Source organism: Peribacillus sp. NPDC058075 (assembly GCF_042885195.1).
GTDB lineage: Bacteria > Bacillota > Bacilli > Bacillales > DSM-1321 > Peribacillus.
On sequence record NZ_JBHVSL010000001.1, the window covers coordinates 3421759 to 3537101 of the forward strand.

106 protein-coding genes, 1 pseudogene and 1 other annotated feature are annotated in these 115343 nt (G+C 41.8%); of the genes and pseudogenes, 32 read left to right on the forward strand and 75 right to left on the reverse strand.

Annotation, left to right across the window (positions count from 1 at the left end):
• Window positions 1-47 precede the first annotated feature (47 nt).
• The 3 genes from ACFVS1_RS17000 to ACFVS1_RS17010 form a co-directional block, all read right to left on the reverse strand.
• On the reverse strand, window positions 48-281 hold the full coding sequence (locus ACFVS1_RS17000) for a hypothetical protein (RefSeq protein WP_387548950.1): 234 nt from the start codon (window positions 279-281) through the stop codon (window positions 48-50).
• 232 nt (window positions 282-513) lie between these two features.
• A complete protein-coding gene (locus ACFVS1_RS17005; protein ID WP_387548952.1) occupies window positions 514-717 on the reverse strand; it encodes an FbpB family small basic protein in 204 nt (67 codons plus the stop codon).
• A gap of 776 nt (window positions 718-1493) precedes the next feature.
• Window positions 1494-3176 (reverse strand): alpha-keto acid decarboxylase family protein, encoded by a 1683-nt coding sequence (locus ACFVS1_RS17010; protein ID WP_387548954.1) that lies wholly within the window; start codon window positions 3174-3176, stop codon window positions 1494-1496.
• A gap of 239 nt (window positions 3177-3415) precedes the next feature.
• Between ACFVS1_RS17010 and ACFVS1_RS17015 the strand changes: the two genes are divergently transcribed.
• A complete protein-coding gene (locus ACFVS1_RS17015; protein ID WP_387548956.1) occupies window positions 3416-4816 on the forward strand; it encodes a sigma-54 interaction domain-containing protein in 1401 nt (466 codons plus the stop codon).
• A gap of 88 nt (window positions 4817-4904) precedes the next feature.
• Here the strand turns inward: ACFVS1_RS17015 and cobT are convergent, their stop codons facing one another.
• The 4 genes from cobT to ACFVS1_RS17035 all read right to left on the reverse strand — a co-directional run bounded on the left by cobT (window position 4905) and on the right by ACFVS1_RS17035 (window position 8119).
• Complete coding sequence (gene cobT / locus ACFVS1_RS17020; RefSeq protein WP_387548958.1) at window positions 4905-5951, reverse strand: nicotinate-nucleotide--dimethylbenzimidazole phosphoribosyltransferase; 1047 nt, start codon at window positions 5949-5951, stop codon at window positions 4905-4907.
• Window positions 5952-6082: 131 nt separating this feature from the next.
• Window positions 6083-6628: a signal peptidase I gene (gene lepB / locus ACFVS1_RS17025; protein WP_352922442.1), complete on the reverse strand. Its 546-nt coding sequence runs from the start codon at window positions 6626-6628 to the stop codon at window positions 6083-6085.
• Window positions 6629-6880: 252 nt separating this feature from the next.
• Window positions 6881-7588, reverse strand: a complete 708-nt coding sequence (locus ACFVS1_RS17030) for a nitroreductase family protein (RefSeq protein ID WP_352922444.1) — start codon at window positions 7586-7588, stop codon at window positions 6881-6883.
• Between the two features lie 114 nt (window positions 7589-7702).
• Complete coding sequence (locus ACFVS1_RS17035; protein ID WP_241591505.1) at window positions 7703-8119, reverse strand: RrF2 family transcriptional regulator; 417 nt, start codon at window positions 8117-8119, stop codon at window positions 7703-7705.
• A gap of 271 nt (window positions 8120-8390) precedes the next feature.
• On the opposite strand from ACFVS1_RS17035, the gene ACFVS1_RS17040 reads away from it, so the two are divergent.
• A complete protein-coding gene (locus tag ACFVS1_RS17040; RefSeq protein ID WP_352922446.1) occupies window positions 8391-9344 on the forward strand; it encodes a bile acid:sodium symporter family protein in 954 nt (317 codons plus the stop codon).
• A 403-nt stretch (window positions 9345-9747) separates the two neighbouring features.
• Here ACFVS1_RS17040 and ACFVS1_RS17045 read toward each other — a convergent pair whose 3' ends face one another.
• The 9 genes from ACFVS1_RS17045 to ACFVS1_RS17085 all read right to left on the reverse strand — a co-directional run bounded on the left by ACFVS1_RS17045 (window position 9748) and on the right by ACFVS1_RS17085 (window position 19880).
• The gene (locus tag ACFVS1_RS17045; RefSeq protein ID WP_387548961.1) at window positions 9748-11058 is read right to left on the reverse strand and encodes an amidohydrolase family protein; all 1311 of its coding nucleotides are present in this window, start codon (window positions 11056-11058) and stop codon (window positions 9748-9750) included.
• Window positions 11059-11233: 175 nt separating this feature from the next.
• Window positions 11234-12211, reverse strand: a complete 978-nt coding sequence (locus ACFVS1_RS17050) for a zinc-dependent alcohol dehydrogenase family protein (protein ID WP_387548963.1) — start codon at window positions 12209-12211, stop codon at window positions 11234-11236.
• Between the two features lie 613 nt (window positions 12212-12824).
• Window positions 12825-13670, reverse strand: a complete 846-nt coding sequence (locus tag ACFVS1_RS17055) for an HAD family hydrolase (protein ID WP_387548965.1) — start codon at window positions 13668-13670, stop codon at window positions 12825-12827.
• A gap of 119 nt (window positions 13671-13789) precedes the next feature.
• The gene (locus tag ACFVS1_RS17060; RefSeq protein ID WP_352922455.1) at window positions 13790-15058 is read right to left on the reverse strand and encodes a PTS ascorbate transporter subunit IIC; all 1269 of its coding nucleotides are present in this window, start codon (window positions 15056-15058) and stop codon (window positions 13790-13792) included.
• A gap of 31 nt (window positions 15059-15089) precedes the next feature.
• Complete coding sequence (locus tag ACFVS1_RS17065) at window positions 15090-15356, reverse strand: PTS sugar transporter subunit IIB (protein ID WP_352922458.1); 267 nt, start codon at window positions 15354-15356, stop codon at window positions 15090-15092.
• A 17-nt stretch (window positions 15357-15373) separates the two neighbouring features.
• Window positions 15374-15640, reverse strand: a complete 267-nt coding sequence (locus ACFVS1_RS17070) for a PTS sugar transporter subunit IIB (RefSeq protein WP_048883162.1) — start codon at window positions 15638-15640, stop codon at window positions 15374-15376.
• A complete protein-coding gene (locus ACFVS1_RS17075; RefSeq protein ID WP_387548968.1) occupies window positions 15637-17703 on the reverse strand; it encodes a BglG family transcription antiterminator in 2067 nt (688 codons plus the stop codon). The genes ACFVS1_RS17070 and ACFVS1_RS17075 overlap by 4 nt, the downstream gene beginning before the upstream one ends.
• An 813-nt stretch (window positions 17704-18516) precedes the next feature.
• On the reverse strand, window positions 18517-19155 hold the full coding sequence (ycaC, locus tag ACFVS1_RS17080; RefSeq protein ID WP_241591470.1) for an isochorismate family cysteine hydrolase YcaC: 639 nt from the start codon (window positions 19153-19155) through the stop codon (window positions 18517-18519).
• A gap of 164 nt (window positions 19156-19319) precedes the next feature.
• Complete coding sequence (locus ACFVS1_RS17085) at window positions 19320-19880, reverse strand: NADPH-dependent FMN reductase (protein ID WP_387548970.1); 561 nt, start codon at window positions 19878-19880, stop codon at window positions 19320-19322.
• A 228-nt stretch (window positions 19881-20108) separates the two neighbouring features.
• Here ACFVS1_RS17085 and ACFVS1_RS17090 point away from each other — a divergent pair, with 228 nt between their 5' ends.
• From ACFVS1_RS17090 to ACFVS1_RS17105, 4 genes are all read left to right on the forward strand, one after another.
• Window positions 20109-21200 (forward strand): low temperature requirement protein A, encoded by a 1092-nt coding sequence (locus tag ACFVS1_RS17090; protein WP_387548972.1) that lies wholly within the window; start codon window positions 20109-20111, stop codon window positions 21198-21200.
• 139 nt (window positions 21201-21339) lie between these two features.
• Window positions 21340-21783 (forward strand): MarR family winged helix-turn-helix transcriptional regulator, encoded by a 444-nt coding sequence (locus tag ACFVS1_RS17095; protein WP_387548974.1) that lies wholly within the window; start codon window positions 21340-21342, stop codon window positions 21781-21783.
• A 250-nt stretch (window positions 21784-22033) separates the two neighbouring features.
• Window positions 22034-22369, forward strand: a complete 336-nt coding sequence (locus ACFVS1_RS17100) for a hypothetical protein (protein ID WP_387548976.1) — start codon at window positions 22034-22036, stop codon at window positions 22367-22369.
• Window positions 22356-23006: an O-methyltransferase gene (locus ACFVS1_RS17105; protein ID WP_352922480.1), complete on the forward strand. Its 651-nt coding sequence runs from the start codon at window positions 22356-22358 to the stop codon at window positions 23004-23006. The genes ACFVS1_RS17100 and ACFVS1_RS17105 overlap by 14 nt, the downstream gene beginning before the upstream one ends.
• Before the next feature lie 232 nt (window positions 23007-23238).
• On the opposite strand, the gene ACFVS1_RS17110 is transcribed toward ACFVS1_RS17105, so the two are convergent.
• The 6 genes from ACFVS1_RS17110 to ACFVS1_RS17135 all read right to left on the reverse strand — a co-directional run bounded on the left by ACFVS1_RS17110 (window position 23239) and on the right by ACFVS1_RS17135 (window position 28567).
• Window positions 23239-23505 (reverse strand): hypothetical protein, encoded by a 267-nt coding sequence (locus ACFVS1_RS17110; protein ID WP_387548978.1) that lies wholly within the window; start codon window positions 23503-23505, stop codon window positions 23239-23241.
• The gene (locus tag ACFVS1_RS17115; protein WP_387548980.1) at window positions 23506-23697 is read right to left on the reverse strand and encodes a hypothetical protein; all 192 of its coding nucleotides are present in this window, start codon (window positions 23695-23697) and stop codon (window positions 23506-23508) included. It lies immediately after the preceding gene.
• 133 nt (window positions 23698-23830) lie between these two features.
• Window positions 23831-23986, reverse strand: a complete 156-nt coding sequence (locus tag ACFVS1_RS17120) for a DUF1540 domain-containing protein (RefSeq protein WP_065310844.1) — start codon at window positions 23984-23986, stop codon at window positions 23831-23833.
• 143 nt (window positions 23987-24129) lie between these two features.
• Window positions 24130-25923 carry a carbon starvation protein CstA gene (cstA, locus tag ACFVS1_RS17125; protein WP_387548982.1) on the reverse strand — a complete coding sequence of 598 codons (1794 nt, stop codon included), beginning with the start codon at window positions 25921-25923 and terminating at the stop codon, window positions 24130-24132.
• A gap of 141 nt (window positions 25924-26064) precedes the next feature.
• Window positions 26065-26811: a LytR/AlgR family response regulator transcription factor gene (locus tag ACFVS1_RS17130; RefSeq protein WP_387548984.1), complete on the reverse strand. Its 747-nt coding sequence runs from the start codon at window positions 26809-26811 to the stop codon at window positions 26065-26067.
• A complete protein-coding gene (locus tag ACFVS1_RS17135) occupies window positions 26783-28567 on the reverse strand; it encodes a LytS/YhcK type 5TM receptor domain-containing protein (RefSeq protein WP_387549416.1) in 1785 nt (594 codons plus the stop codon). Before ACFVS1_RS17135 ends, ACFVS1_RS17130 begins: the two co-directional genes overlap by 29 nt.
• 277 nt (window positions 28568-28844) lie before the next feature.
• Between ACFVS1_RS17135 and ACFVS1_RS17140 the strand changes: the two genes are divergently transcribed.
• The 3 genes from ACFVS1_RS17140 (at window position 28845) to ACFVS1_RS17150 (ending at window position 30491) form a co-directional block, all read left to right on the forward strand.
• On the forward strand, window positions 28845-29537 hold the full coding sequence (locus ACFVS1_RS17140) for a response regulator transcription factor (RefSeq protein WP_352922491.1): 693 nt from the start codon (window positions 28845-28847) through the stop codon (window positions 29535-29537).
• Between the two features lie 406 nt (window positions 29538-29943).
• Window positions 29944-30264 (forward strand): YbjQ family protein, encoded by a 321-nt coding sequence (locus ACFVS1_RS17145; RefSeq protein ID WP_241591452.1) that lies wholly within the window; start codon window positions 29944-29946, stop codon window positions 30262-30264.
• A complete protein-coding gene (locus ACFVS1_RS17150; protein WP_352922493.1) occupies window positions 30264-30491 on the forward strand; it encodes a hypothetical protein in 228 nt (75 codons plus the stop codon). Before ACFVS1_RS17145 ends, ACFVS1_RS17150 begins: the two co-directional genes overlap by 1 nt.
• 73 nt (window positions 30492-30564) lie before the next feature.
• On the opposite strand, the gene ACFVS1_RS17155 is transcribed toward ACFVS1_RS17150, so the two are convergent.
• From ACFVS1_RS17155 to ACFVS1_RS17170, 4 genes are all read right to left on the reverse strand, one after another.
• The gene (locus ACFVS1_RS17155) at window positions 30565-31026 is read right to left on the reverse strand and encodes a carboxymuconolactone decarboxylase family protein (protein WP_387548987.1); all 462 of its coding nucleotides are present in this window, start codon (window positions 31024-31026) and stop codon (window positions 30565-30567) included.
• 106 nt (window positions 31027-31132) lie between these two features.
• A complete protein-coding gene (locus ACFVS1_RS17160; RefSeq protein ID WP_387548989.1) occupies window positions 31133-31999 on the reverse strand; it encodes an RNA polymerase sigma-70 factor in 867 nt (288 codons plus the stop codon).
• A gap of 182 nt (window positions 32000-32181) precedes the next feature.
• Window positions 32182-32889: a hypothetical protein gene (locus ACFVS1_RS17165; protein ID WP_387548991.1), complete on the reverse strand. Its 708-nt coding sequence runs from the start codon at window positions 32887-32889 to the stop codon at window positions 32182-32184.
• Between the two features lie 313 nt (window positions 32890-33202).
• Window positions 33203-33379 (reverse strand): hypothetical protein, encoded by a 177-nt coding sequence (locus tag ACFVS1_RS17170; RefSeq protein ID WP_241591439.1) that lies wholly within the window; start codon window positions 33377-33379, stop codon window positions 33203-33205.
• A gap of 724 nt (window positions 33380-34103) precedes the next feature.
• Here ACFVS1_RS17170 and ACFVS1_RS17175 point away from each other — a divergent pair.
• A complete protein-coding gene (locus ACFVS1_RS17175) occupies window positions 34104-34247 on the forward strand; it encodes a hypothetical protein (RefSeq protein ID WP_387548994.1) in 144 nt (47 codons plus the stop codon).
• 1083 nt (window positions 34248-35330) lie between these two features.
• Here ACFVS1_RS17175 and ACFVS1_RS17180 read toward each other — a convergent pair.
• The 8 genes from ACFVS1_RS17180 to ACFVS1_RS17215 form a co-directional block, all read right to left on the reverse strand.
• On the reverse strand, window positions 35331-37235 hold the full coding sequence (locus ACFVS1_RS17180; RefSeq protein ID WP_387548996.1) for an endonuclease MutS2: 1905 nt from the start codon (window positions 37233-37235) through the stop codon (window positions 35331-35333).
• A gap of 991 nt (window positions 37236-38226) precedes the next feature.
• Complete coding sequence (locus tag ACFVS1_RS17185; RefSeq protein ID WP_387548998.1) at window positions 38227-39945, reverse strand: adenine deaminase C-terminal domain-containing protein; 1719 nt, start codon at window positions 39943-39945, stop codon at window positions 38227-38229.
• A gap of 16 nt (window positions 39946-39961) precedes the next feature.
• Window positions 39962-41026, reverse strand: coding sequence for an ABC transporter ATP-binding protein (locus ACFVS1_RS17190; RefSeq protein WP_387549000.1), 1065 nt, complete (start codon window positions 41024-41026; stop codon window positions 39962-39964).
• Between the two features lie 14 nt (window positions 41027-41040).
• Entirely contained in the window at window positions 41041-41829 is a 789-nt protein-coding gene (locus tag ACFVS1_RS17195; RefSeq protein ID WP_387549002.1) for an ABC transporter permease, read from the reverse strand.
• Window positions 41830-41835: 6 nt separating this feature from the next.
• Entirely contained in the window at window positions 41836-42660 is an 825-nt protein-coding gene (locus ACFVS1_RS17200) for an ABC transporter permease (RefSeq protein ID WP_387549004.1), read from the reverse strand.
• A gap of 24 nt (window positions 42661-42684) precedes the next feature.
• Window positions 42685-43614, reverse strand: a complete 930-nt coding sequence (locus tag ACFVS1_RS17205) for a nucleoside hydrolase (RefSeq protein ID WP_387549006.1) — start codon at window positions 43612-43614, stop codon at window positions 42685-42687.
• Window positions 43615-43635: 21 nt separating this feature from the next.
• Window positions 43636-44673, reverse strand: coding sequence for an ABC transporter substrate-binding protein (locus tag ACFVS1_RS17210; RefSeq protein ID WP_387549418.1), 1038 nt, complete (start codon window positions 44671-44673; stop codon window positions 43636-43638).
• Window positions 44674-44865: 192 nt separating this feature from the next.
• Complete coding sequence (locus tag ACFVS1_RS17215; protein ID WP_081113038.1) at window positions 44866-45171, reverse strand: DUF2294 domain-containing protein; 306 nt, start codon at window positions 45169-45171, stop codon at window positions 44866-44868.
• Between the two features lie 406 nt (window positions 45172-45577).
• Between ACFVS1_RS17215 and ACFVS1_RS17220 the strand changes: the two genes are divergently transcribed.
• The 3 genes from ACFVS1_RS17220 (at window position 45578) to ACFVS1_RS17230 (ending at window position 48822) form a co-directional block, all read left to right on the forward strand.
• The gene (locus ACFVS1_RS17220; RefSeq protein ID WP_352922539.1) at window positions 45578-47113 is read left to right on the forward strand and encodes a maltose/glucose-specific PTS transporter subunit IIC; all 1536 of its coding nucleotides are present in this window, start codon (window positions 45578-45580) and stop codon (window positions 47111-47113) included.
• 31 nt (window positions 47114-47144) lie between these two features.
• Window positions 47145-47837, forward strand: a complete 693-nt coding sequence (locus tag ACFVS1_RS17225; RefSeq protein WP_387549009.1) for an N-acetylmannosamine-6-phosphate 2-epimerase — start codon at window positions 47145-47147, stop codon at window positions 47835-47837.
• A gap of 142 nt (window positions 47838-47979) precedes the next feature.
• Window positions 47980-48822: a MurR/RpiR family transcriptional regulator gene (locus ACFVS1_RS17230; protein WP_352922544.1), complete on the forward strand. Its 843-nt coding sequence runs from the start codon at window positions 47980-47982 to the stop codon at window positions 48820-48822.
• 93 nt (window positions 48823-48915) lie between these two features.
• Here ACFVS1_RS17230 and ACFVS1_RS17235 read toward each other — a convergent pair whose 3' ends face one another.
• The 9 genes from ACFVS1_RS17235 to ACFVS1_RS17275 all read right to left on the reverse strand — a co-directional run bounded on the left by ACFVS1_RS17235 (window position 48916) and on the right by ACFVS1_RS17275 (window position 62817).
• Window positions 48916-49365, reverse strand: coding sequence for a YfmQ family protein (locus ACFVS1_RS17235; protein ID WP_387549011.1), 450 nt, complete (start codon window positions 49363-49365; stop codon window positions 48916-48918).
• 261 nt (window positions 49366-49626) lie between these two features.
• A complete protein-coding gene (locus ACFVS1_RS17240) occupies window positions 49627-49821 on the reverse strand; it encodes a hypothetical protein (protein WP_352922549.1) in 195 nt (64 codons plus the stop codon).
• Window positions 49822-51030: 1209 nt separating this feature from the next.
• Window positions 51031-52461 carry a MocR-like pyridoxine biosynthesis transcription factor PdxR gene (gene pdxR, locus ACFVS1_RS17245; protein ID WP_387549013.1) on the reverse strand — a complete coding sequence of 477 codons (1431 nt, stop codon included), beginning with the start codon at window positions 52459-52461 and terminating at the stop codon, window positions 51031-51033.
• Between the two features lie 205 nt (window positions 52462-52666).
• A complete protein-coding gene (locus tag ACFVS1_RS17250) occupies window positions 52667-54235 on the reverse strand; it encodes a SagB family peptide dehydrogenase (protein WP_387549014.1) in 1569 nt (522 codons plus the stop codon).
• Window positions 54236-54258: 23 nt separating this feature from the next.
• A complete protein-coding gene (locus ACFVS1_RS17255) occupies window positions 54259-56202 on the reverse strand; it encodes a TOMM precursor leader peptide-binding protein (protein ID WP_387549016.1) in 1944 nt (647 codons plus the stop codon).
• Window positions 56199-58148, reverse strand: coding sequence for a putative thiazole-containing bacteriocin maturation protein (locus tag ACFVS1_RS17260; protein ID WP_387549018.1), 1950 nt, complete (start codon window positions 58146-58148; stop codon window positions 56199-56201). The genes ACFVS1_RS17255 and ACFVS1_RS17260 overlap by 4 nt, the downstream gene beginning before the upstream one ends.
• Before the next feature lie 149 nt (window positions 58149-58297).
• Entirely contained in the window at window positions 58298-58573 is a 276-nt protein-coding gene (locus tag ACFVS1_RS17265; protein ID WP_352927211.1) for a heterocycloanthracin/sonorensin family bacteriocin, read from the reverse strand.
• Window positions 58574-58984: 411 nt separating this feature from the next.
• Window positions 58985-61300: a copper amine oxidase gene (locus tag ACFVS1_RS17270; protein WP_387549019.1), complete on the reverse strand. Its 2316-nt coding sequence runs from the start codon at window positions 61298-61300 to the stop codon at window positions 58985-58987.
• Between the two features lie 53 nt (window positions 61301-61353).
• On the reverse strand, window positions 61354-62817 hold the full coding sequence (locus ACFVS1_RS17275; protein WP_387549021.1) for an aldehyde dehydrogenase family protein: 1464 nt from the start codon (window positions 62815-62817) through the stop codon (window positions 61354-61356).
• A 797-nt stretch (window positions 62818-63614) separates the two neighbouring features.
• On the opposite strand from ACFVS1_RS17275, the gene ACFVS1_RS17280 reads away from it, so the two are divergent.
• Entirely contained in the window at window positions 63615-64400 is a 786-nt protein-coding gene (locus ACFVS1_RS17280) for a response regulator transcription factor (RefSeq protein ID WP_352927190.1), read from the forward strand.
• Window positions 64401-64644: 244 nt separating this feature from the next.
• Here ACFVS1_RS17280 and ACFVS1_RS17285 read toward each other — a convergent pair whose 3' ends face one another.
• The 8 genes from ACFVS1_RS17285 to ACFVS1_RS17320 form a co-directional block, all read right to left on the reverse strand.
• Window positions 64645-65940, reverse strand: coding sequence for a uracil/xanthine transporter (locus ACFVS1_RS17285; protein WP_387549023.1), 1296 nt, complete (start codon window positions 65938-65940; stop codon window positions 64645-64647).
• Between the two features lie 402 nt (window positions 65941-66342).
• Window positions 66343-67590, reverse strand: a complete 1248-nt coding sequence (locus ACFVS1_RS17290) for an amidohydrolase (protein ID WP_387549025.1) — start codon at window positions 67588-67590, stop codon at window positions 66343-66345.
• Between the two features lie 28 nt (window positions 67591-67618).
• On the reverse strand, window positions 67619-68869 hold the full coding sequence (locus ACFVS1_RS17295; protein ID WP_387549027.1) for an amidohydrolase: 1251 nt from the start codon (window positions 68867-68869) through the stop codon (window positions 67619-67621).
• Window positions 68870-68893: 24 nt separating this feature from the next.
• On the reverse strand, window positions 68894-70141 hold the full coding sequence (locus ACFVS1_RS17300; RefSeq protein WP_387549028.1) for an amidohydrolase family protein: 1248 nt from the start codon (window positions 70139-70141) through the stop codon (window positions 68894-68896).
• Window positions 70142-70480: 339 nt separating this feature from the next.
• Window positions 70481-72046 (reverse strand): glutathione ABC transporter substrate-binding protein, encoded by a 1566-nt coding sequence (locus ACFVS1_RS17305; protein ID WP_387549029.1) that lies wholly within the window; start codon window positions 72044-72046, stop codon window positions 70481-70483.
• 100 nt (window positions 72047-72146) lie between these two features.
• Window positions 72147-73646 (reverse strand): chlorohydrolase family protein, encoded by a 1500-nt coding sequence (locus ACFVS1_RS17310; protein WP_352927173.1) that lies wholly within the window; start codon window positions 73644-73646, stop codon window positions 72147-72149.
• 1 nt (window position 73647) lies between these two features.
• A complete protein-coding gene (locus ACFVS1_RS17315) occupies window positions 73648-75153 on the reverse strand; it encodes an amidohydrolase family protein (protein WP_387549031.1) in 1506 nt (501 codons plus the stop codon).
• 66 nt (window positions 75154-75219) lie between these two features.
• Entirely contained in the window at window positions 75220-76776 is a 1557-nt protein-coding gene (locus ACFVS1_RS17320) for a glutathione ABC transporter substrate-binding protein (protein ID WP_387549033.1), read from the reverse strand.
• 210 nt (window positions 76777-76986) lie between these two features.
• Between ACFVS1_RS17320 and nikC the strand changes: the two genes are divergently transcribed.
• The 7 genes from nikC to ACFVS1_RS17355 all read left to right on the forward strand — a co-directional run bounded on the left by nikC (window position 76987) and on the right by ACFVS1_RS17355 (window position 83729).
• Entirely contained in the window at window positions 76987-77889 is a 903-nt protein-coding gene (gene nikC, locus ACFVS1_RS17325) for a nickel transporter permease (protein WP_387549035.1), read from the forward strand.
• A 12-nt stretch (window positions 77890-77901) separates the two neighbouring features.
• Complete coding sequence (gene nikB / locus ACFVS1_RS17330; RefSeq protein WP_387549037.1) at window positions 77902-78822, forward strand: nickel ABC transporter permease; 921 nt, start codon at window positions 77902-77904, stop codon at window positions 78820-78822.
• A 12-nt stretch (window positions 78823-78834) separates the two neighbouring features.
• Window positions 78835-79857 carry an ABC transporter ATP-binding protein gene (locus tag ACFVS1_RS17335; protein WP_387549039.1) on the forward strand — a complete coding sequence of 341 codons (1023 nt, stop codon included), beginning with the start codon at window positions 78835-78837 and terminating at the stop codon, window positions 79855-79857.
• Entirely contained in the window at window positions 79857-80846 is a 990-nt protein-coding gene (locus ACFVS1_RS17340) for an ABC transporter ATP-binding protein (RefSeq protein WP_387549041.1), read from the forward strand. Before ACFVS1_RS17335 ends, ACFVS1_RS17340 begins: the two co-directional genes overlap by 1 nt.
• A gap of 88 nt (window positions 80847-80934) precedes the next feature.
• The gene (locus tag ACFVS1_RS17345; RefSeq protein WP_387549043.1) at window positions 80935-81702 is read left to right on the forward strand and encodes a sensor histidine kinase; all 768 of its coding nucleotides are present in this window, start codon (window positions 80935-80937) and stop codon (window positions 81700-81702) included.
• Complete coding sequence (locus tag ACFVS1_RS17350; protein ID WP_352927152.1) at window positions 81699-82397, forward strand: response regulator transcription factor; 699 nt, start codon at window positions 81699-81701, stop codon at window positions 82395-82397. The genes ACFVS1_RS17345 and ACFVS1_RS17350 overlap by 4 nt, the downstream gene beginning before the upstream one ends.
• Window positions 82398-82400: 3 nt before the next feature.
• A complete protein-coding gene (locus ACFVS1_RS17355; protein WP_387549045.1) occupies window positions 82401-83729 on the forward strand; it encodes an SLC5/6 family protein in 1329 nt (442 codons plus the stop codon).
• 338 nt (window positions 83730-84067) lie between these two features.
• Here the strand turns inward: ACFVS1_RS17355 and ACFVS1_RS17360 are convergent, their stop codons facing one another.
• Window positions 84068-84655: an NAD(P)H-dependent oxidoreductase gene (locus tag ACFVS1_RS17360; protein WP_387549047.1), complete on the reverse strand. Its 588-nt coding sequence runs from the start codon at window positions 84653-84655 to the stop codon at window positions 84068-84070.
• A 121-nt stretch (window positions 84656-84776) separates the two neighbouring features.
• On the opposite strand from ACFVS1_RS17360, the gene ACFVS1_RS17365 reads away from it, so the two are divergent.
• Entirely contained in the window at window positions 84777-85205 is a 429-nt protein-coding gene (locus tag ACFVS1_RS17365; RefSeq protein WP_352927144.1) for a MarR family winged helix-turn-helix transcriptional regulator, read from the forward strand.
• 82 nt (window positions 85206-85287) lie between these two features.
• On the opposite strand, the gene ACFVS1_RS17370 is transcribed toward ACFVS1_RS17365, so the two are convergent.
• Window positions 85288-86745 (reverse strand): protein adenylyltransferase SelO, encoded by a 1458-nt coding sequence (locus ACFVS1_RS17370; RefSeq protein WP_387549049.1) that lies wholly within the window; start codon window positions 86743-86745, stop codon window positions 85288-85290.
• A 1077-nt stretch (window positions 86746-87822) separates the two neighbouring features.
• Here ACFVS1_RS17370 and ACFVS1_RS17375 point away from each other — a divergent pair.
• A complete protein-coding gene (locus ACFVS1_RS17375) occupies window positions 87823-88518 on the forward strand; it encodes an FHA domain-containing protein (protein ID WP_352927140.1) in 696 nt (231 codons plus the stop codon).
• Window positions 88519-88615: 97 nt separating this feature from the next.
• Here the strand turns inward: ACFVS1_RS17375 and ACFVS1_RS17380 are convergent, their stop codons facing one another.
• Window positions 88616-90418: a hypothetical protein gene (locus ACFVS1_RS17380; protein WP_387549051.1), complete on the reverse strand. Its 1803-nt coding sequence runs from the start codon at window positions 90416-90418 to the stop codon at window positions 88616-88618.
• A gap of 200 nt (window positions 90419-90618) precedes the next feature.
• On the opposite strand from ACFVS1_RS17380, the gene ACFVS1_RS17385 reads away from it, so the two are divergent.
• Complete coding sequence (locus ACFVS1_RS17385) at window positions 90619-90768, forward strand: hypothetical protein (protein ID WP_352927134.1); 150 nt, start codon at window positions 90619-90621, stop codon at window positions 90766-90768.
• 408 nt (window positions 90769-91176) lie between these two features.
• On the opposite strand, the gene ACFVS1_RS17390 is transcribed toward ACFVS1_RS17385, so the two are convergent.
• Together ACFVS1_RS17390 and ACFVS1_RS17395 are read right to left on the reverse strand one after the other, a co-directional pair.
• Window positions 91177-92142, reverse strand: a complete 966-nt coding sequence (locus ACFVS1_RS17390) for a quinone oxidoreductase family protein (RefSeq protein WP_387549421.1) — start codon at window positions 92140-92142, stop codon at window positions 91177-91179.
• 116 nt (window positions 92143-92258) lie between these two features.
• Window positions 92259-92405 (reverse strand): hypothetical protein, encoded by a 147-nt coding sequence (locus ACFVS1_RS17395; protein ID WP_141994063.1) that lies wholly within the window; start codon window positions 92403-92405, stop codon window positions 92259-92261.
• 157 nt (window positions 92406-92562) lie between these two features.
• Here ACFVS1_RS17395 and ACFVS1_RS17400 point away from each other — a divergent pair, with 157 nt between their 5' ends.
• A complete protein-coding gene (locus ACFVS1_RS17400) occupies window positions 92563-93087 on the forward strand; it encodes a GNAT family N-acetyltransferase (RefSeq protein ID WP_387549054.1) in 525 nt (174 codons plus the stop codon).
• Between the two features lie 280 nt (window positions 93088-93367).
• Here ACFVS1_RS17400 and ACFVS1_RS17405 read toward each other — a convergent pair whose 3' ends face one another.
• Complete coding sequence (locus ACFVS1_RS17405; protein WP_352927126.1) at window positions 93368-94189, reverse strand: STAS domain-containing protein; 822 nt, start codon at window positions 94187-94189, stop codon at window positions 93368-93370.
• Window positions 94190-94315: 126 nt separating this feature from the next.
• The gene (locus tag ACFVS1_RS17410) at window positions 94316-94747 is read right to left on the reverse strand and encodes an Lrp/AsnC family transcriptional regulator (protein ID WP_260356743.1); all 432 of its coding nucleotides are present in this window, start codon (window positions 94745-94747) and stop codon (window positions 94316-94318) included.
• A gap of 149 nt (window positions 94748-94896) precedes the next feature.
• Between ACFVS1_RS17410 and ACFVS1_RS17415 the strand changes: the two genes are divergently transcribed.
• Window positions 94897-95481 carry a DJ-1/PfpI family protein gene (locus ACFVS1_RS17415; protein ID WP_387549057.1) on the forward strand — a complete coding sequence of 195 codons (585 nt, stop codon included), beginning with the start codon at window positions 94897-94899 and terminating at the stop codon, window positions 95479-95481.
• A gap of 165 nt (window positions 95482-95646) precedes the next feature.
• On the opposite strand, the gene ACFVS1_RS17420 is transcribed toward ACFVS1_RS17415, so the two are convergent.
• Window positions 95647-96045: a hypothetical protein gene (locus tag ACFVS1_RS17420; RefSeq protein ID WP_387549059.1), complete on the reverse strand. Its 399-nt coding sequence runs from the start codon at window positions 96043-96045 to the stop codon at window positions 95647-95649.
• 459 nt (window positions 96046-96504) lie between these two features.
• Window positions 96505-96675 (reverse strand): hypothetical protein, encoded by a 171-nt coding sequence (locus tag ACFVS1_RS17425; RefSeq protein ID WP_352927117.1) that lies wholly within the window; start codon window positions 96673-96675, stop codon window positions 96505-96507.
• A 327-nt stretch (window positions 96676-97002) separates the two neighbouring features.
• On the opposite strand from ACFVS1_RS17425, the gene ACFVS1_RS17430 reads away from it, so the two are divergent.
• Both ACFVS1_RS17430 and ACFVS1_RS17435 read left to right on the forward strand, forming a co-directional pair.
• The gene (locus tag ACFVS1_RS17430) at window positions 97003-97434 is read left to right on the forward strand and encodes a helical membrane plugin domain-containing protein (RefSeq protein ID WP_352927114.1); all 432 of its coding nucleotides are present in this window, start codon (window positions 97003-97005) and stop codon (window positions 97432-97434) included.
• 38 nt (window positions 97435-97472) lie between these two features.
• A complete protein-coding gene (locus tag ACFVS1_RS17435; RefSeq protein WP_387549062.1) occupies window positions 97473-98654 on the forward strand; it encodes an NAD(P)/FAD-dependent oxidoreductase in 1182 nt (393 codons plus the stop codon).
• A 144-nt stretch (window positions 98655-98798) separates the two neighbouring features.
• On the opposite strand, the gene hxlB is transcribed toward ACFVS1_RS17435, so the two are convergent.
• The 7 genes from hxlB to ACFVS1_RS17470 all read right to left on the reverse strand — a co-directional run bounded on the left by hxlB (window position 98799) and on the right by ACFVS1_RS17470 (window position 104643).
• On the reverse strand, window positions 98799-99350 hold the full coding sequence (hxlB, locus tag ACFVS1_RS17440; protein ID WP_387549064.1) for a 6-phospho-3-hexuloisomerase: 552 nt from the start codon (window positions 99348-99350) through the stop codon (window positions 98799-98801).
• Window positions 99347-99979, reverse strand: coding sequence for a 3-hexulose-6-phosphate synthase (hxlA, locus tag ACFVS1_RS17445; RefSeq protein WP_387549066.1), 633 nt, complete (start codon window positions 99977-99979; stop codon window positions 99347-99349). Before hxlA ends, hxlB begins: the two co-directional genes overlap by 4 nt.
• Window positions 99976-101265 carry an MFS transporter gene (locus ACFVS1_RS17450; RefSeq protein ID WP_387549068.1) on the reverse strand — a complete coding sequence of 430 codons (1290 nt, stop codon included), beginning with the start codon at window positions 101263-101265 and terminating at the stop codon, window positions 99976-99978. The genes hxlA and ACFVS1_RS17450 overlap by 4 nt, the downstream gene beginning before the upstream one ends.
• Window positions 101262-102218 carry a sugar kinase gene (locus tag ACFVS1_RS17455; RefSeq protein WP_387549070.1) on the reverse strand — a complete coding sequence of 319 codons (957 nt, stop codon included), beginning with the start codon at window positions 102216-102218 and terminating at the stop codon, window positions 101262-101264. The genes ACFVS1_RS17450 and ACFVS1_RS17455 overlap by 4 nt, the downstream gene beginning before the upstream one ends.
• Entirely contained in the window at window positions 102205-102975 is a 771-nt protein-coding gene (locus ACFVS1_RS17460; protein ID WP_387549072.1) for a sugar phosphate isomerase/epimerase family protein, read from the reverse strand. Before ACFVS1_RS17460 ends, ACFVS1_RS17455 begins: the two co-directional genes overlap by 14 nt.
• Window positions 102976-103056: 81 nt before the next feature.
• Window positions 103057-104091, reverse strand: coding sequence for a LacI family DNA-binding transcriptional regulator (locus ACFVS1_RS17465; RefSeq protein ID WP_387549074.1), 1035 nt, complete (start codon window positions 104089-104091; stop codon window positions 103057-103059).
• A 243-nt stretch (window positions 104092-104334) separates the two neighbouring features.
• A complete protein-coding gene (locus ACFVS1_RS17470; protein ID WP_387549076.1) occupies window positions 104335-104643 on the reverse strand; it encodes a hypothetical protein in 309 nt (102 codons plus the stop codon).
• Between the two features lie 131 nt (window positions 104644-104774).
• On the opposite strand from ACFVS1_RS17470, the pseudogene ACFVS1_RS17475 reads away from it, so the two are divergent.
• A pseudogene (locus ACFVS1_RS17475) lies at window positions 104775-105845 on the forward strand (CotH kinase family protein); the annotation flags it as partial.
• A 60-nt stretch (window positions 105846-105905) separates the two neighbouring features.
• Window positions 105906-106280, forward strand: a complete 375-nt coding sequence (locus ACFVS1_RS17480) for an SET domain-containing protein (RefSeq protein ID WP_352927328.1) — start codon at window positions 105906-105908, stop codon at window positions 106278-106280.
• A gap of 52 nt (window positions 106281-106332) precedes the next feature.
• Here ACFVS1_RS17480 and argS read toward each other — a convergent pair whose 3' ends face one another.
• The 3 genes from argS to desA form a co-directional block, all read right to left on the reverse strand.
• Window positions 106333-108012 carry an arginine--tRNA ligase gene (gene argS / locus ACFVS1_RS17485; protein WP_387549078.1) on the reverse strand — a complete coding sequence of 560 codons (1680 nt, stop codon included), beginning with the start codon at window positions 108010-108012 and terminating at the stop codon, window positions 106333-106335.
• Between the two features lie 33 nt (window positions 108013-108045).
• Window positions 108046-108264: a binding site (T-box leader), on the reverse strand.
• 65 nt (window positions 108265-108329) lie between these two features.
• Complete coding sequence (locus ACFVS1_RS17490) at window positions 108330-108875, reverse strand: response regulator (RefSeq protein WP_352927238.1); 546 nt, start codon at window positions 108873-108875, stop codon at window positions 108330-108332.
• A gap of 93 nt (window positions 108876-108968) precedes the next feature.
• A complete protein-coding gene (gene desA, locus ACFVS1_RS17495) occupies window positions 108969-110000 on the reverse strand; it encodes a Delta(5) desaturase DesA (RefSeq protein WP_352927241.1) in 1032 nt (343 codons plus the stop codon).
• A 338-nt stretch (window positions 110001-110338) separates the two neighbouring features.
• Between desA and ACFVS1_RS17500 the strand changes: the two genes are divergently transcribed.
• A complete protein-coding gene (locus tag ACFVS1_RS17500) occupies window positions 110339-110758 on the forward strand; it encodes a hypothetical protein (RefSeq protein ID WP_387549081.1) in 420 nt (139 codons plus the stop codon).
• 69 nt (window positions 110759-110827) lie between these two features.
• On the opposite strand, the gene ACFVS1_RS17505 is transcribed toward ACFVS1_RS17500, so the two are convergent.
• Complete coding sequence (locus tag ACFVS1_RS17505; RefSeq protein WP_387549083.1) at window positions 110828-111337, reverse strand: DinB family protein; 510 nt, start codon at window positions 111335-111337, stop codon at window positions 110828-110830.
• Between the two features lie 383 nt (window positions 111338-111720).
• Here ACFVS1_RS17505 and ACFVS1_RS17510 point away from each other — a divergent pair, with 383 nt between their 5' ends.
• The gene (locus tag ACFVS1_RS17510; protein ID WP_387549085.1) at window positions 111721-113115 is read left to right on the forward strand and encodes a LysM peptidoglycan-binding domain-containing protein; all 1395 of its coding nucleotides are present in this window, start codon (window positions 111721-111723) and stop codon (window positions 113113-113115) included.
• A gap of 24 nt (window positions 113116-113139) precedes the next feature.
• On the opposite strand, the gene ACFVS1_RS17515 is transcribed toward ACFVS1_RS17510, so the two are convergent.
• The 4 genes from ACFVS1_RS17515 to ACFVS1_RS17530 form a co-directional block, all read right to left on the reverse strand.
• Complete coding sequence (locus tag ACFVS1_RS17515; RefSeq protein ID WP_387549087.1) at window positions 113140-114036, reverse strand: DMT family transporter; 897 nt, start codon at window positions 114034-114036, stop codon at window positions 113140-113142.
• Window positions 114037-114079: 43 nt separating this feature from the next.
• Complete coding sequence (locus ACFVS1_RS17520) at window positions 114080-114214, reverse strand: hypothetical protein (protein WP_387549089.1); 135 nt, start codon at window positions 114212-114214, stop codon at window positions 114080-114082.
• A gap of 72 nt (window positions 114215-114286) precedes the next feature.
• Window positions 114287-114490, reverse strand: coding sequence for a zinc ribbon domain-containing protein (locus tag ACFVS1_RS17525; protein WP_034304303.1), 204 nt, complete (start codon window positions 114488-114490; stop codon window positions 114287-114289).
• A gap of 623 nt (window positions 114491-115113) precedes the next feature.
• Window positions 115114-115335: a hypothetical protein gene (locus tag ACFVS1_RS17530; protein WP_387549091.1), complete on the reverse strand. Its 222-nt coding sequence runs from the start codon at window positions 115333-115335 to the stop codon at window positions 115114-115116.
• Between the last annotated feature and the right edge of the window lie 8 nt (window positions 115336-115343).

A 115343-nucleotide genomic window follows, 5' to 3' on the forward strand; every position in this document is an offset into this window, starting at 1 on the left:
TTTTGTGTATCATCATGTCAAATAGCCGCCAACTGGGGTGATATGGCTTATAACCCTTCTTTTTGAATCCATCCTAACTCTCGCATTAACCTATGCAAATAAAGCATTACGTCTTTGTTATAATTGTTTTTACGATTAAAAATACTTAACACACTTAAAAGTATTGCAAGACATACAAAATAAACTAAACCTTCACTAATAAACCCAAATCTATAAAAAATAATTGTAGCAATGATAAACACACCAGTTAAAAGTATTTTATAAGACCAATACTTACTCATTATCATCACCTCTTTTTTCATTTTAATAATCTGAATAGGCAGTTTTAGTTAACCCATTAAAATTCTTCACTTAATACTATACAAATTTAAGCTACATTTTATCCTCTCTTTTCCTCATACCTGGCGCATTAACCTCTGCATCTCCATGATCGCATAATTAAGTTGTTCATTGATACGGACATCTTCCAAGCTGGATATTTCCTTTCGTTGGGCTATTTCATCCTTCTTTTTTCTATGATAGACCAGCGTTTGTTGTAATAACCAGGCTCTTCTTAATAACATTCTCTTCACCTGCCCGTTTTGTTAAATGTCCTTCCTGCATTTCCATTTGCTTTCTATGGACTTTTTCTTCTATTCGATCTATGAACAGCTGGTTATTATTGATATTTTCTTTATTCGACTCTATTAACCGCGCTAATGATACATTTTTACGCATTTTTGTGCCCCCGTATCTACAGAAATTGCCAACTGTAAAAAAATGGTTTTATCTAATTAGGAAGATCTTTTCCCTATTACTTCGTGACATTTTCATCATACTATTAGTTTAAAAATTCTTGGTTTCAATTTTGAAATGACAGGTACCAATACTGGTATTGTCATTCTGGAACTTGCCATTTTTGTCTTTAATCGGTCCGTGCAGTATCTAGATTACCAACAGAAAAAGGCCTTCATCACAGAAGACCTTTCAGACTGTATACTAATAAGAAGAGCAAGTTCGCCACAGTTTTTCCTAAAAAAACCGTTCCAGATTGAGTTCAGAAACCCGTTCCATTTGCCGCCTTGAGTTTATCGACCTAAGCCTCATTATATTCGACCTTTGAAGCATTTTATTCGACCTACGCCGCACTGTATTCGACCTTTGAGGCACTTTATTCGACCGTTCACGAATTTAATTCGACTCCGGACCCCTTTTTTGTCGCCAAACTCGATGAAAAGCAAGTTTGCCTGCATTTTTCACTAAAAAACGTTCCAGCTTGAGTGCTGAAATCTGCTCCCTTTGCGCCGGCTGTCTGCCAAGCCACCAGAAAGCAAGCGACTTTGTGTCTCGGCTAGCCAGTCCAGTTATTCGACAGGAGTGTCGCTTATTTCTTCAATCTAGTGAGGTTTCATAAACAAACATAAAGTATATTCTAGTGTTGTACAGGGGTGATTGCATTCCAAACCCCTTTTGTATACAAACTGAAAGGCCTTCATCCAGAAGGCCTTTTGGCATTACTTTAGTTTTTCTTGCTTTTCAAGATACTGCCTCATTTTTTTCAAATAATCCGGTGCATCCATTTGATCCTTCACGACCAATTCTATAAGGCAAAGTTTATCAGCGTTCATGTCCTGAGCATTTGCAATGGCATCATCCAGTTCACCATTCGTCTCGACTCGTGCTGTGAATGCCTCTTGACCAAACGCTTCAGCCAGTTTGGTATAATTCCACTCTGGTATCTCGTTGTATTTCTGTTTTTCTATATCTACTTTTACGTTTAAGAATTTTTCTATCGTATAGCCGTTATTGTTGAGGATGAACACGATGGGCTTGCAGCCGTTCTCCAGCATCGAGCTTATTTCCTGTACTGTCAGCTGTATCGAGCCATCCCCGGTAAACAAAAGAACACGTCTGTTTCTATCCGCTATACAAGCACCGAATGCTGCGGGCGTCGCATAACCGATGCTTTGCCAGCCACCCTGAGCTATGTAGGTTGCCCCTTTCGGCAATCTGACCTGTGACATGCCATAAGAGAATGTTCCTGTTTCCGTGACCACAATGTCATTTTCCTTCAACATTTGCTGAATCCGCGGATAATAGGAAGTCGCTTCCAGAGGTGCTGACGGGTCTTCCACCATTGTGTCATACGGAAATGAGATGGTTCCGACAGATTCGTTCTGCCGATAGCCAATGTTCTGGAGCGCATTTAGAATTTCCTCCGCCCTCACATTCATATAACTGGCTGCTCCCACTTTTAATGTGTCAGGCTGAATTTCCACCATTTTCAACGGGTCAAGCTTTGCTGTACCTTTGGAAGTATTAACGTCAGACCAAACTGCACCAACAGCTATGATGAAATCCGCTTCTTCAACAGTCTTTGTTACATCCTTACTTCCGAAAGCTCCGCCGTATACACCAATATACTGAGGATGGCTCTCATCAAACCCGCTTTTTCCCTGCATTAACGAAGCAACCGGAACATTTAAACTCTCAGCGAGCTGCAAAACGGGTTTCTGCAAGTTATAGCGAAGTGTTTTAACATCGACAAGCAAAACCGCTTTATTTACATCTTCTAGCATACCTTTTATATGCTTCACTGCTGACTGCAACCCATCGACATTTGATTTGGCCACATTTTCAGAAGCCTCACTGTAGGAAATCAACGGTTTTTCAACGAGATCGATAGCCACTACCAAATAAACGGGCTTCTTCTTTTCTTTGGCGATTCGGATTGCAGCCGGTATCTCCCTAGCTGCGTTTTCTGGTGTAAGAATCGCCGTATAACTGGTGATATGCTCATAAACCTTACGGAAAACGTCAAAATCTCCGTCCATTAACGTATGATGGGCAAGCGCCTTATCCTGTTGCATCATGGACTTTGGCGAGCCGACAATATGGATGAGCGGCACATTTTCACTATATGCGCCTGCGATTGCATTACATGCGCTCATTTCACCGACACCAAAAGTGGTGATCAGTGCCGAAATTCCCTTCACCCGGGCATAAGCGTCCGCAGCGTAGCCTGCATTGAGTTCATTTCGTCCATTAATAAACTCAATCCCATCGTAATCTTCCAAAGTATCTAGCAATGAGAAATTATAATCACCAGGCACACCAAAAATCTCTGTAATGCCTTCTGCTTTTAAGCAGTTGTATAAATATTGTCCCAAGGTTCTTTTTTCAGCCAATTCAATCACTCCTTCAATCGATTTCTTCTTATTTTATTTATACCCAAACATGAGTAGGTTAACCGTAAGTAGGTAGTTCGCTACTCTATTACTCTAGTTTTAGCCTTAATGTATGAAGTGATTGAGATTATCGCAGGCATGCTTTCATAAACGATTCAATTCCAAATCAAAATATCTGAAAATTCTTGATTCACCACTATATTTGATTTATATTTGAATCACCGGAACAGAGGATAAGGGGGAAAATGATGAGTGATAACAATGTCAAAAGAGTTTTGGAATGCATCATCAACACATCCAATAACAATATTACCGTGACCGATGAAAAAGGTTTTATTTTATTCACAAATCCTAACCATTGGTGGATATATGGAATCGAACCAGAACATTATCTTGGGAAATCCGTTTACCAGCTCGAAACGGAAGGAATCCTCTCACCGTCGATTTCCGCCATGGTATTGAAAGAGAAAACACCTGTCCAGATCATGCAGCAAACGAAGACGGGAAAAATCGTCATGTCGACTGCCTATCCCATCTTTGATGATACGGGTGAATTGATTCGTGTCGTCAGCTATGCCCAAGATCAAACTGAAATCAGGAACCTTCAGAATCAATACGGTCAATTAGAGAAAAAGATTCAAGAATACCAATCGGAGGTCGAGGAGCTTAGGGAACAGGAGGAACTGATCTATCGCAGCAAGGAAATGCGGCAAATCGCGAAAACGATACACCGTGTTTCCAAAACGGATGCCACGGTCATGCTTCTTGGGGAATCCGGTGTGGGAAAGAGCGTCTTCGCCCGCCGGCTGCATAATCAGAGTTACCGCAGCAAAGAGCCATTCATCGAAGTCAACTGCAGTACCATCCCAGAAAGTCTCTTTGAATCCGAAATGTTTGGTTACGAAGCAGGATCCTTTACCGGTGCACAGAAGCAGGGGAAGCAAGGGCTCGTGGAACAAGCTGATAACGGAACCTTATTTCTGGATGAAATCGGGGAGCTTCCTCTGGATATGCAAGTGAAATTATTAAATGTCCTGCAAGAGAAGACCTTTAAAAGAGTGGGCGGAAAAAAAGAGCATAAGATAGATTTTCGGCTTGTGACAGCAACCAATCAAAACCTTGAGGAAATGGTAGAAAAGGGAACATTCAGGCTAGATTTGTATTACCGTTTAAATGTGATTCCGATTCAAATTCCGCCATTACGCGAAAGAAAAGAAGACATTGCCATCTTAATCAATCATAATCTCGAAATCATTAACAAGAAATACAAGTCAGATAAGAAATTGCACCCTTCCACTTACGAAATACTGATTCAGCATAAATGGTCAGGAAACGTGCGTGAATTGGAGAACCTGATAGAACGGCTCATTTTGACCTCGGAAGACTCCATCATTTTCCCTGGCTTTCTCCCCTCCCATTTCCATGGACAAGAATCTTTGGAGAAAATAGATGATACCCTAATGATCGACAATATGATGGTTGATGATAGTGATCTCAATACCGCCCTCGAACAAGTAGAAAAATGGATGATGATGAAAGCGAGTAAACAATGCAAGTCCACATATGAAATGGCTAAATTCTTAGGTATCAGCCAGCCTTCCGTCGTCAGGAAAATGAAGAAATATAAAGGTCAACTGCCCATTAAGTAATAGTGGGATGAAGGAATGTTTCAATGCGGTATCCACCTTTTTTAACCTGTATAAATAGGAGACCTACGTATCGAAGGTCTCCTATTTCTTACTTATTTGACACACCTGCAGTTTCAAATGTTGCCATTTCTTTAATGAACAATGTTGCTGCCTTAAGAATGGGGTAAGACAGGGCTGCCCCTGTTCCTTCCCCGATTCTCATTCCCAGGTCGAGGATCGGCTCCTTGCCAAGCAGCTCTATGGCCGTTCTATGGCCTGGTTCTGCAGATCGATGTCCAACAAACATATAATCGGCTGCACGTCCGGAAATCAGGCTTGCCAATACAGCAGCCGTGGTTGTAATGAAACCATCAACAAGAATGGGTATACGGTTATTTGCCGCAGCAAGCATGGCCCCTGCCATTCCTGCAATTTCGAATCCACCGATATTCATCAAAATATTGATGGGGTCATCTGGATTAGGATTTCTTAATGAAATCGCTTCTTCAATTATTCTTCGCTTATGTAAAATGCCTACTGAATTCAATCCTGTTCCCTGCCCCACTAGTGATTCGACGCTTTTCCCGCTTACGATGGAGATGATGGCGGTACTGGACGTCGTATTTCCGATTCCCATTTCACCAAGTATCAGGCAGTTCGCTCCACGGGCAATCATTTTCTCTGCACGGTCAAATCCAATTTCAAGCGCTTGAATTACTTCTTCCTTTGTCATCGCCTCTTCCTTATAAAAGTTTCTAGTTCCCTTGCGGACTTTTCTCGAAGTTAGCCCCGGTTCCTCGATATCTGCATCGATCCCTATATCGACAATGTCCAAGTAAGCGTCTATCGCCCGGCTTAATACATTGATGGCCGCACCATCATGCAGAAAGTTGAGAGCCATTTGTTCCGTCACTTCTTTTGGATAAGCCGAAACCCCTTCTTCCGTAATTCCATGGTCGGCCGCAAACACAATCACCCCCGGTTTCGAAATGTCCGGAAATGCCTCTCCTGTCATCTTGGCCAGTTCGATTATCCATTCTTCAAGCCGCCCTAAGCTTCCCTGAGGGACCGTCAGCGAATCGACATGACCTTTAACCTGCCGTCCCATTTCTTCATCCAACATCGGGATCGAGATGGAAGCTAACCCATTCGTCATATTAATACCCCCCACAAACCAAAATGAAAAACCTTAACCACAGGAAAAGGTTCTTATCCATCATCTGCTATAAATACAACTTAGTCCACATAATTATTCTCTAAGCTTTCACTTATACTCACTGTGTTCCATTAGTTCGGCACTCCCATTTCATTTAGTGGGTAGATGCGAAATTTCACTTTGCCCACAAGTGATTTTTCAGAAATAAAACCAAATCTTCTTCCATCCCAACTGTTCCTCCGATTATCCCCCATGACAAATAAATGACCCGCAGGTACCTTCGATTTCCCAAGTAAATCACTCAGGGTGAAATTCTCCGTCAGATTTTCTTCAGGCGGAATTTCCCCTTTTTTTGTTTTCAAATACGGTTCTGCATACTTTTTCCCATTGATATATAAGACATCATCTTTCATTTCGACACTGTCACCTGGTAAACCGATTACCCTTTTTATATAATTCTCTTCCGCGTCCGGAGCATAAAATACGACCATATCGAAGCGCTCTGGCTTACCAATTTTAGCTACCACGATCCGGTCATCATTTTCATAAGTCGGCTCCATTGATTCACCTTTTACTGTGACTGGCGTAAATAGAAACTGTTGGCAAATGAAAACGATCATTAAAGCGAATAAGATGGCTTTCAACCACGAAAACACTTCACTTTTCATATTCTTCATCAGGACTCCCTCCCATCCATTGTGAACAGCTAAAACCAATTATTGGACTACAGCACAATTCTTTAGCTCTGTTTATCCCCTTAAATATCCTTTTGCGGTCGGGGACTTTTGAGGAGACAACCCAAAGAAATATCTGGAAAAATTGTAACATATCCATTTATCGCTTGCGAGATTAAATCATTTTCAATGCCAATCTCAAACCATGAAAAAAAGGATAGCGAATTTCAGCTATCCTTTTACTACGTTTTTTCCTCAGTATTTATTCCAAGTCAATATCGTATCGAGTGGCAAACGGACTTTTTCAAACCCTGCTTTAGTTCCTTTTCCAATGGAAATTAACATGACAGGCTTAAAGTTTTCCGGTACATTGAATGCATCGACAAATTTGGCTTCATCAAACCCTCCCATTGGGACTGTATCGTATCCTTTTGCTTTTGCAGCTAACATGATCTGCATGGAAACCAAGCCACCGTCAATCATGGCTACACTTAAAGCCTTTTCAGCAGAAAAGTTACCGTAATTATGCATAATAGAGGCTACATATGGCTCTTTGATTTCATTCTTCATGATTCCTTTATCGACTAATTCACCATAAATCCGTTCTGCATTTTTGTATCCCTCTATATCAGCTAAAACGGCAATGACAGCAGATGAATCGACGATTTGTTGTTGGTTATTTGCGATGGGAAGCAATTCTTGCTGGGTTTGCTTATCTTGAATCACAAGGAATCTCCAAGGCTGTAAGTTGGAAGAAGACGGTGCTTGAATCGCAATCTCCAGGATCTCACGAATTTCCTCTTCAGTCATCACGTATTCAGCATCGTACTGGCGAACAGATCTCCGTTCTTTTGCCACCGTAATGAAATCCGTATCATTAAGGACTTTCGGCTTTTCAAGCGGTATATTCAATTCTTTCGATTTATTCAGGTACTCTTCTTTACTCATTATATTTTTTGTCATTTATAATGACCTCCAGTTAACTGTAATTAATACAGGAACAGTATATAACGTATACTGTTCTTTTGTCAAATACAGTTTAAGAAAAACGAAACCCTGTCAGTTTCGTTTTTCACATTAAGATTTTGATAGTAAGTCAGCGATCGTTTTTTGTTCCAAGCCTTGTATAATCCAGCTCTCCATCTCGTTTTTCAAACCGCATAACGCTTCTCTAGATGATGGATGAAAGCATTTTTTATCATTCACATCAAGAAAGCCTTTTGAGAAAGGTTCTGATTTAATTGCAGAGTATATATCTGCAAGAATGATTTGTTCGGGATTTTTGGCAAGTGAATATCCCCCATCCCTGCCCTCCTTCGCTTGAATCAGCCCTGCCTTCACTAAATTACTTAATATTTTTCTAAGAAAACCTGACTCCGAATCAAGCTTATCGGCCAATTTATTACTATTACATAATCCATCATGATCAGCAAGAACAAGCAGGGCTTGTACGGCAAGACTAAACCACATAATACTGGAAACCTTTTCTGACATTTCTTTCACCTCTCTCTCTACTTTAAACTATTTTTCAATGAATATACAACGATGCATCGAACAATCCTGCCAAAAACCTTAAACCCTCGGTCATCGGGGAAAGCTGTAAGCCCTTTTTGGTACGCTGCGAGTTCCAGAGCAGTGGTAGTAATCTCCATTTATAATAATCCGAAAAAATATATAGACAAATTTCTTGTCTTACAAATTATATTTATAGGAATATGGTAAACTTACTTTATAGAATTTACTTTGCTCAGAAAGTGGATGAATCATGCTGAAAACAATAAATGAACAAATGGATAAAATCATGCCCCTTATCACGCCGATAAGCGTGGTTATTGGGGTTTTATTGGCCGAACATCTAATGGATTACACTTTTCTTGTCCCCTGGATATTTGCCTTCATTACATTTTCCGGAAGTTTAGGCTCTAACTTTAAATCTCTGCAACAGGCAGTCACCCACCCTTTACCTGTTTTCATCGTATTGATCATCCTTCATATGCTTATGCCTGTTTGGGCTTTTGGACTCGGGCATTTAGTGTTCCATGGTGATGCTTTCACGATTACCGGCCTAGTGCTGGCTGTAGTGATTCCAACCGGTGTCACCAGTATGATCTGGGTATCCATTTATAATGGGAATGCCGTACTTGCCCTAACCATCATCTTAATCGACACCCTACTCTCGCCATTCATCGTTCCTTACAGTGTATCCCTTTTTGGAGGCGGTTCGATCGAAATGGATTTGGGTTCGATGGTGAAAGGATTAATCGGTATGGTCGTTCTTCCCTCCATGCTTGCCATGTTCTTGAATCAAGCAACAAACGGGAAGATACAATATACACTATCCCCCCGCTTAGCTCCATTTTCCAAGATAAGCGTTGGAATCGTAGTCATATTGAACAGTTCAAAAATCGCGCCTTACTTAACCCATTTCGATAAGAAATTACTGATCATGGCTTTCTTGGTTTTGTTCATAGCTGCTTCTGGGTACGCCATTTCTTGGATGGTCGGTGCATATTTAAGATGGAATAAGGCGGATATCATCACCTTGACATTTACAGGCGGCATGCGAAACATCAGTGCTGGAGCCGTTCTTGCAACCACCTATTTCCCTGCTGCAGTCGCGGTACCCGTTGTACTTGGCATGCTGTTTCAACAAATGCTTGCCTCCTTTTTTGGCTATGTCATGGAAAGGCATTTCCATCGTGATGTGAATGAAGGGTAAGCCGTCGAAACAGCACCATTGGAAAATGATGTATAATTAATACATAGATTTTCATACGGTGGTGAAATTCATGATCCATGCTGTCAAAGATTTTTTATCCAGCTTCTTGCTGATTACCAGTTGGTTAATATTTGCGGTCAGCAGCAGTTTTTTCTTCTTTTCGTTTTTTTCCGTTTTTGCCCTACCTATTTTCTTATTAATATTTTTTATCGGCTTCCTTTGTTTCCGCATTTCCAGGAAACTGGACTCACGACGAGTTTCTTAAGTGTTAAAATCTATTTATTCTACAATACTAGCGATAATTTTATTTGAATGCCATTTAATATGGTTCTCAACCCTTCACTTAATCCTTAAAAAAAGGAGCTGCAAATGGCAGCTCCTTCTTTTTGTTCTCACATCTGCATTATCGTGATAAGGTACCTTGCAGACGATTTGTTTCGGCGATTACTTTTTCTTCATCGATCGTTAAGCACTGGCCATCTTTTACGACGTTTTTGCCATCAATGTATACATCACATACATCATTTCCGCGTGCTGCATAAAGCAGGTGCGAATAGGCTTCACTCAATGGCTGCAAATGTTCTTTATCATATGGGTAAATGGTGATGAAATCTGCTTTTTTACCAGCTTCCAGTGATCCTGTATGACCCATGCCTACTGCTTCGGCACCCATTCTTGTGGCCATGGCGAGTGCCGTTTGGGCAGGGAATTTAGTGGCGTCCTTATACATTCCTTTTTGCAGTAATGCAGCCGTCCTCATTTCTTCGAACATATCGAAGTTGTTATTGGAGGCGACGCCATCTGTTGCCACTCCCACTTTAATGCCTGCATCAAGAAGGCTGACGACATCTGCTATTCCAGATCCGAGCTTCAGGTTACTGATTGGATTATGGGCAACGCGAACATCATGCTGTTTTAGTATCGCCCGCTCTTCATCATTGAGAACCACTCCATGTGCCATCACGGTAGGCAGATCGAACAGCCCTAAACGGCGAAGGTGCTCGACAGGACGGGATCCGTAACGTTTTTCGATGTCGAGAATTTCAAAGTCCGTTTCAGATACGTGAATGTGCACCATCAAATCATTCTCTTTTGCAATCCGTGCACTTTCCATAATCGCTTCAGGTGTGCAGGCATATGGGCTATGTGGTGCGACCATTGTAGTCAGGCGGCCATCGGCAAACGTTTTATAGTTTTTTGAAAACTGCTCAGCCCCCATGAGGTTCGCTTTTTGATCTTTTTCCGTACCCAAGCTGAAGATCGTGTAGGAAAAAGCTCCCCTCATTCCTGTTTCGCCTATCGTCTCCATGACAGCTCCCGCATCTATTCCATTAGGATTAAACATATCCGAAAATGTCGTGGTTCCTGATTTCATCATTTCCATAATGCCAAGCTGTGAACTTACAGAGGCTATTTCCGTTGTAAACTGGCTTTCGATCGGCCATATTTTCGTTTCAAGCCATGGCTTCAGCAGCATATCGTCCCCGATACCGCGTAAAAGGGTCATTACAATATGCGAATGGGCATTCACAAGGCCTGGCATAATCCATTTCCCGCCAAGGTTGACCACTTGATCTGCATCTGCCAAATGTTCTTCAACATGCTGGCCGATGTAGGATATGGTATGATCTTGTACAATCATCATGCCGTTTTCAAAGATTTGATTTTCCTTGTCCATAGTAAAAAATGTAGCATCCACATATATTGTTTTCATAAGCATTTCCTCCAAAGTCGTATCATGTATCAACATGTTCTATTCCGCATTCTAGACTAGCACCTTACATGTAATCAAGTAATTCCATATTATCAGGGGACATTTCCATTTACCTTAGGAACCTATTGAAAGGGTGCGCCCCTCAATTACCACATAGTGGATGCCCATTGCAAAATCAATTGCTTAAAAAAATCTTCCCTCTATTGCCTGTGACAATAATGGCTTCTTGCACATCTTGAAGACCATAGCAGGAATCCGGCATCATGAATTTCAACCTTTTATCAGAGATGAACCCCATCAAAAGATTAAACGTTTCATGCCAGGTTTGAACGGAAGCCTGCTGATTCCAATGCCGAAGATGAAACATTTTGACATTCACTTTTGTCCTTTGACAAATTTTTGCCCAATTCACAGACTGTCCTGATAAAAGGCCAATCGTTAATAAGATGCCATTAGGCCGAACGCAAAAAGCCAGTTCTGAGCCATCGATGCCGCCTACTGAATCTATAGCAGCCTTTGCTCCGCGTCCATTCGTCATTTCCATCACTGCATCATGCAGTGATGATCGTGACGTATCGATCACATAGGAAGCACCAAGTTTAAGCAGTTCTTCCGTATACTTATTGTTTCTCTTTATAGCAATCAGCTTAAATCCAAGAATCCTGGATAACTGGGCAAAGATGCGGCCAATGGAAGATCCACAGGCATTTACGAGTAAAACATCATCCGGTTTCAATGCTAATACTTCTGTACAGATTAGCCATGCTGTTATCGGATTTATATATAATTGTGCTGCTATATGATCCTCAAGCGAATCCGGAATGACGATGGCCAGCTCCGCAGATGTTTTAACATAATCTTGCCAAGTCCCTTCACCGCGCAATGGCAGAACACGCTTTCCTATCAGCTCTTTAGAAACCGATGGACCGACCTCTTCGACAATGCCGACCCCTTCATAGCCAGGTATGGAAGGCAAGGGAATTCGGTGGGAATATGCACCGCGAATGGGCAGCAAGTCAGATGGATTAATGGGACGTGCAGTCATCCGAACGAGGACTTCCCCGTCTAGAGGTTTTTGAATTAGTTTATTTTCAACTTTTAGAACCTTTTGCGGATTCCCAAACTCATAGAATTTAACACATTTGGCTTCCAAGATACTAAGTCTCCTTTAATATATACGTCCATCTATTCTATCATTTATACTCTTAATCTAAAATATCATAACAATCCCTCTCAACATCCTAAGTAAGCAAAAAAGCCAACAATGAATATGTTGACTTCTGTAATTCGATATCCATCCGGCACGAACGTCGCTAGTTTTTCTAATGATCTTGAGATAAACCAATTGGAATGCATAGGGGCGTTTGATCAACGGGATTTTCAATAATGCAGCATTCCAGTCCGAAGACGTCCTTGATCATCTCTTTTGTAAAGACCGTTTCAGGCGGTCCTTTCCTTCATCTATACTTACTTAACTTCTTATCCGACTAATACATTCATAATTGAAAATGATTATCATCATCCTGTAGTTATGATAAAGTCATAGACTGATACGGTCAATATTAATGAAATTTTGTGAATAAAATTCATTTTGGCCATTAAGGCAACCTGCATGGATTTTACTGATTACATGAAGGTGAACTTTAAAAAGTAAAAAAGAGCAAACCCGTTAAGGTCTGCTCTCCTTGCCTTGCCATCTATTTTCATTCAATCAGCATTCAAATTCCACAAACTAGTTTGAATCTTCTTTGCCCTTCCAGGTTACTTTAGTGAAACTTAGCCTTTAAAAAGCGATACAGTCCATCTTCTCGATAGGAATACTCCGTTACTTCATCGGCTTGTTCTTTGACCAGGTCCGTGGCGTTTTTCATGGCAACACAATGTCCGGCGAGTTTAAATAGCGGGAGGTCATTTTCGCCATCGCCTACTGCCAGGATATTTTCGGGTGCTAGCTGGAAATGTTTCAGCAGCAGTTGAACGCCTGTTGCTTTTGTGATGCCTTCCACGGTCACTTCTACATTATGATGAGTGGAGGAAGCTGTGGTAAAGGCATTGTACTGCTTGATTTTTCCCAACTCCGCTTTCCATTTTCGAATCGTATTCATTTCATTGCTGAAAAAGTAGATTTTGGCGACGCTGCTTATATCCAGTTGCTCTGACCACCTTATCTTGTCTTCGACTGCATCCTGTCTTGATAGCCATTCATTTTCATCGACTGTCTCAGGCTTTGGCATCAAACCTTGTTTAACCATATAGTCTTTATCTTTAAGTAATGCCATCCGTGTTCCATCGTTCGGATGAACTTCGTAAAATATCTCTTCCGCTCCTGCTTTGGCGACCAATTCTCCAACAAGTTCCGTCGACAGGGCGTGTTCGACAATCTGTTTCTTTCCGATGAATACGGACATTCCATTGGCGGTCACCATTCCATCTGCCTCCATGCCGGCCGGCAGAACGTCCCTCACTTCTTCCAGCGTTCTTCCTGTTGCAATGAAAATCAGCTTACCGCTTTTCCTAAGTTCGCCTATGTATTGTTCCAGCGTCTCATTCACAGTATTTCTTTCGTTCAATGTCGTGCCATCCAAATCGAGCACAATTGCTTTGTTGGTCATGCAAATCACCTCAAAAATCAGAATGATGATGAAAATGCCAACAGCCCACTATCTATAAGATCTTAGGCTGTTGGTTTCATTCATATATTTTTATTACTGTACCTTATCAGTATAACAGTTTAGGATAATCCTAAAAGTTTCATGACACTTAGGATCAAGAGACCGACCACACCAAAGTCCGAATCACCAAATGTGGTCCCTTCAAACCCTACATCCCCCAAGAAGACCAGGAGTATTGCCGGCAGGAAACTGATGATGAGTCCGTTGGCAAACGACCCGAGCATAGCACCGCGTCTGCCTCCTGTGGCATTTCCAAATACACCTGATGCTGCTCCGGTGAAGAAATGCGGTACGAGCCCCGGAACGATTACTTTCAGTCCAAGTACCGGAAGGAGGAACATGGATAATAATCCAGCCAAGAAACTGAATAGGAACCCGATGATCACTGCATTTGGAGCGAATGGAAAGATGGTCGGACAGTCCAATGCAGGCTTTGTATTCGGCGCCACTTTATCGGCAATCCCTTTGAATGCAGGGACGATTTCAGCAATTAACATTCGTACCCCTGCAAGGATGATGTAGACTCCTGCAGCGAATGTTATCGCCTGGATGAAAGAGAATACGATGAAGTTAGAACCGCCGGATAATTCCGTTTCAATATAGTTCTGTCCGGCAAACAACGCGACGATCACAAAGAACATCGTCATCGTAAGCGATACAGCGACTGATGTGTCCCTCAGGAATCCTAAAGATTTAGGTACCTTGATTTGCTCTGTCGTTTTTTCCTTATTTCCAAACCATTTTCCAACAGTCGCGGATACAAAATATCCGATTGTCCCGAAATGGCCGATGGCAAAATCATCGCTTCCGGTAATCTTCCGTACGTATGGCTGAAGGAGGGCTGGGAACATCACCATGCATACTCCTAATAGAATGGAACCGACCAAGATAAGCGGAAATCCGCTGAGCCCGCCGACCGATAGCGTGACTGCAAGTAAACAAGCCATGAATAAGGTATGGTGTCCCGTTAAAAATATATATTTAAATGGCGTGAAACGAGCCAGCAAAACATTGACGACCATACCAAAAACCATGATTAGTGCAGTCGAAGTCCCAAAATCACTTTGGGCGGCTGCGACAATGGCTTCGTTATTCGGTATGACGCCTTGTACATTGAATGCATGATCGAACATTTTACTGAATATATCAAGGGCGCCAATGAGCACTGCCGCTCCCGCTCCAATGATAATGAAACCCATGACGGTTTTTAGCGTTCCAGATACAACATCCGCACTGGATTTCCGCTGTAACAGCAGTCCAATGAGAGCAAACAGCCCCACAAGTATGGAAGGTGTACCCAAGATGTCATTCATGATAAGTTCCAGCATTGCCTCTCCCCCTCTTCTTTATGTTTTTTTCTTATAGATGTGAAACCAATTTCGATGAGATTTCAGGGATGCTCATCATATTTTCCAGTGTGACGATCGTCCGGGTTCCATCATCCAGTTGACCGACAATATCCGCCGCTCCCAGGAAAATATCAGCCTGAACCGTTTTTGCGGATGCCAGATCCGTATGATCCACCTCGGCTGTCTTACCCATTTCCGTCAACGCTTTCTTCACATTCATCTCCATGATGAAGCTGCTTCCCAATCCGTTTCCGCATACTACCATGATTTTCTTCATATCAATCTCTCCTTTTTTTATCCTACATGCATTTCCAATTTAGATTTGATTTCAGGGATGCTCATCATGTTCTCCAATGTGACGATCGTCCGGGTTCCATCATCCAGCTGACCGACAATATCGGCCGCTCCCAAGAAAATATCAGCCTGAACCGTCTTTGCGGATGCCAGGTCCGTATGATCCACCTCGGCCGTCTTCCCCATTTCCGTCAATGCTTTCTTCACATTCATCTCCATGATGAAACTGCTTCCTAATCCATTTCCGCATACTACCATGATTTTCATTCCGCTTCCTCCTTCGAATATTTATGAACGTACTCCATAAGGACCGATTTATCTGAAGTGCTTACTATTTCTTCTATATTGGCTGGTTCATTCAATAATTGAGTGAGCTGGATCAACGCCCGCAGATGCGAATCGTTATCCACTGCCGCCAAAATGATAATCAGGCGTACCGGTTTATCCGGCGCAAAGTCCACGGCTTCATCCAATTTCAGCAAACTCATGGATAAAGACCTGACCCCCTGCTCCGGACGTGCATGGGGAATCGCCACTCCAGGCGTTATCACTACATATGGACCATTCGTTTCTATGGCCTCGATCATGGCATCCACATATCGTTCTTCGACGGTACCTAAGTCAACGAGAGGCTTGGCCGCGACTTGAATGGCTTCTTTCCAATCGGAAACTTGGTGCTGTAATTGAATGGTTTGCATATTGAGCAGTTCTTCTAACACAGGCTTCTCTGCCTCCTTTAAAGAAAATTGGGTTATTTTTGGTGTATGGGTATACACATTCGACTTCAAAGCCTTTTCAAGCTGATCCTGTTCATGGATGGTTGCATACTTGGAAATGATCTTTAATAAAGCTGCAACATCCACACTTTCCGTCGTATATCCATACAATTCCTGCATGACCTGCTGGCGCAATGTATGTTTGTCCTGCATTTCCAAAATGGGCGGTACAACGAATAATGCCGCTTTTGTTCTCATATGCACTGTCGAGAAAACAAGATCGTACGACAGTGGGTATTCAGCCGCATTTCTAACGGACAGAACGTCCAGGAACAATATATCCGGAAATAATTCCCTCAATGTATAAATGAGGATATTGCTGATTCCAATGCCATTCGGGCATACGACAATTGCCCGCTTTCGATCATCCAATGTCGTTCCTTGCCTGCGCAGCCATCCGCCAAAATAGACCGTGAAGTATGCGACTTCCTCTTCCGATACTGGACAGCCAATTTCTTTCTCCAACACCCACAGGGATTTTTTTGTCAAATGATGCAATTCAGGATAGACCTTCTGAACCCGTCCCGTCATCGGGTTCATTTGCGGGAGACCATACCGCAGGCGATGATATGCCGGTTTAAAATGAACGTATAATTGTTGGCATAGCTGTTCCTTGTCTTTCAGGTGAACAAATGCCAGCCTCTCGAACTCTGCGACGATTTCCTGCAAAAGGTGCTGAATGGCTTCATCATCCTTAAGAGGCGAAATATCCTTCGTTCGATTCATGCTCAGTAAATGTAAGGTGGCGTATAAGTTTTCCGTTTCGCTCCATACTGATTGAAAGGCATTCGTTCTGGTCATTTCCTCTACCATTTTGTATTCTTTCGTGGCAACAAACGGCGCCCAGCTCTGGTCTGCCTGTAACTCTTCCCCTTTTCCTATGAGCTGATCAGTACATAGAAATAAATAGCTCAGTTCATGAAGCCGTTCATCCGTAAAGGTGATCCCTAATTTACGTTCGATCCTTTCAAGCTGTAACCGGATCGAGCTGATTTGCTTGTCATGATTTCCCCATATGCATTCCATGATCCATTCACTATTGGGACTGTTCAATACATCATGTACGAGACGTTCAATGATATATCTCTTTACTCGGGTTTCCCCAATCACCACATAGCCATCTTGTTTGGAATACTGGATCTTGAGCGATATGTCCTTGTTTTTCTCTTTAAGTCTCTTTAAATCCTTCAGCACCGTATTTCGTGAAAGCCCGGTGATCGTCTGGAAATGATAGACGGACAATTCTTCTGAGCTTAACAGAATCATGAGGTAAAAAACTTTTTCCCTATCTGTCTCTGAAAATATATAATGGCGTTTTGTCAGTTTTACATTCAATTCTTCATCCCTGATCGTTTCAGAAAAGGAGTAGCCCATTTCACGATTATATTGAATCGGTTCATATCCATGAAATTGGAGCCAATCATTCGCTTTGCTCAATCCATATTGAATCTGCCTTCTCGTCAGACCTGTTTGGGCTTCAAGTTCTTTCATTTTTGAAATGGGCGAATGCTGTAATAGTTTTAGTAAATTGGCGCTTCTTTCATCTAAAAACATTCTCAATCCCTCTCCCTGCTTCTACGATATCCCACTTCTTATTAAAAATGTAGCGTTTCTAAGTCCGAATGTTGTCATAGGTACTGCACAATAATATACTCTTTAAACATTTGTGCACAATACCGCATCTTTTCTTAAAACATTAATTGCTTCGTAATCGATTTACAATAAGGAAAATAGTTAGAAGAGGCTATTATATGCAATTTGAGGCATACTGGAATGCTTGATATAGAAGACTCGGGGCGGGGTGAAGCTGTGGGTTTGGAATGATGTGCCGTTTTAAAGGGGCTAAACTTTGGCGATTGAGATCAGAATACGCATTCTTCACCAAATGAAAGCGAAAACAACGTAAAACCTCTAAAAAAGTTCTAGCCTGATTTCAGAAATCCGCTCCCTTTCCGCGGACTGTCTGCCAAGCCTCCTCGACGCAAGCGCCTGTGGGGTCTCAGCTAGCCAGTTTTTCGGCAGGAGTGTCGCAAATTTCTTCCATCCAATAAGGTTTCATACTATATAAAACAATAAAAAAAATCATGGATTATAACAAAGTTTCGTTTTGAATAATTAGGTAAAAATCACCTCAGTAAAAGAATTCGGGATGACTATTCCCATTAGTTCGACAAACTCAGGGGAGACACCGCAGACGCATAAAACGCCGAAAAGGCTCCCGGACAGCCCAGGAAAGCGAGTGCCTGGAGAGGATTTAAATTCTACTAATCATAATAAAAACTGTAGGCAAACTCGATTTTCATCAAGTTTGCCTACAGTCCGAATGGGGACAAATGTCCCCTTTTTCATTCAATCAGTGCGTTATCTTTATATCTTGCTGAAATCGCGCTGAGCTCCCCTATAGCTTCCGATGATATTTTGATAACCAGGAAGCTGGCTGGAAAGTAAAGCACCAAAACCTTCGACATCGTTGCGCCAATCACGTTGTAATTCGCACGCTACGCTAAACCAGTTCATAAGCTGCACACCGCCATGCGCCATACGCGCTAAAGCCGCATCAGCTACCTGTTTGCTGACTGTTCCAGATGCATCCGTGACAGCGAATACTTCATAACCAGCTTTCAAAGCGGAAAGTGCCGGGAAAGCAACACAGACATCTGTAACCACGCCCGCGATGATGAGTTGTTTTTTTCCAGTTTCTTCGATTGCTTTAACAAAATCTTCATTATCCCATGCGTTAATTTGTCCAGGCCGAGCTATTTTTGGTGCGTGAGGAAAAAGTTCTTCCAATTCTTGCATGAGCGGTCCGTTTGGTCCGTTTTCAAAGCTTGTCGTTAAAATGACTGGTAAATCAAAAAACTTAGCGGTGTTGGCCAGAGCCATAACATTGTTCTTGAATTCATCAACACCATAATCACGCACTAGCCCTGAAATAAGGCCGGTTTGATGATCCACCAGAAGAACGGCAGCATCATCTTTGGAAAGACGGGAATAGAGATCAGACATTTTTAAAGTCCTCCTTTTATTAAAAGCTATCGAAGAAAGTTCATATGTAGGGAAATCCCCCAACCCCTTCGTTGGTTCCAATCAGTTTATAACTTAACTGAATGTTGCTATGAGTTTATCTAAAAACTCATAGTCTGTCATATATAGATTAAGAACATGGATTATTAATCTATAATTGGAGTGTGATCGATCCAATGAATGAATTGTTGTAAATAACGCTCAAGATAACGTTTTGTTTGATCGTCAGTAAGCACTTTCCGATCAGAATCAATTTTTTTATGTACTTGCGAAATCAGCATTTTTTGAAATGGAAGAACATGGACTTGCATGGCTTCTAATACTTGCCTGATTTGCATTTGAGCAAATGCAGTACCCATTCCACCAGGAGTAGCTCCAATCAGGCCAACTGGTTTTTTGGTAAGAACGGCGGACTCTCGAGGTCTTGATGCCCAGTCCAATGCATTTTTTAATACGCCTGGCATTCCAGAGTTGTACTCTGGACTTACGATAATGATACCGTCAACGTCCTGTATGGCGGATTTAAATGATGCCACTGTTTCTGGAACCCCACTTATTTCTAAGTCTTCGTTAAACAACGGAAGATCATTAATTTCGATCCAGCGAAATTGATACGTATCAACCATATCTGTCAATGATTGAGCAATGATTCGATTATAAGAATTTTCCCGTAAACTGCCGCAAATAAGGCCGATGGTTCTGGTCATCTACTTCCCTCCCTGTTTGAAATCTTCTCCTATGGTACCATAATATACCAAAAATAAAAAAGTGACGTTATTCCTAATCACTAAATATAGAAAAACATAATAGGTGGGTAAAAAGAACTTCCTAAAAATGATCATGAATTCTAAATTGCATGCACCAAAGTCCCTCTTCCATTCTCTGAATATTTCCAACATACTATAAACTATAAGGCGATTGGGAGGAGTGCGGAAATGGAGGAAAAGAAAGTTACATGGTTAGAGCTCTTTTATGATTTGTTATTTGTGGCGGCCGTTGCGGGCGCAACTCATGTTTTACTGCATGTTGAAGATGGATATATCCATCCAGAATATTTATTAAAGTTCGTGCTGATTTTTATTCCTATCTGGTGGGCATGGGTTGGGCAAACCATATTTATTAACCGGTTTGGAAAGGATATATTTCATCAACGGCTATTTTTGATCCTGCAAATGTTTTTTGCCCTCATTATGACATCAAGCTTATCTGCTGATTTCGATCCTTATTATCTTTCTTTTTTAATTGGTTATATTGGATTGAGAGCCGTGACTGCCATTCAATATCTTGTTGTACAGCGGATAGAGGAGGGAGTACGAAAAAAGGCAGCACTCTTTTTGGGAAGGTATTTTTGGTTTGGAATCGCCATTTCATTATTCTCCGTCCTTTTTGATTCTTGGCTTCGCTATGCTGTGCTGTATTTGGGCATCCTGATCGATATCATTGTCCCGATCCTTGGAAGAAAGTGCTTAGAAAAGGTTCCTACTAATACTGCCCACTTGTTGGAGCGCTTTGGTCTATTTACCATCATTCTCTTTGGGGAAGCTCTTGTCAGTACGCTTGCGGTCATTCAACCTAAACAAGGAAATTGGGATTCGATAGCCTTTTCCATCATTTCATTTGCCCTGATAATAGCCATGTGGTGGCAATATTTCGATAACATGGAGAAGAAAGTCGACAAGTCTGTACAATCTTCCGGCCAAATCATCATTTATGGTCATCTGTTTATTTTAATGTCTATAAGCATGATTGCAGCAGCCATCAGATTATTGTTTTTACATGAAGTCCATTATTCATTTATCCTCAATTTTGTTTTCGGTTCCGTATTGCTCTATTTCATGTCAACCACGTTTGTTTTCCACCAATATAGACATAAGCACATGCGGTTACAAATATATCATTTAGGGTTATTTTTAGGGGTTTTAGCCGTCTTTTTTATTTTTAATTTGTTTGTCGGGGTACCGAATATTGTGATAATAGCAGAATTAACATTGTTCTTTATCATCTATGCTAAACTAACGACTGCATAATGAAGGGATCAAAGAAACCAGTATCAAACGATTATACTGGTTTCTTTATATAGAAGTTGGATTTTTTTTGCATTTGACACCAAATTAGTTTATTCATAAACTGATTGTTACAAAGAAAGTATGGTGTGACATGACATTCATGAAAGAAAACACAACGAATCCCTCCACATCTAATAATGAGGAACGACTAGGTTTAATGTTATGGTTCCGTATAACACGAATATATAACCAGAGTATCCGGGAATCCAATCAGCATTTAAAGAAATGGAATCTATCGGCAGCCCAATTCGATATCCTGGTTCAAGTGGGTTCCCATGAACGATTGTCTCAACAAGAACTGGCAAACAAGCTTTTTGTGACGAAAGGCAATATCACTCAACTATTAAGGAAAATGGAAGAAATGGGATTGATTAAACGGGAGCAGGAATGGAAAACAAAATACCTTTCATTGACAGAGGAAGGTAAAGAGTTTTTTCATGAAGTTGTTCCTAAACAAGAGCATTTTCAGGCATCACAGTTTGCCAACCTGAATGAGACGGAAAAACAGCAGCTTTTAGATTTTCTTAGGAAAGTTCAAACATAAAAAGATCCCCATTTGAATGGTGATCTTTTTTTTATATCTTTGTTACTTCAGTTTGTTCATGAACAATGAACGCACCACATTCACGATGGCGAAATTTTTTTGAATATAAGTACTCTTTTATTAGACACACTTTTTATAAACTGGATTTTGATTATTCTATTCGATTATCAGTTGACATTTTGTATACATATGTATACATTTAACACAAGAAAAAGTGTATACGTATGTATACACAGGAAGAGGTTATAACATGAGAGATGAAAAAATCAAAAAAGGTGGACATCACGGCGGTAGGCATAAAGACCATGGTTCACACCATCGTGGCCCCAAAACGTTTCGCCGCGGAAGGGCAATTGCTTTTTTAGAAATGATGAATCTTAAACGTTCAACCATTATGGACCAGTTAGATAAACCCGAGTTTCAATCCATCAATCAAATTCTAGTCGGTGAATTGAAAGCAATTGATATGTTAATCAACGAGTTCATTCAATTATTTGAAATACAAGAAAATGAAGCAGGCGATAAGAAAAGTGAAGAAAAGGAAACTTCCAAAGAGAAAGGAATGGAATCGAATGAAACAAATTAACAGGTATATCGACTCAGTGTTTTATGCCGGAGATGCCCTTTTGGAAGAAGTCATTTCGTCCATACAAGAAAACGGAATGCCGTCCATATCGGTATCCCCCTCATCCGGAAAACTTCTTACCATGCTTATTTCCATTTCAGGAGCTAAAAATGTTTTGGAAATAGGCGCTCTTGGGGGCTATAGCGGTATCTGCCTTGCCAGGGGATTCGGCAGCGAAGGAAAGTTAACCTCCCTTGAATTAAAGGAGGAGTACGCAAAGTTAGCTTATCGCAATCTATCCAAAGCTGGCTTTGGCGATCAAGTATCATATATGACCGGAGCAGCTCTGCAAAGCCTAGAAAAACTCGCTTGTGATAACAAGAAATTTGATTTTTTCTTTATCGATGCTGACAAAGAAAATTATGAAAATTACCTGCAATATTGCATCAAACTGGCAGAACCGGGTGCTTTAATTGTCATGGATAACGTACTTGCGAGGGGCAGTGTTGCAGATCCGGATGCTGAACCTAAACATTACACTGCATTTATGAAGGCATTCAATGAAAAGGTGGCCAATCACCCTCAATTGGAATCCATGCTAATTCCAATTGGTGATGGGCTGACCATTTCAAAAGTAATCGCGCAAACTCACGAGTAAAACAGCTTAATTCACGAGTAAAACAGCCAAACTCCCGAGTAAACTGCCCAAACTCACGAGTAAACCGCACAAACTCACGAGTAAACTGCGAAATCACGAGGATATCGCACAAAATTTCGGGGATATCGATCAAAGTCTCGATTTTATCGATTAAACTTGAGTTTATATCAATCAAAGTCTCGATTTTATCGATCAAATTCACATTTATATCGATCAAACCAGAGTTTTACACTCAATCTCTCGAGTAATGTACGAATTCACGAGTAAACTGCTCAAATTCACGAGTAAACTGCCCAAACTCACGAGTAAACTGCTCAAACTCACGAGTAAACTGCTCAAACTCACGAGTAAACTGCGAAATCACGAGGATATCGCACGAAATTTCGGGGATATCGATCAAAATCACGATTTTATCGATCAAATTTGAGTTTATAACAATCAAAGTCTCGATTTTATCGATCAAATTCACATTTATATCAATCAAACCAGAGTTTAACACTCAATCTCTCGAGTAATGTACGAATTCACGAGTAAACTGCTCAAACTCACGAGTAAACTGCTCAAACTCACGAGTAAACTGCACAAACTCACGAGTAAACTGCGAAATCACGAGGATATCGCACGAAATTTCGGGGATATCGATCAAAATCACGATTATATCGATCAAATTTGAGTTTATGCTCAGACTCACCTATTTATCATCCAAATATCCTTTCCATGAAGAAAAAATAATATGAATTTCTATAATCTTGAATGAAAATGATTTTTATTATCAATAATAAATATGAACGAAGGGTAACCAGTTGATGGTTACCCCCGATGTATTAAATTTCTGGATCAAATGTTTTGCAATCCGTTTCTTTACTATTTGATGCTTGGTTCCCTTTATGGCTGACAACATAAATAGCATCTGCACTGCATTTGTTTCCAGAATCCCAATATTTACAATTATTCACTTCACATAGAACATCTTTTGCCATCTTATCACACCTCCTCATTTGCTATCATTAACAAAGTTGGGGTTATTGATACTTTCCTTTTTCAGGTTTTGGCGTCTTAATTTAATTGCGGGTATCATAACGAACAAAAATCCGGGCTGTTTCCGCCCGGATTTTTTATATGCTTATGCTGATCTTTTCAATAGTTCTGCTTGAGGGATTTTCCAAAGCTCCCGCCATTTTTTCATGGCGGCGACCAGAATGATCAAGCCTAGGATTAACATGGTGATCGACAGTATTCCGTTCAAGATGCTGAATCCTGCAGAGTCTGGATTCAGGTATACGTTTTTAACCATCCAGTACCCTGCTACATTGACTGTTACATATAAGTAGGCAAGGGGTACGAGGCATGTCCAGATATACCAGCGTTTGTCTGCGATTTTCAATACGACGGTCGCACCGATGATGAGTCCAATCGAAGCCATGAGCTGATTGGATACGCCAAAGAGTGCCCAGATCGAACCGATGTCCCCAGAGTAAAGCAAGTATCCCCAGATAAAGCAGGCTAACGCGCTGGCGAATATGTTCCCTGGCAGCCAGTCGACTCGTTTTAATGGTTTATAAAACTCTCCGAAGAAGTCCTGGATTAAGTAACGGGCAACACGTGTTCCTGAATCGATTGCGGTTAATATGAACACCGCCTCGAACATGATGACGAATTGGAAGAAAAACGAAGCCAGTTTGTCAAAGAAGGGTATTTCGGTAAAAATATACGTCATACCGACAGCAAGTGTAACGGCCCCGCCTGTCCGTCCTTCCAGATTAATGCCGATTTCTTCACTGAGTTCGTCAAGGTGTACGGTTTCCATCCCTAATGTTTGAAATACTTCAGGTGTGGAGTTAATCGCAAAATAATCTCCTGGCTGTAGCGAAACTGCGGCAATTAAAGCCATGATGGCAACGAGACATTCCACAAGCATCGCTCCGAAACCAACGGATTTGATATCACTCCAACGGTTTAACATTTTTGGAGTTGTGCCAGAACCGACAAATGCATGGAATCCTGAAATCGCCCCACAGGCGATGGTGATTGAAATGAATGGCCAAACAGGACCAGCTACAATCGGGCCCCCGCCATTGATGAATTCGGTAAACGCAGGAAACTGGATTTCTGGATTCACTACGAAAACGCCGATAATCAATGCGGCAAATACACCGATTTTCATGAATGTACTCAAGTAATCACGAGGTGCCAGCAGCAGCCAAACAGGCAATGCGGCAGCGAAGAAAGCATAGATCGGCAAAATGATGGCAAGTGTGCTCGCCTCAAGTGTCAATAAGTCGCCAAGTGCCGTTCCTTGAATGTTCGGCCCTAGTAAAATTGCGGCCATGATGAGCCCGAACCCGACGATTGTCGCCCCTTTCAGGTTGCCGGTTTTTTTATGGTAAAGCCCTACACCCATGGCGATCGGAATGGTGATCCCGACAGCGAACGTCCCCCATGGATTATTTTCCAGAGCATGCAGAACGACCATTGAAAGTCCGGCCATGGTGATCGTGATGATAAAAAGCATCGCGAGTCCTGTACAGAAGCCTGCTACAGGTCCAAGTTCTTCTTTCGCAACTTCCGAAAGGGATTTACCGTCTTTACGCATCGACGCGAAAAGCACGACGGCATCATGGACGGCTCCCCCGATTACAGCTCCGATTAGCAGCCATAATAAACTTGGCAAATACCCGAATTGTGCAGCAAGGATCGGACCCACCAAAGGGCCAGCCGCTGCAATGGCTGCAAAATGGTGGCCGAATGCCACCCATTTATTTGTTGGAACATAATCTTTTCCATCTTCTAATTTATGGGCCGGGGTCGGCTTGGAATCATCGAGTTTTAATACTTTTAGTGCTATGAATGTCCCGTATAAACGGTAGGCAATCATTAATATACAAATGGAGCCTATGACAATTGTAACCGCATTCATATTTGAACCCCCTCTATTACTTACATCGTAAAAAAATGATATCACAATGAAAGCGAATTCAATGGGTTTTCAAGTTATAATGCAGATATCGAGGGATGGACTGCATCATGAAGGAGGTAAAATGCAGAATTATGAAAATTTTTAAAAACCGATAAGCTGCTTTAGCTCCTTCACATACGTCCGGCTTACCGGAATGTTTGATCCGTCAATCATAATGAGATTATAAGTCGAGTTGAACCAAGGCTGTATTTCAGATATATGGGTGACATTCACGATAAAACCGCGATGCACCCGTAAAAATGAGCGCTTATCAAGCTTCCTTTCAAGCACGATGAGAGGGTCACCGATTTTATATTCATTTTCCTCGGTTTTAATGATCGTCTTTCCTTCCATGAGTCCTATGAACAAAATGTGATCCCGGTCGATCAAAACGATCCGATCATCTATCGATACAGCCAATTTACCTGTCTGTTCCACCGCCGTACGGCTGGCGGGAGGGGCTGTCCCCGATTCGTCTTTCCCGACTTGCCGCTGCTTCATGAGCTTATCCAGTGTTTGACGAATCCTTTTTTCATTAAATGGCTTTAATAGATAATCAAATGCATATAACTCAAAGGCTTGAAGGGCAAACTCATCATAAGCGGTCGCAAAAATGAGCGATGGTGCGGGGTCAAGTTCCGCTAATTGCTTAGCCAAATGCAAACCATTGCCATCTGCAAGCTCAATGTCCAAAAAAACAAGTTCAGGTTTAAGTCGGGAGATATCCCTCATGGCATCTTCTATCCCCTCGGCCTCACCGACGACTTCAACTTGCCTGCTTCGCTTCAATAGATATTTCAATTCATCTCTTGCCAGTGGTTCATCCTCTACGATAAATGCTTTCATCATCGTTGCCATATGCTCCTTTTTCGTTGAGTGGTATGGATATTTTCACTTTTGTTCCCTGTCCCGTTTCACTTTCTATCGAGAGGCTGGCTTGTCCTTTATAGATTCCTTCCAGCCGTTCACTGATATTATGAAGGGCCGTTCCTGTACCCTTAGTCGATTGTACAGCATGCTTACCCAATTCATCTATTCTCCCGCTTGAAATCCCATTTCCGTTATCTTCCACAACAATGAGCATCTCATCGTCTTTAAAGTATGCGTGAATGATGATTCGACCTTTGTTTTTCATATGTGGAAATGCGTGGTGTACCGCATTCTCAACTAGCGGCTGCAATGTGAATGGAGGGATGAGAACTTCATTCAGCCTTGGCTCAATGCGATAGTCGATATCATATTTATTTGGAAAACGCGCCTGCTCCAGTGATAAATAGGCGTTAACATGCTCTAATTCCTTTTCTAGCGGCACGAGTATTTGTCTGGCTCCTTGTAAATTAGAGCGAAAGAAAGCACTGAGCTCCTGCAATAAATTTCTTGCCTTCTCGACATCCGTCCGGCATAAAACGGATATCGTATTGATGGCATTGAATAAAAAATGCGGATGGACCTGTGCCTGCAAGGCTTTAATTTCAGCATCTTTTAATAATTTCGTTTGCATTTCCGCTTTAGCGAGTTCCAATTGAGTGGAAAATAGTTTGGCCAATCCTTCAGCTAACTCTTGTTCCACTTGGCTTAATTTATCCGGATGCTTGAAATACATCTTCAAAGTCCCCACCGTTTTCTGTTGGACCTGCAACGGCAGGACTACGGCCGCTTGCAATGGACATTGATCATGAAAACAATAAATGTCCTCTTTTGTTTTGGCCACGATGATTTTCCCTTGTTCAAGGGCCTTTTTCGTTAAGCCTGTCGCTATCCCCACCTTAGGGACATGGTGATCTGACGCAGCACCAACATGGGCAAGCACGCTATGTTCATTGGTAATGGCCACGGCATCGGCTTCAGTCAGCCCCAAGATGATTTCGGCTATTCTCTTGCAAGAAGTTTGATTAAGACCTTGCCTGAAAAAGGGCAAGGTTTGATCTGCAATCAAAAACGCAAGATTGGTTTGTATAGCCCGCGTCCGTGCTTCGTCCCTCGTGATCGACTGAATGATGAGCATGAATAGTAAAGTCCCGAACCCGTTGATGATGATCATCGGAAGTCCGATTACTTGTACGAGCTCCCACGCCCTTTCAAATGGTTTGGCCGTCACCAGGATGATGCCCATTTGGATCGCTTCCAATGCCATGCAAATGGGCAGGGCAAACAAAGGGGTGATTGTCCCATGTTTTCGCCGCCTTTTCCCCAAAAGACCTGATAAAACCCCAGCCAAAACCGCAGCGACAGCACAGGCCCCCGCCGTAAAGCCTCCGAGAAAATAACGGTGAAGCCCAGCAATCAAACCTACTCCCAACCCAACAAATGGTCCTCCCAGCAGACCGCCGATTGCCACGCCCATGATCCTTGTATTGGCAATCGCGTTTTCGGGAGCAATCTCAGCATGCCAATCGCCCTCCGGCATGGCATGGTTCCCGATTTCAATACCTGTATAGTTACTTATGATGCCGAATGCTCCAAAAAGTGCGATAAACATGATTTTCTTCGACATTTCATGTTCATGGCCTATCATTTGCCGAAAGGGTTTCATATAAGAAAGCAGGAACGCTGCAATTACGATGATCCCCACTTTTTCAAACAGCGACGGTAATAAATCAACCAAAGCATTCACCCCATTTCTGGCTTTTTCATTCATCTTACACCAGCCATGAAATCCTTGTCGAATTTTGTTTTAGGTGGTGTATAAGCATTATTTTTAAATTTCATCCATACTCGTCTAAATAAGTTAGCAATTGAATAAAATCCCAACCCGACGTGCCGTATCATTTCTGAAATAGCAATCGTCATATTTGGAACCCATCACAAGGTAAAATAGTTTATTGTGAAACAAGGAGAGTAAACAGGGTATTTCATTTTAGGAACAAATATGAGGTATGAATATGGAATTGAAAAATCAAATCATTTATATCAGTAAAAAAGTATTGAATAGTATTAAAAATTTTAAGTTTAATTTTGAAACTACTATATTTATCTTTGATAAAGAGCTTAATGTTTTATACTCTAAGTGTAATTTTGAACATAAAGATATATGTAATTTAGTTATAAAAGAATCCGTTGAAAATAATGCATTTGTTTTATGTACATTGCAAAATACTACCGTAAAAACCAAAAACAAAATCTCCGGGGAAGATTTTAGTGTTATATCTTCCCCGATTCATGAAATTAAAAATAAGGAATTGCAAGGGTATGTAGGTATAATCACAAAGGATGATAATGAAAATTTCGAAATGATTTCTGAAATGCTCGCTAATCAAATCTCCTACGAGCTACATGTGTATCGTGAGAAATTATTAATAGAAGAGATAATAAAAACAGATACATCATCTTTAATCACCAGGGAACAACAACATGAAGTTGAATTGCGAATAATAAAAAATATTACTCAAGGTCTCAAAGATAAAGAAATAGCTGATAATCTGAATATAAGTGTTTCTACAGTTCGTAACTATGTAAATAAAATGTTTGAAGAACTAGATGTTACCTCCAGATCACAATTAATCAGCTTGCACTATGAAAATAAATTATATGAAATTCTTAATGAAATAAAGATTGAAAACCGCTTTTACCTTTAGGAGGAATTAGGATTAGTGATTAGTGATTCAGATTTGTTTATTCCCTAGGAGATATATTATGAGTATGGTGTGTTGTCCCCAATAAGATTTATAAAAACTACACACATATAACAATAAAAAACTGCAGTAATTGACACTAATAAATTTAATCCCATTTCTTTTCTGCGAAATGGGCTTTTTTATGCTTGCCCGAAATATGTTACGTGCTAAAGAAGTGAACTTCCTATTATAAAGCTTTATTATGTTAAAATTTAAAGGAATGATATTTTGCTCGTAATTATTGGGTGATAAACTAAATATAATATTTAAACTTTCTTTGAACTAGAATCTTTGTTTATACCTTCAGTCCAGGAAATTCCAAGAGAAGTTTTACAATACTAAAGTAAATAAGTCGGAGGCGATCAATGTGTTGGTAGTTACCACAGAAAAAATTGAAGGATACAAAATTGTAGAGGTAAAAGGGCCTGCCTTCGGTCTAATTGTAAGAAGCAGAGGGATTGGCGGCGATATCATGGCAGGGTTAAAATCCCTAGTAGGCGGAGAAATCAAGCAATATACAGCAATGCTTGAAGATTCAAGAAAAGAAGCTATGGACCGTATGATAAAAAATGCCAATCAAATGGGTGCAAACGCAATTATCATGATGAGATATGATTCCGGGGAAATCGGTAAAAACATGAGCGAAATTGTTGCATATGGAACCGCCGTCATTGTGGAGAAAATATAATGAAACTCATCATAGGGTACTATATATTACAAATTATTATAGTTATCTTATGCATTTTACTTGGATACTTTATCTATGATAAACGGTTTAATCGCAATCACGGTGTAAAAGTCCCTGATGGATTTCAATCGACAGATGAAATCAATATAGACCCCGTGACAGGAGAAAAAACAAGGGTGTATTATAATCCTGATACGGGTGAACGCTTTTATAAAAAAGAAAAATAATTATAAAAAGCCACGATTTATACAAAAGCGTGGCTTTTTATCGTTTACATATTTATGGTTTCGCAGAAGTTAATCATTTTTGCATGACAGGCTTATAGTGCCCTGGGATGTTTTGGGCTGAAATGGCCAATCGGTTCCAGCCGTTGATGGTGATGATGATGGTAACGAGATCGATATATTGTTTTTCATCAAAATGAAGGCGGACCTTCTCATATAGATCATCTGGTACACCGTTGGTAGAAATGGCCGTGACCGCTTCCGTCAATTCCAACGCTGCCCTTTCCGAATCAGAATAGAATGGTGTTTCACGCCAAGCACTCAAACAGTATATTCTTTGTTCCGTTTCACCCATTGCCCGGGCATCCTTTGTATGCATATCCAAGCAGTACGCACAGCCATTGATTTGAGACGCGCGGATTTTAATCAATTCGATTAATGGGCTATCGATTTCCGTTGTTTTCTTGTACTCCTCCAAACCCATCATTAATTTGACCACTTCTCGATTAGTCTTCATGTAGTTAATCCGTTGTTCCATGTCTATCTCCTCCAAGTCTTTTTAGGTTCCACTTATAAGACAATATAGAGGTTTGATTTGTGACATTCAAAAAAGAGAGTCCGTTATGAGCCCTCAGTCTGACCTATTAAGGAATAGGAATATGATGTAATTTATCGGGATTGGTGACCATAAAGATTTTCCGGATATTTTTTTGTTTTGGATCTAATTCAAAGCAGATGACTTTGATAGGCTTTCCTTCTTTCATTTGCAAAATTCCTTCCTGACCATTGACCATCACCGGAAGAAGTTCTCCTACGAAACTTCCTTTAGCAGAAACCCCTTTAAGAAAGGAGGATACGCGCTGTTTGTTTACAATCGGATTTAATGCAGAAAGCACTTTTCCTCCGCCGTCAGTAACAAGCTCGACATCTTCAGTAAGGAGATCCAAAAACTCCTCAAAGTTTCCTGTCGTAGATGCTTTTATGAATTTTTTTGCCAATAGATCGACATGTTTCGTATCCTCCGGATGGACTGGCAGATCATTCTGTAATTTCCGCTTTGCCCGGCTGTAGATCTTTCTGCAGTTCACTTCATTCTTTTCCAGCATTTCGGCAATATCTTCATAGCTGTAAGCGAATGCTTCTCTAAGCACGAATACCGCTCTTTCAACAGGTGAAAGCTGTTCCAGCAAAACGAGGAAGGCATATGCAACCGTTTCATCCGTTACCACCCTATCAATAGGCAGGCCTGCTTCGCTTACCCGAGGTTCAGGCAGCCAAGGTCCTGTGTAAACCTCTCTTCTCTTACGGGCTGAATTTAAAAAGTTAAGACAGCGATTTGTCGTCATTTTCGCAAGATATGCTTTCATGTCCTTAATTTGGTCGGTATCAAGCTTAAGCTGCAGGAATAAATCATGAACGATATCTTCTGCGTCGGTAACCGATCCGAGCATCCGGTATGCGATGGAAAAAAGAAAAGGTTGATATGTCTTATATAATGCATCCAGCTCCACTTGCTTCACCTAATTTCTTTCAAATTCATTTTTTTCGAGAACGTATGACCCTTTCCATAACTATTCTCTACACCAATCATATATCCTCCTTCACCATCAACAACTTAAAAAGAGCAGCAAAAGAGTCTGCTCCCAGACTGTAGACGATATCGATCATTATTCCAATTTCAGATACTCATTTATCAAGGTGCTTCATACCATACGATATCATCAAACATTTTTACAACCCGCGGTATGAAGCCTTCTTCATATTCTTCCGGGTATTGAACGATCGCATGGTAAACGCGGTCGCCATGTTGAAAAACCGACACTGTACCTAATATTGAATAATTACTGCCATCCTTACTAATGTCAAATTCCACCTCAGACCAATCAAATCGGTTAGGCGTATTATCAGATCGCTGTTTAATCTCAAAGTCGTTGCTTATCACAACTTCCCTCGCAAACTCTGTCTGTTCTTCTATTGTCGAATTCGTCCCCTCACTTTTGGAAAATATCTGAACTTTGGCATCCTCATTTCTCTTGCCTGCAAAATTCGCAAAAACAATCATTGCATCTCCTTCACCAGAACTAGCCTCTTCAACTACCATGTCATCCACGATGTAGGTTGAGAATCCTAATGCCTGACTATGATGAAGCGTGAATGGGAATGATTCTTCCATACCTTCTAGTATGATCATATCCGTTTTCGTATTTGGCCGATCTTTTGTCGGATCATCGACCGATTCACCACCTCGAGGATCTTCATCTTGCCCGTCGGTTTGCTTAGGATTATCATTTGGCTTTTCTGAAATTGGTGGAGATTCCTTATTTCCCTCCTGGACCCCTATGCAAGCACTAAGTCCTGTTACCAAAAAAACAGCTGCCAAAATCAACAATATCTTTTTCATCGGAACCCTCTTTTCCTATGTTTTAACAAATTATTATACGGCCCCATATGGAAAAAAGTTACACTGTTCTTCATTGAAGTATCAGGCTTTATCGAATTAAAAAAGATCGATCCTCCACACTTACCGAAAAGAAAAAATTCACTTTGATTCGTCTATATCTTTATTCAACTAACTACTCCATAGAAAGTTTGAATAAGGGAGTACTTTTTAAAACCAATTTGAATGTATGATAATGTAAAGAATCGCACGTTCAAAAGGCCGCCAATTGGCGGCCTTCATCTTATATATACTAATTGAAAAATAAATGTTTTGATTAAGATCCAGTGCTATGTTCTACTGCAGTATCCCAACTAGGAAAATAATACAATGCATTTTTCATTAACTCCGGATCTGACTTCTTTACCTCTTTCTTTCGAGGTGGCTTCCCTTCCTTTTCTACTAATTGAGAAATTTGATTCACGACTTCTTCAACACTCATATTCACTTCCATCTCTGTTCCCTCCTTCTTTCTATAATTTATATATTTTCCTATTTGGTGGAAAATAATACAATTTTTCTTAACTAAACTACCAGTTTAGTTTAATAAGGGTATTTTTTATCTAATTTGAATGTATGATAATTGAAATGATCGTACAGACAAAAAGCCAATGAAATCGTTGGCTTTGCTTTATCAAGTTACCGTTAGATTCACCTATGGTTAATGTTAAATACTTTCTAGAGGTAACCAGATTATAGGGATACAAGGTTATTTTCTTTATTCATACAAATCAACTACACAAGAAATAAACACCTTTAAGCCCCTAATAGTTTCGCAGCCTGCACGATCCTCTATCATTCTATGTAAAGCGATTTGCTGCTCTCCTTCCTTTATATCAGCTCAGGAGTTGTTTCAGGATTTTGCCTAAATAGGTTTTCATGATTATTTTCCCCAGAGCCATTGCCCTTTTAAGCTGGAATTTGGCATTAAACTTTTAACGCCAATCAATGGGATCCTATTTATCAATCTAGTTCCTATAACCACGTTGGTCATCGTTTTATCCAAGGAAAATCACTATCATCACTCGAATTACTGGGAACCTTCTTAGTGAAATATGCATTGTTTCAAAACAATTATTATCAAAGAAAAAACTTGCCTTCCCGAGTTGAGAAATTGAATCCTAAGAAATTGAAAAAAATCATTTAATAAAAGGTACACAACATCTAGGAGGGCAAAGATGGATTTATTAACGCTTATGCTGATCTTTGGATTAGTTGGACTGTGGGAATTGTCCACGATTAATAAGAATGTGAAAAAGATGAATGAGCAAAATGCAGAATTGATTAATCTGTATCATAATAGAAGGAAAAGAATTAAGTAAAATAGACTTTGGGGATACAACGCAAAAAAAAAGCCTGTCATTTAGCGAGGCTTGAGACTGTAGACATAGACAACTTGAAAGTTGATTTCCACTCCAGGCACTCGCTTTCCGCGGGCGGTCCGGGAGCCTCCTCGGCGCCTTTGCGCCTGCGGGGTCTCCCTCGGACGCGTTTTTCCCGCAGGAGTCTCGTACCTTCCATTCCAATCAACTTTTTTTATTTAGATCAAATAAATGAAGCCTTTTAAAGAGGCTTTTTTGTATTTTGATGATCGTAATCACTTTGCCGCCGGCCGCGAGTAATTAGAACGCGTAAGCTGCTAAAAAAAACCGCAAACTTTTTTACCTCACCTAACGGTTGATCAACAAGCCTACAACCCACACGAAAAAGTAATGTCGACATCAATCCCTCTAAACAAGGAGGGCAGTATCATTTCTGAAATTGTCCTGATCATTTTTGGAACCCACCTACTAAAAAAATCGTTTATTTTGGAAACAAGGATGTGATTTTTATTCTGGTATTAATTTAAAGGATGATTGATCAAAAATGAAAAAATTAAACAAATATATTGTCCTATTTCTCTGGGTAGTATTATTTTTATATTTCTTTGATATGTATATGCCCAAAGGTATTTATTATTTTGTTGTAGGAATACCAGTACTTTTTCTAAGTTCAATTTTTATTTTAAAGATGTTTGTTCATTCAAAAGATGTAAGAAGCTAACTATCCAGGTGATACTAACAACCTTTTTCAGATGATGTATGTATCCCTTTCTTATTTTATCTTTCATCTCTAATTGATTTTGTTGTTTCTTCGTTTTTTTAATATTTTTAAATTTAATAGCTATTAAACCTGATTACTATTAAAATTTTGATTGTTTAATACCTTTTATCTCTGCGTCGTCTAATCCTTCCTTCTTCACATAAGAAAGTAAGACAGAATTAAAGGGTATGAGCCCTGTTCATACAGAACTCATACCCTGCCGATGTCTAATCTTTTGGGTGGAACACGGTTATCACAGCCACTTTGTTACAATTTCATTAGTCATTAGGATTTGGTTTTCCCCGTTCATAATCCATCCCTGTCTATTCACCAAGCTTCTTCCGGATATCCGCCGCTACGTTCTTTAGCGCCTTTTTTGATCCCCGTTCAAGGTCGTGGTTCAATTTCCTTTCCTTGTAGCTGACAAATAAGGTATTGAGATCATAGCCTTCAGGATATAAATCGATGGCCTTTATTTCAAGCTCGAGCTTATTGGCATGAACTTCCTTGAAGGTATCTTCGAAAAGTACGACGACATTATTGAAGGAGTCCTTTTTCTTGTAAATGATCGCGTATCCATTCAGTTCGCTTACCTTCACTTTGTCACCGACTTCATATTCATAAGATGATTCTTTAGGAACGGCCGCTGGCTTCGCTTTTTTGATTTTACTTTCCTGTACACGCTCCAAGTCATAGTCTTTATTTTCGATATAGAGCTTTGCCTTTTGCAGAACCTTGTCACGGACATTCATTTTTTTGGCTATCCAGAGGGCATTGCTTTCCCCGGATTGACCGATCAACAGCTTGTATTTTGGCTCAAGTGTTTCACTGTTGAATTGCATGGCCGCATTCATGAAATCACTGTGTATTTCCGAATAACGCTTGATTTCACCATAATGGGTCGTCGCAACGGTTATGCAGCCCCTTTGATAAAATTCCTCAAGGATGCTGATCGCCAATGCGGCTCCTTCGTTCGGTTCCGTTCCGCTCCCGATTTCATCGAACAGCAGCAAGGAGTTATTGGTTAAGGCCCCCATGATTTCCGAGATGTTTTTCATATGCGACGAAAACGTGCTAAGTGCATTTTCCATGCTTTGATTATCACCGATATCGACGAATACCTGGTCAAAGACGGCAAGCTCCGTCCCTTCTTTCCCCGCAACATGCAGCCCTGACATGACGGCCAATGTAAGGACGCCGATCGTTTTCAGGACGACCGTTTTCCCCCCGGCATTAGGGCCTGTAATAACCAAGCTGCGATAGTCCTTACCGATTTCGAAATCTAAAGGTACGCTGTCTTTCGGCAAAAGGGGATGTTTACAGCCCATCAATTTAATATAACCATGATCATTGATTTTCGGTTCGATGGCATCCATGCTTTTACTGAACTTGGCTTTTGCGAAGATCATGTCATATTGACTGATCAACTCGATGTTTATCTTGATCGGTTTTAGCTGTTCGAAAACCGTTCCGGATAATGTGGCCAATAGTTGATACTCTTCCATTGATTCCTCCGCTTTTAAGCTTGCCAATTCTGCATTCAATTTCGTAACAGAGGCAGGTTCAATGAATACGGTAGCCCCTTTTGCCGATACTTCCACGATCGTTCCGGCCACTTGATTTTTATAGGAGGCTTTGATCGGGATGGTATAGCGATCATCCTTTTTACTGATGAAAAATTCCTGAATGAACTCTTTGTTTGCTCCGCTCTTCAAGAACTTATTCAGCCGTTCCTCTATTTTGCTTTCTGTCTTGATGATTTGGTTCCTAATCCGTTTCAGGTCCTTGCTTGCTTCGGAAACGACAGCATTTCCCTTTATGGTAAATTGGATTTCTTCTTCAATGCTCCTGAATTCAGTCATGGAGCGGGCATAGGCATGCAGTGTTGGTGCAAAGAACTCTTTATCGGTCATGAATTTCTTGATATTCCTGCAGCCTCTTAAGAAGTCTGCTATCGCCACTAATTCTGACGGCTCCAAAATCATTCCTTTTTCCAGTTTGTCGATATGGAGTCCAATATGTGAAATGCCTTTCAAGGGAATATGGCTTTCCGCATTCAGTAAGTTCCTTGCCTCCGTTGTCTCGTTCAAACGATTTTTAACGACTTTTAAAATGCTGCTCGGCTTAAGCTGATCCAATAACGCTTTTCCTAAACCGCTTACGCAATGGCTTTTCACCATTTCCTTGAGTTGGATATATTGTAATTTTTCATAAGTCATTGTATTCATCAAATGATCCTCCTTGAATGAGTGAGTGATTAAAATTCCCGAATCCAAAAAATGCCCGCAATGGTCCCCCTACCTTTACAAATGAACAAGCCATTTGAGTAGAAAGCTCCTGCGGGCACGGCCTTATCTATGGATAAGTACCTAAAATCGATAACAAATTGGGCAGCTCGAATAGACCTGCGTACACAAAAAAGCATGATAGGACAAATCCCACCATGCTTTTCGCCGTAACACCTGCATGTTACACGATTTATGGAAAAGGAAGCAGTCTTAAGGTAGGTATTCACAATGCAGAATTGCACTGTGAAAAAAGGCATACTTAATCCACTGACTTATCAGTGATTAAATACCTTATTCAACTAAATTAGTTGATACCTACTCCCGACATAAAACACCACACCTTTTCTTAGATTGGGATTAACATACCATATCAGTAAGAAAGAGTCAATTCTTTTTTCCATTTTCCAAAGTTGAATAATTCATTAAAAAAGTCGATCAATCAAGAATGATAAGTAACCCCCTTTTAAATGTCTGAATTTTCACTATAATACAAGGAAATGTTATCCTTATATGAACAAAAACTAAAAACAGCCCAATAAGCTAACATAGGCTGACAACTAGCAAGAGTGGTTGGTCACAACTAACTTAATTAATTGTTAGATGAAGAACCATTGCCATCTTGGGAAGATGAGTGGTTCTTTTACCGTTTCTTGCGAACACAGACAGGATAAGACTAGTTGCTACAGCAACAAATATCTCTTTACGCATTTAAGTTCAATAAGAAATGAATCATGCGGTCACCTCCTTCCCCTTCTATCATGAGATGGAAAAGCGAAGCTGTGACCTACCACTCTATCCTCAATTGTCCCTCTTTTTATCATATTTTCGCCTAAATGGTAATTATATGGAAACAAACAAGTCCAGCTAACATTTGACGCCAGGTAAGTCATGAAGAAAAGGAGATTTTCCAGTGGATAATCCCCTTTTCGGTTTATGCTTCCTCACTCATTATGAGAGGGACTGTTTTCCCTTCGTTCACGTTGATCAATCCATGGTCGGTTATTTTCAGAGCCGGACTGACAGGAAGCGATAAGGTGCTTAATGACATGATGACATTATAATGTTCGTAGCCTAATGATTTAAGTGCATCTGTCAGGTGCTGAACCTGCGTTGATACGATGTTCATCGGCTCTTCGGAAAGGATCCCCCCTACCGGAAGAGGAATCATCGATAGGACCTTGCCGTCTTCAACGCAGCAGACTCCTCCTTGCTTCCTTATGACTTCGTTAGCGGCCATCATCATATCCTGCTTATTATGGCCAATCACCAAAAGATTATGGTTATCATGCGAATAGGTTGTGGCGACCGCTCCACGCTTCAAAACATCGCCGGTGATCAGCCCATGCGCGCGATTACCGTTTTTCCCATATCTTTCGAATGTGGCGATTAAGCCATAAGGGCTTTCTTCCCAGCATAATTGACCATTCTTCCCATCTAAACGATCATGGGTTTCAGATGTGAAAGTGGAACCATTCTGCACGTTTATGATCCGGCACATGCTGCTTTCAACCTCATCCGGGATCGTGACGTTAAAATCGTTTTCGGTAAGTTCCGCAAGCTTCACACTTTGATAGAAATGCTCAGGAAACTGTACTTCCTTCACTTCTTGGATATATGGCTGTGAAGATTCATAAACTAGTTCACCTTTTTTGTATACTTGTTCAATTTCAAATGCTACCAAATCCGATAGCAGCAGGAAATCTGCTGTTTTTCCAGGTGCAATGGCGCCACGGTCATGCATCCGCATCCGCTGTGCAGGTGTATAGGTGCATGCATAAATAGCTTTTTCCGGAGTCATCCCCATTTGAACGGCCTTCTTTAAAAGGACGTTCAGATGTCCTCTGTTTTGGAAAGAGTCGGTCATGACATCATCGGTGACAAAGCAGAAATGCTCATCCACCTGATTTTCCTTCAAGTAATCCATCACTTCTTCAGTCATTGATTTCTCTTGAATCTCAATGAACATCCCGGCAGCGATCCTCGCCTCCATCCCTTCAACGGTCTGGTGTGTATGATCTGAGTTCACTCCAGCATTAATAATCTTTTGCAAGTCCAAGTCTAGCAGCTTTGGAACATGCCCCTCTATGATCAGATCTGGATAACGGGAGCGGATATGGGACAAGATCTTATTCGTTTTGCAATCCGGGTCGGTTATGACCTCATAGTAATTCATGATTTCGCCGAGACATATAATGTCCTCCGTTTGCATCAATTCGTCAATATCATCTATTTCGATAGCACCGCCTGTTGTTTCCATCGATGTGGCAGGAACGGAACTCGGGATGGCATAAAACATATCCGCTACGCAATCTTTACTTGCTTTGATCATTTCCTTCACTCCGGAAATGCCGAAAACATTGGCCATTTCATGTGGTTCCGGCACGATCGTCGTCACGCCATTTTTGATTAATCCGTAGGAAAAAGTCGCAGGCGTCACCATCGTACTTTCAATGTGGAGATGGATATCGATCAGGCCTGGAACCATATACTTCCCATGTCCATCGACGATTGTATCCGGCTCGAAGGCATCCAATTCACTTTCTCCAATATAATAGTACTTTCCATCCTTGATGGCTGCATTCCCTTTAATAAATCTTTTAAAGTAGCTGTTAAACACGTTGATATCTCTTACAAGCATATCCATTCGCATAACTTACCCTCCTAAGCTAGTCAACAAGCACCATCTGGTTTTTCGGGATTTCAAGGATGATTTCCTGACCCGTCCGATAGGATTCCGCCATTTCCTTGTTCACGGTGAAATCCCCTATTGGAGTTTCAACGACATATTGATAGCTTCTTCCCAGATAGGTACTTACTTTAACCCGGCCAGATAAGCTATTTTCCTGAACAGCTCCCGTGTTATCTTTTTCCCTGATCAATAGATCGTCCGGCCTGATGGCGCCTACTTTTCCCATTGTATTGGTCATCTGTGCATCCTTTTGCAGCACAAATGAGTATCCGGATTTGCTCAGTTCGATTTTACCGTCATGATCTGTCCGCTTATCGAAGTCAATGAAGTTCTTGAAGCCGATGAAGTCCGCGACAAATTTGGTTTCAGGATATTTGTAAATGGTCGCGGGATCACTAAGCTGCTCGATGATCCCTTTATTCATGATCGCCACCTGGTCGGATATCGAAAAGCATTCTTCCTGGTCATGGGATACGTATACCGTTGTAATTCCCAACTCTTGTTGGATACGGCGAATCTCGACCCTCATATTCACCCTTAAGTTGGCATCAAGATTACTCAATGGCTCGTCAAATAAGAGGATGTCCGGTTCAATCACAAGCGCCCTGGCAATCGCAACCCGCTGCTTTTGGCCTCCGGAAAGCTCTTGGGGGTATCTCTTTTCAAACCCTTTTAAATTAACGATTTCAAGCACATTCATTACTTTTTTTTCGATTTCACTTTTGGAATTCTTTCTCAGACGGAGACCGAATGCAATATTATCGAATATCGACAAATGCGGGAATAATGCATAGTTTTGGAACACAAAGCCAAAATTCCGCTTGTTGACGGGCACTTTCGTATAGTCCTTTTCCTTGAATAAAAACTTCCCTTCGTTCGCCTGTAAAAACCCGGCAATTAAACGCAGGGTCGTCGTTTTCCCACAGCCGCTCGGGCCGAGAAGGGATACCAGTTTCCCTTTTTCAATCTCAAGATTGAAATCTTTTAATATATTCTGTTTGTTATAGGCTACAGATACATCTTGTAAAGTGAATAAAGCCATCCATCATTACCTCCTTATCGTTTTGTGAAATAAGACAATCCCATGAGCCGTTCTACTATAAACATGAAGAAAGCCGTTATGAACATGAGTAATACGGAAATGGCAGAAATGGTAGGGTCGAAGTAGTTCTCTACATACGTCAGCATCTGAATCGGAAACGTACTTACCCCAGGGCCTGTCATATAAACTGAAATGTCTACATTATTGAAGGATTCCAAGAAGGCGATCATGATAGCCGCAAGAATTCCTGATTTTATATTCGGAAGGACGACTGTAAAGAACGTCCCCAATTTACTGGCGCCGAGACTCTCCGCCGCTTCTTCAATGGAAAAGTCAAAGTGTGATAAGCTTGAAGAAATCACGCGGATGATGAACGGCAGCATGATAACAGTATGTCCCACAAACAGGGCCGCATAAATCGGAAGCTGATAAGCCCCCACAATATAACGTAAAAACGCAAAGCCCAGCACAATTCCCGGTATTAATATGGGAGAAACGAAAAAGGCATTAATTACGCTTTTTCCTTTGAAATCAAACCGGCTTAATGCATAGGCAGCCGGCACTCCCAGTAACAGTGCCAAAAGATTGCCTGCCAGTGAAACAAGGATGGACGTTTTAAAAGCGACCAAAAACATTTCCACATTAAAAATATTTTCATACCATCTTAAAGAAAACTCTTCTGGCGGGAACTTCAAAATATTACCGCCTTCAAATGACGTAACGGATATGATAAGCAAAGGCCCTAGTAAAAAAAGGAACACCAGGAGAGTAAACAGGGCCAATCCTCGATTTTTTTCCTGCATACACCTCTACCCCTTTGGATTTAATTTTTTTGCCAAACCATTCATGATCGATATGATAAGGACGGTCACCGCAATCATGATGGTGGCGACAATCGATGCCACTTGCCATTCGTTCAATGTAATCGCGTTTTGATAAAGAAATGTTGAAATGACCCGCTGTTTCCCGCCTAATAAAGCAGGCGTTGTATAGGCTGTGAAGCTCCCTACGAAAACAAGGATGCTGCCAATGACCAAACCAGGAACCGAAAGCGGAATGACCACTTTTGAGAATACGGCCAATCTTGATGCTCCAAGGCTCTCTGCCGCTTTTAATAAGTCCGTCTCGATGTTCTCCATCACACCCACCAGCGTCACGATGATCAATGGCAGGAATAAATGGACCAATCCGATGATGATGGCCGTAGGCGTATACAATATATCAAGCGGCTTTTCGATCAAGCCCATGCCCATAAGCAATTTATTCACCACACCGTTTTTACCGATGATCACCATCCAGCTGAATGAACGGACCACAGGGCTAGTTAATAGCGGGAAGATCGTCAGCAAAAGCATGATGGCTTTTTTTCGTTGTTTAAGTTTTGAAATATAATAAGCTGCCGGAAATCCTAATAGAATGCAAATGATTGTCGTGAATAAACTCACCCTAAGTGTCGTCAGCAGAATTTCAATAAAGTATCGGTCTTGGAAAAAATCAAGATATCCTTGTATGGATAAACCGCCGCTTTCATTAAAAAAGGTCGTGCCAATCGTCATAAGGATCGGAATGATCATGAAAATCGTTAAAAATAGAACGCCTGGCAACAGCAGCAGGTATAGATACCGTTTCTTCACCTCTGAACCCCCTGTTCGTATTATTTATGAATTGATTATGCGAATGAACAGGTCGAAAAACGCTTCCGCATCGACGTCCAGACAAACATGCGCATTCGGCTGCTTCATCAGTCTATTTTGAAAGTCGCAAACCATCTGTCCGTCACAAAGCTCGCTTTTTGTTTCAACATCAACATAATATTCTTCTCTGGTGACAAGATCTTCTTGCAAAGCAATGGCTACAGCTAATGGATCATGCATCGCACATGCCCATAAACCGTTACGTTCAAAATACCTTTTCCTATAATCTGATGTACTTTGCCTTATATAGTCAGCAAGTTCATCGTTTTGAATCAATTGGATATGCCCTTCACCCAATAGAACCTTTCTCGTGACATCTAGACCAACTTGCGTGATGGATGCGAATCCCGCCTGTAATACGATTTTGGCCGCTTCAGGATCGACATACGTGTTATATTCAGAGGTTGGCGTGACATTGCCAACCCCTTTGATAACTCCTCCCATGAAAATGACTTCTTTTACGAGCTTGGTGATTTGCGGGCACTTTTTCACCGCCAATGCCAAATTCGTAAGAGGTCCCGTCATGACAAGCGTCACTTCACCAGGGAAATTCAAAATGGAATTGATGATGAAATCAGAAGCAAATCCATCATTAGGCCGCTTTTTGACTGGCACTTCCTTCAAGGCCCCGCCAATCCCGTCTTCGCCATGGATCCGGTGTTCAAAAAAGGGGCTCCTGATAATTGGGCTATCTGCCCCCTTTATGACTGAAATGTCCTGTTCACCCAATAAATCCAATATTTTGCATGTATTCAATGTGGCCGTATCGAGCGATACATTCCCGTTCACCGTCGTTACCGCCAAGATGTCGAATTGACGGCTTTTAACAGCAAGAATGATCCCGATCGCATCATCTATTCCAGTATCCACATCAAGAATCATTTTTCTCTTCATCAAGCACACCTCGTTTCTTTCTTAATGTGTAAGCTCACGGTTCCAACGATCGATCCATTGTTTAGAGTCTTCATTTACAAACTTCATGTCCAATACACGCAGGCTGTTAATGACTTCATCTCCATAGGTTAAGCCTTTCGCTTCCTTTTCAGAGAGCTTGACTTCCGTATTGACAGGGGAATCCACTTTCGCTTTCGCTGATTTTTCCTGAACTTCCTTGCTTAAGATGTAATTCATGAACTCGCCGGCCAATTCTTTTTGATCGCTGTCTTTAACAATATTCACCGTATTCATCACGGCGTAGCCGCCTTCTTTTGGGGAAATGAACTTAGCATTGGGAACGGCTTCGTGTAAATCGCCAAAATACATTTCCATGATCGGGCCTGCAGCGATTTCCCCTTGCGAGAACATGTTGACGAACTCTGATGTTTGCCCATATTCCTTAACCGCATTCGGCATGATCTTTTTCATTTGATCGAAGGCTTTATCTTCATTGAACTCTTCACTTCCGCTAACTTTTGAAGCGGCATCCAAAAACATCGGTCCAGTTGTTGAAGTGATCGATGGGATCGTGATCTTCCCTGCCAGATCTTTGCTCCAAAGATCTTTCCAAGAGGTGATCGGTTTACTCACTTCATCGGGATTATAGGCAATGCCAAATTGTGCAATCGTATAGGCTGGTCCAAACTCCTCGCCATTCGGCGCTTTTGCTTTGTCGTATATATGATCAATATTCGGAATTTTGCTATGGTCCACTTTCTCAAATAAGCCTTCATCGATGCCCTGCTGTGCATAGTAGTCCGATAAATAGATAACATCCACATCGCTATTCGCTTGGCGTACTTTGTTCAATCGATCTGCATTATTTCCGGAATCAACGACAATCTCGACATTGTGCTCTTTTTCAAATGGCTCATAGACTTCCGGACGGAAGAAATCATCGGCGAATCCCCAAGTGGAAACGACTAATTTGGCTGGTTTTCCCTTTCCATCCTCTTTTGAAGAACATGCAGCTAACACTAATGTGAAAAGCGATAACATCATCAATATTTTTTTCATCATTCAAACCTCCAAGTTTTTATTGTTTAAAATTTCTTTTTTACTGATATAAATGTAAAAAAAGACAATCTTAAATAGAATTGAAATTCTACCCAAGATTGTCTTTTCTTTGTAAACAAAGATAAAACTTATCATTTGGTTCTCTAGTGGCGTTCCCTCCAGATAAATCCGAAGGGAAATCCATTTATATGATTATATAATTTTTTCCTTCAATACGATATTGGTGAATGCCAGCTGCGTCGCTGAGTCATAATCCCTCAGGACAGCTTCAATATCCCAATTCGTTTGCGTTTCCAGCTTTTGTTTCAGCTTCTTTTTATAAAGCAGGGACATATGGAAGTCAACCTCCTGCTTCAGGCTGGGAACTTCCCCTTCCAAAGCTTCAGAGCGCGGGGCACGTCGATGTTTGGCCTGAAAAGTAATCACATTCTGCTCAACAGTAACCTTCAGCAGCGTCGTACCAAAGCCGAACAATTCCTTTGATACCTCATTGTACATATGAGAAAGCAATTTCTTCGTTTCGTTAGAGTTTATCGCTAAGATGACTATCACCTGCCAAACTATCGTTTGAGGTAATTATATATACTTTCTCTTCATTGCACAAGATAATATTCGGATTTCGCACAAAAAAAATGTATTTCTTTATTAAATTGTACATTTACCCACCAATACACGAATTATAAAAATAAGCTAAAAAGATTTCAATATATTTATATAACTTTTTATCCAATTCAGCACCTTCTATTAATGAAAACTTTTTCAGAGAAATAAGCACAAGATTGAAAACAGTTGATATAACCTTGTATCGCATTGAAAACGCTCTCACGGGGATTTAATATAGCTAGTATAGAGCGATAAAAAAATAAAGAGTATCAAAGGTTCGTTAAATGAGGGAGGAATCATTATGAAGAAAGCTTTTGAGAAAGCGCAGCAGTTCGGTAAATCTTTTATGCTCCCGATTGCCGTTTTGCCAGCGGCCGGTTTATTGCTGGGAATTGGCGGTGCTCTTTCCAATCCAAATACAGTTGAAGCCTATCCTTTTTTAGACTTTGCTTGGCTGCAGGCCATTTTCACGATCATGAGTTCTGCAGGAAGCATCGTATTCGGCAACTTGCCGGTCATTTTTGCCGTAGGTGTTGCAGTAGGATTGGCACGGTCGGATAAAGGGACCGCTGCACTGGCAGCCATGATCGGCTACTTCGTCATGAACAGTTCAATAAATGCACTGCTTCAAATAAACGGGGAACTTGCCAAAGAGAATTTGGCAGGAGCCGGACAAGGAATGGCGGTCGGGATCCAAACACTGGAGACCGGTGTGTTCGGCGGTATCGTAGTAGGTATCGTTGCCGCACTTTTGCACAATAAATATAATAAAATTCAGCTTCCGCAAGTGTTAGGGTTTTTCGGTGGTTCCCGTTTCATTCCGATCATCGTTTCCTTCGCGTCCATCTTGGTTGGAGCCGTACTTTTTATCGTATGGCCTTATTTCCAACTTTTCATAAACCAATTAGGTGCGCTGGTAACGAGCACAGGCACGATCGGGACTTTCTTTTACGGATTCATATTACGGATGCTCGGGCCGTTAGGGTTGCACCATATTTTCTACCTTCCCTTCTGGCAAACAGCTTTAGGCGGAACGATGGAGATTAAAGGGCAGCTTGTCAGCGGAACCCAGAATATCTTCTTTGCGCAATTGGCCGATCCGACTACCGTCAAGTACTATGAGGGTGTTTCCCGGTTCATGTCCGGACGGTTCATCACGATGATGTTTGGTTTACCCGGCGCTGCACTGGCCATTTATCACTGCGCTAAACCTAAAAATAAGAAAGTCGTGGCCGGCTTGCTTCTTTCAGCTGCCTTGACCTCTTTCTTAACAGGCATCACCGAACCGCTTGAATTCAGTTTCTTATTTGTCGCCCCGATCCTTTATGTTTTTCATGCCTTGTTTGACGGACTTGCCTTCATGATGGCAGATATATTCAATATAACGATCGGTCAAACCTTCTCTGGAGGATTTATTGATTTTACTTTATTCGGGATACTCCAGGGTATCAGTAAAACAAACTGGATTTATGTACTGCTCGTCGGCATTCCTTGGTTTTTCCTATACTACTTCACTTTTAAATTCTTGATCAGGAAGAAGAATTTGAAAGTGGTCGGCCGTGAAGATGATGAACAGGCCGCCGTTACACAAGTAACCGCATCAGAAAGAACCCAGACCATCGTCAATGGTTTAGGCGGACAGGAAAATATCGATATAGTCGATTGCTGTGCAACCCGTCTGCGTGTCACGGTAAAGGATGAATCATTGGTGAAAGAGGACGTCATTAAAACAACCGGTTCAAAAGGCGTCGTAAAAAAAGGAAATGGCATTCAAATAGTATACGGTCCCCAAGTGACGATCATCAAAAATGAAGTGGAAGAATACTTGGGTCATTGAGAATATAGACAACGATAAGGACGTGTTAAACATGCAACAGGTGCTGGATAAAATTCACAAGAGCTTAATTGTATCATGTCAAGCATTGGAGAATGAGCCGCTGCACAGCTCATATATTATGGGACGCATGGCCATTGCTGCCAAAGAAGGCGGTGCGAAGTGCATTCGCGCAAACTCTGTAGCTGACATAATGGAAATCAAGAAAAATGTGGACCTTCCAGTCATAGCGATCATTAAACAGGTGTATGGACAAAACGATGTCTATATCACTCCCACCATGGCCGAAATTGATGCATTGATGGAAACCAAGGCGGAAATCATTGCGACGGATGCTACATCCCGGGTAAGGCCGGACGGTAAAACGTTAAAGCAATTTTATGGGGAAATACGAGCAAAATATCCAGATGTTCTGCTAATGGCGGATGTATCCACCATTGAGGAAGCCAAATACGCTGACGAATTAGGATTCGATATCGTGGCGCCCACTTTATACGGCTACACGAACGAAACGCTCGGTCAGAAAATATATCAGGATGACTATGCTGTGCTCAAAGAAATAGTGAAAGCAGTGAAAAAAGCGAAAGTCATCGCAGAAGGAAATGTCATAACACCAGAAATCGCCCGCTCTGTATTGGATATGAATGTCCATGCAGTAGTTGTGGGCGGTGCCATTACCAGGCCGCAGCAAATCACTAAAAGATTCGTCGATGCTATTCAAGAATAGAAAATGGCACATAGTAATGAAAAGACCCAGACTGACAACAGTTTGGGTCTTTTTTACGACTCATGGTTCCTCAGGTTATTGACGTCCCTAATGGATACATTAAACTATAAATACAGATAAGAAATCCGAAATGGGTGATCAAATGGAATATCTAGCAGAAAACCTCATATATGGCATAGAGTGCAGCATGGACAAGTTCACCAAAACAGAAGAAGAATTGGCCAATTATATTCTGCAGCGCCCTGAAGAAGTGAGTCAGTTAACGATCAGTCAAATAGCTAAAAAGCTTCATATTTCACCTGCAACCATTACACGTTTCTGCCAGAAATTAACCTTTTCTGGGTTTAATGAGTTCAGGCATGAGTTAAAAAGGTTCGTGGATCTCCGAAATACGCCGAAAAATATGAAGAACATCAAGCAGGTGGATTATTTTGCCAAACTGTATCAAGATCACTTAGGTATCATTGATAATACCTTTCATATAACCACATATGACGATATCCAAAAAGCTGTCTCTTACCTTACACAAGCAAATAAGATTCATGTTTATGGAATAGGGAGTTCAGGTATAGCGGCCCAGGAGTTCAAGTCCAAGTTTTTCCGTATCGGCTTGACTGTCGAAGCAATTACAGACCCCCACCAGTCCATGATGGATGCAGCTTTAAGTAACGAGAATAGCGTTGTCATCGGCATTTCCATTTCCGGAACAACGAAAGAAGTGATTTCTGCAGTTAAAATCGCAAAGAAGCAAGGCTCACGCATCTTGATCTTTACTGGAGATAAAAATTCCGAGCTCTCACAGCTTGGCGATCTATCGCTATTGGTCACGAGCAAGAACAGCATGCATATGGGGCAAAACATCTCTCCATTGCTTCCGCTGCTATTACTTTTTGATTTAATATATACAGAGTTGGTCGCTAAAGATTATAAAAACAGGATAAGCATCAGGGAAAAGACTTTAAAGGTATTGACCGAGAACGACTGACTAAAACGTATTTCACGAATCATAAAAAAAACTGCATCTCCAATTGCTAGAATGTTACTGACAATTGGGGTGCAGTCCACTTAATATGTCCTTTTAAACCAAATTCCTTATTGCTGGCATCGAACGTTCTTGGAGTCTCTCGGAAAGAAGACTATACGAAACAACTTTATTCTTGTACTGTTTGACTACATCCACGCGGTCGTTGTAAATGTACACAAATAAGCGAACATTGTTTTTTCCTCTTTTAGTATCAATCATGATTGGAATCCCACTGTTCTCTGGCTGTAAAAACAATTGCTCGTTCCCTGGGAATATATGATTTTTTTTCAAAAACTTAGCTTCATTAAAATAATGAATTACTTGAATTTTTTCTTCCCCCTCCAAACGATTTCCATCAAAGGTTACGATTGCATGCGCACCACTAATTTCCGAATGTATTTTAAATTTACTCAAAATCCAATTCACTGCATCGGTTGGAAGGCAAGTAACTAATAATTTAAGCAAACTTAAGATAATGGTCAAAATCAATACAGGCACTGTCATATTTCATCATCTCCGCTACGTTATAAATTAATGATCAATTGAAAGAGGCAGTCCATTTTTCTTTGAATGGACCGTTCTATTGCCGTGTTTCTTTCAGACTCTTTTCGTTCACATTTTCGTCACATTTGTGAACAAATTCACATTTTCCCACAAAGTAGAGTATGTCTTGTAATTCACTCATACAAACATGAGCTTTATACAACTAAGCCTATATTTCCATGCACTTTGATAGGCTATTATAGCAATCATTCACGTGATAACTTAGGTTAATTTTATTACGAAGTAGATGATGCCCACAGTTAATATTAGGGCAAGACCGATATAAATATAACTAAGGTTCAACAAATTCCCTCTAGTTGCTGCAGAATAATCACTATCACTCTTTCCTGCTAACGAAAGGGTGCCAATCAGGGCAACTAAACTAATGGCTACTACTATTATTATACTTATCGTCATGATTCAACGCCTCCCCATATCATTATCCATTTCCTTGAGCCATTTCAAATTATTCCGATTCTCATCGTATATCGCAGTGAAACTACACAAAAAATCGTTCCTGATTGGCAGGGCAAAATTAAACTTCCAAGTCTATCGCTCATCATAAATATAATAGAAAACCCTACTTCTCTATAATAAAAGAACAACCAATTTTAGGACCATCCAATTAAGTGAAATTTCCACCATCCACTTGCTGAATTCTTCCGTTCATATACATAGAAAGGTGCAAAGACTATTGTTTTCTAAACATGATTCTATTCCAAGACTTTAGGCAAAAGGGTTCGATCTAAAAGGTAAAACAAAGTGGATTGGAGAGAAAGGCGCGAGACTCCTGCGGGAAAGCGTGGCCAGGGGAGACACCGCAGGCGCGAAACGCCGAGGAGGCTCCCGGACAGCCCGCGGAAAGCGAGTGCCTGAAGCGGAAATCAACATCTAAGTTGTACAAGCCATAAAAAAGACTGTAGGCAAAAGTTGGTCGAAAAACATAACTTTCATCAAATGATATGCCTGAACAACTGACCCAAAACAACACCTTTAACTCCTCTGGTATGATTTCTAACTAAAGTTTATAAATAGTTGATTGGAGAGAAAGGCGCGAGACTCCTGCGGGAAAGCGTGGCCAGGGGAGACCCCGCAGGCGCGAAGCGTCGAGGAGGCTCCCGGACTGCCCTCTTTCTTACTGATTAAACAAAGTGGATTGAGAGAAAGGCGCGAGACTCTTGCGGGAAAAGCGCGTCTAGGGGAGACCCCACAGGCGCGAAGCGTCGAGGAGGCTCCCGGACCGCCCGCGGAAAGCGAGTGCCTGGAGTGGAAATCAACATCTAAGTTGTACAAGCCATAAAAAAGACTGTAGGCAAAAGTTGGTCGAAAAACATAACATTCATCAAATGATATGCCTGAACAACTGACCCAAAACAACACCTTTAACTCCTCGGGTATGATTTCTCACTAAAGTTTATAAATAGTTGATTGGAACGGAAGGCGCGAGACTCCTGCGGGAAAGCTTGGCCAGGGGAGACCCCACAGGCGCGAAGCGTCGAGGAGGCTCCCGGACCGCCCGCGGAAAGCGAGTGCCTGGAGTGGAAATCAACGTTCAATTGTCCAAGCCATAAAAAGACTGTAGACAAACTTATTGAAATCGAGTTTGTCTACAGTCTGAGAAGACCCTTATAAACTTTTTACAGCCTCTGCAAACCTTTTGATGCCTTCGTGAATGGAATCCTCATTTTCCCTTGCAAAAGTAAAGCGTACATATTCCTTATTTGTACCTAATGTTGAACCAGGAACGTAGATGACCCCTCTTTTGATAGATTCCTCCAGTAACTTTTTTTCGTTCAAAGGCTCCTTCAGCTTACACCACAAATGAATTCCACCATTTGGCGAAAAATACTCAACTTCTTTATGCAGGAATTCGTCAAGACTCGAAACTATTGCATCCCTTCTTTTTTCCAGCTGCCCTCTTAAGTAGTTAATATGGGCAGGAAAATACTCTGAATCCAAAAAATCATTTGCTATCCATTGAGTGAATGCGCCATGGCCAAAGTCAACCTGCTGCTTAGCATCAGATAGTCTCTCTATAACGGGTTTCGGTCCTATAATCCACCCAATTCTTAATCCGGAAGCAACAATTTTTGACAAAGAGCTTATATATAAAACATTTCCGTTGTTGTCCATCGATTTAAGAGTGGAAATCTCTTCCCCGGCATAGGAAGTTAAACTATAAGGATCGTCTTCTATAACCGGTATTCCATATTCGGATGAAAGCTCAAGAATCCTTTTACGACGGTTGATATGAAGGACAGTTCCTGTAGGATTTTGAAATATAGGGTTCAAAAAAATCATTCTGATCCGATGTTTTTTATGGAGTTCCAGTAAATCCTCTGGATTGATGCCGTCTTTATCAACCGGCAAAGGAAAAGTTCTTAGCCCCGCGGATTGAAAGATGGGAAGGTTGTAACTATATGATGGATCTTCCAATACAACGGCATCTCCTGGCTTTAACAAGCATTGGACCACCAGATGCAGGGCTTGCTGTGCACCAGAAGTAATGAGTATGGAAGATGGCTGCGTGTCAATTCTCCTATACCGTTTAACATGATTGGTTATCGTTTCCCTCAAAACCGCATTGCCCTGTGGGTGATCATAACCCAAACTACCAATGAAGGACCTATTAGCAATGATCTCACGTAAGGATTGGACTGGGAATAAGTCTTCTGAAAGCTCCCCGCTAGCTAAGTTAATAAGGTTATTCCCTTCCGTCTCTTTGCGTATTCTTTGGGTTACTGGCATATTGGGAAAAAAAGAACCCGCTTCGATATATCGATTCCAACTAGGTATACGTTTTCGTGTAATTCCCCAAATATCCTTGCTGATCATCGTTCCGCTTCCTTTTATTCGTTCAACAAGTCCATTTGCTTCCAATTCATCATAAGCCTTAACAACTGTGCTTCTGTTAACTCCCAGTTCACTCGCCAAGAAGCGTTCAGACGGTAGCGGCTTATCCAATAAAAATGTTCCATCAGCAATGCCACTCTCGATGTAAGCTGCTATTTGTTTATATAAAGGCTTCTTGGATTTTCTGTCCGTTTTCCATTCCATAAGCTACATCCTTTAAATGTTTAGTTAAAATCGTACTACATGATTAACTTAATATACTTATTCATTCCCAAAAGCAGTAAAACCTTTTATTTTCAGTATAATCTTCAGTCGAGATTATTGCACTTTTAGGATAAAAGCTGTACTGCAAAATAAAACCGAAAGCCCCCATTCCTTAAATGAAATGGAGGCTTTCGTTTCATCTTTTTCAACTCTGCAGACTCCCCTTCAGCCAAGGGCGATTCAGATAGTTTCCGATGGGGATTTGGATCAGGGCCGTTTTCCTTTGCGGACCGCTTATCTTGTAAAGTTCATCGCACATATTCACATCAAAGCCGAGCAGCGGGTGCCCGTTCATTCCGAGGGCAGACGACGCTAGCAGTAATTTCTGAACGAGCATCCCCGCCTCCATTTGCTGGATGCGGTATCCTCTATATCCAAGTTGCGTTTTGGAATAGTCCCGCTCACCAACTACATGTATGCAGATTGGCACTTGCTGAAAATTCATGATATCGAGGGACATTCCGTATTGCAATCGGAGCCGCTGATCTCCCGATTGTATCTGTTGCAATGTATGTGTCGTGCTGTCGTAAAGGTATGCACCATCTTGTATGTCTTCCACATTATACAAACAAGCATATAATGAAACGCGGTGTTCATCGTTCCCGTTTTTTCCATCCAAGTCATTTCGATAGGAGAACGAAGCGGTTGCCTCCTGCAGGAGAGAAGCCAGCTGCCATTGACTGACTTTCCCGAGTGCGAAGTCCATTTCAGGTGAAAACCGTTTCCGGCAAACTGATGCCAAGTCATAGGACAGCCGCTTCACGATAGGCAGGGCTACAATATGTCCTTCGGATTTCGTCCCATTCTTCGGACTGATCCGCCGGAATGATTGGGTGGATTCGATCATGGATGCTGCATTCAGTTTAGTCAGCATCGGAAATTCCCTGATTCTTTGCGACCGAACATAGTGTTCAGGCTGAATGACCGTCAATTCCGGCAATAATTCTGTTGAAGTGACAGGTCCATTACTATTACTTTCATCAGTACACCAAAATGCGGAATCTGCCGATAAGGGGATCACCGCATATGTGCTCTCTTCCTCTTCCGAAAGCCCGAGAAGGTGATTGATGGCCCGATCAAGGAATTGGAAGCACACCCCAGCGGTGATTCCAAAGCGTTTCGCCACTTCGAACAACTGTCCAAGAAGCACGCCTGCATCAAGACCTTGCAGACGATATGAAAAGTTATTATATTTGTAGAAGTTTTTCCAAAACATCGTCGATACAAAAACCGTGCCGAAGCATGCGGACATATCAAAGGATTCACCAAGAGCCTTTGTTAAATAGGAATCAAAATTCCCTTCCCGAAGCAAAGCCAGCCGGTGGTGTGCTGCATCATAATGATATACACCAGGAGGTAATCCCTCCATCTTCAAGTACACGTACAATTCGTTCGGATACAAAGCTCCCCCTGATGGCGGAAAACGCCGGAATGACTGCATGAGGTCCGCAGATTCAGAGGATCTCGCTACCTGACTGACTTGTGTCAGGCCATATGCATACCAGAGGAAATGACCGATTCCTTCGAGGTCCTGCTTTGAAGGCCCGCTCTCCTCCTCGAGTGTCAGCGGCACCTCCAGTGATAGTGGAAAAACAGGCAAGTCACGGTAAAGCTTATACGTTAGCGGCGCATCCTCCCAATCCACTTCCCAATCCGGCGGACTTGCCTTTTCGATATCAAAATGTAAATTGTGCAAAAATGCCTCTAGACTCATCCTCCAACCTCCTAAATCACCGATTATGGAAAAGGATGCGGATGCGGATTGAGCTGTCCGAAATCAAGCGGCCGTTCAGCATATCCAAGTTCCATCGGAACCCTCAGTATTCTCTCAAGCCCCGTTATGCGGGTAAGATGATGGCCGAATGTCATCGGCAGCATCCCCGGTATCAGCACTTTCACGCAATGTAATCCATTTCGTGCAATTTCCGGTGTCGTCTGATCCACCACAATCACCTCGAGTTGCAATCGGCGAAACTCCTGAAGGATTTCCTGCAAGTCTTCCGTCAAGTCCGGATGGTTCACCTTTTCCCCGTATTCTTCAGCGAATGTTCGCATCGGGCGGTCATCATCAAGCAAAAACTGCAGTCGCTCTTCGGCTTGCGGTAAACCGTACAGCATGCCATGATCATCCATTTTCCGTACCAGTGAAGAATCATGCAGCATTTTCTCAACCTCATCCAGATTCTCTTCCAAATTATCGTCAAGTGTCAGCATCATGCCAGCCAACTCGAAGACCGCGCTTTTCACGGCCCGGATCGGGTCCAGATGGGCCCCTGCCGCACATATGATATTCAATCCTTTTTGTTTCCTGTTTTTAGCCAAAGCCCATACGCTCGGGATACCATGTTCCATGGTCGAATTAAACAAATGGATATCATACCCCGCTGCCGCCCTCGCCCTGTCAATCATCAATTCCAGTTCTTTATCATTTGCAGAATAAGGGTCAAGACGTGTGAGCGGCAGCTGCGCATACCAGGTCAGAAGAAACGAATCACGTTCGACCACTTCCATGATGCCGTAGAAAATGGCCTCCTCCAAGCTTCCCCCTAAAGCACAGCCATTGGAAGTTTCATAGACAAACCCATGACCGCAGCCCAAGCTGTAATAGGAAAGCAATTCCGGGACCAAGATCGGCCGCTCTTGCAAAAATGAGTGGCCCCATACCCAATCTATCGAGCGGTCAGGATTAAACGGTTGAAACGGGAAATCCCGCTGTGCATAATTTTCCTTCGAGTGTACCCCTATCCTGATCGGATCGAGCGCAAAATCCTTAAGGTTGTTGTAACTGTCATGTATGACTGTCCGTTTACCGCGGGGCTCCATACCGCAATATCTTTCCAATCCCTCCAATATGGCCGTCATCTCACTGGCCGCATATGAGAGAGTACGGCCTGCCGCCCCCTCATCTCCTATGAATAAAGGCAAATTAACACTTACATCGGCAAATGGCGGCACAAGGTCGATCATTTTATTATTCAAGAAACCTGTGCGATGGTCCAAGTAATCTTTGGCCAGAACTTTATTCAGGTCTTCCATTGAACGGGTACGGTAACTGTCGGGACTGATTTTCGGACTTGGCTGTAACGTAATCCTGGCACGCTCCTTCGAGTCATCAGGTAATGTTGAGCAAACCAGACACAATGGATCTGGTAAAAATGAGTGCCACGAGCCATTCAGCGTTTTCAAGTTGATGATTGATACACTACCTTCCGAACAGGCGCGTTCTCCTTTCATCGCCCTCCTTACCTCTGCACAAATCAAGTGGGCCATCTGTAAAAGGCCTGTGCGTGATGCAGCCGCATCACGATCCATCCCCCCATTTTCCTCAAGCTGTTTGCGGATTTCCCACATTTCTTTTCGATCACGCCCAGCCATGAGATGCCTTTGGTCCGCACATTGTGAGCAGCCAGGAACATCCGGGAGCACCAACGGACCTATCACTCCCTCTCCAAATGAAACGAACCCCCGCAGCCATGGAACGCCCGCTTGCCTTATCACCTCTTCCGCCTTTAAATGGACAGCTGGATTCCAGGCATCTTGCAGCAGAAGGACCATAGCCGTCTTTTGCGGTATTCCTGCCTCGAAATCGGTTTGGCGATTCACCTGATATTGGCCGGACAGGTCCCCATGAACATAGTCGGCCAGCACTCCTTCCCCGACAACCAATACGTCAGTTTTCACCCTGATTCCTCCTCTCGCAAAAGCACCCCAAACACTCCTGCCATTTCTTCCTTCAAGAAAGTTTCCAACTCTAATTCGAATACGAAGATTCGCTTCTTATTCTTCTTCAAGACTTGAATGGCGGACTTTAATATCTCGGAATACCCTGTCACCCCGCACGAAGGAATCACAAGATTCAAGGGCTTTTCTTCCTTAAGAACAGGCGATGCCACTAAATCTGGAGCTGTGAGGCAAACGGTCTGGTTTTGGACTTTCATGACGGCCTTTTGCAACGCGTTCCGTAATGCGATCGTTACATTCAAACCGACAGCTCCGGACCAGCCGTCGCTCGTTCCTGCCCAAACTACCGGGAAACCGGACACTTCCTCACCCAACTCGATGATCGGTTCTCCTTGCAGACGGGTCAGCGCTTGTAGATAATACCTGCAGCGTTCATCTTCCACTTGAGCCAACTGCACCGACACGAGTTTCTCCTGGTTAAAACGCTTATTGTCAAGCTCTTTATCCAAATAGCTTTGCAGCCCACGGCATACACATTCAGCAAATGTTTCCCCTGCTCCGATACCGACGACTGACTCCTTTATATCTTCTGCCCCCTGAAGCGGTGTAAGAGTCGGAATGAGCTGGCTGAGTGTTCGGGATACATATGCTTCAACTCCTGAAAAACCGCATTCCCTTCTCGCTTCCTCATGCGTCAGATCTGAACGGATGATTTCGGGCAGCAGTTCGGCCGGACCGGACGACAGCGGATCAACAACCTGAACTCGGCATTGGGCCAACGGCAGCTGTTTTAAATCTCCCTCATCCCAACGATGAAAAATCCCGGATTCCGAGGATGTCAATCGGCTGAAATACATAAACACCTTACCCGGCTTACTCGGTTCCGATTTCTGTTCGAGCCGCTGATCAAAATCTTCAATCCATGCAGCAGTCCCCTTTCCCGTCACTCCCGGATGGGGAATGAATGGATGCCATTTTCCCTCCATTGTATCCATATCCAACAGATAAAAATGATTGGCTTGTTCTGCAGTCGTAACGCCTGTAGCCTCTTTAAACCATTCGAATACCACGATATTGGCCAACATCGCTCCGGCTGTCGCTGAAAAGGAAGATGGTGCCTGGTTCTTTTCCAGCTCAGCTTGATGTAAACGATGCCAGGCTGACTCCCAACACCCCTTGGAATCCGGATGGACAAGCGGACCAGCCATGCCTACTTGATTGATGATCAATGCAGGAAACAGGATCTTTTTCCCTTGCCTGCAAACCGAATGAAGTTCTCTTAACTCCTCTATATCACCCTCTTGTGACACATATATAATTGTGTCAAAAGGCTGCACGATTTCCTGCCATTCAATCTCTTCTCCCTTTTCAAGCACGACCTCCCCTATGGAAACCTCGTCGTCCGTCTTACGCGCATGCGCCACGATTTCATTCAATCTTTTTCTATTGGTCGGTACCGTGTCCGTAATGAAGATTTGGAATGCGGGCAATCCGGATTCCAACAGCGAGGACACCAATGAAAGGAACAATGGGCCAGAGCCTATGGCCAACGCCTTTTTCTTTCGATAAGTTTCAAAACGGTAAGCCCCGGAATCGCCGCAGCTTTCCAGGAACTCGATTTGTGAAGCATACCTTTCAAGTACTTGATTCCTCAATTGATGGGGACTGTCCTGACTTACATCCCGTACAAACCCATTGCCGTACAAAACCTCGGCAATTTCCATCACCCTGTTCCGGTATGGGCCAGGCAATCCATCCGTCAACTCGCTCAATGTATGGTTTCCGTTGAACATCGGTAATAGCTTTTCAATCCACTGGACGATCGAGCCGCCCTCCATACGGAACGAACTTATGTTATTCCTGAAATACACACCTCTATTCGGTTCCGGAAGAAAAAACGTATCTCTCTTCACTTTCAAACGCATAGAAGGGGTCAAATTCACCATTCCGCTCCTCCTAACCCGATGCATTTTAAGTACTGCTATTAGCACAGCACTTCACTTTAATCCTATGTACAACAATTTGTCCCTTATGTCTAATACAATAAAGAAAAGTCCCTGTACATGCAGGGACTTCCTTTAGTAAATCTGGATACTTAACCGCCGCAACGTCCGCAACGACCGCCGCAACCTCCGCAGCGTCCGCAGCCTCCGCAACCTCCGCAACGGAACCCACAACCTCCGCAACGACCGAACCCACAGCCCCCAATAAAGCAACCAAGGCAACCAAAACAACCAAAACCGAAACCAATGAGTCGGGAATCGTCAGCAGAATATCCTGGCTGGATCTGGCTTTGATCCCAAGGAACTGGCTGAGTTACCTGGAAATCATCGACATACAGGTTTTGCAATTGATTTTGAAATTCATACATATTATATAACCTCCGTTTATTATTTATAAGGTAGTGCTTAGAACAGGAAATCTGAACGAAATGGTCAGGGAATTGATACCACGTCAAATACTTCCTCCAACAAAATATGTCAGGGGAGTGGGTATTGCCACTGATTCAAATGCCTATTTTTATTGAATCTTATGTGGCTTAGTGCAAATGAAAAACTTCGAAACAAAGCTGAAAGAACCTGGAACTAAGTTGGCAAGCCAAGGATAGGAGCTTAGCTTATCAACTCGAAAAGGGGTCTGGTGCTAGTTAGAAACATAGAACCTCAATATCCTTCTCATCTATGAATTACGATACTACTCCAAACAATTAATGTATGAAATTCAATCTTGCTTCGAAACAAAATAAAGCCCTTGCACTAACTTATACAAGGACTTTACTTAATCACTTTGAATTTTCTTTTGGTAAATCTAATGTTGGAGTTCGATCAAAGAAATTCCACGGTTTTAACATGGCGTGTACCCATTCCGTTGGCATCATTGGCCATTCTTCAGCTCGTGCTATATGAGTTGCACCTGTGGTCATCCATACCACATTATCTGTATTGTCAATGGAACCGTTGTCTGCCGAATATTGTCCTAATCCTGTATCTGTTTTGCTGCGGTTCGGATATTTACCTTCCGGATATCGCTCATCCGGGTCATAATTTGTGACCCACAACTGCTTGTCCATAAAGTTAACTCGCTTAAAAAGCCAGTCATCATCACTAAATAAGGCTCCTTTGGCAATCGGGTGAGTGCCTCCTGCAAAAGGGATGATTTGATAGGAAACAGGATTTCCTACCTTATTCTCCTTATTAAGATTACTGAACAGTCGAATAGTGGAAGAATCAAATTTTTGAATCGACTCTTGCTCCGTCTTTACTGTTTTTTCTTCTGTTACCATAACACTTTTGCGTGGACCGCCCTCTTGATTTTTTTCTACCTTTGGATTAATTTCCATTAGGGAATTACTTTCGCCATCAACATCTAGGTCAAGCCTGAAATTGTAAATGTGCTGGTGAGTGGTTCCGACAATATTATTATCAAGCAAAGTACCATATTTTGTATCCTCTTTTGCAGTTTTGTCATGCATTGTTTTTGATTTAACACCTTTTACTGCTTCAATACCGGATGCTCCTACATCAATATTAATTATTCCATTTTGTGATAGCTTCCAATCAAAGATATAATCATAGTTCCCTATTGTACTAACCCAGCGAACCACTAATTCACGGCGTTCACGGCTTTGATTTTCTTCTTTAAATGTCGCAAGGTCGGCATGTTTATATTCTGGCCCCGCATATTGTTCAAATACTGCAATGGCATTTTTAATAACGTAAGGATTGCCCGAGTTATCTGCAATTGTTGCATCTAGCAGCACGGCGTTTTCTGGTACGTCAGCTCCAAGTTCTAGCGGTGCAGTTAATGTGCCCATTCCATATTCACCAGCATCCAAATAGGACTTGAAGTACCAGCCAACGTCAGGATCTCCGTAAGGAACTATCATCCCACCCAGCGATCCTTCATACATGATTTTTCTTTTTTTCCCATGATCATCATAAGTAACGGTTGATAACACAGGTCCTACCCGAGTATCCAATCGCAAGTGGAAATCCCAGTTTTGCCAGCTAATCGTATTTCCTTTTATTTCATAGTTCTTTCCTTCAGGCTCGGTAATGTTAAGCGGTTTTACATCGGATTTCTTCTCATAATCTCTACCATCATATGCGTTTAATTGCATCGGGATTGGAATGACACCTTCATCTTCTACTTTAATAACCGCTTTCTTTTCAAGATCTACAACAGCGACCAAATTTTCAATAGGATGCGCCCAAAAATTCCCATCACCTGTATCCAAATAAGATACTATTTTCAATAGACGCTTATCATGCTCCAATTTATCTTCACCATCGAAATAACCTACTGTCAATGGGGTCGCAACGACCTTTTTAGGGTCATCTATCCCCCGCTTTTTTAGCGCTTTTGCATAGTCTTCACTTGCTTCAATCGCTCCTTGAACAGTAGCAAAATCATCCAGAATTAACATGCCATGAACGCCGTCCATTTCATTCCATGAAACTAGTTTTTTTGATGATATATTCACTTCACCCTCAATAACTTGTTTGCCATTCAATGCAATGAACTCTGCTTTTCTTGCAAATGCGTTGTCTTTTTTCTCTTTATCGTACTCCCACTCCCACACTTTCTTTTTTTCGGGAAGCTTCAGTGTAATTTCTGTAAAACGAAGAGTATCTTTATATTTCCCTGCCTCTTTGATTACATTAACCACCGCTTTAATTTCTTTAGGAGTTAAAGGATCTAAAGGATGATAAGCTTCTTTTATTTTAGCTGTTTGCTTGATGTCAGGGAGAACTTCATTCACAAAATGATCAGTTACGTAGATTTTCTCATCTTTTTCTATCACGTTTGATTCAAGTGTAATCGCTTTTCCATTAATATACGCTTTATCAGAATCAGGTATTATTTTTATGACCGTATCATCTTTTTCGATGGTGATTTTTTTTGTAAAAAAACTCCAAAAATCAGATTTAACAGTTGCACCAGTACCTTCTAAAGCTGTTTCCAGCTTAATTAATTCCACTTCACCGCCATGAGCAGAAGCATCGTTATTATGAATTAGTGAATAAGGAGAGAATATGAAAGTTAGTGCAGTTATTACAATAATTGCTGCTTTGAAAGTTCTTTGCTTTGTTTTCATAGAATGTTTCCTTTCATTATTTATTTTCAACTTTCATTAGCTAATTAATAGTCTTAGCCACCGTACCAATTTAAGCCTTTTTCACCTAAATCAATCCATACACTCTTTGAGTGTGTATACATATCCATGGCTTGTACCCCTAATTCTCTACCAAATCCACTTTGTTTCATTCCTCCAAAAGGAGTTGTACTATCTAGCATACTGTACGTATTCACATAGACAGTTCCTGCTTGGATACCACGCGCCATACGATGAGCTCTTTTTAAGTCATTGGTCCATATCCCTGAAGCTAAACCGTAAATAGTATCATTTGCTTGTCGTAGAGCATCCTCTTCATCTTTGAAGCGAATAACCGACACAACTGGTCCAAATATTTCTTCACGCGCAATTGTCATTTCGTTGGTTACATCTCCAAAGATGGTAGGTGTGAAATAATATCCATTTTTCTTGCCTCTTTGGCCACCTGTCACTAATTCCGCACCTTCTTCAAGACCAACCGCTACATACTTTTCAATCGTCTTTAACTGTTGTGCGGAAACTTGTGGACCCATTTGTGTTGTCGCTTCAAGGGGATTTCCTACCCGTATTGATTGTACTTTACTAGCAAAAAGATCCATAAATTTATCATAAATACTTTCTTGAACAAATAAACGAGAACCAGAAGCACAAACTTGACCTTGTGCAAAGTAAATGCCAAACATCGCTCCATTAACTGCATCTTCAAGAGTGGCATCGTCAAATACAATGTTAGGTGATTTCCCTCCCAGTTCTAACGAAACTGGTTTCAAGTTTTTTGTAGCTGCTTGCATAATTAAGCGACCCGTGTCCGTTGACCCCGTAAAAGCAATTTTATCGACGTCTGGATGAGAAGCTAAACCAGATCCCACGGTTGAACCTGGACCGGGTACGATATTAATCACCCCATCAGGAATACCGACTTCTTGGAACAGTTTAGCCAGTTCTAAAATACTTGTTGATGTTTCTTTTGCTGGCTTAATAACAATAGTATTTCCAGCAGCTAAAGCAGGAGCTAATTTCCACATCGTCAGCATTAAAGGAAAGTTCCAAGGGACAATGGCGCCAATTACACCTAATGGTTCTTTTAGTGTGTAGTTGAAACGATTGTGAGGTGATGCTAATGTATCACCCTGAACCTTATTTGCAAGTCCTGCATAGAACTCCAGTACATCTATGGTGGAAGGAAGCGCTATATGCTTGGTTTCATTGATTGGTAAACCATTATCTTTTGATTCTACTTCCGCTAAAAGGTCTGAATTCTCCCACATTTTCTGAGCCGCTTTATACAGAAGTCTACCTCGGTCACAAGGAGACATAGTCGCCCATGGTCCGGATTCGAACGCTTTTCGAGCTGCTTTAACTGCATGGTTTAAATCTTCCTCGCCCCCTTGTGAAACAAGGGCATGAACTTCTCCTGTGCCAGGATTAATCGTTTCAAATGTTTCTCCTGAGAGTGAATCCGTCCATTTTCCATCGATAAATAGTTGATATTTTTTCATTTTCTCCACCTCTTATTTATTTTTTTGATAAAACTTCGAAATTACTAACCATACAATTTTGAAAAACATAGGTTGCTAGGTTTCCTTATGTGATGCGTATCTTGAATAAGCTAAAAGCTCCTAACTTTGTTTACACGCAGCGTTGGAAAGCGATTACATTTTTTTGATTTTTCAACATGGATAATGAATTCTAAATTCTTGTTTTTGGTAAATAGCATCCATTAAAAATGAATGTCACAGGAGTAATCCCTAGCTCTTTAAACTTCTTACGATAAACTCTATATTCAGATAGATATGTCATAATATAGTCTGAAATCTGCTCATTTATAGTGCTTCTATTTCAGCACGAGTTAGCGTTTCAATTTCTGAATTGTACATGAATGCATACCTCTTCATTATTTTATTGATTTTTTTAAAGAGATAGAGTAATTAGTAACTCTAAAAAACATATAAACATACCAAAAAAATTAACAACCGTTACAAAAACGTTATATTAAAAACCAATACTCTCCTTCAATTAACCTTAAATCAATAACTCAAAAATGTACTACGCATCCACTTATTCAGTTTGGATGAGATGTTTATTTTCCTACCACACACACTTCCTTTTCTTTCATCTCCTTAGGTTAATTTTAAAAAGTCTTTCTAATTTATTAACTATTACATTAATTATTTTATATTATCCAGAAAAATCAGAAAATTTACTATTACCCAAATGGGTCATTTTATATCAAAAAGTAATTCATTTTATTTTAAAATGTTATATAATCAAAAAAAATTAATATGGAGGAAAGCCTATGAAGGATATGTCTAACCCCAGCTACAAAAAAATTTTATCTTTTATGGATGAAATTACTTTTACTAATGAAAATTTCCGTGAAAAAGTACTACAGACCTTTGAAAATTTATTTGGTTACTGCCAATCTATTTTTTGGTTATGTGATGATAATAATGACTTGTTCGAACCTATTACGTTAAATATAGAGAAATATGTTATGGATGATTATCTTAATAACTTTTATCAATTAGATTTGCTGGTCCCAAAATATAATATGCAAAAAGGAATTAAACAAACTGTTATAAAAAACCTTGATTTACTTCCGCCTGAATTATATGAAAAAAGTGTATACTACAATGATTTCATGTTAAAATATGGATTTTATTATGATGTGAGTGTTTTTTTATATGATAGAAACAGTATTAAAGGTGTTCTGAATTTCGTTAGATCCAAAAAGGAGAAGCCTTTTAGTACATCCGATATTATGTGTTTAGAGGTTATTTCTAGGTTCTTATCGCAAAAAACAAGCGATTTCCCTCATCTTTCTGTAAGCGTTGCCAAAGAAAACTTAATTAATCCTTTGAAAAATAAGATTCTGGCTAGTTCTCAAGATCTCAGACAACCAGATTTAACATTAAAAGAAGCAGAAATATTACAACTGGTTCTAAAAGGGCATACCAATATCACCATTGCCAGCGAACTATTTATTAGTGTTAATACAGTAAAAAAACATTTGCAAAATCTTTATAGAAAGTTTGATGTCTCAAACCGAACAAGTTTATGCTATAAAATTGTTAAACCTTAAACACAATCAAAAAAAACCAGAAGGTCCCCAACACCCTTCTGGTTTTCATATTAATTGCCTTACAAATAATTTTTTTGTTAATCATTTACAATGAAAAAATCCTTATTATAAAGATTGCCCCCCTTATTGATGGGAGAATCACTTATGTACTGCCGTATCCAATCAGGCGTTTCTCCATGTCTTTTCAAAATATAAGAAGGCTGTATAGAATCTTTAATAAGAATCCACACATCACTCTTTCCAATTAGTTCTGCAGCTGTTCATAACGATTCCAGTTCACCGATTTTTCCAGCACGATTGATATCAATACGCCCATTATGAGCCCATTCGTCAAAAATGGCTGTAAAAGCGTGGGAACGTTCGAAAATGCATTTGGCAGGATGTTCATCAAGCTCACTCCAATCAATACTGGTACGGCAAGCCTGAATATCGTGTCTGAAGTGAAATGCTGACCCTTGAGGCTATTGAAAGCCGTACCGAACAGCTGAAGGTAAGCAACAAACAATACTGCATTCCCGACTGTTATCGGCATGGTGGCCAGGAAAGCGATGAAAGGAGGAATGAGCCCAATTATGGCCAATAACATGCCTCCAAGCAAGAAGGGCCTCCGCTCATAGATTTGAGTGCTCTGCAAAAATCCGATGGATGAAGTAAAAGGTGTATACGGAACAAGGCCAAGCAACGGAGCGAAAATGGTAAAACCGCCAGTCATGAATAAAGAATTTCGATACTGCTTGTGTTCAGCTTCATCACCGATTAATTCCGATGCGGCTTGAATGGAAGCGAATGTGTTGCACAAATTCAGTAATCCTGCAAAAAAGGATATCGCTATGATCCCGAATTCCAGGTTTGGAGCACCTAATGGGAAAAATGAAAAAGCGGCACCCGTCGATCCCATTTCTCCCCCCGCCTCCGGAAATAACAGCTCGTAAAAAATCCATCCCACCATAATCCCGATCAATATGGAGAAATTGCTTATGGTCCTTGGTCCTTTTATCTTTAATATACTTACTAAAAGTACAATCCCCACTGATAGGAAACTGACCGGGATGTTAATTTCCCCATTATCCGTAATCCCCAGCATCCCCTTGAAAAAAACAAAGATGAGCTGGAATGTCAGAAGGAATAAATAAACCGTCATGACCATGGGGGTAAAAATCTTCTGGACATAAGAAATCAGGTTGAAGGCAGCAATAATGAGGGTCACGACACCAGCTGCAATGAGGCCAGTAGCAATTCCCCCTCCTACCTCTGCATAACCGAGCCCTATGGATGGTGCTGATAACCCTAAATTCAACATCACTCCCCACAATAGACCGGAGTGACCTTCCATAAGTGGATACTTATGCCCCTTCCACCCCTGAAACACACAAGCGATCCCGGTGAAAATGAGCGAGCTTCTCATGGTCATTTCCGTAACATCGGGAGGAAGATCAAAAGCTGCGCCAATCGATATGGGCACTACTACCGTATTTGCAAAAATAAAAAACAACCATTGAAAAGAAGAAAATAGAGTCACAGAAGAACTCCAACTTTTCATAGATTCCATCTCCTTTGAACATGATACTTTTGAAGCTCATGGTTAATTTCAATTGCCCTTCCATTGAAAAAGGCGATAAGACAGCACCATGCTAATAAACGCGGTCCCCGGACGGGGCATGCGATATGATAACGTTACCATTAATAGTAACAAAGACTGCGGCTCCCAGCTAATTTGTTGGCTTGACTAAGGCTGCAAGGCAAATGGACAGGGATAAGCGAGTCTGCTTAAAATATATTTGTGTAATAACGACAATGACACGGAACGGAGTCCAATATAGAAAAAAATCACTTCCACAGCATATAACATAAGTAAGTAAAAGTACATGGAAGCGGAAGCCGTTCCATAACCAAAACGAAAAAGGAAATCCGGAAGTATCCGGAAATCCTTTTTCGATTAGTCTTACCGTTCAATTGACTGCTTTTGTTTAGACAGTGAACCGGAAACTACGTTTCCTTTATAAATGACTGCTTTACGTTCAGAACGCCTGGCTACTGCCTCTGCAGAACAGCTTGCGTCAATTAACACCAGACTTGCGGCATCTCCCGCTTTCGGCCATACCTGGTTACCCTTTTCGTCCAATGGGGTCCTTCCGCCGGTTATATACCCGAGTGTCCGGGAAAGTGAAACTTCATCAATCCATTTGAAACGTTCTGCGAGCCTTCCTGCTCTCTCCAAGATGTCACCATTCCCAAGAGGGGACCATACATCAAAGATATTATCATTTCCTACTGATACTTCAACCCCTCTTTCATGTAATAAATCAACAGGGGGCATCTGCCTGTTAATAGGGACACTGGTGACGATGGAAATCCCCGCATCCCTAAGAATGTCAGCCAAATCATAGGCTTCTTCCTTGGATACGTCCCCGATACCGAAAGCATGGCTTAATGCTACCCTGCCTTCCCAACCCGCCTGCTTGGTCAGAGCTGCCAAGCGTTTCATGGTGAACGTGCCCAGATGGCCTGGATCATGCAAATGCAAGTCCACATCAGCGTTCGCTTCCACTGCTAAATCCATCAATTGAACCAGCGATGCTTCAATATTGTTATCGACTGTTGCTGGATCGACCGCCCCGACGATTCCTGCCCCGTTTCGCAATGCCTCCCTGACAAGTTGGACTGAACCGGACCGCAACAATCCGTGCTGCGCAAATGCGACTATTTCTGAACTGAGTCTATGAGAATAGCCAGCAAGCGCCTGCTGCACTTGCTCTAAGTTTTGCAATCCCGCTTCAGGATAAATATCAACATGCGTCCGTATATGTGCAGAGCCGGAAGCTAAAAGGATTTCCAGTAAGGATTCTGCACGTTTACATGTGCTTGTTGCAATGGAAGGCAGAACCCGCTTCTCATTTTCAAAGCGTTCAATGACACTTGAAGAAGGAGTGCACGCTCTCCAAACATCCCCCATCAGTGTCTTATCAAGATGAACATGCTTTTCGATAAAGGATGGTAACGCCAGCAACCCTTTTGCATCCTCCACCGCTAAATCATCATGTATGGCTTCCCCATCTTTGACAATCTTCGCAATCCTTCCATCCTCCATCAACAGATGAAATAGCCCGGTCATCGTTCCTGTAACTCTTTCATTCTCTTTCTTGAAACCACATTCCAAACGAACATTCTTTAACCAATAGATTGTATTCATGATCTTCATCCCTTCTTGAAATAGACCTTCAATTCGACTTCAAGGCAGATTCGCGATCGAGTCCGCCGTATACCAGATCTCCATTGACTATAACCGCAGCACGCTCCGATCTCCTGGCAACTGCCTCGGCAGCGCAAGATGCATCCACAAAAACCATACTAGCGTCATTTCCCACATTCGGCCATAAACGATTTCCTTCAGGGTCCAGTGTCTTGATCCCTCCCGTAATGAATTGGAGCGATTGGGACAATGCATACTCGTCCTTCCAGTTGTACCTCTCGGCCAATCGGCCTGCCTTTTCCAGCATATCCCCTGTACCGAACGGGGACCAGGAGTCATAAAAGCCATCGCATCCGAGAGCAACATGGACACCTTTTTCATGCAGTGAATCAATCGGGGGAATGACCCTGTTGATCGGAACTGTAGACATGATCGCTATCCCCAGTTTTGATAATTCACTGGCCAGTTCATTTGATTCTCCTATTGAAACATCACCAAGTGCAAAAGCATGACTGATGGCCGCTCTGTTTTTCCACCCTGCTTCATCGATCAAAGAAGCGAGTTTCTTTATCGTATATAAACCTTGATGACCGGGATCATGAATATGAATATCAATATCCGCATCAAATTCAACGGCCAAATCGACCATTTCATATAGGGAAGCTTCTATATTATTATCCACGCCGCCAGGATCCAGGCCGCCCGCCAAAGACGCCCCTTCTTTCATCGCTTGTCTCATCAACCCTTTTGAATTCGTTCTTAGCAGTCCATGCTGAGGGAATGCGACGATCTCGTATGTCATTTTCCCTCTGAAACTACTTAGCGCCTTTTGAATTTCCTCCAAGTTCTTCATACCGATGTACGGATCGATGTTAACATGCGTCCTTACATGTGTTGCCCCGCCGCTTAACAATAATTGAAGCATCCGTTCAGCCCGGAGCCGTCCGGTTTCAGCCAGTTCAGCAAGCTCTTTTGCTTCTAACTTTAATCGTTCGATTAAGTTCGGAACCGGAGTGCATGATTTCCATGGCAGTCCTAAATAAGTCTTGTCAAGATGGTTATGCATCTCTTTAAAAGGAGGAAGTGCAAGCAGCTTTCTCGCGTCGAGAACGGGACCAACCGTTTTTAAAGACATAGTTGAAGCCACTTGCAAATCCTTTATGATCCCATTTTTTATATACATGTTGTATGTAGCTGTTTGCGTCCGATCAATTCGTCCATCCTTAAAAACAAATCCACTATCAAGTGTAACGTTTGTAAGCCAGTATGCTTCATTCATCAAATCACTCTCTTTAATAGAAGATTAAACACCTGTCGTCTCAAAAGATGAAATAGATCCGCTAACAACATTGCCCCTGAAGATGACAGCGGCACGCTTTGCCCTTCTAGCCACAGCTTCCGCAGAACAGCTGGCATCAAGCAACACGATATTCGCCTCATCCCCGACATTAGGCCATGCCTTGACCCCGGCCTGGTTTAATGGGGTCTTCCCTCCTGTTATGAATTGCAGGCTTTGCGCTAAGGAACGTTCTTCAATCATGCGAAACCTTTCTGCAAGGCGACCGGCCTTTTCCAAATTGTCCCCGATGCCAAAAGGTGTCCAATGATCAGTGATGCTGTCATTACCCAATTCAACTTTCACCCCTTTTTCATGAAGCAGGGGGATGGGGATCGTCCTGAAGATCGGCACTGTGGATGTAATCGATATTCCTGTTTCCGAAAACCTTTCGGCTATGCCCGCTGCCTCCGGGACTGAAAGATCTGCCAAACCGCTGGCGTGGCTAACCGTTACCCTTCCTTGCCAGCCTGCGTCTTCCGTCAGTGAAGCGAGGCGCTGCATCGTGAAGAGTCCAAGATGATCCGGATCATGTAAATGGACATCGATATCGGAATTGTATTCAACCGCGATATCCATGATCGTTTCAAGTGACCGCTCTATGTTTTCATCAATGGTGGCGGGATCGACGCCGCCTACCAGATTCGCGCCATTCTTCATGGCCTCCCTTATCAAACCGACGGAATTGCTGCGTAATAGTCCATGCTGCGGGAATGCGACGATCTCATACGTCAATTTATCACTATATCCTTCCAGTGCTTGAATGGTGGCCTCTAAGTTTTTCAGTCCTATAACGGGGTCGATGTTGCAATGTGTGCGAATATGGGTAGATCCGAAGTCCAATAATAAATCCAGCATTTTTTCTGCCCTTACTTTAGCGGTAGGCAATAATGCTGGCAGTAAAACCTGCTCTTCCTCTATCCGGGTTTTCACGCCATTAATGGCAGGCAGGCAAGCCTTCCACGGACCGCCATAATACGTTTTATCAATGTGGATATGCATTTCCTTAAACGAGGGGACCATCAGGAGACCGTGAACATCATGCTGCGGGTCCTGATCCGTTATCGATTCTTTCGCCAATAAAATGGAGGTTATTTTTCCATTTTCAATCTTGATGTGGTAATGACCGGTTTCAGTGCCGGTGATCGTTTCATTTTCATTATAAGTAAAACCATTTTCCAAGCGTACATTCGTCAACCAATACGATTGAGACATTAAACTCACCCTTCCATTCAGATTGAATATGCATCACTTTCATTATAGTTTTAAAGTTCAGCAAATCATTTCAGAATTTTTACTCGTTTTTATGTTATTTTTACTTATTGTGTCAAAGAAAAGGCTCACCCTATAATGGATGAACCCTTTCAGACTGTAGACAAACGCTGCACTGTTTTAGGCCGTTCACGCAGTTTATCGACCTAAACCATACTTTATTCGGCCGTTCACGCACAGTATTCGACCTACCCAGCACTTTTTTCGACCGTTGAGGCACTTTATTCGACCGTTCACGAATTTTAAGATTGTTTTCCGAACTCCTTTCGTCTACAAACTGCATCACTTTATCGTTACGTCATTTATCTCCAGATAGCCTGAAGGGCTGATTGAAAATCCTTTTACATCTTTCGCGACTGCAGCAACATTTTCTATAACCCTTACAGGAATATACGGGGTGTCGCCCATCTCGATTTCCTGTGCCTCTGCGTAAAGGTCTTTGCGCTTCTCTTCTTCTTTTTCCTTCCTGGCGGCGTCTATTAAACGATCAACCTTTTGATTGCTGTAAAAGAATGTATTGCCGGCCGCCCCCTGAGATTCCGTATGAAAAAGATTATATTGATTATAATCAGCATCCCCGGTCGCGTTTCTCCAACTGATGATGAACATTTCCGATTGTCCTTTATTCACTTGTTCCACGAACGAACCGTACTCCATCACCTGTACCTTCAAATTAATCCCGATACCTTTTAGTTGGGATTGCAGGACCTCGGCCAAGTTAACTCTTTCTTTACTGTCCATTGTCAGGATGGTTGCATCAAGGCCTTCTGAATATCCAGCTTCGGCCATCAGTTTCTTCGCTTCCTTCAGGTTGTAATCATAGGCTTCGAGATCTTCGTTGTACCCGAATACTTTAGAGCCCATCAAGGAGTTCGCCTTCACTCCCACATTATTAAAGACACCCTTGATGATCGAGTCCATTTCAATAGCATGGGCGATGGCTTTACGGACCTTTACATCATTGAACGGTTCTTTATTGACATTGAAGCCTAAATATTCGGTACCATACCCTTCACTGCGGTAAACATCCATTGCCGGTGAAGATTCAACCTGGTCCATGATAGCTACAGGAAGAGGCTCTGCGATTTGCGCTTCACCGGTTTCAATCATCGATATCCTCGTGGAGTCTTCCGGGACGACCTTGAAGATGACCTTGTCCACTTTTGGCTCGTCTCCCCAATAGCTGTCGTTTTTCGTCAATATGATTTCCTGGCCTGGGGACCATGAATCAAAAACGAAAGGACCGGTTCCATTCGGTTCCTGGATAATCTTTTTGCCATACTTTTCAATCGTTTTCGGACTGATGATTCCGCCTTCATGATTCGCCAATATGGAAAGAAGAGGGGAAAATGGCTCCTTTAAAATGAATTGCACGGTAAATTCATCAACCGGTTTCACCTCTTTTACCATTTCGAACACTACTGCCCTGGGAGAAGCGACCTTCGGATCTAATAGTCGATCAAACGTCTTTTTTACTGCGTCTGCATTAAATGGCGTGCCATCATGAAACTTTACATCTTCCCTAAGCTTGAATTCCCAGGTCGTGTCATTTATTTGCTTCCATTTTTCTGCTAGCATTGGCTGTATCTCACTATTCTCATCCCGTTGTACAAGACCTTCATAGATTTTATGGTGAGTGACGCTAGCGGCGTTAATCGTGGACATGAACTGCTGATCCAAATTCTCGGCGTCGGATAAGCGGGCAATGACCAATGTACCCCCTTCGTTTGATGCCCGGTTTGGATCACTTGCCGTTGTGTTTACATCATTGTTAGAAGAACAGCCCGTAATGATGATACCCATGATCATGACTAGAAAAAGCTTACCTGTCCCACGTTTTAACCCCATGGTCTTCTACCTCCCAATTTCAATTTTCGAACATTTATCTAATTATAGGAAATATTCTGACTACTTTTTTCGAATATCTTTACTATGTTTTTCATTTTCTTTACTTGTTGCCATGAATCGCTTCCGTCTCGCTTATCGATTCCACGACCTTGAATGATGGCTTAAACAATTCTTTCTCGGGAAGCTCCTGATAATCTCTTTCCATATATCCTCTTCTCATCTTCTTAAAATATTGTTGTCCCTTATATTTGATTTCCGTTAAATCCAGATTGGGGATTATTTGATCCTTCATGACTACCTTTCCATTTATGATCGATAATTTAACGTCCCTTCCAGCCCCGCTTACGAACATGGTTCGAATGGGATCATCGATTACCCCCATATGAAAGCTGTCCAAGTCAATCGCGATGATATCCGCCTTGGCCCCCGCTGCGATGCGTCCTAAATCGTTCCTGCCAAGAAAAGCGGCCGCATCAAGTGTGGCTGACCGAAAGAAATCGGCATAGAAAGAGCCTTCCGTTTCTCCTTCCACCAGCCGTGAGAGCATGCTGCCTGTCCTGACGTTCTGGAACATATCAGGAGGGAATGTGTCCGTTCCAAGGGCAATATTGATCCCAGCCCGTTTATATTTAGCAAAAGATTCCAACGCCTCCCCATGCCTCCCTATGATCAGAGGGCAATGAATCACCGTTGTATTCGTTTCAGCAAGCAGCGCCAAGTCATCACCCTGTCCATATTTCGCTTTACTATATCCAGAAACAAAGTGGGCATGCGGGATCCCTGTTCTTGGACCGAGAAAGCCAAGATCGTACAAATATCGGATCGGTGTAACATGATGGGCTTTCCAGATGGTGTTGAATTCAAAACTTCCTTGTGCAGCATGCAGCTTTATCGGTACGTCCAATTTTTCGCTGTAATATTTAATCTGTTTTAATTGATTTGCCGTTTGGGACTCTATACGTTCTGGGGCAAGCATCCCTCTGACCATGCCTTCATAAGCTCCATCGAATTTTTCTACAAACTCGACCGCTTTCCGTAATCCCGCTTCCCCGGCTTTTTCATCCCCATGCAGTTTAATTTTCCCGTTTGGCTGAACGACCCTCATTCCTGATTGGAAACTCGGGCCAAGGTAAATCCTTAACCCCAATCCAGCGGCATGTTCTGCCGCAGCTGCCAATTCATCATAGGTTTCCGCCCATCCTTTATAAAAAACGGAAGTAATGGGCATCGCCGTCGTCACGCCATGAAGGATGAGTTGTGAATAAGCATATAGTGATTTAAAAGCTTCTTCTTCCTCGGTCATTAATTCAGGATGTCCGCTTTTTATATAATTCTCTGACCAGAGAAGATTTTTCTGTCTGTCGGCACCGGCTTCAAAATGTAAAATATCATGGTCAATGTCCCCTAATGCATTTAAATCTATGAAACCAGGACTGATAATGGCGTTACCGGCATCCATTACCTCGTCCACTTCTCCTGGATAATTTTTTCCGACATACAGAATCGTGTCTTTTTCATAAACGATTTCCGCGTTTTCCAAAATGACATGATCGCATCCATCATACCCAATTACATATCTTCCTTTAAGCTTGGTTTTCATCTTATTCCCCTTTCATTGCGGCAGCGTCTTCTCGTTCGTCATATCGCTTTTCATCTACATAGGCCCTGGCATGGCCCCAGAAATATTTCGTCGGTTGCATATACTTTTCGAGCCCCGCACGCTTTATCGTTGAAAAGGCCTCCTCATTCGCTTCGTCCAGCACTGTACTTTCATGGACCGTCCGTACATTCCTCCCTTCCATGATCAATTTCCCATCCACGATAACATGCTCCACATCATTCGCCACTGCTTGAAATACAAGCCGGTGGACATGCATGAATTCAGGGGTAAGGTGAGGCTGATGCAGATTGACCGTAATGACATCCGCTTTTTTCCCGATCTCAAGGGAGCCTATTTCATCATCCCAGCCAATGCATTTCGCAGCATCTATCGTGATCATTTCCAACAGCTTGCCTGGCGGTAAATAATAGTAGTCCCTAAGGGCGGCCTGGTGAACAAACTGTGTTTTCCTCATCGCCTGAAACATATCGAAACTTGTGGAAGGGGAAGTCCCATCCGTGGAGATTGCCACAGTTGCACCCATCTCCAATAATTCAGTTATCGGGGTACGGGCATGAACCTGGCCAAATCCAGGTGATGCACTGACGTTGGTACCCGTTTCCGCCAGTATTCTTGCCTCATCGAAGGAAATGCCCCGACAGTGCTGTAAATGGACATCCGGACCCAATAGGGCATTTTCCTTATCCTGTTTCGCTAAATGAATCATCCCGCCAAAGGCATCAGAGTGAATGCGTGTGTTATATTTCCTGGCAATCTCCCTTATTTTCTTCGCTTGATACAGGTCATGATCAGTCAGCCCATAAAGCCTGTCAGGAGATGTAGGATTGGAGGGATCCACGGATGTCACGATGACAAATGGCGTAATGAAGGCTCTCGTGCGGTCATCATTTGCATGGTTCAGCGCCTCGATTACAGCTTCTGCCCCCTGTAATACTTCTTCATAGGAAACTTCCTTTACCACTCTTTTTCCGTCGATCCACCGGCTGAACGAATGGGGCCATGGAGGATTGCAAGGACCCGTGCATACCACTTCCCTAATTCCCACTTCGGCGTATGCTTTAGCATGATTGATGGCAAAAATCGGTTCATCGGACCGCGGCATGGATCCTAACACGCTCACTCCAGTCGTCACGCCAGCCTTTAATCTCTCAAGGGCGGATAGCTTTCCTTCGTAATACCAAAAGTCATCCGTAACAAAATGCTTGTACGTATTCGTCATGATGGGCATCCAAAAATCAATATTCTCCATTGCGATCGTTTTGAACATGGAATGTCCCCCATGCCCATGAACATCTATCAATCCAGGCAATATGCACTGATGGCTGCAATCTATGACTTTTACTGCCTCATACTTCCATTTCAGTTTATCGGAAGAATCTACGGCTAAAATCCTTCCTTGATGTATGGCGACGGCGCCATCCGGCAGAATTCTCCTGTTTTGATCCATGGTTATCACGGTCCCATGGATTAGCAGTAAATCTATCATATTTTCCCCTCCTAATTGAGAAGACAGCATAACATCCTTATGCTGCCTTCCTTTTGTGATGAATTCCTACTTCACGGTTACGTCATCAAGCATTAAATAATTTGCCGGATTCAGCCAAAGTCCTTTAACCGTCCCGCCATATACGGCCAAGTGTTCATAATTTCGGATAGGAACATATGGAACTTCTTCCCTTTCCATTGCTTGTGCCTTCGAATATAGTTCCTTACGTTTATCGCCATCCGATTCTTTACGAGCATTTTCAATCAATTTATCCACTTCCGGGTTGCTGTAGAATGAACTATTTCCTGCAGCACCTTGGGATTTGCTATTGAAAAGATTGTATTGATTATAATCTCCATCCCCGGTAGCATTGCCCCAGCCGCCTATCGCTACCTGGTGCTCGCCCTTGGCTGTCGCGTCAATGTAAGCCCCATACTCAAGGACTTGAATCTTGACCTTGATTCCGATTCCTTTTAACTGGGATTGAATCACCTCAGCCATATTGATCCTTTCCTTACGATCACTCGTCGTCAATGTAAACTCCAAACCATCCTTGACCCCCGCTTCAGTCAAGAGCTTCTTCGATTCATTAATATCGTAGTCGTAGCCTTTTATATCAGGATCATAACCAAACACCTTTGGGCTCATTGTTGAATTTGCCCTCGTACCGACATCGTTATAAACGCCTTTAATGATGGAATCGACCTCGATGGCATGAGCGACCGCCTTACGGACCCGTACATCATCAAAGGGCTTTTTCTTAACATTGAAACTTAAGTATTCAACAGCAAGTCCCTCCGTACGATATAAATCCATCGTGCCTGACGCTTCGATCCTATCAATCTCCGTCACTGGCACTTGATCGGTCACCTGTGCTTCACCCGTTTCAATCATTGCAATCCTCGTGGCATCTTCAGGGACAACCTTGAATACAACCCCATCGATCTTAGGCTTATCCCCCCAGTAATCGTTGTTTTTCGAAAGTGTGATTTCTTCACCAGGCTTCCACGATTTAAAAACGAATGGCCCTGTCCCAACGGGGTTCTGAGCCAATTTGTCACTATTTTCTTTAATCGCTTTAGGGCTGATGATGCTTCCTTCATTACTCACTAAAATCGATAACAGCGGAGCATAAGGATATTTCAGCTTGAATTGTACGGTCGTTTCGTCAACGACTTTAATTTCTTTGATCATTTCCAATTTACCAGCCTGCGGCGAAGCTGTTGCCGGGTCCAGTATCCTGTCGAAATTGGTTTTCACCGCTTCGGCATTGAATGGGGTCCCATCATGGAATTTGACTCCCTCCTGCAATTTGAACTCCCATGTAACATCATCCAGCTGTTTCCACTCTTTTGCGAGCAGCGGTTTGGGATTCATGTTTTTGTCAGGAACGGCCAATGTCTGATAAACCTTTTCATAAATGACGTTTGCTGATGGAATGTCTGTTATGAAATGAGGGTCAAGGGTGGTCGCATCAGATAATCGCGCGACGATCAGCGTTCCTCCTTCTTTCGCCTTTTCCTCTGTTTCCTTACTGCCGGTTTCTTCTGTTGCACAACCTGATAAGACGGATGAGATGCTTAATAAAGAAGCAAAAAGCAACCCAATCATACCTTTTCTCATTCTATTTCCTCCCTTTTCAACCTGCCTTTGTTTCTCCAAGCAACTTTCAACTATGAGTACATCGGGCTTACTGTAAATTATAAAAAAAAACCGAATTTTATATTTTCAGAATCTTTACTCATTTTTTAATTATCTTTACTGCTTTTCCGCATCATATTTACTTCAATACCTTTTTTGAATAAATTGAATGAAAGAAAAGGAGGAAATCCAATGAAGCCAGAGATCGTCATCAATAATACCGAATTGAATGTAAAAGAAAGAAAATCTCCGAAACTAAGACACTGGAAAGCCTTTTATAAAAAATTCAAGCGAAATAAATTGGCATTGGTAGGCGGGTACATCGTACTTTTTTATATTTTAATGGCTATCTTTGCACCTTTGATCTCACCGCAGGATCCCTATGAAATTGATTTAGTCAACAAACTCCAGCCTCCGTCAGCCGAACATTGGATGGGTACAGATGATAAGGGAAGGGATATTTTAAGCAGATTATTATATGGGACAAGGCTTTCATTAATGGTCGGGTTTGTCTCTGTATTCTTCGGGGCGTTCATTGGCATACTCCTCGGGTTAACAGCTGGTTATTACGGAAAATGGATCGATACCGTCATTATGAGGATTGTCGATGTTCTGCTTGCTTTCCCGGGAATACTGCTTGCTCTTGCCATCATTAGTGCCCTTGGTCCAAGTTTAATCAATGTAATGGTAGCGGTCGGCGTCTTTTCCATACCGATGTTTGCCCGGATTGTACGAGGTTCCACATTGTCAGTCAGGAAGCTGGAATATATCGATGCCATTCGTGCGTTGGGAGCAACTGACTTCACGATTATCTGCAAGCATATTTTCCCGAATATTCTGTCACCTGTCATCGTTCAAGCCACATTACGTCTGGCAACGGCCATTCTGTCGGCAGCCGGATTATCATTTCTGGGGCTGGGAGCCCAGCCGCCCTCACCAGAATGGGGAGCGATGCTGAGCAGCGGCCGCGATTATTTGTTCAGTGCACCGCACATCGCTTTGTTTCCGGGGATAGCGATTTCAACACTGGTACTTGGTTTCAACATCTTCGGGGATGGACTTAGAGATGCCCTGGATCCAAGAATGAAAAAATAAGGAGGAGAGAAAATGTTCGTATTCATTATTCGACGGGTACTTCAAACCATCCCGGTTTTACTGGGAGTAAGTCTTGTTGTATTCCTCATCATGCAAATGGTCCCAGGAGACCCGGCAACACTGCTTGCAGGTGAAGGAGCGACTAAAGAAACGATTGAATCGCTGCGGCATGAGCTTGGCTTGGATCGTCCAATCCTCTATCAGTACGTCGACTATATCCTTCATGCTGTTCAAGGTGACTTTGGAGAATCACTCCGGAGCAGCCGCCCTGTTTTGGACGAAATCATGGTCCGCTTGCCCATCACCCTTGAATTGGCACTTGCCAGCATTTTCATAACCGTTGTGCTTGGAATGATTGCAGGAATTATCTCGGCTACCAAGCAATACTCGGCAGCTGACATTTCCATCATGATCGTTGCTTTATTAGGAATCTCGTTACCTAGTTTTTGGTTGGGCCTCATGCTTATCTACTTCTTTTCCGTGAACCTTCATTTGTTTCCGGTTTCAGGTTGGGGAACTTTCAGCCACATGGTTCTCCCAGCCATAACCCTTGGGGCTGGCGGAGCGGCCATTGTAGCCAGGATGACCAGGTCGAGCATGCTTGAAGTCGTTCGCCAGGACTACATCCGGACCGCAAGAGCCAAGGGATTAAAAGAATATATCATCATTTATAAACACGGCCTGAAAAATGCGCTTATCCCCGTCATTACAGTCGTTGGCCTCCAGTTCGGTGCACTCCTTGGCGGCACAGTATTAACAGAGTCCGTTTTTGCCATCAATGGACTTGGGAGATTGATAGTCGATGCAATCAGAACGAGGGATTTGCCGATGGTTCAAGGCGGGGTCCTCATCGCTTCCGTTATCTTCGTATTCATGAATTTAGCAGTGGATGTCCTCTATCGATACTTTAACAAAAGAATAGACTTGAACTAAGGAGGTATGATGATGAAACAGGATGATGATAAAATACTGGAGGTAAAAAATCTGCAGACCCACTTTTTCACTGATGAAGGTACGAGTAAAGCAGTCAATGGAATCAGTTTCTCCCTCAATAAAGGGGAAACGCTTGGAATCGTCGGGGAGTCGGGAAGCGGAAAAAGCATAACATCACTATCATTATTAAGGCTCATTCCATCGCCACCCGGTAAGATTGCCGGTGGCAGCATCTTTTTTAAAGGGGAGGATTTGCTTACGAAGTCTGAAAAACAGATGCGTTCCATACGCGGGAATGAAATTTCGATGATATTTCAGGAGCCGATGACATCATTGAATCCCGTATATCCAGCGGGTGAGCAAATTGCGGAAGCGATTCGGCTCCATCAAAAGCTAGGAAAAAAGGAAGCATGGAATAAAGCGGTCGACATGCTTCGGCTCGTCGGGATTCCTTCACCTGAAAAGAGGGCAAAACAGGAGCCGCATGAGCTAAGCGGAGGAATGAGGCAAAGGGTCATGATTGCCATGGCACTTGCCTGCCACCCTGAGGTTTTAATAGCGGATGAACCGACAACAGCACTGGATGTGACGATCCAAGCCCAAATCCTCGAACTGATCAAGAAGCTGCAAAAGGATTTCGGGACGGCTGTCATTTTGATCACTCATGATTTGGGTGTCGTATACGAAACCTGTGATCAGGTTGCCGTCATGTACGCAGGGAAAATCGTTGAATACACTTTGGCCAAGGAAATATTCACAAACCCAAAGCATCCTTACACCATTGGCTTATTGAATTCCCTTCCGCGTCTTGACATGGACCAGGAAGAACTGACTACAATTCCCGGGACCGTTCCAAGCCCTTACAACATGCCCAAGGGATGCAGCTTCGCTCCCCGTTGTGCCCATGCGAAAAGCATTTGTGAACAAGCCGTACCGGATCTCCAAGCTATCGGCCCAAGCACCGAGGTCAGCTGCTGGATGTTCACCCCCCAATGGGAGAAGGAATATGACGCTCAAGAGAAGGTAGGGGTTTAATGATGGGTGTACAAGCTGCAGAGAAAAAAGTTCTGCTTAAAGTGGATCAATTGAAACAATATTTTCCGATCAAGGGTGGATTTTTCGGAAGAACCATCAATCATGTAAAAGCCGTTGATGACATTACCTTCGATATCAAACAGGGTGAAACCTTAAGCATAGTCGGCGAATCCGGCTGCGGCAAATCGACTACCGGAAGGGCCATCCTTCGATTGGATGAACCGACAAGCGGGAGCATTCACTTTCAGGATAAGGATTTACTGAGTTTAGGTAAAAAAGAAATGAGGCGTACCAGGAAGGATCTTCAAGTCATTTTCCAAGATCCATTTGCCTCCCTTAACCCTAGACAGACGATCGGCCAAATTCTCGGAGAAGCTTTAGCGATACAAAATGTAGTCCCTAAAGAAAAACGAAAGAGCAGGATCGAAGAATTATTGGGACATGTCGGGCTGAGACCTGAATCCATGGAAAGATACCCGCATGAATTCAGCGGCGGCCAGAGACAGCGGATCGGCATTGCGCGGGCTCTTGCAGTGGACCCAAAATTGATCATATGTGACGAAGCTGTTTCTGCACTGGATGTCTCCATTCAAGCGCAAGTGCTGAATTTATTAAAATCCTTACAGCGCCAGTTCGACCTTACCTTTCTTTTCATATCACATGACTTAGGTGTGGTCAGACATATCTCGGATCGGGTGATGGTCATGTATCTCGGAAAGATAGTCGAGATAGCCGATAAAAAGTCCATTTTCGAGCAGCCCCAGCATCCATATACAAGGGCATTGCTATCGGCCATCCCAGTACCGAATCCTGTACATGAAAGAGAACGGATCCTATTGACGGGTGATGTACCCTCACCCATCGACCCTCCAAACGGCTGCCGCTTCCATACACGGTGCCCTTTTGTACAGGATATCTGTAAAACACAGCTACCCGAACTGAAACGATCGGCACAAAACCATCAAGTGGCTTGTCACATTGTGTCATAAGCTGTGGATTTCCGGAGGGGTCTTTAGTATGATACTAATAAACAGAATCATTCAAGTTATTTAAAAATATAACCAGCAGAGGTTCTCCATGCTAAGTTACGAGGGATTCACCTTAATTATCATGCTCTTCATTTTAGCTCCCATCATGGGAGCTATCGCTCTTTTATTTCTATTCATATTCGAGAAAAGGATCGACCTTCTTGAAAATAAAAACAAAGAGATCCGCCTGGAGCAAGCACTGCAAGAAGCACAATATAATAAATTGAACCAACAAATCCAGCCGCACTTTTTGTTTAATACACTAAATGTCATATTGGGCTTGGCCCGCCTGAACAGGACGGCTGAATTGATACGGGCCTTAGAGGCATTTTCGCAATTCCTGAAATTCAAATATAAAGCATCAGAACCATTGATCCCCCTTTCCCAGGAAATTCAGTATACCCAGCATTATCTCGACATCCAGAGCCTTCGCTTCGGTGATCGGCTCAAGATTGATATGGATTGCCCGGAACAATTAGCAATCGCACTTGTTCCCCCCTTCATTCTTCAGACATTGGTGGAGAATTCGTTTAAACACGGTTTGGAAAAAAAAGTGGGTGAAGCCCTGCTGCATATACGGTTTTATCTGGAATCGCAGATGGTGTATCTGGAAGTGGCGGATAATGGGTTAATGGGAAAGGAAACTTTCGTTACGGACGAAGGCGGCCATGGCCTGGATAATATCCAAAAGCGTTTATATTTGTACTTCAATGACCGTGCACAATTGAATATAGCCTCTACTGAATCGGGAACTAAGGTAGAGGTATCATGGCCACTGGTTTTTGATAAGAAATTGGAGGAGGCGGAGCCGGAATGAATGTATTATTAGTTGATGACGAACCATTGGTCCTTGAACAAATGGAATATATGATTCAGTCCATATACCCTTTTTGGAAGTTTTACAAAGCTGCTGATGCCTGTCAGGCACTGACCCTCAACCAAAATCATAAAATCAACCTCGCTTTCCTGGATATTAATCTACCGGGGCGATCGGGTCTTGAATTTGGTGAAGACCTAAGGGCACTGAACGAAGAAGTCGAAATCATCATGGTGACCGCACATCAAAGTTTCGATTATGCCCAGCAATCCATCAGGATAGGCGTTGTTGATTATTTAACAAAACCTGTAATAGAAAGTGATTTGCATAAAGTCCTGGCCAAGTATGACAAAAGGGAATCTTCCCATAACTATTCAACCCTTATTCACCATTCTCTTTCATTCATTCATGAAAATTATGCCGAAAAACTCTCCCTTTCGGACATCGCTCATGAAGTGCATACCAATCCGACTTATTTAAGCAGGAAATTCCATGAAGAAGTCGGCACTTCCTTTTCGGAATATTTAATGCACTATCGAATAAAGGCTGCTAAAAGGGCCTTAACCAATAACATCAGCTGGAGCATATCAGACGTCGCTGAAAAATCGGGTTTCAATAGCCAGCATTATTTCAGCACTTTATTCCGGAAGATAGAGGGAATCACGCCCAAGGAGTTCCGCGAGAAAGGAAAATGAACATTGCGATCACGTACATTTCAAGAATACGTACAAGGCCCCATTCAAATCGGGATGGGTTTAGGGATCATCTCCCTCCTGGCACGCTGGGTGACAGGAACCACGATATTATCCTCCCCCGAATCGATGGTGAAGTATGGAGTTTTCGGAGGGATTGGATACGCCCTGATGGGAGCGATCGCCCTGTCCATGTTCAGCTTCATCGGGAAGAGGGTTCGGCAGGATTTCCCAGTGGGTTTGACCATCGGGGACTATTTAAAAGCCCGGCTCAATCCCCTCGGATATTGGATATTGATCGTGATTCTGGTCATAACCAGCTTACATATTTTATTCATTCAGGGAATGGCCGCGTCCACCCTATGTCAGTTTCTTTTCGATACACCGCTCTATGTCGGGCTATTCTTTTTTTTCGGTTTTTGTGTCCTTTATGCTGGATTCGGCGGGTTAAAGCTCATTCATGGATTCGCAGCTTTTCAGGTCGTCTTCATGTTTGCCGCGGTGATTTTAATTCCTTTATACTTTTTCGTCAAGGAAGGGATTCAGCCAGTTTATGATGGGATTCGTTTATACCATCCATACATGCTTGTAATCAATAAGTATGATCTATGGAGTTTTCTTTTAGCAGGACTTCTTGTTGGGTTCGGCCAGTTTTTCTTTGACCTGACATCATGGCAGCGATTATTCATGATGGAAATGAAAAAGGTTCCCTTAACATTCTCTTTATCCGGCCTTATTTGGATCATATTCCCGCTTTCCTTTTCATCCCTGTTCATCATGGTTATCTTTACGGGCGGCTTCACTGATATACACTCGATCCTGGCTGGATTGGCAAACAAAATCACGACACCATTCTTTTTCATCCTTTTTGTGCTCTGCGCTTTCAGTGCAATCACCTCCACATTCGGTGCCTGCCTGCATTCATTGGTAAGCCTGATTGTAGCCAATATTCTTGAACCTTTACAACCAAAAAAAAGCGACCAGCAAAAAATAAGGATGGCCTGCCTGCTTTCAATCTGTATTGGAGGATTGGTTTTCATCGCTACACTCTTCTACTCACCCAACCTGTTGGAGCTCTTATTTTACTCAGGCAATATATATTCAGCATTGCTGGCCCCAATCCTGGTCATCGTATTCAGCAAAGGGAAAGTCGCTGATTATATACCGATAAGCGCGGTCCTGGCCATTTTGGCTTCATACATCATCCAGCCTTATGTAAGTGAATTCCAAAGCATATGGTTCAGCGGATTGGCTTCATTGACGATCATGGTGATTTGTATGATCCTTACCCTCATCAAGAACAAATGGAGGCTCATGAAAACAAAACGGGATTGATTAAGGAGGCGGATGGCAAAGTGGTTACATAACAAACTATGTAATCACCTCTGCTTGTACTTGGCTCCGCAGATCTTGAGAGGATTCCATAACACAACAAATTAAAATAGCCTAATCGTTATAGATCAAGACAGTTTGTAGAAAAAAGCAAAGTAAAGTGGAGCGGGTGTGCGAGACTCCTGCGGGAAAAGCGCGTCCAAGGGAGACCCCGCAGGCGAGCGCCGAGGAGGCTCTCGGACCGCACGCGGAAAGCGAGTGCCTTACGTTCCAATCAACAATCAGTTTGCAAAATCAATTATTATCTACATCTGGAACCCCTCTATTAATCTCGTAATAACTTAGCTTGCCACCTTTCTGAAATACCGATAAACCTTTTCTAGCTTTTGGGTCTGTTTCCCCTTTGGACTTTCCATATTACCGAATTCGAAAAACTTCACTTTTTTGATTCCGACAAAATTGAATAGTGCTCTTTTCATCAAGATTTTATGCGCATCATTCAGCCAGAGAAGCGGATAATTTGCTGGTCCCTTCATCGTGGACACGCATACGACCGACTTTCCCTTTAGGAGACCCTCTGAGAGCAATCCCTTTTTATCCCTGTAAGCAAAATTCGCGGAAAACAATTGATCAATGTATCCCATCAGCATTGCCGGAGGCCTCCCCCACCAGATTGGATAGACAAAGACAATCTTGTCGGCCCATGTCATTTGATTTCTATATTTTTCAAGCTGAGGATCACGATGCATATCACGCCTTCGTTTATGCTCATTGAACTCCAAGAGCGGATTGAAGCCCTCTTCATATAAATCCAAAACCTGCAGCCCCTTTATGTTGGGGTTCTCCTTACTTCCTTGAATGACTTTTTCTAAAAAAGCATGGCTTAAGCTTTCATGATTTGGATATGTGTAGATGACCAGCATGTTCATGTCGTACCCCCCCTATTTACTTATCATTTGATAACAATCATATAACAGCACCATTTTTATTGTCAAATGATAATTGTATTTTGATAACACTTTTGATATCTTCACAAGAGAGGTGAAAGTTATGGACAATAAAGCTCTTTTTGAAAAAATGGTCACATTTACGACTTCCGTACATCAAGTGACACACGAATTGACCCAAAACGCCAAATCCGATTCCATCACGCCGGTACAATATAAAATTCTTGAATATATTACCGTCAGTCAGCCTGTCACACCAAGTGAAATCAGTGACTGTCAGCACATCTCCATGCCTAACACGAGCCGTGAACTGAAAAAATTAAGCGAAAAGAATTTAATTGAAAAAATAAGTGATTCGGAAGATAGACGCAAACAATACATCCGCCTCTCCAAAGAGGGGGAAATGATGATGAACGAGACTTTTGCAATCGTGGAATCCCGTTTCCAAAGCAGGCTGCAACATGCATCAAAGGAAGATTTAGCGGATATTGACCGTGCCCTGGACATTCTTCAAACAAAACTTTTTTACTAAATAAACAAAAATGGCTCCCGAGATTGAAGTTGACAAAGAATCAACTTCAATCTCGGGAGCTCCTTCATAATCTCCATTATAATCAGGTACCGCAAAAGGTCCGGTATGGCCTTGTTGACTCAGGCAGTGCGGCGTATTCAGCTTGTTCCTCGCAGTGTGCATAAGGATTTGTAAGAACATCCAACAGCCGTTCCATCACGCTGTAGTCCCCTTGTTCCACTGCCGCTTCCAACGCCTCTTCCACCCGGTGGTTCCGTGGGATCACGGCAGGATTGCTGTTTTGCATCAATTGATTTGAAGATTCTTTCGATTCCTTCTGCCTGCCCAGTCTCGCCTGCCAAAGCTCTTGCCATTGAGCGAATTCCGGTGTCCCGAAAAGGACCGTATCCTCCATTTTATCAAAGGTCAAAGCACGGAACGTATTAGTATAGTCGGCACCATGCTTCTTCATCATACTGAGGATGCCATTAATAAGCGCTTCATCCTGAGTCTCTTCGTTGAAAATCCCCAGCTTCGCCCTCATTCCCGCTAACCAATTAGCGTGATACAGATCATTAAAAACGGAAATCTTATCCTGGGCCAGTGTAACGGCCTGATCTTGGTCATCATGCAACAGCGGCAATATGGATTCAGCGAATCGCGCAAGATTCCACCCCCCAATGACCGGCTGGTTGCCATAGGCATAGCGGCCTTGAGTATCAATTGAACTGAATACCGTTGCAGGGTCATAGGCATCCATGAAGGCGCAAGGGCCATAATCGATGGTTTCCCCGCTAATCGTCATGTTGTCGGTGTTCATCACGCCATGAATGAAGCCAACTAGCTGCCATTGGGCAATGAGCTCAGCCTGACGCTTGACCACTTCCTGCAGCAGCGAAAGATAACGGTTTTCATCGGCTTCGATGTCTGGAAAATGACGCTTAATGGCATAGTCGGCAAGTGTCCGGAGCTCCTCGAGCGTGCCCCACTTTGCAGCGAATTGAAAGGTTCCGACACGAAGATGACTCGAAGCCACACGGGTCATGATGGCACCAGGCAGCCCGGTTTCACGGATTACCGTTTCACCTGTCGTCACAACTGCCAGACTTCGCGTGGTAGGAATGCCGAGCCCGTGCATTGCCTCGCTGATGATGTATTCGCGCAGCATCGGTCCAAGTGCAGCACGGCCATCGCCCCCGCGGGAGTATGGCGTTCTTCCTGGACCCTTCAGCTGGATATCAACCCTCTCGCCTTCTGGCAAGACCTGCTCGCCAAGCAATATCGCCCGGCCGTCCCCTAACATGTTAAAATGACCGAATTGATGCCCAGCATATGCTTGGGCAAGAGGCGAAGCACCTTCGGGGATCTCATTTCCGGCAAACACCGCCACGCCATCTTCGCTTTGCAGCTTTTGAACGTTCAAACCAAGAGAATCCGCCAAAGGTTCATTCAGAATGATCAACTCCGGTGAACGTACAGGAGTCGGGTTCGTACTCGTGAAAAACTTTTCCGGAAGACGTGCATAGCCATTATCTAAATTCCATCCTGTTTCATTAGTCATGGTTTCTCCTTTTCTTATTTTGACTTTTTTATAAAAGATATTTCGCTCAAGATTCAGTTAAAACACGCGATAAAACTAAGTTGCAGTCCATTTTTTAATGTCTGCTTCTAACAATTAATTATACCTTTTTTGCATAAAAATGGCTCTTTTAAAGTCGTGTTAAATCCATGACGCCCCGGGATTTCATAAAACGATTGCGGTTCCTTGGAACCAAAGAAAGCAGGTACCCTTAATGGGTTCCTGCTTCTTAAGTCTATCTTTGTTGAACTTTTATTTTCTTAAGTACAATACTTTATCACAACAGTATACAAAGTACCCAATACTATAATCTCTGATTTTATTCTAGTCATTGGTACTAATGGTAATTTTCATTTTCAATTTTACCATTACAAGTGATACGGTTCACTACGCTTAATTCTAAACAAAAAAACCCACCGATGATGCGGCAGGCCTTGGTTGGATTTTTACATTCTCAATTATTATCTTCCCAAAGAAAGACTTGCTAATCGTGTGGAGGATTCATGTTTTCAGAATGCCTCCCCACCTTTTTCCTGTCTTCTTCCTTCCCACTTTGTCTCCCGAAGCCCTCTTCCATTCAAACCTAGTGTTAATTCAGTAAAGTCAGGCTGATAAAGGCAATGCCAAATATACAGTACAGAATGAGGGTAAAGGGCTGGGGAAAAATAATATATACGATCATACTGATGATCATCAGCAGGATGCTGAAGGCATTTATCCTATCTCTCCACATACTCACCTTTGGTCAACTCCTTTTCCACAAGCGTAAGGTACATTTTCATCGCAAACTTCTTCCGGTGCTGCTTGGCCGGCTTTGAGAAAGCACTTCTCCCACAGTCAAAGCGTACATCAGCAAAAATAGAGTTTCTTCTTCATCCTTCGATCCTCTTTGTTATAATGGCTTTGTGCCTAATTTGGATTTTTTTCATTTTTCGTTAGTAAGTAAGCGACTGATAATTTATAATTATAAAATTGAACCCACTAAACAGCCATGTAGCCAAAATGATAAATTCATGAAAATAATTTAAATTTTCAGATTTTTTAAGGGGTATGAAGTGAATGATCTATAAAACTTTCAAGGTTGTATTGAAAACCATGCACAAAGGACAAACCGAGGAATTCGCCTATGTATATGAAGGGAAAAGCCTGCTGATCGGCCGAGCAAGTCAGCACTCCAAAGCTGATTTCAGGCTTTACAATGACTTTGTTTCCAGGGAACATTGCCGGATTTATATGGAGGAAGGGCAGCTCCTTATTGAGGATTTGGCAAGTAAACACGGCACCTCGGTGAACCAGATCCCGCTCGTACCGGGCAATCCATGTCACATTGAACCGGGGGATTTGATTGCTTTGGTTAATGGATTGATTGAATTCATAATCTCCATCGACAACGATTTAACAATGGATTTCACGCCGGTGAACCCCGAATCCCTGCAAACCGTCGCTATCAATGAGCACCTTCAGACCGTGATCATCAATGAAGAAGCTCCTATTAAAATGCCGACCAAGGAATTCAATTGCTTTAAGCTGCTATATGAAAATTTGGACAATCTTATTTCAAAGGAAGAAATTGTCCAGCAAGTCTGGCCAGAAAGAGTCGGAGATCCCGAGCAAATTGTGACGGCAGAGGAAATCGCTTCACTTCTGTACCGGGTGCGGAAACGGTTAAATGGGCACTTTGCCATAAAAGCCGTCATTCAAAAGGGATATTATATGGAATCCATCCATTCATTCAATTTATCGGACTTATCATGACAATCATTCGAAAGCATGAAAAAAAGCATTGTGGATAACAATGCTTTTTTTCATGCTTATTTTGGAGATGGAAAGTGTATATGTCCACGGTCCATTATCATTTCTTTGGCAAATCCAGATTAGTGAATTCATCGACTGGAACGATGTCTTCTTCCATATCCATCACCTTTAGCACAACCCGGTCTCCTACATTCGTCAACACAATATCTGATAGAGCATTGACACCAGGGTCCACCGAGAACCGCTTGGCATTGCCTTCGACGATCAAATGGAATACGTATCCATTTGAGAGATTCGCATCATTGATCCTTAGTACCTTCCCCTTTATTTCTTTCATCTCAAAGCCTTTTTGGGGCGTCACACCGCTGACTTTCCCTAAAGAGGCAATCAGTTTTTTATAATTGCGGAAAGCTTCGTCTTTCGTTTTCCCAAAGACCACTTGGGGATTATCGCTATTGGCGTACACGATCGCCACACCTTGGAACTTGCTGCCCTTTGTAACCGGAATGACATAAGTGGGAGCACCGTAAATCGTATAGAAAATTCCATTAGTGGCTTTCCAGCCTGGATATTTAGACAAAAACTCACTCGCATTGGCGTTGGATTTTGCCTCCTTTCCAGTCAGAACGGACGTAACGCCTTTATAGTAGGTCATTTCACCGGTTTTGGCATTGAAAACACCGTAACCTACAAGGGTTTTGGAGTTGCCTTTAGATTTAGCCCGGGTAAAGTCCACTACATAAATCAATTCGCCTTTTTCGTTAAACGTAACTTGCATATTATCCTCATTAGGAATCAGGACATCTTTCTTCGGCCCAATCAAGGACTGGTTTTTCCACCCGTGCACATATTTCCCCCAGTAGGTCCAATATTCCAGGGCTGTTTCCAATGTGAATGTCCGATCTACCCATTTAGGCTCTTTTCCTTTTGGATAGTAGTTCGTGTCCCCCGTTTCCGGATTCACCAATACCACCCCGTCCACTACGGGACCGCTGCGGTATTTTAAATAATGTCCGACTGAAGCTACGAAGAAAGGCTTTCCATCTTCGTTCGGTTCCAAATATGAATCATGGATGATTTTATTCGGATATGCCTTGCGGATGGTTCTTTCCAAATCATGTTCGAGGTACTGTGAGGGAGCATAAAGCATCTTCCCTTTGACAGTACTTGCCCCTTTATCCGTCGATACGGCGGAAATCAGATTATAACCTGGCGTGTATTCCGCTTTCCCGGCTTTCAAAAACCCATCCATTTCAATGGGTGAAGTATAAGCCAATTCATCATTGATATTGGTTAGACGGTATTCGCCCTCAGTGAAATATGATGCATTTTCTATTTTATTAATCGCTGCATCGCCTTTTGCGTCAGCCATTTTCACTGTAACAAGCGGCATGGTTTTTATATCTTGAACTTCTTCCAGCTCTTTTTTCTTATCGACTTTCGCCAATCCATGCAGATCAGCGGCAAAAGTGAAGGGGTAAAACAGCATGATGACCCATGCTAATATCAAAACGACTCCAATCAAACTGTTGAAATGTACGTTCCAAGGTGTTTTTGGCTGCTTTGCCGCTTCATTTCCCCTCCGATTCCGTCGGTTACTTGAAGATTCACTGGCACTGTACATATACATTCTTGAATCAATGATGAGAATGAGCCCTAGAATAATGGCAAAACACGAAAAAAATGCAGCGGCAGTAAGATCCAGCAGCATGATATCGATAACGAAAAACAATACGGCAGCAGAAACTAAAAGTCTCAGAACTTGTTCAATGAAAAAAGGTATATCCTTTTTGGTGATGGCGTTTATCCATCTCTGCGGAATCAAGGAAAGTCCCAGTATGGCAAATGGTATTTTCATTAACATTCCTTTTAAGATGAAACCGAGTAGTGAAAGTATCATGGTTTAAAAAATCTCTCCTTGTCATGTATGTTCCCATTTACCCATTTTATCACTTTTGTACAACCAATTTACTATTTTTAAAATATATCGAAATAACGTTTAAAAACTACCAATACAATTTACACCAACGATGCTACTTTTACCGATTTAATGTTTATATAGAATCTAGAAAAGGATGGATGCCAAAGGGGACGAAGCCTATGATTTATGAAGAAACCTACCAATACCTATTATGGAATGTATCTTCCACTGAATTCGATACGTGTTTGTATGCCTTGCTAAACAGTGATCTTGGAGGGGTCATCCAGATCCCGCTTTCTTATATGGCCCGAGGAGTCGGAACGACTTAAGGGATCGTCAATAAATTTACCGCACCACAAGGATCATTAAAAAAGTGTTTGTCTCTTCATTACCTAACCCGTCTATTATATGTTATCCAAGAGAACGAATCCGGTTCTCTTTTTTAGCTTGTAACGAAAGCCTGTGAATTGAAGAATGACGATTGTTGGTGATTGGCCCATTGATTTCTCCTCTGAATTGGTGTGTTTCATATGGATCTTGTGGATAAGTTAACTTGGTCATTAAGTTGTTTTGACAGCAGACCATACCCCCTGTAAGGGCAAGGATATTTATCAGGAGTTATTCTAAGCGTCTTAGGATGGGTCTATATATCAGTATGAATACGGTATTGAATGTGATAGGCCGCTATACGGTAAAAGAAATGGGCCTCCATTTAGAATGGAAAGCCCTATGACCTGTTATGGTATTAATAATATTTTCCCCGAACTCTTCCGGCTTTCAAGAAGTCTATGCGCATCCGCTCCATTTTCCAACGAGAAAAGAGTCGGTTCTTTGATGAGGATTTCCCCCGACATAATCCATTGGAACAGCTCTGCAGTTCTTCTTGTCCGTTCTTCATGGGTGGTCAGGACGTTCCAAAGGTCTCCACCTATTAATGCTTTCGATGTATCCATTAGCATTCTTGGATCGATTTTCTCAGGATCACCGCCTGCCATCCCAAAAAATACAACAGTTCCTCCAGTCTTGGTTGCACTGAAGCTATCCATCAAGGTTTGTCCCACTGATTCATAAACGACATCAACGCCTTTACCGCCGGTTACATCCATAATGGAATCCACCCAGTCCGATCCGTAAAGGAAAACATGAGCCGCACCCATTTGTTTAGCAACAGCCGCTTTATCATTTGATGAGGTCAAGCCAATGACCTGACCGCCCTTCATCTTGATCATCTGTGTCAGTAATTGACCGACTCCACCAGCAGCGGCATGGACCAGAATGGTTTCACCTGCTTTAACTTGATGACTGTCATGGGTTAAATATTGGGCAGTCAATCCTTGAAGTAAAACGGATGCGGCCGTTTCAAAGGAAATGCCCTCAGGCAGCGGTAACAGTTTATCAGCTGGAACTGAAACCAGCTCCGCATTAGCATGGGGAACATCAGCGAACCCGACACGATCACCGACTTTCACATGATGGACATCTTCCCCAACATATTCGATGACCCCTGCCCCCTCATACCCTAGAATGAATGGGGGATCACCCACCAAATGATAATTCCCTTTCCTTCTATATACATCAGCAAAATTCAATCCGATTGCTTTCATTCGAACGATCACGGCTGATCTTGAATGTTCTGGTTCTGCAATTTCCCTCACAGACAGAACTTCCGGCCCGCCGAAACCATCAAAGACAAGTGCTTTCATCATCCTAACTCCCTTTCAATGCTTCTTCATTCTTTAAGATATCGGATGAACCCTTTGCTGGCAAGAAAAACAAATAACCACCCTCCCTTAAAGGCAAGAGCGGTCACTAAGTTTACTCAATCTGTATTGGAACCAGGGCCGTTCTTTCGTTTATTCGCAGAATATTCCTTACCGTGTGCTTCATGTTCTGCAATGATGTCCGCTTTCGGAATATGATTATTCTTTTTCGGTGAACCGGTACGGTTACGATGTTTTTTTCCCATGATCTATCTCCCCTTCATTCAAAGCTATTTATGTTGAACTATTGTTAGCTTGTCCGATTACCACCGAAAATACCGGCAAAATAGGCGCTTCATAATAAAGGAAAAACCATCGCGGAGACCGAATAGATGTAAAACTGATATATGAGGAGGGAAAAACATGTTTCCTGTATTGAACACGGAAAGGTTACGCTTTCGGGAAATTCGTGAAAGTGATGCGGAAGCTATTTTCCAATGCTTATCAAAAGATGAAGTCACCCGCTTTTATGGGCAGGATTCATTGGAAAATGTCGAACAGGCGAAAGACATCATAGCGTCTTTTGAGAAAAATTATCTTGAAAAAAGAGCTATTCGATGGGGAATTGAAAGAAAGGACACACAGGAATTGATTGGTACCATCGGTTTTCATGCCCACAGTCCCAAATACAGACGGGCGGAAATCGGTTATGAGATCCATCCAGCACATTGGCGTAAAGGATTTGCGTCAGAAGCTCTTAAAGAAATTATCTCCTACGGTTTCAACGACTTTGATTTAAGCCGCATCGGCGCGGTCGTTTTTCTGGAAAACCAGCCATCAAGTGAGCTCTTGCTTAAGCTGGGCTTCATCCAGGAAGGAATATTAAGGAGTTATATTTACCAAAACGGTATCCCTCATGATACATACGTGTATTCATTGCTGAAGTGAAACAAAAAAACCTCCATTGAAGAAATTTGAAAAATCCCTTCCGATAACTGCCTGGCCGAGCCCCCGCATAATGCTTGCTTTGATGAGGCTTGTCGGCAGTCGGCGAAAGGGTGGGGATTTTCGAAATCCGGCTGGAACTTAGATTCCATTCTTTTCGGAGCATCTGTTCCCCATTCCATTTACTTATTAGAATGTGATAAAACAGTAAAAAAATTACCTAAATATTCCAAATTGCCTACAAAAAAAAGTCACCAAAACATGGCGACTCTCACTTCACGATTTAGAGATAGTCCTTCAAAGCCTGCTGCAGTGTACCCTTTGTTTCTGCTTTATTATCGAGCTGAATCCCAGAACGGATCATTTTCGTAACAACCTCTGGCCGTAACCCAGTCACTACAGCTTTACACCCCATCATTGCCGTTCCATCGAGGATTTTCATCAAATCAGTGATCATTTCTACTTCCATTTCGATGATACCGGACATATCCAAGATCAAGGTCTGTATCCGCAGTTTACCTATCTCCATCAATACCTTTTCTTCAATTATCTGTATTCGTGAATAATCGATTGTCCCGATTAACGGTAGGACACAGGTGGTGGAAGTGACGGGAATGATAGGAACGGATAGATTTTCCACCAAGTTTTGCTGAGCGAGAATCAATTTGTCTTTATAATCGGAGTAACTGACAAAAAAGGATTTAAGAAAAACATCAACACTTTCATTCACTTTTTTCTCTAATTCAAAAAAGACCTTGGAATCCTCAATAAACGCTTTCTTATCTTGTTCAAACTTATAAAGAAAGGTCCAAAGCGTTCTGCGAAGGGCTTGAATCCATTCCAGCTTAAATGAAAGCGTCAAGGAGTGGGTTGCCCAAGTTGCTCCCTCTTTTTCGGCAAAGGCAATCATATCCGTTTCATTATGTTCCACTATATATCGAATGAGCTTATGTGCATTATTCAAAAGGTCGACATTTCCAATCAGTAAAATTTCTTCGATTTTATCCCTGACATTGACCGCTGCTGATAAAAGATATTCTTCAAACTCACTTTTATTCTGCAAAAGGAATTCCATTATTTTATCTTCCTCATAAACAAAACTCACTCTCTCCACTCCCTTTTTGAATATCCACCTGTGATTTTTGTTACTATTTACTTTCTATATTGGTGGAGTTTTTTCCTGCAAATTGGTCATATATTAAAAGTTGGCAAGTAAGTGGGGTAAAGCCGGTTAGATTTCATCTCCTGAAAAAACATTTTTCGATGCGGAAGAGAAAATCAGATGGGTGGACGATTTCCCATATTTAATGGCTTCATCGACGAAGTCTTCCAGCGTTTCCATGGAAAATGTACTTATTTTAACAAGATAACTGTATTGACCGGCTAACCGGTGACATTCCAGAACTTCCGGATGGTTCAAGCTGAATTGATAAAAGTCTTTGCATCGATCCGTTTCGAATAATATGAATGCCGTTATGCTTCTATCAAGTTTTTCAAGGGATATTTCCGTTTTATAACCTTTTATCACTCCGCTTTCCTCTAATTTATTCACACGTTCTTTCGTTGCTGGAGCCGTTAAGGAAACTTCATGTGCCAGTTCCTTCATGGACATGCGACCATTATTCTCCAGTAAGGAAAGTATTTTTTTATCCGTCCGATCCAATTCAATCCCCCCTACTTTTTATTATTAACTGATTCCTTTTAAATACATTATAAAATAAATATAAAAGGAATGATTACGTAATTAATCGTATGTATGAGGGATTTTGCTTTTTATATAATAAACATAATACATATAAGGGGGATGCCACTATGAAAAAAGTATTGCTGCTGCTATCCAATGGATTCGAAGCGGTTGAAGCAAGTGTGTTTACAGATGTATTGGGCTGGAATAAATTAGAGGGTGATGGTACCACTGATTTGGTTACCGTTGGACTACATGAACAATTGAAATGCACATGGAATTTCATCGTGAAGCCCGAACTGACCATCGATGAAGTTAACCTTGATGACTTCGATGCTCTGGCCATTCCAGGAGGTTTTGAAGAAGCCGGTTTCTATGAGGATACCTATGATCAAAGGTTTCTTGATGTAATCAATTATTTTCATAATAAGAATAAAATCATAGCAACTATCTGTGTAGGTTCTCTCCCACTAGGAAAAAGCGGGATTTTGAACGGAAGAAAGGCCACTACGTACAACCATCCAACCAGTAAGAGACAGGGCCAACTAAAAGATTTTGGTGCGATTGTGGTGAATGAACCGATTGTCGTCACGGACAATATCATTACATCCTACAACCCTTCCACAGCATTCGATGTTGCCTTTACGCTCTTGGAAATGCTCACTTCAAAAGATAATTGTAAACATGTGAAGGAATTGATGGGTTTCCATTAAGAATGTCTTTGGAACCTATACAAATTCGATGTTAATTTCCGCAGGCAAACGGCGGAAAGGGAGCGGATTTCTGATATCAACTGAACCCTTTTAAAGGAAAATACTGCAGGCAAACTCGTTTTCTACGAGTTCGTCTGCAGTCTAAGGTTCCTAATGGTTTTCACGTTACTTCCAATATGCTAATGAACGGGTTTTCATGGATTCACGGAACTGTTTTGTTGATTCTGGCAGTACTTTATTCGTTGCATAATCGATGATGACACCATACCGGCGAATGACATCGAGACTATCCAGCTCGCCCTTGGCGAATTTATCTTCCACGCTTTGTATGTTTTCCTCAAGCCATTGTTTGCGGTTGTTTCTGATATAAGACCTAGCTTGTTTCGTTGCTTCCAGATCTATTTCGAATAAATCGAGATCTTTATCGATTTCCTTGATCACGACTCCATAATCTTTTTTAGCTCGCTCAATTGAAACATACTCATCGATAACATCTTCCAAAACAGCTTCGGGACTTCTTTCAAGCGGATCTCCCAGTCCCCCGCCCCCAGCGGATGGACGCACAAAGGAATCTCCTTGCTGCACTTTTACATTTGAGAAAATCGCACCTAAATATCGTTCGTCTTCCTTGCCCGGATTCAGCCAGCCGCTGGATATTCTTAGGCCAAAAACGGAACAAGATGATGATGAAATAAAAAAAACCAGTCATATCAATAAGAAATAATTGATATAACTGGTTTTTGATCTAGGTTTAGCTTCGCTGGACGGCGAAGTCTATTAGATTCGTCAGTTATTTATAGATTCATCTTTTAAGTCACCGAGTTCATTTTAGGCGATGTCAGAGTAGAATTTCTAGAAAAAACTACCTGTTTACACCATGGCTATATACTTTATCTTACGTCAATTCATGATAAAGTCAAGGTATTTTTGGAATATTTAAATAACTATAGTTTGAGAATTAAGAGTGGGATTTATTACAAAAATAAGTAAGCATAACTGTTTCGCTATGCTTACACAATCATATTATTTATCAGGTGTTTCCGATGTGCCTTCCTCACTGTTTTTGAGGTAAACTTCAGAAATTCCATTCATACCTTCTGATAGTTGTGCTTTGGTATAATCCATACTGCCAACCAGTTTATGAAGCTTATTATCATTATTCTCTTCTGTAAGTTTAGATTCTGAATCAGTCACATTTTTTCACCTCCATCATTTAGGATGGCAAATCAAGATGGAAATATGTATGACAGGCTTCGATGTCGATGTTAGACACCCTCTTACATTTCACTTTAGGTAAATAATGGAATACTACGTTGGGATCTGTACTTCAAATAAGCAGGAAAAGATTATTTTATGAATCTTTTTTAAAAAATCAGCTGTTTTCAAGCCACTAAAGGGATATACTATAGGATAGCATTTATTACATTTTTGTTAGTATTTTTTCTTGTCACACATTGTGTAATATTTTACAAGTTTTTCTATTTACATCTACAAAATGCTTATTGCAAAGGAGAATTGGATATGTCAGAAACGATTACCCAATCACAAACTGAACAACTTAATGCCCGCCAAAAACAATTAGATGTACTGGACCAATTATTAAAGCCTGAGGTTCAGGAATCATTGAACACTTTAGTTGAGCAGTTACCAAAACTGACTGAGTTAGTGAATATTTTAACAAAGTCATATGATTTCGCTCAATCGGTTGCGACTGACGATGTCTTGAAAAATGATACGGTCAGTGCCATTTCGGAAATCGCGACACCTGTAGTCCATTCAGTGAAAGGGCTTGCGGCTAATGCCATCGAAGCTAAGGATCGTGCTGAAGAGAATACTGACGTAATCGGTCTTTTTGGTCTGTTAAGAATGATGAAAGACCCGCAAGCACAAAAGCTTTTCCGTTTCGCCCAAGCTTTTCTTGAAGTCTCTTCAGAACGTAAAAACGAAAAATAATTTGATAAATTTCAATCAGTAAGGACGGGGGATTAACTATGTCAAAACAAATCGTCATCTTAGGTGCGGGTTACGCTGGATTGCTATCTGCCTTATCCGTACGTGAATATTACAAAAGAGATGAAGTGCAGGTTACCGTGGTGAACCAATTTCCAACTCACCAAATCATCACCGAATTGCACCGTCTTGCAGGCGGATCCATTTCCGAACAAGCCGTTTCCATTCCGTTGGAAAAGCTTTTCAAAGGAAAAGATATCGACCTTGTCATTTCCAAAGTGGAGTCTTTCTCAGTCGATAACAAAGAAGTGAAACTTGCCAATGGTTCCACTTTATCTTATGATGCCCTGGTTGTTGCTTTGGGAAGCCAAACAGGATTCTTCGGCATTCCGGGACTTGAAGAAAACAGCATGGTGTTGAAATCCGTAAAAGATGCAAACCATATTTACAAACATATCGAAGATCGCATTCGTGAATATGCACAAACTAAAAATGAAGCGGACGCAACCATCGTAATCGGCGGCGGCGGATTGACGGGCGTCGAGTTAATCGGTGAAATTGTGGATCACTTCCCTAAAATCGCCAAAAAATTCGGAGTAGATTTCAAGGACTTGAAAATCAAGCTAGTGGAAGCTGGTCCAAAAATCCTTCCAGTCCTGCCTGATCACTTGATCGAACGTGCCATGACAAGCTTGGAAGCACGCGGCGTTGAATTCTTGACAGGCCTTCCTGTAACGGGTGTTAAAGGAAATCAAATCGAATTGAAAGATGGACAAACGATCACAGCCAATACCCTTGTTTGGACAGGCGGAGTTGCAGCCCTTCCTATCGTTGGCGAATCCGGACTTGAAGTCGATCGTGGCAAAGCAGCCGTTAATGAGTACCTGCAATCGAAATCACATAATGACGTATTCGTTGTCGGTGATAGTGCCCTTGCTTTCCCTCCAGAAGGCGGCCGTCCTTACGCACCAACCGCCCAAAACGCATGGCAAATGGGTGAGCTTGTTGGATACAACCTATATGCAGCCTTTGAAGGCAAGAAACTTGAAGAATTCTCACCTGTAAACTCAGGTACACTTGCGAGCCTTGGCCGTAAGGATGCGGTGGCAACGGTTGGGGCCAATAACACGTCCCTTAAAGGCCTTCCGGCTACATTGATGAAAGAAGCAAGTAATGTTCGCTATCTATCACACATCAAAGCCCTATTCAGCTTGGCTTATTAATTTATTGTAGTATGTGACATGTATGCATTGACATGTCCGCGGAAAAAGCCCTTTATTCCCGTTTTTCACTGGGATAAAGGTCTTTTTTTGATTAATGAAGCAAAAAAAAAGGCGGGCACTCAATGAAGAGAACCCGCCTATATTTCACTCTACATTACTATGCTTGGAATAAGTCAGCTCGTGGCTTATGGACTGGGTTAATGAATAATCCAAGCATACTGCATCACACAAAACATGTACGCACTGATCAAACAATGAGCTTAACGGCTGGATGCTTTTCGTTTCATGTTCCAAGCGATTTTTCGTTGCTGCCGGAATCAACAAGATCTCATGAGAAACATGCGCTAAATCGGATTGATCATTCGTAGTGATGGAAATCACCCTGCATCCATTTTCCCTGCCTATTTCCGCAACCGAAATCACACTCTTCGTCGAGCCGCTCCCGCTGATGGCTATGATTAGATCGCCTTTTGCTATAGAAGGCGAAATCGTTTCCCCGACTACATAAACATTCAAACCAAGATGCATCAATCGCATCGCAAAGGCTTTAGCCATGAAGCCCGACCTTCCTTCACCTACAATGAAAATCCTCGTCTCCGACTGCAAATGCTTTAGGAGCAAGTCCGTTGCCCCTTCATCCATTTTATGAAATACACCGTTCACTTCCTCTAAAATAACCGCGATTTCTTTTTTCAAACTTCATTCACACCTTTCTCTCTATTCATCGTTTCCTTAAAAAGACGAGCAGCTTCTGCTGGATCTTTTGCTTTTGTGATTGCCGAACCAATTATAATGACATCCGGGCCCTTCCTGATCATTTCAGGCAACGATGAAAGAGTGATCCCCCCTGCTGCCGCTCGCATGTATCCAGTATGATTTCTCATATTGATCATGACTTGATCCGTGTTCTCCTGGCTATCCTTGCTTACATGCTCACAGAATATCGCCTGATTGTAAACCCGTAATTGTTCAAGCCGGGAATCGGAAACATTCAATAAGTCAATCATGATTCTCCCTTTGTATTCACGTGCTTTTTCCAGGCATTTTTGGATGGTTACATCAGTTGCAGCCCCCATCACCGTGGCTACATTTGCCCCGCCTTGAAAGCAAATATCCATTTCGTAAGCCGCATTGTCCATCGTCTTCATGTCTGCAACAATTTTTTTATTAGGAAAATGATTTCTTATTTCTTTAATGCTATTCATGCCGAACTCTTTTATTAGGGAGGTACCCACTTCAATCCAATCAACCGAGGATTCAACTGTTCGGGCCAATTCAATGGCTTCTTCCATCTTCATTCGATCCAATGCCAGCTGGATTATCATGACGAAACCAACTCCACTTGCATGACTGATGTAACCGCTGGCTTTTTAACCATCAATGTGAGTACCGCTGAAATCAATAAAGATCCCGCCATGAAAACATAGGATGCGCCAGGCCCTCCAGTCAATCCATTTAAATATCCGACGAAATAGGCACCTATAAATGAACCAAGCGCCCCCATGCTATTAATCAGGGCCATTGCTCCACCAGCCACATTCCGTGGAAGGATTTCTGGAATGATGGCAAAGAAAGGTCCATAAGGGGCATACATCGCACCGCCAGCAATGACCAACAGCGCATATGAAAGCCAGAAATTCGATGTACCGACCATGAAGGAGCCGAAGAATGCGATTGCCCCAACAAGCAGCGATGTCCAAACGAACGTTTTCCGATTTAATGTTTTATCCGAAAAATAGGATAATGCCAGCATCGAAATGACCGCTAACAAGTAAGGTCCGGAAGAAAGCCAGCCCGTTGCCACGATATCCATATTTGACGCCTGCTTAATGATCGACGGCAGCCACATGACAAATCCATATACCCCAATGCTCCACATGAAGTATTGGACGCTGAGCAAGATGACTTGCTTTGACTTAAAAGCTTCTCTGTAATTTTTCACAGGTTTTAATGCTCTTTGTTCCTCTTGAAGGACAGATTCCATATCTTTCTTTTCTTGATCGGTGAGCCATTTGGCATCTTTGGGACGATCATTCACGACCTTATACCAAATGAACGCCCACAGGACAGCTGGGAGCCCTTCAATGATGAACAGCCATCTCCAGTCGAATGCCTTCAATAAGTAACCGGAAAGGATCGACATCCATAGTACAGTAACAGGATTCCCCAGAATCAAAAAAGTGTTGGCCCGGGAACGTTCTTCTTTTAGGAACCAATGGCTAAGGAAAACGAGCATCGCAGGCATAACAGCGCTTTCAACTACGCCAAGCAAGAAGCGAATTGGATAGAGCCATGCCACACTTGTTGCCATACCTGTCAAAGTAGCAAGCCCCCCCCAGAGAATCAAGCTCCAGAATATAAGAATCTTTGCACTTTTCCTTTCTGCATAATGTGCGCCAGGAACTTGGAAAAAGAAATAACCAAGGAAAAACAGGGCAGCCAGAAAGGAAGAAACACCTGCTGTGATGTTAAGGTCTTCCCCCATCCCTCCCGCTACACCAAACCCATAGTTGGCACGGTCGAGATAGGCAAGACTGTATGTGATGAACACTAAGGGGATTAATCTCATCCACCTTTTTCTTGAAGCAACCTGTAATTGAGAGGTTTTCATGATTGAAGCACTCCTTTTTTCATAAAGTGTTCTAGCTCTTCCCTATTAGGAAGTCCCTCATGATCTCCAGAAGACATCACGGCTTTTGCTCCTATCGCATTTCCCCGTACAACAGCATCTTCATATGAAGAACCTTCCAATAATGCACTGATTACCCCGACAGCAAACCCATCTCCTGCTCCTACCGTATCGACCACTTTCGTGACAGCAAAACCCGGAACTTCTTTCCTTTCATTTTCTGTCGCAAAATATGCACCTTCTTCCCCGAGTTTAATCACCACAAGCTTAACCCCCCGTTCGAGATAGTAACTGGCAATATCCTCTTTGTTCCTGTATCCCGTAAGAATTTCACCCTCCTGTATTCCTGGAAGCAGCCAATCAGCCTCCTCTGCAAACCGATTGACGACGCTGATCATCTCCCTTTCATTCGACCAAAGGGAGGGACGTAGATTTGGATCGAATGATACCGTTACACCCATTTGTTTCATATGATTCAAGACTTGCCACGACAACTCTCTGAAACTGCTGGAAATGGCTGGAGGTATCCCCGTTAAATGAAGGTGCTTAGTTATAGGAAGCCGCTCCAGCGGAAAATCCTCCAGGGAAATCTTACTGGCGCTTGAATTCTTCCTGAAGTATTCAACGACCGGATCTCCTTTCTCGACCTTCGATTTCAGCTGGAATCCTGTTGGATTGAGCGCATCCACTAAAACATGAGCTACATCCACGCCTTCGTTTGTGAGCGTTTTCAAAATCATGCGCCCGAATGAATCATCTCCCACCTTGCTCATCCATGCCGTTCTGATCCCTAACCTTGACAGGCCAATGGCTACATTGGTTTCTGCCCCTGCCACATAACGTTCATAACGTAAGCAGTCTTCAAGGCTCCCTGTCTCATTCGCTATGAACATCGCCATTGCCTCCCCCATCGTCAATACTTTAAGATCGTTCATGGCTAACCTCCTGTTCCATTTTCAAAAGTGAAATATAGGTTTCTATATTTTCCAAGGTTACTGGGAATTCAATTGCCACTGGACAAGTATCACTAAACCTTTCCAATAACTCCATTACCTCAGGCAGAAGCGGCATAGATACCGGCTTTGTCACCCATTCCCCTTTCACCCTCTTCACTTGCTTCAAATGAATGTAGGCTACATATCTCGCTAACTCTTGGGCCGCCTTCAATGGTACCTCTTCTGTATACAGCCAGTTGCCCGTATCAAACGTCAATTCTATCGGAATATCCAACTTTTCGGTACGGCTCAGGAAATGAGCGATTGTATTTACGTTTCCACCGCCAAGCGTTTGATCATTCTCGATCGTGATCTTTAATTCACCATTTTGCAGATTTCTCGCCAAGACCTCATTCACTTGAGTCATATCCGTTTCCGTGAAGTCGTAGTGTCCGAGAGGCAGCTTTAACAATTTTGCCCCGAGTTCATCAGCTTCCCTTACCAATTGCTTAAAGCCTTGTTCATTCATTTGAAGGGTAGATCCAATCAGGAATTCAGGAGCGGAATAATAAATGTCCAAGTTAAGCTCCCTGCAGAGGGTACCCAATTCTTTCAACGAATCATCCGGGGTCAATAGCTCTTTTCTGATTTCGATTCCATCTGCTCCAGCGTTTGCAATCATTTTTATGATTTCAAGATGCCCGAGCGTTTGAACCCTTTCCATCGGTATTGAATTCATGCATACAAAGACTTTCATATTATTCCTCCTAATGAATGTGTTCTCACTAGGTACCGGTACCATTTTTGTGATTAATAAAGTCTTCCATGCTAAGAAGACTTATTTCTGTATATAAGGCGTCGTTTGTCTTACATTCAATTTCGCTTGATACGCCATTGTCTGGGCGGGGAAAACTTGTCCATTAATACGGCGCAAGATCATTTCCATGGCGGCGACCCCGATTTGGTATGTAGGCTGTTCAATCGTTGTAATGCCCGAATAAACAATGGCACTCCAATCTGGATTATCAAAGCCCATCATCGCTAAATCTCTAGGTACCGCCAATTTCTTTTCTTGTAAAAGTAAAATTAACTTTAATAACACCACGCTATTTGCAGTCAATATCACACGTGATACACCTTCAGAATCATCTAAAAAATGCTGGAGCTTTGACTCGACATCAAGTAAATCGTCGACATTTACCTCATACACATCTTTTGAGCTTGGATGACTGTGGCTCATCAATGTTTGCTGAAAGGATAGCCGCCGTTCATACCTCGTGCTAACCTTGCTTGCTGGTTCGCTGAAAAACGCAATTTTCTCATAATTTTGGCCAACCAGATAATTGACCGCTTGTGTAGTCGCCTGGATATTATCCAATCCTACCGTATCAATTTCAAGATCGGGCACTTTCCGATCCAGCAGAATGATCGGTGTCTTTTGGTCTTGCATCTGTTTTAACATGTCGTGATTTCCACCGGTCGTATGAATAATAAGCCCGTCGATTCGATGGGATAGAAGCATATCGAAATATCCTCTTTCCTTCTCCGGGTTATTATCCGAGTTGCAAATCATCAGATTATAACCATTTTGGCTGCATATATCTTCAGCCCCCCTAAGGATGGCCGTCGTATATGGATTGTTGATGTCCGCCACGATGATTCCAATCAAATAACTCTTATTGCTTTTGAGCCCTCTGGCCATGGTGTTTGGACGGTACTCCATTTGGTTGATTGCCAACTCGATTTTCTTACGTGTTTTGTCAGAGAGTTCATTATATCTCCCCCCTAAATAGCGGGAAACAGAAGTTTTGGAAACCCCCGCTTCTCTAGCGACATCGTAAATTGTAACTTTTGAATTTTCTCGTTTAACCATTTCATTCATCCATTCGCGAATTTTGGAACCGGTTCCATTTTTTATAAATATTAACACATTACCAATGAATGTCAATCTTTTTTATTCATATCCCTGCTAAAATCAGGAAAAAGAGCTTTCCTTCCGGTCCGTTCATCCATTCTATAAAACCCTTAACATCAGCCCCCCCACCGAAATCACTCTCCGTTTTTTTTTTAGCCCGTTTGTCATTAACTGACGCTCAAGTAAGTACGATACTGCATATCATAAAATTAACCTTATTAAAGGAGGGGTCTTTATGCCGAAAGGAAAAAAAGGAAAAGGCGGCTCATCTGGCAGCAGCAGCAGCAGCAGCAGCAGCCACAGCAGCAGCCACAGTAGCAGCCACAGTAGCAGTAAATCCACTGGACATAAATCCACTGGACATAAATCCACTGGACATAAATCTACTGGTAGCACTACAACTTCTACTACTACAACTTCTACTTCTACTTCTACTTCTACTTCTACTTCAAGTACATCAACTGGAAGTGGAAAAAAAAGAAGAAGATAGTTAATCTTCTCATGCTTCAACTTGATCAATCTCCGATTGATCAAGTTGAATTTTTTATTCATTACCGATGAAATTTCAAACGTAAAATGCCCTGCTTAAAATCGTTTTGGATTGCCATAAAACAGCTTATAGAAGAGAGGAAGGTGAGTGTATGTCTTATCATATTCCATCTTATTTCTTAACGATAGAAGAAGAAGATTTAGAAGATTTACGTGCGGACGTATGGAGTAATGATTCCATTCCCGCTTATTTGAAAGTGGAAAACGACATTTTTGATATCGATATTGCCTATCGGGGCTCTTATACCCGTAAATTCCGGAAAAGATCCTATTCGATTGATTTCATCGAGCCAGAAAGATTCTTTGACGCCCATAAAATCCATCTCAATGCCGAATACAGAGATCCTTCCCTCATTCGCAATAAACTCTCACTCGATTTCTTCCAAGACCTTGGAGTTCTTTCCCCTAATAGCCAGCATATCAATTTATACCGAAATGGCTCTTGTAAAGGCGTTTATTTACAATTGGATTCTGTCGATGAGTTTTTTTTAGAAAAAAGAGGGCTTCCTGCAGGACCCATTTATTATGCAGTCAACAATCATGCAAACTTTTCATTGGAAAGGGATGGGAAAGCTAAAGAATCCCTTGTGTCAGGCTATAAACAGGCGTTTGGTAAACCTGACGATGATGAATTCCTTATTGAATTGATCAAAAAAATCAATACCACCCCTCTTGCAAAATTTCCAGAAATAATCTCGCAGCATCTTGATATCCATAAATACTTACACTGGCTGGTGGGAGCCGTCTGCACCATGAATAACGATGGTTTTACTCATAATTATGCACTATACCGCAATAGTGAAACGAAGTTATTTGAAATCATTCCTTGGGATTACGATGCCACTTGGGGACGCAAAGTCAGTGGCGGGATCATGGAGCACACATATGTCCCTATCGGAGGAAAACAGACAAATCACCTTAATAATCTGCTCTTGAGGGTTCCGGAATACCGTAAGTTCTACAAAGACCTCTTGGTTGAAACAATGGAAACCACATTCACCGTGGATCATATGGAAAATAAAGTATTATCACTGCACCAGGGCATACGCCCGCACATCCTTCTTGATCCATATAAAAAGAATAAGGTTGATCTATTCGACAAAGAGCCTGAATTCATCTTCGAATTCATTCGCAAACGAAGCGATTACTTAAATAAGCACCTTGTTGACCTGGATGATACAAAACTGAAAGCCAAGCAGAAATGGAAAAAAACAATTGAGGCTGTGTCACCAATCTGCATTAAAAATACGGGGAAATATGGCAGGGGAATATATGCGACAAGGGATATTAAAAAGGATGAACTCATCGAGGCATCACCTGTCATCATTTCACCGAAAAGCGAATGGAAATATTTAAAGAAAACATCACTCTTTTATCACTGTTTTTATTGGGGGGACGAGGATACTGCCATTGCCTTAGGAAATGGATCTCTATTCAATCATTCATACACTCCGAATGCGACGTATGATAATAATTTAGATGATTTAACGATAGACTTTTATGCACATAAAGACATAAAGGCTGGCGAGGAAATCACGATCAATTACAACGGTGAAATTGATGATAAATCTCCCTTATGGTTCGATGTCATCGAGTAAGATATGAAAGAATCCATTTTGAAAGTTTAAAATGGATTCTTTCATTTTACCTTTACATTTTTTTCGGCGCGGAAATTCCCAATAAACTTAGCGCATCCTTCAATACAATCGCTACGGAAAAAGCGAATGAGAGTTTCATTTGTTTCCATTCATCTTCAACTAGAATCTTTGTATGTGCATAATACTTATTGAATGCACGCGATACATGCAAGCTGAATTTTGCGATTTGTGATGGATCGGCTTGTTCAAACGATTTTTGGACAATGCTCGGATATTGCTCCAGCAGCTGGATGACTGGCCACGCATATTCACCTAAAGCTTCAAAAGTGAGGGCCCGCTCTTTAAAGTCACCCTTTTCAAGCAATGAAGAAATTCGCGCATATGTGTACTGTACATATGGACCCGTTTCTCCCTCAAAATTCATCATTTGTTCTAATGAAAAATCAATATCGTTCATGCGGTTATTTTTTAAATCATTAAAAATAACTGCTCCTACACCGACCTGTCCTGCAACCAGTTCTTTCTGTTCAAGCGCTTGATTTTTTTCTTCAATATTGCGCTTCGCAGTTTCGATCGCCTCTGCCAAAACATCCGCAAGGAGCACGACTTTCCCTTTACGTGTCGACATTTTCTTACCGTCTTTTAACATCATTCCAAATGCTACGTGCTGTAAGTCTTTTGACCATTCATACCCCATTTTTTCAATGACGTTGAATAGTTGTTTAAAGTGCAGGGATTGTTCGTTTCCGACAACATAAAATGTTTTCTTAGCCTCATACTGTTTTTTACGATACATGGCGGCAGCTAAATCACGCGTGGCATAAAGTGTTGCACCATCCGTTTTCGTAATCAAACAAGGCGGCATATCTTCCAATTGCACGACATAGGCACCTTCGGATAGGGTAAGTAATCCTTTTTCTTTTAGTTCCCCGACAACCGCATCCATTTTGTCATTGTAAAACGCTTCGCCGGCATAGGAATCAAAACGGATGCCCAATAAATCATAAATGGTCTCAAACTCTTTTAGAGAAGCATCCCTGAACCATTTCCACAATGCCAGTGCTTCCTCGTTCCCATCTTCAAGCGACTTGAAGCTTGCACGTGCTTGTTCATTCAATGATTCATCACTTTCGGCTCTATCATGGAACTTCACATAGATCTTCAATAATTCCTGAATCGGCGAAGCTTCGATTGCCTCTTTGTCTCCCCACAGCTTATACGCGACAATTAACTTGCCGAATTGCGTGCCCCAATCTCCTAAATGATTAATACGCACGGCATTGTAGCCATTTTTTTCGGCGATATTAGCCAGTGCATTCCCTATGACCGTTGAGCGTAAGTGCCCCATGGAAAAAGGCTTGGCAATATTTGGGGAGGAATAATCAATCACGACATTTTCCTGTACAGGCTGCATCGAACCATACTGATCCTTTTCACTTAATACCGTTTGCAGCACGTTTTCCGTCACCATCTGTTGATTAACGAAGATATTCAGATAACCACCCACAACGTTCACTTCTTGGATCAACTTGCTACTTAATTGTTGGGCTATTTCAGACGCAATCACCTGAGGCGATTTTTTGAATTTTTTCGCAAGAGTAAAGCATGGAAAGGCGACATCTCCTAATTCCATCAATTTTGGCTTTTCCATTAATTTTTCTATTTCACTAGCTGGCATTTCATTGTTCAAAGCAGTTGAAATCAATTCTGCAATTGGTTTATTCATCGTCATTTTCCCTCCTAAACAAAAAAGCCCCCGCCTCTAAAAAGAGACGAGAGCATGAATTCCCGTGGTACCACTCTAGTTGCCACAAATCGTGACCACTTTCCATTGTTAACGAGGTGACTCCCCGATATTCCCTACTAAACGGTTCAAGAAATTTCTCCAAAGTGCGCTTCATTCATCCGTCCTGCATTAGGCTCCCACCAACCCTAACTCGCTTGCCATTTCAAAATGAACTACTCTCTTCATCACAGAATTTTCAATATTATAATTTAATCCATCGTACACAATTTAAAAAAACGTGTCAACAGAATTAGCAACAAATCCTAACCAGCCGGTAACTTCATTTTATCCTTGATGGTGGAAAAATATTTCCTTACTGTCCCAATTGTGCCGCTTTGCTGATTAGACGGCTCAATTTTTGATTGACCATCGGCTAACAAACCTAACACTCCCATTTCCCGGCCATTATTGCTGGAAGACTCATCTATAAGTTCTGGGGAAAATATTCGCTTGCCATCCATTATGCTGCGAATCGAGCAAGCTAACTCTTCACCCGGGCTATCCTTCAATAAATAACCACTTACATTAGCCTTTAGTGCGAGTTGAAAATAACCAGTCCTTCGGAATGTCGTTAAAATGACCACTTTACATTCAATTGACCTTAATGCTTCTGCTGCCTCAAGTCCGCTCATAACAGGCATCTCCATATCCATGATACACACATCAGGCTGTAATTGGTGTACAAGAGCCACCGCTTCTTCTCCATTACCGGCTTGCCCGACAATTTCTATATCTTCTTCAAGATTGAGTAGAGAACTTATTGCCTCTAACAGCATTTGCTGATTCTCTGCAATGACAATTCGAATCATTTTAAGTTCTCTCCTTTATCGAGTTCCTTATATGAAACAAAGACTCCCCCAAATCCGAGGATTATTAAGGGAGTCTGGAATGATACATGAACGTTACAGTTCAGATTTCACTTGAGCGGGAACACTTTTTTTCGTTAAATATTTTATATCTTTGAAACCGATAAAATTCTTGGATTCCTCATCCCATAAACGGAAACGGAGCGAGCGCAAGCTTGTCGCAAGAGTAATAGTTGGAACGTTCTCTAAAGGCTGCGTATTGTTGTGCGCCATTTCCAATTTATAGTTAGGTACCCTTGGACTTAAATGGTGAACATGATGGTAACCGATATTACCAGTAAGGAACTGCATTAGTTTTGGAAGCTTATAAAAGGAGCTTCCTTCCACTGCCGCCAGTACATATTCCCACTCCTCATTTTCTTCAAAATAAGAGTCCTCAAATGTATGCTGGACGTAAAACAGCCAAATGCCGACTGAACCAGAAATCATGAAAATGGAACCTTGTACCAGAAGGAACGATTGCCAGCCTACTGCCAGACAAAGCAATGCTGCTAAAATGACGATTAATGCATTCGTCAAATACGTATTATTTTTTTCCTTCTTTCTAGCGCCTTTACGGTTAAATCTATTTTTAAGAAGGAAAACATAAATTGGTCCCAAACCGAACATAACAATTGGATTGCGATAAAAACGATAGGCAAAACGAAGTTTAAACGGTGCAGCCAAATACTCATCGACAGTAAGGGTCCAAATATCCCCTGTACCCCGCTTATCCAAATTACCGCTTGTTGCGTGATGCACAGAATGCTCATGTCCCCATTGATCAAACGGGAATAAAGTCAAAACACCCATGATCGTACCGACCGCTCTATTCGCACGGCGGTTTTTGAAAAATGAATGATGCGTACAATCATGAAATATGATGAATATTCTTGTCAAGAAGCCAGCAGCAATCACAGCAGGAATTAAAGCTAACCAATAAGAAACGGAAAGACTTATATATGCTAGGTACCATAAAATAATGAATGGCCCCAAGGTATTGATGATCTGCCATATACTTTGCTTTGTCGTTGATTGTTCAAAAGGAGCAATTTGTTTTCTCAAGTTTTTCGTATTTTGCAAGGTCATTAGTCAATTGCACTTCCTTTTATTTGTCGTTATTTCTTAGTATAAAGAAAACAACCTGATATTATTAGTACCAGGTGTCATGACTAGAAGATGACAAATGTCATGTACAGGTCATTCCCGGAGGCAAACGTAAAAAAGGCCAACCAGGAAGAACCGGTTAACCTGTTCACATATATAGGATTTCGTTATCGTCCTCTAATAAGGCTTGGTAACATTATTTAACAATACAACAGTAAGTAAAATAATTTTAGAGAGATGCCTATTATCCACATATGCTACTTATGATAGGCTTAGACTATAAGGATTTACCATTTGAAAAGCTGTAAAGGGGGATTAAAATGGATAAGGAAACAGAGAAAATAATTGTAAAATCATTTTTCACCAAAAGGCTCCAAGATAGAGTTCTGTTCGAATTGTCTTCAAACAAGAAACGCAAAGATGCCTTAAGTCGACTTTGTCATACTTACAGAACGACTCTTCGTGAAGAATTTATCATGGAGATTTCAAAACCTAATTCAGATCCAGTAGGTATAGTTAAGTTACTGAAACAGAATGGTGCTGGACACTCTTGTTATGTAATATCCTGGGATGAAGATATTGATGGTATGGAAATCCCCTTATTGACCGCCTTAGAAAAAGTTGTTGGGATGGGAATGCCGGCAATCATATCCTGTATTCCAAATAAACTCGCTTATTTTGAAGCCGAACAAGAAGTCCTTCCATCTCCAAGATTTTTGCTTAAAAGAAACCATATATAATTGCATACACAAATAGGACTACCAATTTTTTAGTCCCATTTCAAGTGAAATATCAACATCAATCTTTAGTCACTCCCCTTTTAAAAATAAATAAAGACCATAATCCGTCGAAGTAGAGGCATAACCCATTTGGCGCAACATGGCCGTGATATTGCCACGGTGATATGTTCCGTGATTCACGACATGCGGAATCAATTCGGCAACACTTGTTTTCATTAGACCGCCAGCTGGATTCTCAATTATAAGAGGCTTATCTACAATTTCTTTTTGACTAAGCAGCGATTTGTACCGCTCGGACAACTCAAAAAACATGGCCTCCATTTCTTCTAATTCCTTTGACTCTATATGTTCCTTCAGTTGTTCAGCCAGCACCAATGCATGTTTCATGCTTTTACCGGAAAAAACCTCCACCCACCCCAGATCGGAAAGATACACATGGGCCATCACACTCGATATCGATGGAAACACACTTTGTACTTCTTGATGGTAAACATCCTTTGGAATCTCTTTTAAACGGTTGAAAATCTGATCATTTGCCCATAAGTTGAAATCATAAAACTGTAATGCAAAATGTGACATATTAAATCTCCCCTTCTTCATATATGGACTAGAGATAACGAATTAATTGTCCTTCATACCGAATATTCCGTCCTTCAGTGAAATAATTCGACCTACGCAAGGATAAATTCGACCTACACATGAATTAATTCGACCTACGAACAGATTTATTCAACCCACATAAAGGTTAGACATGCCTTTCCACAATGTACCTCTATTTTAAAGCTATTCTCCATAGTAAACTAGTAAAGTTAAATTTTACAAAGGGGAATAAAATAATTGTGAAAAAATTCTATAGATGTTTTATTATGTTAACACTTCTTTGTATGTGTCTCTTTCCAACCAGTGGTCATTCATCAAGTAAAACCCAATCCATAGCTTCTGTTAAAGTGGACAATACAAAAGTGTTTAGTTCTCCTAAATTAGGTTCTACTCTATTAAAGACCTTAAAGAAGGGCGAGGAGTTTCCCATCATTTCTTCTTCCGTTGGGGATTCCGCTGGGCCCATCATTCATAAAGTGAAGACTGGAAACACACTATGGAAAATAGCAAATCAATATGGTGTTTCAGTAAGTGAGCTGCAAAAAGTAAATAAATTAGCTTCTTCTGAAATAACGGTTGGCCAAAGCCTGAAGATTCCCCAGAAATATAAGATCCATAAGGTTGTATCAGGAGATACATTGTGGAAGATTTCTACTAAATACAAGGTAACAACAAGTGATTTGACGAAATTAAATAACTTACATACGGTTACCCTTAAAGTCGGCCAAAAATTGAAGGTTCCGGATTATTACTGCCAGGTTCAATTGCTTGGCGGAAAAAAGGGCTGGGTAAAGAAATCCCAGCTTCAAAAAAAGGCGCAAAACCGTATCGTCATGGGCTGGAAGCATAATGGATCGAAAGAAAACTATACGCAGCAACTTAAACAACCCAATTTGAATGTAGTATCTCCCCGCTCTTATACGCTGACGGATACCGGTCATTACGTTTCCGTTTCTGTAGATACAAATTACATCCAAGCTGCACATAAACAAGGAAAACAAGTTTGGCAGCTTATCGGGAATAAATTTGACCCCGTTTTAACTGATTCCGTACTAGGCAATACAAAAAAACGCCAGAAATTAGTTTCAGCTTTACGGGATTCACTTGTTAAAACGAAAAGTGACGGAATAAATGTAGATTTCGAAAACATCGATCCAAAAAATAAGAAGGACTTTGTACTTTTCATAGGCGAATTGAAAAAGGCACTAAAACCGCATGGAATTAAAGTATCTGTGGATGTCACCCGAGAAAATGAAGACCCTTTTTGGTCAAAAAGTCTGGATAGGAAAGCACTTGGCAAAATAGCAGACTACATCATCATAATGGGTTATGACGAGCATTGGGGAGGGAGCCCAGTAGCCGGGTCCGTTTCCTCGTTACCTTGGATCAAAGAAGGAACCAAGCTTTTAATGAAAGAAGTACCTGCCCATAAAATCATATTGGCTGTACCCTTTTATACGAGAGAATGGGTGACCGATTTATCGACCAAAAAAGTGAAAAGTCATGACCGTACCATGGCTGAGGTCAACAAAATCATTTCATCTCATAAACTTAAAAAGGTTTGGGATATAAAGACTCAACAAAATTACGTGGAGTATATCTCCAAAGGGGAAAAGCATCAAATATGGATCGAAGATAAAAAATCGATGAAGCTCCGTATTGACCTGGTAAAACAAAATCATCTAGGCGGTTCAGCTGCTTGGTACATTGGGTCAGAAACCCCTGACATTTGGGATGTCTATCATTTTAATCAATAGGTAAATGGATAAATGAAAAAGGCCTCACATTGTGTGCGGCCTTTTCTGCATGACATCATTTTCAGTCGGTCTAGTCGTCTTAAGTGAATAGACCACCCCAATAAATATCAAGGAAATACCCAGAATTTGAATACCGTCCGGTTTAAATCCTGAAAGCAGGATATCCAAAAGGATGGCCACTGCCGGATCGACAAATATCATGAAAGATACTACATTTGTAGGCAAATGGCGGATACTATTAAAAAACAGCAAATACACGACGCCCGTATGGATGATGCCGGTCAGCACCGTATAAAACCATTCGGAAGCTTTTAACGTTGTATATACGGAATAATCGACAAAAGGAATCAGAACTAAAAACCCAATGAACATTTGCAAAAATGTAGTCGCATATACACTGGTCTTTGCAATGCTCTTTCCTAATAGCATGGTTGCCGCATAGAAAAAGGCCGCAATGATCCCATACATGATGCCCTCCCATTCAGGAGATGATGATCGAAATCCATCTGTTCCCATAATGAGTAATGTGCCAATGAAGCAAAGGGAAATCGCCAAGATGGAGAATACATTCATTTTCTCCCTAAAGATGAAGCTCCCGATAATGAGTACAATGATCGGCGCTAAATGATAAAGCGAAATGGCGATTGTCACCGATATCTGCTCAAAAGACTTAAAGAGGAATATCCAGTTTAACAAGTTGGTCACCGCACAAAAAATGATGAGCATTACCTCTCTACCATTCCATGTTTCATTCTTGAAATGTCCGGTGATCATCCAGGCTGCACATAAGAATAGGGCAGCACAAATACAGCGAACAAAAACCAGCTCCAATGCAGGAAGTCCTGTTAGTTCCGAAAAGAAACCGACAGAACCAAAGATTGTCATGGCTAGAGACAGTTGAAGAAGTGCTATTTTATTCATTTCATTTCCCCTCATAAAATTTCCAGTTTTTACATTCATACTATCATTTCTCAGGCATGCGGTCACGAGTAATGATATTTGCCCACATTTCATCAGGAATACTTAATTTACATCTGCTATCGCGCGGCAAGGCTGTCATGATCTCATCTTCCCTGCCTTCCTTAATTTTTGCGGCCAAGCCCGGTTCCACCTAAAATGAAAAAACAAGAATCCCCTTTTCATGAAAAGGGGATTCTTTCCGTGCCAGTGATCATCCCAAGAATAAATCCAGCAGATTACTGCCTGCAGATGACTGCCTATTATAAAACTCCGAATAACCGCACTGCTTGCAATACACAACCGTAAATTGATTATTCTGGACATCGAACATTTTTGACAAGCCTGTTCCTGTCATGGCTACATCCTTCTTGGCAGCATCATTGCTTCCGCATTTCATACAACCCTTTTCGCTCATGATCCTTCATCTCCCAATTTATTAAAATGATAAATGCCGATAAATACCGGAGCTTCCCAGCGCCGTTCATACTTACATATACGGATAACCTGGATAAATGGTTTCGGAATTCATGCAAAAATATGTAAATTCCATTGTGTACTGTTTTATTGGCTGCTTTTTTTATTACGGTTAAATTTTATGGTAGGCAAAGCATTATACACACTAATTGCAAAATAATAGAGTAAAATCATATGCATAGCATCACTTATAGGAACGGGGGTATCATCAAGCTTAAAATTAGCAAATAATGCATATACCCCAACAAATATGATCGGATAAATGATGTAATGATAGATGAAATTTTTTATGAACATATTCTTTATCGTATCGCTTTCTTATTTACTTAAACGGCCAAATTCTTTAATATGGACCTCCCCATGTAAAAGGGGGGTTTTTCTTATTATTATTATATATTTGGTCCCTCCACAGGTAGAAACTGTCTTCCTCAAAAAAAGAAAAGCTCTGTAGAAAATCCCATTCCACAAAGCTTTCTTCAAATCTATTAGTATTTTACAAAGATAGATTAGTGACAGGCCGTTTTATCCAGCATTATGATATTTCTTCTAATATTATATGAGTAATCAAAGGTCTATATCATTAAACGCCACTTTAAATGGTATAGAATTTAATGTGCCTTCTTCGATTAAATCAAATACACTTTTATACTCTTGAGAAAAACTCTCACTAACCAAAGTTAGGAAAAAAAGACCTTTATTTTGGCTTATCCAGTATTCATTATCTTGGAAATTAAAAACAAATTCTTCACCATTTAATAATCTTTCTGTTAGCTCAGCTAATGTCAATTATTACT

Bases quoted from the DNA above. Each gene is read 5' to 3' on its own strand.
- ACFVS1_RS17000 (WP_387548950.1), bottom strand. From the start codon at position 281: ATGAGTAAGTATTGGTCTTATAAAATACTTTTAACTGGTGTGTTTATC.
- ACFVS1_RS17005 (WP_387548952.1), bottom strand. From the start codon at position 717: ATGCGTAAAAATGTATCATTAGCGCGGTTAATAGAGTCGAATAAAGAA.
- ACFVS1_RS17015 (WP_387548956.1), top strand. From the start codon at position 3,416: ATGAGTGATAACAATGTCAAAAGAGTTTTGGAATGCATCATCAACACA.
- cobT (WP_387548958.1), bottom strand. From the start codon at position 5,951: ATGACGAATGGGTTAGCTTCCATCTCGATCCCGATGTTGGATGAAGAA.
- lepB (WP_352922442.1), bottom strand. From the start codon at position 6,628: ATGAAGAATATGAAAAGTGAAGTGTTTTCGTGGTTGAAAGCCATCTTA.
- ACFVS1_RS17030 (WP_352922444.1), bottom strand. From the start codon at position 7,588: ATGACAAAAAATATAATGAGTAAAGAAGAGTACCTGAATAAATCGAAA.
- ACFVS1_RS17035 (WP_241591505.1), bottom strand. From the start codon at position 8,119: ATGTCAGAAAAGGTTTCCAGTATTATGTGGTTTAGTCTTGCCGTACAA.
- ACFVS1_RS17040 (WP_352922446.1), top strand. From the start codon at position 8,391: ATGCTGAAAACAATAAATGAACAAATGGATAAAATCATGCCCCTTATC.
- ACFVS1_RS17045 (WP_387548961.1), bottom strand. From the start codon at position 11,058: ATGAAAACAATATATGTGGATGCTACATTTTTTACTATGGACAAGGAA.
- ACFVS1_RS17055 (WP_387548965.1), bottom strand. From the start codon at position 13,670: ATGACCAACAAAGCAATTGTGCTCGATTTGGATGGCACGACATTGAAC.
- ACFVS1_RS17060 (WP_352922455.1), bottom strand. From the start codon at position 15,058: ATGCTGGAACTTATCATGAATGACATCTTGGGTACACCTTCCATACTT.
- ACFVS1_RS17065 (WP_352922458.1), bottom strand. From the start codon at position 15,356: ATGAAGAAAATCATGGTAGTATGCGGAAACGGATTGGGAAGCAGCTTC.
- ACFVS1_RS17070 (WP_048883162.1), bottom strand. From the start codon at position 15,640: ATGAAAATCATGGTAGTATGCGGAAATGGATTAGGAAGCAGTTTCATC.
- ACFVS1_RS17075 (WP_387548968.1), bottom strand. From the start codon at position 17,703: ATGTTTTTAGATGAAAGAAGCGCCAATTTACTAAAACTATTACAGCAT.
- ycaC (WP_241591470.1), bottom strand. From the start codon at position 19,155: ATGTCTGATCTCTATTCCCGTCTTTCCAAAGATGATGCTGCCGTTCTT.
- ACFVS1_RS17085 (WP_387548970.1), bottom strand. From the start codon at position 19,880: ATGACCAGAACCATCGGCCTTATTTGCGGCAGTTTACGGGAAAATTCT.
- ACFVS1_RS17090 (WP_387548972.1), top strand. From the start codon at position 20,109: ATGGAGGAAAAGAAAGTTACATGGTTAGAGCTCTTTTATGATTTGTTA.
- ACFVS1_RS17095 (WP_387548974.1), top strand. From the start codon at position 21,340: ATGAAAGAAAACACAACGAATCCCTCCACATCTAATAATGAGGAACGA.
- ACFVS1_RS17100 (WP_387548976.1), top strand. From the start codon at position 22,034: ATGAGAGATGAAAAAATCAAAAAAGGTGGACATCACGGCGGTAGGCAT.
- ACFVS1_RS17105 (WP_352922480.1), top strand. From the start codon at position 22,356: ATGAAACAAATTAACAGGTATATCGACTCAGTGTTTTATGCCGGAGAT.
- ACFVS1_RS17120 (WP_065310844.1), bottom strand. From the start codon at position 23,986: ATGGCAAAAGATGTTCTATGTGAAGTGAATAATTGTAAATATTGGGAT.
- cstA (WP_387548982.1), bottom strand. From the start codon at position 25,923: ATGAATGCGGTTACAATTGTCATAGGCTCCATTTGTATATTAATGATT.
- ACFVS1_RS17130 (WP_387548984.1), bottom strand. From the start codon at position 26,811: ATGATGAAAGCATTTATCGTAGAGGATGAACCACTGGCAAGAGATGAA.
- ACFVS1_RS17140 (WP_352922491.1), top strand. From the start codon at position 28,845: ATGGAATTGAAAAATCAAATCATTTATATCAGTAAAAAAGTATTGAAT.
- ACFVS1_RS17150 (WP_352922493.1), top strand. From the start codon at position 30,264: ATGAAACTCATCATAGGGTACTATATATTACAAATTATTATAGTTATC.
- ACFVS1_RS17155 (WP_387548987.1), bottom strand. From the start codon at position 31,026: ATGGAACAACGGATTAACTACATGAAGACTAATCGAGAAGTGGTCAAA.
- ACFVS1_RS17165 (WP_387548991.1), bottom strand. From the start codon at position 32,889: ATGAAAAAGATATTGTTGATTTTGGCAGCTGTTTTTTTGGTAACAGGA.
- ACFVS1_RS17170 (WP_241591439.1), bottom strand. From the start codon at position 33,379: ATGGAAGTGAATATGAGTGTTGAAGAAGTCGTGAATCAAATTTCTCAA.
- ACFVS1_RS17175 (WP_387548994.1), top strand. From the start codon at position 34,104: ATGGATTTATTAACGCTTATGCTGATCTTTGGATTAGTTGGACTGTGG.
- ACFVS1_RS17180 (WP_387548996.1), bottom strand. From the start codon at position 37,235: ATGAATACAATGACTTATGAAAAATTACAATATATCCAACTCAAGGAA.
- ACFVS1_RS17185 (WP_387548998.1), bottom strand. From the start codon at position 39,945: ATGCGAATGGATATGCTTGTAAGAGATATCAACGTGTTTAACAGCTAC.
- ACFVS1_RS17190 (WP_387549000.1), bottom strand. From the start codon at position 41,026: ATGGCTTTATTCACTTTACAAGATGTATCTGTAGCCTATAACAAACAG.
- ACFVS1_RS17195 (WP_387549002.1), bottom strand. From the start codon at position 41,829: ATGCAGGAAAAAAATCGAGGATTGGCCCTGTTTACTCTCCTGGTGTTC.
- ACFVS1_RS17205 (WP_387549006.1), bottom strand. From the start codon at position 43,614: ATGAAGAGAAAAATGATTCTTGATGTGGATACTGGAATAGATGATGCG.
- ACFVS1_RS17210 (WP_387549418.1), bottom strand. From the start codon at position 44,673: ATGAAAAAAATATTGATGATGTTATCGCTTTTCACATTAGTGTTAGCT.
- ACFVS1_RS17215 (WP_081113038.1), bottom strand. From the start codon at position 45,171: ATGTACAATGAGGTATCAAAGGAATTGTTCGGCTTTGGTACGACGCTG.
- ACFVS1_RS17220 (WP_352922539.1), top strand. From the start codon at position 45,578: ATGAAGAAAGCTTTTGAGAAAGCGCAGCAGTTCGGTAAATCTTTTATG.
- ACFVS1_RS17225 (WP_387549009.1), top strand. From the start codon at position 47,145: ATGCAACAGGTGCTGGATAAAATTCACAAGAGCTTAATTGTATCATGT.
- ACFVS1_RS17230 (WP_352922544.1), top strand. From the start codon at position 47,980: ATGGAATATCTAGCAGAAAACCTCATATATGGCATAGAGTGCAGCATG.
- ACFVS1_RS17235 (WP_387549011.1), bottom strand. From the start codon at position 49,365: ATGACAGTGCCTGTATTGATTTTGACCATTATCTTAAGTTTGCTTAAA.
- ACFVS1_RS17240 (WP_352922549.1), bottom strand. From the start codon at position 49,821: ATGACGATAAGTATAATAATAGTAGTAGCCATTAGTTTAGTTGCCCTG.
- pdxR (WP_387549013.1), bottom strand. From the start codon at position 52,461: ATGGAATGGAAAACGGACAGAAAATCCAAGAAGCCTTTATATAAACAA.
- ACFVS1_RS17250 (WP_387549014.1), bottom strand. From the start codon at position 54,235: ATGAGTCTAGAGGCATTTTTGCACAATTTACATTTTGATATCGAAAAG.
- ACFVS1_RS17260 (WP_387549018.1), bottom strand. From the start codon at position 58,148: ATGGTGAATTTGACCCCTTCTATGCGTTTGAAAGTGAAGAGAGATACG.
- ACFVS1_RS17265 (WP_352927211.1), bottom strand. From the start codon at position 58,573: ATGTATGAATTTCAAAATCAATTGCAAAACCTGTATGTCGATGATTTC.
- ACFVS1_RS17270 (WP_387549019.1), bottom strand. From the start codon at position 61,300: ATGAAAACAAAGCAAAGAACTTTCAAAGCAGCAATTATTGTAATAACT.
- ACFVS1_RS17275 (WP_387549021.1), bottom strand. From the start codon at position 62,817: ATGAAAAAATATCAACTATTTATCGATGGAAAATGGACGGATTCACTC.
- ACFVS1_RS17280 (WP_352927190.1), top strand. From the start codon at position 63,615: ATGAAGGATATGTCTAACCCCAGCTACAAAAAAATTTTATCTTTTATG.
- ACFVS1_RS17285 (WP_387549023.1), bottom strand. From the start codon at position 65,940: ATGAAAAGTTGGAGTTCTTCTGTGACTCTATTTTCTTCTTTTCAATGG.
- ACFVS1_RS17290 (WP_387549025.1), bottom strand. From the start codon at position 67,590: ATGAATACAATCTATTGGTTAAAGAATGTTCGTTTGGAATGTGGTTTC.
- ACFVS1_RS17295 (WP_387549027.1), bottom strand. From the start codon at position 68,869: ATGAATGAAGCATACTGGCTTACAAACGTTACACTTGATAGTGGATTT.
- ACFVS1_RS17300 (WP_387549028.1), bottom strand. From the start codon at position 70,141: ATGTCTCAATCGTATTGGTTGACGAATGTACGCTTGGAAAATGGTTTT.
- ACFVS1_RS17305 (WP_387549029.1), bottom strand. From the start codon at position 72,046: ATGGGGTTAAAACGTGGGACAGGTAAGCTTTTTCTAGTCATGATCATG.
- ACFVS1_RS17310 (WP_352927173.1), bottom strand. From the start codon at position 73,646: ATGAAAACCAAGCTTAAAGGAAGATATGTAATTGGGTATGATGGATGC.
- ACFVS1_RS17315 (WP_387549031.1), bottom strand. From the start codon at position 75,153: ATGATAGATTTACTGCTAATCCATGGGACCGTGATAACCATGGATCAA.
- ACFVS1_RS17320 (WP_387549033.1), bottom strand. From the start codon at position 76,776: ATGAGAAAAGGTATGATTGGGTTGCTTTTTGCTTCTTTATTAAGCATC.
- nikC (WP_387549035.1), top strand. From the start codon at position 76,987: ATGAAGCCAGAGATCGTCATCAATAATACCGAATTGAATGTAAAAGAA.
- nikB (WP_387549037.1), top strand. From the start codon at position 77,902: ATGTTCGTATTCATTATTCGACGGGTACTTCAAACCATCCCGGTTTTA.
- ACFVS1_RS17335 (WP_387549039.1), top strand. From the start codon at position 78,835: ATGAAACAGGATGATGATAAAATACTGGAGGTAAAAAATCTGCAGACC.
- ACFVS1_RS17340 (WP_387549041.1), top strand. From the start codon at position 79,857: ATGATGGGTGTACAAGCTGCAGAGAAAAAAGTTCTGCTTAAAGTGGAT.
- ACFVS1_RS17345 (WP_387549043.1), top strand. From the start codon at position 80,935: ATGCTAAGTTACGAGGGATTCACCTTAATTATCATGCTCTTCATTTTA.
- ACFVS1_RS17350 (WP_352927152.1), top strand. From the start codon at position 81,699: ATGAATGTATTATTAGTTGATGACGAACCATTGGTCCTTGAACAAATG.
- ACFVS1_RS17360 (WP_387549047.1), bottom strand. From the start codon at position 84,655: ATGAACATGCTGGTCATCTACACATATCCAAATCATGAAAGCTTAAGC.
- ACFVS1_RS17365 (WP_352927144.1), top strand. From the start codon at position 84,777: ATGGACAATAAAGCTCTTTTTGAAAAAATGGTCACATTTACGACTTCC.
- ACFVS1_RS17370 (WP_387549049.1), bottom strand. From the start codon at position 86,745: ATGACTAATGAAACAGGATGGAATTTAGATAATGGCTATGCACGTCTT.
- ACFVS1_RS17375 (WP_352927140.1), top strand. From the start codon at position 87,823: ATGATCTATAAAACTTTCAAGGTTGTATTGAAAACCATGCACAAAGGA.
- ACFVS1_RS17380 (WP_387549051.1), bottom strand. From the start codon at position 90,418: ATGATACTTTCACTACTCGGTTTCATCTTAAAAGGAATGTTAATGAAA.
- ACFVS1_RS17385 (WP_352927134.1), top strand. From the start codon at position 90,619: ATGATTTATGAAGAAACCTACCAATACCTATTATGGAATGTATCTTCC.
- ACFVS1_RS17390 (WP_387549421.1), bottom strand. From the start codon at position 92,142: ATGAAAGCACTTGTCTTTGATGGTTTCGGCGGGCCGGAAGTTCTGTCT.
- ACFVS1_RS17395 (WP_141994063.1), bottom strand. From the start codon at position 92,405: ATGGGAAAAAAACATCGTAACCGTACCGGTTCACCGAAAAAGAATAAT.
- ACFVS1_RS17400 (WP_387549054.1), top strand. From the start codon at position 92,563: ATGTTTCCTGTATTGAACACGGAAAGGTTACGCTTTCGGGAAATTCGT.
- ACFVS1_RS17415 (WP_387549057.1), top strand. From the start codon at position 94,897: ATGAAAAAAGTATTGCTGCTGCTATCCAATGGATTCGAAGCGGTTGAA.
- ACFVS1_RS17430 (WP_352927114.1), top strand. From the start codon at position 97,003: ATGTCAGAAACGATTACCCAATCACAAACTGAACAACTTAATGCCCGC.
- ACFVS1_RS17435 (WP_387549062.1), top strand. From the start codon at position 97,473: ATGTCAAAACAAATCGTCATCTTAGGTGCGGGTTACGCTGGATTGCTA.
- hxlA (WP_387549066.1), bottom strand. From the start codon at position 99,979: ATGATAATCCAGCTGGCATTGGATCGAATGAAGATGGAAGAAGCCATT.
- ACFVS1_RS17450 (WP_387549068.1), bottom strand. From the start codon at position 101,265: ATGAAAACCTCTCAATTACAGGTTGCTTCAAGAAAAAGGTGGATGAGA.
- ACFVS1_RS17455 (WP_387549070.1), bottom strand. From the start codon at position 102,218: ATGAACGATCTTAAAGTATTGACGATGGGGGAGGCAATGGCGATGTTC.
- ACFVS1_RS17460 (WP_387549072.1), bottom strand. From the start codon at position 102,975: ATGAAAGTCTTTGTATGCATGAATTCAATACCGATGGAAAGGGTTCAA.
- ACFVS1_RS17465 (WP_387549074.1), bottom strand. From the start codon at position 104,091: ATGGTTAAACGAGAAAATTCAAAAGTTACAATTTACGATGTCGCTAGA.
- argS (WP_387549078.1), bottom strand. From the start codon at position 108,012: ATGACGATGAATAAACCAATTGCAGAATTGATTTCAACTGCTTTGAAC.
- ACFVS1_RS17490 (WP_352927238.1), bottom strand. From the start codon at position 108,875: ATGATTCGAATTGTCATTGCAGAGAATCAGCAAATGCTGTTAGAGGCA.
- desA (WP_352927241.1), bottom strand. From the start codon at position 110,000: ATGACCTTGCAAAATACGAAAAACTTGAGAAAACAAATTGCTCCTTTT.
- ACFVS1_RS17500 (WP_387549081.1), top strand. From the start codon at position 110,339: ATGGATAAGGAAACAGAGAAAATAATTGTAAAATCATTTTTCACCAAA.
- ACFVS1_RS17505 (WP_387549083.1), bottom strand. From the start codon at position 111,337: ATGTCACATTTTGCATTACAGTTTTATGATTTCAACTTATGGGCAAAT.
- ACFVS1_RS17515 (WP_387549087.1), bottom strand. From the start codon at position 114,036: ATGAATAAAATAGCACTTCTTCAACTGTCTCTAGCCATGACAATCTTT.
- ACFVS1_RS17525 (WP_034304303.1), bottom strand. From the start codon at position 114,490: ATGAGCGAAAAGGGTTGTATGAAATGCGGAAGCAATGATGCTGCCAAG.